The organism is Thermoproteus thermophilus (assembly GCF_055392855.1).
In genome coordinates this window covers 57672-165576 of record NZ_AP042466.1, presented here as the reverse complement: position 1 = coordinate 165576, position 107905 = coordinate 57672, and the positions used below count along the sequence as shown (strand labels likewise).

132 protein-coding genes and 1 tRNA gene (2 of these 133 only partly in view) are annotated in these 107905 nt (G+C 55.7%); 63 read left to right on the top strand and 70 right to left on the bottom strand.

Annotated features, from left to right (window positions below; all coding sequences use genetic code 11):
• Both ACZ5PA_RS01015 and ACZ5PA_RS01010 read right to left on the bottom strand, forming a co-directional pair.
• Window positions 1-51, bottom strand: partial view of a UbiD family decarboxylase gene (locus ACZ5PA_RS01015; protein ID WP_464930435.1) — the start only. The gene continues 1374 nt to the left of window position 1, outside the view; 51 of the gene's 1425 nt are visible here — the first part of the coding sequence; its start codon is at window positions 49-51; its stop codon lies off the left edge, out of view.
• Window positions 52-69: 18 nt separating this feature from the next.
• Window positions 70-945: a UbiA-like polyprenyltransferase gene (locus ACZ5PA_RS01010; RefSeq protein ID WP_464930434.1), complete on the bottom strand. Its 876-nt coding sequence runs from the start codon at window positions 943-945 to the stop codon at window positions 70-72.
• A 54-nt stretch (window positions 946-999) separates the two neighbouring features.
• Here ACZ5PA_RS01010 and ACZ5PA_RS01005 point away from each other — a divergent pair, with 54 nt between their 5' ends.
• From ACZ5PA_RS01005 to ACZ5PA_RS00995, 3 genes are all read left to right on the top strand, one after another.
• Complete coding sequence (locus ACZ5PA_RS01005; protein WP_464931256.1) at window positions 1000-1551, top strand: ASCH domain-containing protein; 552 nt, start codon at window positions 1000-1002, stop codon at window positions 1549-1551.
• Window positions 1552-1622: 71 nt separating this feature from the next.
• The gene (locus ACZ5PA_RS01000) at window positions 1623-2417 is read left to right on the top strand and encodes a CobD/CbiB family cobalamin biosynthesis protein (protein ID WP_464930433.1); all 795 of its coding nucleotides are present in this window, start codon (window positions 1623-1625) and stop codon (window positions 2415-2417) included.
• Window positions 2418-2437: 20 nt separating this feature from the next.
• On the top strand, window positions 2438-2713 hold the full coding sequence (locus ACZ5PA_RS00995) for a hypothetical protein (RefSeq protein ID WP_464930432.1): 276 nt from the start codon (window positions 2438-2440) through the stop codon (window positions 2711-2713).
• Here the strand turns inward: ACZ5PA_RS00995 and ACZ5PA_RS00990 are convergent.
• Window positions 2710-4305 (bottom strand): radical SAM protein, encoded by a 1596-nt coding sequence (locus ACZ5PA_RS00990; RefSeq protein WP_464930431.1) that lies wholly within the window; start codon window positions 4303-4305, stop codon window positions 2710-2712. The two genes, ACZ5PA_RS00995 and ACZ5PA_RS00990, sit on opposite strands and share 4 nt — an antisense overlap.
• Window positions 4306-4365: 60 nt before the next feature.
• On the opposite strand from ACZ5PA_RS00990, the gene ACZ5PA_RS00985 reads away from it, so the two are divergent.
• Window positions 4366-4776 (top strand): hypothetical protein, encoded by a 411-nt coding sequence (locus ACZ5PA_RS00985; RefSeq protein WP_464930430.1) that lies wholly within the window; start codon window positions 4366-4368, stop codon window positions 4774-4776.
• 8 nt (window positions 4777-4784) lie between these two features.
• Here ACZ5PA_RS00985 and ACZ5PA_RS00980 read toward each other — a convergent pair whose 3' ends face one another.
• A complete protein-coding gene (locus ACZ5PA_RS00980; protein ID WP_464930429.1) occupies window positions 4785-5807 on the bottom strand; it encodes a phospholipase D-like domain-containing protein in 1023 nt (340 codons plus the stop codon).
• 29 nt (window positions 5808-5836) lie between these two features.
• Here ACZ5PA_RS00980 and ACZ5PA_RS00975 point away from each other — a divergent pair, with 29 nt between their 5' ends.
• Entirely contained in the window at window positions 5837-6931 is a 1095-nt protein-coding gene (locus ACZ5PA_RS00975) for a glycosyltransferase family 2 protein (RefSeq protein WP_464930428.1), read from the top strand.
• Here the strand turns inward: ACZ5PA_RS00975 and ACZ5PA_RS00970 are convergent.
• Window positions 6906-8078 carry an ATPase domain-containing protein gene (locus tag ACZ5PA_RS00970; RefSeq protein ID WP_464930427.1) on the bottom strand — a complete coding sequence of 391 codons (1173 nt, stop codon included), beginning with the start codon at window positions 8076-8078 and terminating at the stop codon, window positions 6906-6908. The genes ACZ5PA_RS00975 and ACZ5PA_RS00970 overlap by 26 nt on opposite strands.
• A 342-nt stretch (window positions 8079-8420) precedes the next feature.
• On the opposite strand from ACZ5PA_RS00970, the gene ACZ5PA_RS00965 reads away from it, so the two are divergent.
• Entirely contained in the window at window positions 8421-9074 is a 654-nt protein-coding gene (locus ACZ5PA_RS00965) for a tRNA-wybutosine modification methyltransferase TYW3 (protein ID WP_464930426.1), read from the top strand.
• Complete coding sequence (locus tag ACZ5PA_RS00960; protein WP_464930425.1) at window positions 9071-9754, top strand: class I SAM-dependent methyltransferase; 684 nt, start codon at window positions 9071-9073, stop codon at window positions 9752-9754. The genes ACZ5PA_RS00965 and ACZ5PA_RS00960 overlap by 4 nt, the downstream gene beginning before the upstream one ends.
• On the opposite strand, the gene ACZ5PA_RS00955 is transcribed toward ACZ5PA_RS00960, so the two are convergent.
• Window positions 9720-10697, bottom strand: a complete 978-nt coding sequence (locus ACZ5PA_RS00955) for a methyltransferase domain-containing protein (RefSeq protein ID WP_464930424.1) — start codon at window positions 10695-10697, stop codon at window positions 9720-9722. The genes ACZ5PA_RS00960 and ACZ5PA_RS00955 overlap by 35 nt on opposite strands.
• A complete protein-coding gene (locus ACZ5PA_RS00950; RefSeq protein ID WP_464930423.1) occupies window positions 10694-11026 on the bottom strand; it encodes a hypothetical protein in 333 nt (110 codons plus the stop codon). Before ACZ5PA_RS00950 ends, ACZ5PA_RS00955 begins: the two co-directional genes overlap by 4 nt.
• Window positions 11027-11185: 159 nt before the next feature.
• Between ACZ5PA_RS00950 and ACZ5PA_RS00945 the strand changes: the two genes are divergently transcribed.
• On the top strand, window positions 11186-11545 hold the full coding sequence (locus ACZ5PA_RS00945) for a hypothetical protein (RefSeq protein WP_464930422.1): 360 nt from the start codon (window positions 11186-11188) through the stop codon (window positions 11543-11545).
• A complete protein-coding gene (locus ACZ5PA_RS00940) occupies window positions 11542-12225 on the top strand; it encodes a hypothetical protein (RefSeq protein ID WP_464930421.1) in 684 nt (227 codons plus the stop codon). The genes ACZ5PA_RS00945 and ACZ5PA_RS00940 overlap by 4 nt, the downstream gene beginning before the upstream one ends.
• Window positions 12226-12233: 8 nt before the next feature.
• Here ACZ5PA_RS00940 and ACZ5PA_RS00935 read toward each other — a convergent pair whose 3' ends face one another.
• From ACZ5PA_RS00935 to ACZ5PA_RS00915, 5 genes are all read right to left on the bottom strand, one after another.
• Window positions 12234-12851, bottom strand: a complete 618-nt coding sequence (locus ACZ5PA_RS00935; RefSeq protein ID WP_464930420.1) for a trimeric intracellular cation channel family protein — start codon at window positions 12849-12851, stop codon at window positions 12234-12236.
• Window positions 12841-13182, bottom strand: a complete 342-nt coding sequence (locus ACZ5PA_RS00930) for a hypothetical protein (RefSeq protein ID WP_464930419.1) — start codon at window positions 13180-13182, stop codon at window positions 12841-12843. The genes ACZ5PA_RS00935 and ACZ5PA_RS00930 overlap by 11 nt, the downstream gene beginning before the upstream one ends.
• The gene (locus tag ACZ5PA_RS00925) at window positions 13179-13643 is read right to left on the bottom strand and encodes a 2'-5' RNA ligase family protein (RefSeq protein WP_464930418.1); all 465 of its coding nucleotides are present in this window, start codon (window positions 13641-13643) and stop codon (window positions 13179-13181) included. The genes ACZ5PA_RS00930 and ACZ5PA_RS00925 overlap by 4 nt, the downstream gene beginning before the upstream one ends.
• Window positions 13644-13670: 27 nt before the next feature.
• Window positions 13671-15380, bottom strand: a complete 1710-nt coding sequence (locus ACZ5PA_RS00920; RefSeq protein WP_464931255.1) for a ribosome biogenesis/translation initiation ATPase RLI — start codon at window positions 15378-15380, stop codon at window positions 13671-13673.
• Between the two features lie 90 nt (window positions 15381-15470).
• Window positions 15471-15740 carry a DNA-directed RNA polymerase gene (locus tag ACZ5PA_RS00915; protein ID WP_464930417.1) on the bottom strand — a complete coding sequence of 90 codons (270 nt, stop codon included), beginning with the start codon at window positions 15738-15740 and terminating at the stop codon, window positions 15471-15473.
• A gap of 87 nt (window positions 15741-15827) precedes the next feature.
• Between ACZ5PA_RS00915 and ACZ5PA_RS00910 the strand changes: the two genes are divergently transcribed.
• Both ACZ5PA_RS00910 and ACZ5PA_RS00905 read left to right on the top strand, forming a co-directional pair.
• On the top strand, window positions 15828-17615 hold the full coding sequence (locus ACZ5PA_RS00910; RefSeq protein WP_464930416.1) for a thiamine pyrophosphate-dependent enzyme: 1788 nt from the start codon (window positions 15828-15830) through the stop codon (window positions 17613-17615).
• A complete protein-coding gene (locus ACZ5PA_RS00905; RefSeq protein ID WP_464930415.1) occupies window positions 17600-18133 on the top strand; it encodes an indolepyruvate oxidoreductase subunit beta in 534 nt (177 codons plus the stop codon). The genes ACZ5PA_RS00910 and ACZ5PA_RS00905 overlap by 16 nt, the downstream gene beginning before the upstream one ends.
• Here ACZ5PA_RS00905 and ACZ5PA_RS00900 read toward each other — a convergent pair.
• A complete protein-coding gene (locus ACZ5PA_RS00900; protein WP_464930414.1) occupies window positions 18126-18971 on the bottom strand; it encodes a serine protein kinase RIO in 846 nt (281 codons plus the stop codon). The two genes, ACZ5PA_RS00905 and ACZ5PA_RS00900, sit on opposite strands and share 8 nt — an antisense overlap.
• Before the next feature lie 69 nt (window positions 18972-19040).
• On the opposite strand from ACZ5PA_RS00900, the gene ACZ5PA_RS00895 reads away from it, so the two are divergent.
• Window positions 19041-19565, top strand: coding sequence for a KH domain-containing protein (locus ACZ5PA_RS00895; protein WP_464930413.1), 525 nt, complete (start codon window positions 19041-19043; stop codon window positions 19563-19565).
• On the opposite strand, the gene ACZ5PA_RS00890 is transcribed toward ACZ5PA_RS00895, so the two are convergent.
• The 4 genes from ACZ5PA_RS00890 to ACZ5PA_RS00875 all read right to left on the bottom strand — a co-directional run bounded on the left by ACZ5PA_RS00890 (window position 19557) and on the right by ACZ5PA_RS00875 (window position 21988).
• Window positions 19557-20225, bottom strand: coding sequence for a 30S ribosomal protein S3ae (locus tag ACZ5PA_RS00890; RefSeq protein ID WP_464930412.1), 669 nt, complete (start codon window positions 20223-20225; stop codon window positions 19557-19559). The two genes, ACZ5PA_RS00895 and ACZ5PA_RS00890, sit on opposite strands and share 9 nt — an antisense overlap.
• A 29-nt stretch (window positions 20226-20254) precedes the next feature.
• On the bottom strand, window positions 20255-20506 hold the full coding sequence (locus ACZ5PA_RS00885) for a KEOPS complex subunit Pcc1 (RefSeq protein WP_464930411.1): 252 nt from the start codon (window positions 20504-20506) through the stop codon (window positions 20255-20257).
• Complete coding sequence (locus tag ACZ5PA_RS00880) at window positions 20473-21117, bottom strand: hypothetical protein (protein ID WP_464930410.1); 645 nt, start codon at window positions 21115-21117, stop codon at window positions 20473-20475. Before ACZ5PA_RS00880 ends, ACZ5PA_RS00885 begins: the two co-directional genes overlap by 34 nt.
• Before the next feature lie 415 nt (window positions 21118-21532).
• Entirely contained in the window at window positions 21533-21988 is a 456-nt protein-coding gene (locus tag ACZ5PA_RS00875) for a 30S ribosomal protein S15 (protein WP_464930409.1), read from the bottom strand.
• Window positions 21989-22034: 46 nt separating this feature from the next.
• Between ACZ5PA_RS00875 and ACZ5PA_RS00870 the strand changes: the two genes are divergently transcribed.
• The 6 genes from ACZ5PA_RS00870 to ACZ5PA_RS00845 are packed head-to-tail and all read left to right on the top strand — an operon-like array spanning window position 22035 to window position 25397.
• Window positions 22035-22766 (top strand): SAM-dependent methyltransferase, encoded by a 732-nt coding sequence (locus tag ACZ5PA_RS00870; protein ID WP_464930408.1) that lies wholly within the window; start codon window positions 22035-22037, stop codon window positions 22764-22766.
• Entirely contained in the window at window positions 22763-23641 is an 879-nt protein-coding gene (locus ACZ5PA_RS00865; protein WP_464930407.1) for a deoxyhypusine synthase, read from the top strand. The genes ACZ5PA_RS00870 and ACZ5PA_RS00865 overlap by 4 nt, the downstream gene beginning before the upstream one ends.
• Before the next feature lie 20 nt (window positions 23642-23661).
• A complete protein-coding gene (locus tag ACZ5PA_RS00860; protein WP_464930406.1) occupies window positions 23662-24582 on the top strand; it encodes an MraY family glycosyltransferase in 921 nt (306 codons plus the stop codon).
• Window positions 24579-24797 carry a hypothetical protein gene (locus ACZ5PA_RS00855; RefSeq protein ID WP_464930405.1) on the top strand — a complete coding sequence of 73 codons (219 nt, stop codon included), beginning with the start codon at window positions 24579-24581 and terminating at the stop codon, window positions 24795-24797. Before ACZ5PA_RS00860 ends, ACZ5PA_RS00855 begins: the two co-directional genes overlap by 4 nt.
• Complete coding sequence (locus tag ACZ5PA_RS00850; protein ID WP_464930404.1) at window positions 24778-24915, top strand: hypothetical protein; 138 nt, start codon at window positions 24778-24780, stop codon at window positions 24913-24915. The genes ACZ5PA_RS00855 and ACZ5PA_RS00850 overlap by 20 nt, the downstream gene beginning before the upstream one ends.
• Window positions 24912-25397, top strand: a complete 486-nt coding sequence (locus tag ACZ5PA_RS00845; protein ID WP_464930403.1) for a Rab family GTPase — start codon at window positions 24912-24914, stop codon at window positions 25395-25397. The genes ACZ5PA_RS00850 and ACZ5PA_RS00845 overlap by 4 nt, the downstream gene beginning before the upstream one ends.
• Here the strand turns inward: ACZ5PA_RS00845 and ACZ5PA_RS00840 are convergent.
• The 14 genes from ACZ5PA_RS00840 to ACZ5PA_RS00775 all read right to left on the bottom strand — a co-directional run bounded on the left by ACZ5PA_RS00840 (window position 25378) and on the right by ACZ5PA_RS00775 (window position 36722).
• Entirely contained in the window at window positions 25378-26175 is a 798-nt protein-coding gene (locus ACZ5PA_RS00840; RefSeq protein ID WP_464930402.1) for a hypothetical protein, read from the bottom strand. The genes ACZ5PA_RS00845 and ACZ5PA_RS00840 overlap by 20 nt on opposite strands.
• Before the next feature lie 29 nt (window positions 26176-26204).
• Window positions 26205-26903 (bottom strand): phosphoglycolate phosphatase, encoded by a 699-nt coding sequence (locus tag ACZ5PA_RS00835; RefSeq protein WP_464930401.1) that lies wholly within the window; start codon window positions 26901-26903, stop codon window positions 26205-26207.
• Window positions 26900-28135 (bottom strand): protein-disulfide isomerase, encoded by a 1236-nt coding sequence (locus tag ACZ5PA_RS00830; RefSeq protein ID WP_464930400.1) that lies wholly within the window; start codon window positions 28133-28135, stop codon window positions 26900-26902. The genes ACZ5PA_RS00835 and ACZ5PA_RS00830 overlap by 4 nt, the downstream gene beginning before the upstream one ends.
• Window positions 28136-28157: 22 nt before the next feature.
• Window positions 28158-28580: a CBS domain-containing protein gene (locus ACZ5PA_RS00825; protein WP_464930399.1), complete on the bottom strand. Its 423-nt coding sequence runs from the start codon at window positions 28578-28580 to the stop codon at window positions 28158-28160.
• Window positions 28581-28633: 53 nt separating this feature from the next.
• Entirely contained in the window at window positions 28634-29932 is a 1299-nt protein-coding gene (locus tag ACZ5PA_RS00820) for a vWA domain-containing protein (protein WP_464930398.1), read from the bottom strand.
• A complete protein-coding gene (locus ACZ5PA_RS00815) occupies window positions 29932-31044 on the bottom strand; it encodes an AAA family ATPase (protein WP_464930397.1) in 1113 nt (370 codons plus the stop codon). The genes ACZ5PA_RS00820 and ACZ5PA_RS00815 overlap by 1 nt, the downstream gene beginning before the upstream one ends.
• Before the next feature lie 126 nt (window positions 31045-31170).
• Window positions 31171-31995, bottom strand: coding sequence for a hypothetical protein (locus tag ACZ5PA_RS00810; RefSeq protein WP_464930396.1), 825 nt, complete (start codon window positions 31993-31995; stop codon window positions 31171-31173).
• A 32-nt stretch (window positions 31996-32027) separates the two neighbouring features.
• Window positions 32028-32201 carry a CDGSH iron-sulfur domain-containing protein gene (locus tag ACZ5PA_RS00805; RefSeq protein ID WP_464930395.1) on the bottom strand — a complete coding sequence of 58 codons (174 nt, stop codon included), beginning with the start codon at window positions 32199-32201 and terminating at the stop codon, window positions 32028-32030.
• A gap of 18 nt (window positions 32202-32219) precedes the next feature.
• Window positions 32220-33224 (bottom strand): substrate-binding domain-containing protein, encoded by a 1005-nt coding sequence (locus tag ACZ5PA_RS00800; protein WP_464930394.1) that lies wholly within the window; start codon window positions 33222-33224, stop codon window positions 32220-32222.
• A gap of 21 nt (window positions 33225-33245) precedes the next feature.
• Window positions 33246-33710: a hypothetical protein gene (locus tag ACZ5PA_RS00795; protein WP_464930393.1), complete on the bottom strand. Its 465-nt coding sequence runs from the start codon at window positions 33708-33710 to the stop codon at window positions 33246-33248.
• Between the two features lie 229 nt (window positions 33711-33939).
• Window positions 33940-34039, bottom strand: a tRNA-Arg gene (locus ACZ5PA_RS00790).
• A 215-nt stretch (window positions 34040-34254) separates the two neighbouring features.
• On the bottom strand, window positions 34255-34731 hold the full coding sequence (locus ACZ5PA_RS00785) for an ArsR family transcriptional regulator (RefSeq protein ID WP_464930392.1): 477 nt from the start codon (window positions 34729-34731) through the stop codon (window positions 34255-34257).
• Window positions 34732-34899: 168 nt separating this feature from the next.
• The gene (locus ACZ5PA_RS00780; protein ID WP_464930391.1) at window positions 34900-35907 is read right to left on the bottom strand and encodes an ATP-dependent 6-phosphofructokinase; all 1008 of its coding nucleotides are present in this window, start codon (window positions 35905-35907) and stop codon (window positions 34900-34902) included.
• Entirely contained in the window at window positions 35904-36722 is an 819-nt protein-coding gene (locus tag ACZ5PA_RS00775) for a class I fructose-bisphosphate aldolase (protein WP_464930390.1), read from the bottom strand. Before ACZ5PA_RS00775 ends, ACZ5PA_RS00780 begins: the two co-directional genes overlap by 4 nt.
• A gap of 141 nt (window positions 36723-36863) precedes the next feature.
• On the opposite strand from ACZ5PA_RS00775, the gene ACZ5PA_RS00770 reads away from it, so the two are divergent.
• Entirely contained in the window at window positions 36864-37997 is a 1134-nt protein-coding gene (locus ACZ5PA_RS00770; RefSeq protein WP_464930389.1) for a sulfatase-like hydrolase/transferase, read from the top strand.
• Between the two features lie 22 nt (window positions 37998-38019).
• Window positions 38020-39900, top strand: a complete 1881-nt coding sequence (locus ACZ5PA_RS00765) for a glycoside hydrolase 5 family protein (protein ID WP_464930388.1) — start codon at window positions 38020-38022, stop codon at window positions 39898-39900.
• Here ACZ5PA_RS00765 and ACZ5PA_RS00760 read toward each other — a convergent pair.
• A complete protein-coding gene (locus ACZ5PA_RS00760) occupies window positions 39869-40552 on the bottom strand; it encodes an endonuclease III domain-containing protein (RefSeq protein ID WP_464930387.1) in 684 nt (227 codons plus the stop codon). The genes ACZ5PA_RS00765 and ACZ5PA_RS00760 overlap by 32 nt on opposite strands.
• Window positions 40553-40599: 47 nt before the next feature.
• Between ACZ5PA_RS00760 and ACZ5PA_RS00755 the strand changes: the two genes are divergently transcribed.
• From ACZ5PA_RS00755 to ACZ5PA_RS00745, 3 genes are read left to right on the top strand one after another with little or no spacing between them, the layout of a single operon-like run.
• Window positions 40600-41076, top strand: coding sequence for a hypothetical protein (locus ACZ5PA_RS00755; protein WP_464930386.1), 477 nt, complete (start codon window positions 40600-40602; stop codon window positions 41074-41076).
• 47 nt (window positions 41077-41123) lie between these two features.
• Complete coding sequence (locus ACZ5PA_RS00750; protein ID WP_464930385.1) at window positions 41124-41879, top strand: ATP-binding protein; 756 nt, start codon at window positions 41124-41126, stop codon at window positions 41877-41879.
• Window positions 41880-41907: 28 nt separating this feature from the next.
• Window positions 41908-43386 (top strand): carboxypeptidase M32, encoded by a 1479-nt coding sequence (locus ACZ5PA_RS00745; RefSeq protein WP_464930384.1) that lies wholly within the window; start codon window positions 41908-41910, stop codon window positions 43384-43386.
• Between the two features lie 53 nt (window positions 43387-43439).
• Here ACZ5PA_RS00745 and ACZ5PA_RS00740 read toward each other — a convergent pair whose 3' ends face one another.
• The 3 genes from ACZ5PA_RS00740 to hisF form a co-directional block, all read right to left on the bottom strand.
• The gene (locus tag ACZ5PA_RS00740) at window positions 43440-44072 is read right to left on the bottom strand and encodes a tRNA(His) guanylyltransferase Thg1 family protein (RefSeq protein ID WP_464930383.1); all 633 of its coding nucleotides are present in this window, start codon (window positions 44070-44072) and stop codon (window positions 43440-43442) included.
• A 2-nt stretch (window positions 44073-44074) separates the two neighbouring features.
• Window positions 44075-45262, bottom strand: coding sequence for a thiolase family protein (locus ACZ5PA_RS00735; protein ID WP_464930382.1), 1188 nt, complete (start codon window positions 45260-45262; stop codon window positions 44075-44077).
• A 152-nt stretch (window positions 45263-45414) separates the two neighbouring features.
• Window positions 45415-46179: an imidazole glycerol phosphate synthase subunit HisF gene (hisF, locus tag ACZ5PA_RS00730; RefSeq protein ID WP_464930381.1), complete on the bottom strand. Its 765-nt coding sequence runs from the start codon at window positions 46177-46179 to the stop codon at window positions 45415-45417.
• A gap of 48 nt (window positions 46180-46227) precedes the next feature.
• On the opposite strand from hisF, the gene hisB reads away from it, so the two are divergent.
• Window positions 46228-46776 (top strand): imidazoleglycerol-phosphate dehydratase, encoded by a 549-nt coding sequence (hisB, locus tag ACZ5PA_RS00725; protein ID WP_464930380.1) that lies wholly within the window; start codon window positions 46228-46230, stop codon window positions 46774-46776.
• 174 nt (window positions 46777-46950) lie between these two features.
• Entirely contained in the window at window positions 46951-47646 is a 696-nt protein-coding gene (locus ACZ5PA_RS00720) for a 1-(5-phosphoribosyl)-5-[(5-phosphoribosylamino)methylideneamino]imidazole-4-carboxamide isomerase (RefSeq protein ID WP_464930379.1), read from the top strand.
• On the opposite strand, the gene guaA is transcribed toward ACZ5PA_RS00720, so the two are convergent.
• A complete protein-coding gene (gene guaA, locus ACZ5PA_RS00715) occupies window positions 47643-49169 on the bottom strand; it encodes a glutamine-hydrolyzing GMP synthase (protein WP_464930378.1) in 1527 nt (508 codons plus the stop codon). The two genes, ACZ5PA_RS00720 and guaA, sit on opposite strands and share 4 nt — an antisense overlap.
• Window positions 49170-49305: 136 nt before the next feature.
• On the opposite strand from guaA, the gene ACZ5PA_RS00710 reads away from it, so the two are divergent.
• The gene (locus ACZ5PA_RS00710; protein ID WP_464930377.1) at window positions 49306-50589 is read left to right on the top strand and encodes an ArsB/NhaD family transporter; all 1284 of its coding nucleotides are present in this window, start codon (window positions 49306-49308) and stop codon (window positions 50587-50589) included.
• On the opposite strand, the gene ACZ5PA_RS00705 is transcribed toward ACZ5PA_RS00710, so the two are convergent.
• The 3 genes from ACZ5PA_RS00705 to ilvD are packed head-to-tail and all read right to left on the bottom strand — an operon-like array spanning window position 50575 to window position 54451.
• On the bottom strand, window positions 50575-51786 hold the full coding sequence (locus ACZ5PA_RS00705) for a glycerate kinase type-2 family protein (protein WP_464930376.1): 1212 nt from the start codon (window positions 51784-51786) through the stop codon (window positions 50575-50577). The two genes, ACZ5PA_RS00710 and ACZ5PA_RS00705, sit on opposite strands and share 15 nt — an antisense overlap.
• A complete protein-coding gene (locus ACZ5PA_RS00700) occupies window positions 51770-52708 on the bottom strand; it encodes a sodium:calcium antiporter (protein ID WP_464930375.1) in 939 nt (312 codons plus the stop codon). The genes ACZ5PA_RS00705 and ACZ5PA_RS00700 overlap by 17 nt, the downstream gene beginning before the upstream one ends.
• A gap of 36 nt (window positions 52709-52744) precedes the next feature.
• Entirely contained in the window at window positions 52745-54451 is a 1707-nt protein-coding gene (gene ilvD, locus ACZ5PA_RS00695; RefSeq protein WP_464930374.1) for a dihydroxy-acid dehydratase, read from the bottom strand.
• A 78-nt stretch (window positions 54452-54529) separates the two neighbouring features.
• Between ilvD and ACZ5PA_RS00690 the strand changes: the two genes are divergently transcribed.
• The 5 genes from ACZ5PA_RS00690 (at window position 54530) to ACZ5PA_RS00670 (ending at window position 58606) form a co-directional block, all read left to right on the top strand.
• Window positions 54530-54943, top strand: coding sequence for a CoxG family protein (locus ACZ5PA_RS00690; protein ID WP_464930373.1), 414 nt, complete (start codon window positions 54530-54532; stop codon window positions 54941-54943).
• Window positions 54943-55509 carry a nucleotidyltransferase family protein gene (locus ACZ5PA_RS00685; RefSeq protein WP_464930372.1) on the top strand — a complete coding sequence of 189 codons (567 nt, stop codon included), beginning with the start codon at window positions 54943-54945 and terminating at the stop codon, window positions 55507-55509. Before ACZ5PA_RS00690 ends, ACZ5PA_RS00685 begins: the two co-directional genes overlap by 1 nt.
• Window positions 55500-56306 (top strand): EamA family transporter, encoded by an 807-nt coding sequence (locus ACZ5PA_RS00680; RefSeq protein WP_464930371.1) that lies wholly within the window; start codon window positions 55500-55502, stop codon window positions 56304-56306. Before ACZ5PA_RS00685 ends, ACZ5PA_RS00680 begins: the two co-directional genes overlap by 10 nt.
• Window positions 56307-56384: 78 nt before the next feature.
• Window positions 56385-57155, top strand: coding sequence for an aldo/keto reductase (locus tag ACZ5PA_RS00675; RefSeq protein WP_464931254.1), 771 nt, complete (start codon window positions 56385-56387; stop codon window positions 57153-57155).
• A gap of 131 nt (window positions 57156-57286) precedes the next feature.
• Complete coding sequence (locus ACZ5PA_RS00670; protein ID WP_464930370.1) at window positions 57287-58606, top strand: M28 family peptidase; 1320 nt, start codon at window positions 57287-57289, stop codon at window positions 58604-58606.
• Here the strand turns inward: ACZ5PA_RS00670 and ACZ5PA_RS00665 are convergent.
• Window positions 58592-59044 (bottom strand): phosphopantetheine adenylyltransferase, encoded by a 453-nt coding sequence (locus ACZ5PA_RS00665; RefSeq protein WP_464930369.1) that lies wholly within the window; start codon window positions 59042-59044, stop codon window positions 58592-58594. The two genes, ACZ5PA_RS00670 and ACZ5PA_RS00665, sit on opposite strands and share 15 nt — an antisense overlap.
• A 151-nt stretch (window positions 59045-59195) precedes the next feature.
• On the opposite strand from ACZ5PA_RS00665, the gene ACZ5PA_RS00660 reads away from it, so the two are divergent.
• From ACZ5PA_RS00660 to ACZ5PA_RS00620, 9 genes are read left to right on the top strand one after another with little or no spacing between them, the layout of a single operon-like run.
• On the top strand, window positions 59196-60512 hold the full coding sequence (locus ACZ5PA_RS00660; RefSeq protein ID WP_464931253.1) for a DEAD/DEAH box helicase: 1317 nt from the start codon (window positions 59196-59198) through the stop codon (window positions 60510-60512).
• The gene (locus ACZ5PA_RS00655) at window positions 60509-61642 is read left to right on the top strand and encodes a DUF790 family protein (protein WP_464930368.1); all 1134 of its coding nucleotides are present in this window, start codon (window positions 60509-60511) and stop codon (window positions 61640-61642) included. Before ACZ5PA_RS00660 ends, ACZ5PA_RS00655 begins: the two co-directional genes overlap by 4 nt.
• A gap of 30 nt (window positions 61643-61672) precedes the next feature.
• Window positions 61673-62866, top strand: a complete 1194-nt coding sequence (locus tag ACZ5PA_RS00650) for a M20 family metallopeptidase (protein WP_464930367.1) — start codon at window positions 61673-61675, stop codon at window positions 62864-62866.
• Window positions 62863-63795, top strand: coding sequence for a DUF1152 domain-containing protein (locus ACZ5PA_RS00645; RefSeq protein WP_464930366.1), 933 nt, complete (start codon window positions 62863-62865; stop codon window positions 63793-63795). Before ACZ5PA_RS00650 ends, ACZ5PA_RS00645 begins: the two co-directional genes overlap by 4 nt.
• Window positions 63796-63820: 25 nt before the next feature.
• Window positions 63821-64792 (top strand): alcohol dehydrogenase catalytic domain-containing protein, encoded by a 972-nt coding sequence (locus ACZ5PA_RS00640; protein WP_464930365.1) that lies wholly within the window; start codon window positions 63821-63823, stop codon window positions 64790-64792.
• Complete coding sequence (locus ACZ5PA_RS00635; protein ID WP_464930364.1) at window positions 64789-65538, top strand: D-aminoacyl-tRNA deacylase; 750 nt, start codon at window positions 64789-64791, stop codon at window positions 65536-65538. The genes ACZ5PA_RS00640 and ACZ5PA_RS00635 overlap by 4 nt, the downstream gene beginning before the upstream one ends.
• A 42-nt stretch (window positions 65539-65580) precedes the next feature.
• The gene (locus tag ACZ5PA_RS00630) at window positions 65581-65883 is read left to right on the top strand and encodes a hypothetical protein (RefSeq protein WP_464930363.1); all 303 of its coding nucleotides are present in this window, start codon (window positions 65581-65583) and stop codon (window positions 65881-65883) included.
• A gap of 20 nt (window positions 65884-65903) precedes the next feature.
• Window positions 65904-67061 carry a hypothetical protein gene (locus tag ACZ5PA_RS00625; protein WP_464930362.1) on the top strand — a complete coding sequence of 386 codons (1158 nt, stop codon included), beginning with the start codon at window positions 65904-65906 and terminating at the stop codon, window positions 67059-67061.
• Entirely contained in the window at window positions 67058-67444 is a 387-nt protein-coding gene (locus ACZ5PA_RS00620) for a sterol carrier protein (protein WP_464930361.1), read from the top strand. Before ACZ5PA_RS00625 ends, ACZ5PA_RS00620 begins: the two co-directional genes overlap by 4 nt.
• Before the next feature lie 42 nt (window positions 67445-67486).
• Here the strand turns inward: ACZ5PA_RS00620 and ACZ5PA_RS00615 are convergent, their stop codons facing one another.
• Genes ACZ5PA_RS00615 through ACZ5PA_RS00600 form a run of 4 tightly spaced genes read right to left on the bottom strand, consistent with a single transcriptional unit; the run spans window position 67487 to window position 71734 of the window.
• A complete protein-coding gene (locus ACZ5PA_RS00615) occupies window positions 67487-67906 on the bottom strand; it encodes a class III signal peptide-containing protein (RefSeq protein ID WP_464930360.1) in 420 nt (139 codons plus the stop codon).
• A 20-nt stretch (window positions 67907-67926) separates the two neighbouring features.
• Complete coding sequence (locus ACZ5PA_RS00610) at window positions 67927-69081, bottom strand: LUD domain-containing protein (protein ID WP_464930359.1); 1155 nt, start codon at window positions 69079-69081, stop codon at window positions 67927-67929.
• Window positions 69078-70424 (bottom strand): FAD-binding oxidoreductase, encoded by a 1347-nt coding sequence (locus tag ACZ5PA_RS00605; protein ID WP_464930358.1) that lies wholly within the window; start codon window positions 70422-70424, stop codon window positions 69078-69080. Before ACZ5PA_RS00605 ends, ACZ5PA_RS00610 begins: the two co-directional genes overlap by 4 nt.
• Window positions 70425-70444: 20 nt before the next feature.
• Window positions 70445-71734 (bottom strand): MFS transporter, encoded by a 1290-nt coding sequence (locus tag ACZ5PA_RS00600; RefSeq protein ID WP_464930357.1) that lies wholly within the window; start codon window positions 71732-71734, stop codon window positions 70445-70447.
• Window positions 71735-71779: 45 nt separating this feature from the next.
• Between ACZ5PA_RS00600 and ACZ5PA_RS00595 the strand changes: the two genes are divergently transcribed.
• Both ACZ5PA_RS00595 and ACZ5PA_RS00590 read left to right on the top strand, forming a co-directional pair.
• Complete coding sequence (locus tag ACZ5PA_RS00595) at window positions 71780-72544, top strand: glucose 1-dehydrogenase (protein ID WP_464930356.1); 765 nt, start codon at window positions 71780-71782, stop codon at window positions 72542-72544.
• Window positions 72541-72978: a DUF192 domain-containing protein gene (locus ACZ5PA_RS00590; RefSeq protein ID WP_464930355.1), complete on the top strand. Its 438-nt coding sequence runs from the start codon at window positions 72541-72543 to the stop codon at window positions 72976-72978. Before ACZ5PA_RS00595 ends, ACZ5PA_RS00590 begins: the two co-directional genes overlap by 4 nt.
• A 127-nt stretch (window positions 72979-73105) precedes the next feature.
• Here ACZ5PA_RS00590 and pyrI read toward each other — a convergent pair whose 3' ends face one another.
• Window positions 73106-73564 carry an aspartate carbamoyltransferase regulatory subunit gene (gene pyrI / locus ACZ5PA_RS00585; protein ID WP_464930354.1) on the bottom strand — a complete coding sequence of 153 codons (459 nt, stop codon included), beginning with the start codon at window positions 73562-73564 and terminating at the stop codon, window positions 73106-73108.
• A gap of 25 nt (window positions 73565-73589) precedes the next feature.
• Complete coding sequence (locus ACZ5PA_RS00580; RefSeq protein WP_464930353.1) at window positions 73590-74189, bottom strand: orotidine 5'-phosphate decarboxylase / HUMPS family protein; 600 nt, start codon at window positions 74187-74189, stop codon at window positions 73590-73592.
• An 84-nt stretch (window positions 74190-74273) separates the two neighbouring features.
• Here ACZ5PA_RS00580 and pyrB point away from each other — a divergent pair, with 84 nt between their 5' ends.
• Complete coding sequence (gene pyrB / locus ACZ5PA_RS00575; RefSeq protein WP_464931252.1) at window positions 74274-75158, top strand: aspartate carbamoyltransferase; 885 nt, start codon at window positions 74274-74276, stop codon at window positions 75156-75158.
• A 329-nt stretch (window positions 75159-75487) separates the two neighbouring features.
• On the opposite strand, the gene ACZ5PA_RS00570 is transcribed toward pyrB, so the two are convergent.
• The gene (locus ACZ5PA_RS00570; protein ID WP_464930352.1) at window positions 75488-75916 is read right to left on the bottom strand and encodes a hypothetical protein; all 429 of its coding nucleotides are present in this window, start codon (window positions 75914-75916) and stop codon (window positions 75488-75490) included.
• Between the two features lie 47 nt (window positions 75917-75963).
• On the opposite strand from ACZ5PA_RS00570, the gene ACZ5PA_RS00565 reads away from it, so the two are divergent.
• A complete protein-coding gene (locus tag ACZ5PA_RS00565) occupies window positions 75964-76977 on the top strand; it encodes an NAD(P)/FAD-dependent oxidoreductase (protein ID WP_464930351.1) in 1014 nt (337 codons plus the stop codon).
• Here ACZ5PA_RS00565 and ACZ5PA_RS00560 read toward each other — a convergent pair.
• Window positions 76961-77233 carry a hypothetical protein gene (locus tag ACZ5PA_RS00560; RefSeq protein ID WP_464930350.1) on the bottom strand — a complete coding sequence of 91 codons (273 nt, stop codon included), beginning with the start codon at window positions 77231-77233 and terminating at the stop codon, window positions 76961-76963. The genes ACZ5PA_RS00565 and ACZ5PA_RS00560 overlap by 17 nt on opposite strands.
• A gap of 75 nt (window positions 77234-77308) precedes the next feature.
• Window positions 77309-78157 carry a hypothetical protein gene (locus ACZ5PA_RS00555; RefSeq protein WP_464930349.1) on the bottom strand — a complete coding sequence of 283 codons (849 nt, stop codon included), beginning with the start codon at window positions 78155-78157 and terminating at the stop codon, window positions 77309-77311.
• Between the two features lie 24 nt (window positions 78158-78181).
• Between ACZ5PA_RS00555 and ACZ5PA_RS00550 the strand changes: the two genes are divergently transcribed.
• Window positions 78182-78532, top strand: coding sequence for a hypothetical protein (locus ACZ5PA_RS00550; protein WP_464930348.1), 351 nt, complete (start codon window positions 78182-78184; stop codon window positions 78530-78532).
• A gap of 79 nt (window positions 78533-78611) precedes the next feature.
• The gene (locus ACZ5PA_RS00545) at window positions 78612-79514 is read left to right on the top strand and encodes a carbamate kinase (RefSeq protein WP_464930347.1); all 903 of its coding nucleotides are present in this window, start codon (window positions 78612-78614) and stop codon (window positions 79512-79514) included.
• On the opposite strand, the gene hisS is transcribed toward ACZ5PA_RS00545, so the two are convergent.
• On the bottom strand, window positions 79501-80760 hold the full coding sequence (gene hisS / locus ACZ5PA_RS00540) for a histidine--tRNA ligase (RefSeq protein ID WP_464930346.1): 1260 nt from the start codon (window positions 80758-80760) through the stop codon (window positions 79501-79503). The genes ACZ5PA_RS00545 and hisS overlap by 14 nt on opposite strands.
• Entirely contained in the window at window positions 80760-81812 is a 1053-nt protein-coding gene (locus tag ACZ5PA_RS00535) for a saccharopine dehydrogenase C-terminal domain-containing protein (protein WP_464930345.1), read from the bottom strand. The genes hisS and ACZ5PA_RS00535 overlap by 1 nt, the downstream gene beginning before the upstream one ends.
• A gap of 40 nt (window positions 81813-81852) precedes the next feature.
• Between ACZ5PA_RS00535 and ACZ5PA_RS00530 the strand changes: the two genes are divergently transcribed.
• The 4 genes from ACZ5PA_RS00530 (at window position 81853) to ACZ5PA_RS00515 (ending at window position 85129) form a co-directional block, all read left to right on the top strand.
• The gene (locus ACZ5PA_RS00530) at window positions 81853-82434 is read left to right on the top strand and encodes an endonuclease (protein ID WP_464930344.1); all 582 of its coding nucleotides are present in this window, start codon (window positions 81853-81855) and stop codon (window positions 82432-82434) included.
• Window positions 82435-82455: 21 nt separating this feature from the next.
• Window positions 82456-83574, top strand: a complete 1119-nt coding sequence (locus tag ACZ5PA_RS00525) for an S-methyl-5-thioribose-1-phosphate isomerase (RefSeq protein WP_464930343.1) — start codon at window positions 82456-82458, stop codon at window positions 83572-83574.
• A gap of 92 nt (window positions 83575-83666) precedes the next feature.
• Window positions 83667-83990, top strand: coding sequence for a hypothetical protein (locus ACZ5PA_RS00520; RefSeq protein WP_464930342.1), 324 nt, complete (start codon window positions 83667-83669; stop codon window positions 83988-83990).
• On the top strand, window positions 83990-85129 hold the full coding sequence (locus tag ACZ5PA_RS00515; RefSeq protein WP_464930341.1) for a PUA domain-containing protein: 1140 nt from the start codon (window positions 83990-83992) through the stop codon (window positions 85127-85129). Before ACZ5PA_RS00520 ends, ACZ5PA_RS00515 begins: the two co-directional genes overlap by 1 nt.
• Here the strand turns inward: ACZ5PA_RS00515 and ACZ5PA_RS00510 are convergent.
• The gene (locus ACZ5PA_RS00510) at window positions 85118-85345 is read right to left on the bottom strand and encodes a hypothetical protein (RefSeq protein ID WP_464930340.1); all 228 of its coding nucleotides are present in this window, start codon (window positions 85343-85345) and stop codon (window positions 85118-85120) included. The two genes, ACZ5PA_RS00515 and ACZ5PA_RS00510, sit on opposite strands and share 12 nt — an antisense overlap.
• Before the next feature lie 31 nt (window positions 85346-85376).
• On the opposite strand from ACZ5PA_RS00510, the gene ACZ5PA_RS00505 reads away from it, so the two are divergent.
• A complete protein-coding gene (locus ACZ5PA_RS00505) occupies window positions 85377-86030 on the top strand; it encodes a TIGR00296 family protein (protein ID WP_464930339.1) in 654 nt (217 codons plus the stop codon).
• Window positions 86031-86053: 23 nt separating this feature from the next.
• On the opposite strand, the gene ACZ5PA_RS00500 is transcribed toward ACZ5PA_RS00505, so the two are convergent.
• Together ACZ5PA_RS00500 and ACZ5PA_RS00495 are read right to left on the bottom strand one after the other, a co-directional pair.
• Window positions 86054-86842, bottom strand: coding sequence for a GTPase (locus ACZ5PA_RS00500; RefSeq protein ID WP_464930338.1), 789 nt, complete (start codon window positions 86840-86842; stop codon window positions 86054-86056).
• Complete coding sequence (locus ACZ5PA_RS00495) at window positions 86809-87144, bottom strand: hypothetical protein (protein ID WP_464930337.1); 336 nt, start codon at window positions 87142-87144, stop codon at window positions 86809-86811. The genes ACZ5PA_RS00500 and ACZ5PA_RS00495 overlap by 34 nt, the downstream gene beginning before the upstream one ends.
• 43 nt (window positions 87145-87187) lie before the next feature.
• Between ACZ5PA_RS00495 and ACZ5PA_RS00490 the strand changes: the two genes are divergently transcribed.
• The 3 genes from ACZ5PA_RS00490 to ACZ5PA_RS00480 are packed head-to-tail and all read left to right on the top strand — an operon-like array spanning window position 87188 to window position 88266.
• Complete coding sequence (locus tag ACZ5PA_RS00490; protein ID WP_464930336.1) at window positions 87188-87790, top strand: V-type ATP synthase subunit D; 603 nt, start codon at window positions 87188-87190, stop codon at window positions 87788-87790.
• Between the two features lie 36 nt (window positions 87791-87826).
• A complete protein-coding gene (locus tag ACZ5PA_RS00485; RefSeq protein WP_464930335.1) occupies window positions 87827-87979 on the top strand; it encodes a hypothetical protein in 153 nt (50 codons plus the stop codon).
• An 11-nt stretch (window positions 87980-87990) separates the two neighbouring features.
• Complete coding sequence (locus ACZ5PA_RS00480) at window positions 87991-88266, top strand: ATP synthase subunit C (protein WP_464930334.1); 276 nt, start codon at window positions 87991-87993, stop codon at window positions 88264-88266.
• Here the strand turns inward: ACZ5PA_RS00480 and ACZ5PA_RS00475 are convergent.
• Entirely contained in the window at window positions 88259-89308 is a 1050-nt protein-coding gene (locus ACZ5PA_RS00475; RefSeq protein ID WP_464930333.1) for a V-type ATPase subunit, read from the bottom strand. The two genes, ACZ5PA_RS00480 and ACZ5PA_RS00475, sit on opposite strands and share 8 nt — an antisense overlap.
• A 2-nt stretch (window positions 89309-89310) precedes the next feature.
• Window positions 89311-89628, bottom strand: coding sequence for a hypothetical protein (locus ACZ5PA_RS00470; RefSeq protein ID WP_464930332.1), 318 nt, complete (start codon window positions 89626-89628; stop codon window positions 89311-89313).
• A 177-nt stretch (window positions 89629-89805) separates the two neighbouring features.
• On the opposite strand from ACZ5PA_RS00470, the gene ACZ5PA_RS00465 reads away from it, so the two are divergent.
• The 5 genes from ACZ5PA_RS00465 (at window position 89806) to ACZ5PA_RS00445 (ending at window position 93370) form a co-directional block, all read left to right on the top strand.
• Window positions 89806-90618, top strand: a complete 813-nt coding sequence (locus ACZ5PA_RS00465; protein ID WP_464930331.1) for a slipin family protein — start codon at window positions 89806-89808, stop codon at window positions 90616-90618.
• Window positions 90619-91920 carry an NfeD family protein gene (locus tag ACZ5PA_RS00460; protein WP_464930330.1) on the top strand — a complete coding sequence of 434 codons (1302 nt, stop codon included), beginning with the start codon at window positions 90619-90621 and terminating at the stop codon, window positions 91918-91920. It begins immediately after the preceding gene.
• 40 nt (window positions 91921-91960) lie between these two features.
• Window positions 91961-92143, top strand: a complete 183-nt coding sequence (locus ACZ5PA_RS00455) for a hypothetical protein (protein ID WP_464930329.1) — start codon at window positions 91961-91963, stop codon at window positions 92141-92143.
• A 71-nt stretch (window positions 92144-92214) separates the two neighbouring features.
• A complete protein-coding gene (locus ACZ5PA_RS00450; protein ID WP_464930328.1) occupies window positions 92215-92682 on the top strand; it encodes a hypothetical protein in 468 nt (155 codons plus the stop codon).
• 400 nt (window positions 92683-93082) lie between these two features.
• Entirely contained in the window at window positions 93083-93370 is a 288-nt protein-coding gene (locus ACZ5PA_RS00445; RefSeq protein ID WP_464930327.1) for a hypothetical protein, read from the top strand.
• Window positions 93371-93471: 101 nt separating this feature from the next.
• Here ACZ5PA_RS00445 and ACZ5PA_RS00440 read toward each other — a convergent pair whose 3' ends face one another.
• Genes ACZ5PA_RS00440 through ACZ5PA_RS00425 form a run of 4 tightly spaced genes read right to left on the bottom strand, consistent with a single transcriptional unit; the run spans window position 93472 to window position 98386 of the window.
• The gene (locus tag ACZ5PA_RS00440) at window positions 93472-94047 is read right to left on the bottom strand and encodes a nuclease-related domain-containing protein (RefSeq protein ID WP_464930326.1); all 576 of its coding nucleotides are present in this window, start codon (window positions 94045-94047) and stop codon (window positions 93472-93474) included.
• Window positions 94048-94091: 44 nt separating this feature from the next.
• Window positions 94092-95510, bottom strand: coding sequence for an FAD-dependent oxidoreductase (locus tag ACZ5PA_RS00435; RefSeq protein ID WP_464930325.1), 1419 nt, complete (start codon window positions 95508-95510; stop codon window positions 94092-94094).
• Between the two features lie 22 nt (window positions 95511-95532).
• Window positions 95533-96204, bottom strand: coding sequence for an HAD family hydrolase (locus ACZ5PA_RS00430; RefSeq protein WP_464930324.1), 672 nt, complete (start codon window positions 96202-96204; stop codon window positions 95533-95535).
• Complete coding sequence (locus ACZ5PA_RS00425) at window positions 96194-98386, bottom strand: MMPL family transporter (protein ID WP_464930323.1); 2193 nt, start codon at window positions 98384-98386, stop codon at window positions 96194-96196. Before ACZ5PA_RS00425 ends, ACZ5PA_RS00430 begins: the two co-directional genes overlap by 11 nt.
• A gap of 416 nt (window positions 98387-98802) precedes the next feature.
• Here ACZ5PA_RS00425 and ACZ5PA_RS00420 point away from each other — a divergent pair, with 416 nt between their 5' ends.
• The 3 genes from ACZ5PA_RS00420 to ACZ5PA_RS00410 are packed head-to-tail and all read left to right on the top strand — an operon-like array spanning window position 98803 to window position 102532.
• A complete protein-coding gene (locus ACZ5PA_RS00420) occupies window positions 98803-99939 on the top strand; it encodes an ABC transporter permease (RefSeq protein WP_464930322.1) in 1137 nt (378 codons plus the stop codon).
• Window positions 99936-100700 carry an ABC transporter ATP-binding protein gene (locus ACZ5PA_RS00415; RefSeq protein WP_464930321.1) on the top strand — a complete coding sequence of 255 codons (765 nt, stop codon included), beginning with the start codon at window positions 99936-99938 and terminating at the stop codon, window positions 100698-100700. Before ACZ5PA_RS00420 ends, ACZ5PA_RS00415 begins: the two co-directional genes overlap by 4 nt.
• The gene (locus tag ACZ5PA_RS00410; RefSeq protein WP_464930320.1) at window positions 100691-102532 is read left to right on the top strand and encodes a hypothetical protein; all 1842 of its coding nucleotides are present in this window, start codon (window positions 100691-100693) and stop codon (window positions 102530-102532) included. Before ACZ5PA_RS00415 ends, ACZ5PA_RS00410 begins: the two co-directional genes overlap by 10 nt.
• On the opposite strand, the gene ACZ5PA_RS00405 is transcribed toward ACZ5PA_RS00410, so the two are convergent.
• On the bottom strand, window positions 102525-102689 hold the full coding sequence (locus ACZ5PA_RS00405; RefSeq protein ID WP_464930319.1) for a metal-binding protein: 165 nt from the start codon (window positions 102687-102689) through the stop codon (window positions 102525-102527). The genes ACZ5PA_RS00410 and ACZ5PA_RS00405 overlap by 8 nt on opposite strands.
• 123 nt (window positions 102690-102812) lie before the next feature.
• Here ACZ5PA_RS00405 and ACZ5PA_RS00400 point away from each other — a divergent pair, with 123 nt between their 5' ends.
• On the top strand, window positions 102813-103358 hold the full coding sequence (locus tag ACZ5PA_RS00400) for a hypothetical protein (protein WP_464930318.1): 546 nt from the start codon (window positions 102813-102815) through the stop codon (window positions 103356-103358).
• Here the strand turns inward: ACZ5PA_RS00400 and ACZ5PA_RS00395 are convergent.
• The 9 genes in view from ACZ5PA_RS00395 to rrp4 are tightly spaced (at most 34 nt apart) and all read right to left on the bottom strand, a layout consistent with a single transcriptional unit that may run on beyond the window.
• Window positions 103351-104259, bottom strand: coding sequence for a DHH family phosphoesterase (locus ACZ5PA_RS00395; protein WP_464930317.1), 909 nt, complete (start codon window positions 104257-104259; stop codon window positions 103351-103353). The genes ACZ5PA_RS00400 and ACZ5PA_RS00395 overlap by 8 nt on opposite strands.
• Complete coding sequence (locus ACZ5PA_RS00390; protein ID WP_464930316.1) at window positions 104216-104506, bottom strand: hypothetical protein; 291 nt, start codon at window positions 104504-104506, stop codon at window positions 104216-104218. Before ACZ5PA_RS00390 ends, ACZ5PA_RS00395 begins: the two co-directional genes overlap by 44 nt.
• A gap of 1 nt (window position 104507) precedes the next feature.
• A complete protein-coding gene (locus ACZ5PA_RS00385) occupies window positions 104508-104903 on the bottom strand; it encodes a prefoldin subunit beta (RefSeq protein ID WP_464930315.1) in 396 nt (131 codons plus the stop codon).
• Between the two features lie 34 nt (window positions 104904-104937).
• A complete protein-coding gene (locus ACZ5PA_RS00380) occupies window positions 104938-105159 on the bottom strand; it encodes a KEOPS complex subunit Pcc1 (RefSeq protein WP_464930314.1) in 222 nt (73 codons plus the stop codon).
• On the bottom strand, window positions 105135-105695 hold the full coding sequence (locus ACZ5PA_RS00375) for a Brix domain-containing protein (protein ID WP_464930313.1): 561 nt from the start codon (window positions 105693-105695) through the stop codon (window positions 105135-105137). Before ACZ5PA_RS00375 ends, ACZ5PA_RS00380 begins: the two co-directional genes overlap by 25 nt.
• Window positions 105692-106009, bottom strand: a complete 318-nt coding sequence (locus tag ACZ5PA_RS00370; RefSeq protein WP_464930312.1) for a 50S ribosomal protein L37ae — start codon at window positions 106007-106009, stop codon at window positions 105692-105694. The genes ACZ5PA_RS00375 and ACZ5PA_RS00370 overlap by 4 nt, the downstream gene beginning before the upstream one ends.
• Before the next feature lie 33 nt (window positions 106010-106042).
• The gene (rrp42, locus tag ACZ5PA_RS00365) at window positions 106043-106864 is read right to left on the bottom strand and encodes an exosome complex protein Rrp42 (RefSeq protein WP_464930311.1); all 822 of its coding nucleotides are present in this window, start codon (window positions 106862-106864) and stop codon (window positions 106043-106045) included.
• Entirely contained in the window at window positions 106864-107601 is a 738-nt protein-coding gene (gene rrp41, locus ACZ5PA_RS00360; protein WP_464930310.1) for an exosome complex exonuclease Rrp41, read from the bottom strand. Before rrp41 ends, rrp42 begins: the two co-directional genes overlap by 1 nt.
• On the bottom strand, window positions 107598-107905 hold the 3' portion of the coding sequence (gene rrp4, locus ACZ5PA_RS00355) for an exosome complex RNA-binding protein Rrp4 (RefSeq protein ID WP_464930309.1). 403 nt of this gene lie beyond the right edge of the window; the window shows 308 of its 711 coding nt (coding positions 404-711); its start codon lies beyond the right edge, outside the window; its stop codon occupies window positions 107598-107600. The genes rrp41 and rrp4 overlap by 4 nt, the downstream gene beginning before the upstream one ends.

Sequence of the window (107905 nt, the reverse complement as noted above, 5' to 3'; positions counted from 1 at the left end):
CAATTGTCCCCGCTCCTCGAGGGCCTCGAGGAACTCCCGAAGGTCGTCCACGACGGCGCGACCTCCCGGCTATAAGTAGCTTATGATGACGCCCGCCGCTATTAGAAGCCCTACCGATAAGTTCACATTGAACGCCTTTGGTATCCTCCTCTCGTCGAAGGCGGCCACTGCCGACCACGCCTCGACGGCCGATCCCGCCGCGGTGAGGACGAAGCCTACGACACCTCCGCCTATGAGAACATAGTTAGCCAAGAACAAAGCCGCCGAGGAGAACAAGAGGAGCGTCCAAGCAACCTTGGCGGCGCGCTCGCCGTAACATGCCGGTATGCTGCCGAGCCCTATCCTCTTGTCGAAGTCGAGATCCATCTTGGAGTAGAACACGTCAAAGCCTGCGACCCAGAGAGCCGACCCCAGCACGAGAAGCCAGGGCGTATTGGCCACGGCCGCGGCTATGTCGGAGCTATGCACGGCTATAGAGGCGCCGAGAGGTACCAGCGCATATACGGCGCCGAGGTGCAGATGCGGCAAGCAGTGGAGGCGCTTGGCGTAGGGATATGATATCACCACGGCTAAGTAGGGGAGGCTTAGGTAAAGAGGCCAAGGCCCCAACATAGCAGCGGCGAGCTCGAACAGAACTGCCCCGAACGCGAAGACTGCGTATGCGCCCCGCAACGACACGGCGCCGGTCACTAACATCCTGTTCTTAGTCCTCGGGTTCAAGGCGTCGATATCCCTATCAGCTATGTTGTTGTAGGACATGCCCGCGATCCTCAAGCCCACGAACGCCACGCCTATCCACAATGCCTCCCACCAAGTTAAAGCCCCGCGCGAGGCCTCGAGCGCCGCCGCGTAGGCCATGGGGAGCGCGAAGACCGTGTGTTCAATTCTCACGAATTTCAGATAGCGCGAGAACGCGGCGCTGGCGGCCTCGGGATCCCACCTCACGGCGTTTCAAATGCGCGACAAAAAAATTTCCTCCCAATGTTCCTCGTGCACTTGATGCTCTCGAGGCGATACGTGGCGGAGCTGTTGAGCGGCAAGAAGAGGGCCACAGTGAGGCTGGGCAGAGTCAGGAAGGATAGAGAGGCGATAATCCATAGCGGCGGGCGAATAGTCGCCGTGGCCGAGATACTGGACGTTCGCTATAAGCGCTTCGGCGAGCTGGACGATTTCGACGCCCAGCTGGACGGCTACAAAGACGCCGAGGAGCTCAAGAGGGCCTTGCGTAGGCATTACCCGTCGATAAGGGATAACGACGTGGTCTCGATAATATTGTTCGGCTCCGTGAAGCCCTTGGATCTTCCCGAAGATACGGGATATGGCGGCTTGAGGCCTCACGAATTGGCTGAGCTGGCTTTGAGGCGGCTTGAGTTGAGCGACGACGACAGGAGAATTCTAGAGGCCGTGGCTAAATACAAGAGCATAAGGAAAGCCGCCGTGAAGCTTTTCGGGTCTATAGAGCGTAGGAGAGCTATCAGAAGGCTTTTAAGGAGGATCGCCAAGAGGTTGAGTGGGGATCCCCGGACGTCCTCGCAACGGCGCTCCTTCTAGAGGCAGTTGATATCCCCAGGCGTTGGAGAGGCTACCTCGTCAGCAGACTGATCCCGCCGCAGATACACCCGGTGTCCCTCGTCTATAAAATCGCCTCGCGCTTAGTCGCGAGGGGCTCGACTACGAGAAACGCGGTCGTCGTAGCCTTCTTGGCGTCGGCGGTGCCGGCCCTCTTGTGGGCGCTCCAGGCAAACTTAGGGCATGGCGTATGGCAGATCTTACTAGAGGCCTATCTACTCAAGTTGGCATTCTCCGAGACCCACATCCTCTATCCGTGCACGTCGGCGTATAAATCCGGCGATTGCCCTCGAGAAGTCGTCGGCCAGTTCGTGCGGAGGGATTTATGGGCTGTCGGGTGTGGCCACGTGGCCTCGGCTTGTCTAGAAACAGCCGCCGAGTCCTTCGCGGACTCCTTCATCTCGCCGTTGTTCTGGTATGCACTCTTGGGCCTCCCCGGCGCCTGGGCGCAGAGGATCGTCAACACACTCGATGGACTTATAGGCTTCAAAGAGTGGGGGAAATCAGGCGCCCCCGCCGCCTATTTGGACACGGCGCTCAACTGGATACCCGCCAGAATAGCCGCCTTGTTCATACTACTGGCTGCGTATCTCCTAGGCCATAGGCCCGATCTCGGGGCGCTCGGCGATAGGTCCATCGAGAGCCCCAACGCGCGTTGGCCCATCTCAGCCATGGCAGCTTCGTTGGGAGTAAAGTTAGAGAAGCCGGGCTTTTACAGCGTGGGCTCTGGCGAACTTCCCGACCGTAGCCACGTCCTCGAGGGCTTGCGCCTTATAGCCGTTGCGTTGGTCTTGTACTCGGTTTGCCTGTTCGCGGCTTTACAGGCGCTGGCGGGGCTCAACTTTTAAAGACGCCCATCTTGAGCTCCATGCGTAAGCTGGACGAGGTTGTCCGCTATTATTACTACGCCTATATAGGGTTCGCGTTAGGCGTTGCGACGTTTTATCTGTACATGACGCTGGGAGGCTATATATCCCCCGCCATATCTCTCGGAAACTACTCGGTGAACTTGGCCGAGCTCGTTGCGGCGATCTTCAGCGCAGCTACTATCTTCGCCGTGTATTTGAAATATGTAGAGGAGGGAGGGGCCAAGGCCGCTGAAGCTCAGCGGAGAGGGCCGACTAGGGGGAGGAAAAGGCGTTAGCCGCCCAGCTTCTTTAGATATTTGGCCACGCGCTTGTTGGAAGGCTCTGGCGGATATCGGATAGCCAAAACGCTCCTGAAGCCGTGCTCCACCACGATGGCATCGAGCCTTGTGCCCGGCCGTATCACTTCGGGTATATAGACGAGTAGCGGATAGGAGCCCGGTTGTCTGGCGTAAGTGCCCTTACCGTAGTTCAACTCGGCTATGAGTCCTCTGAGAACAGTCCCCCGAGGCGTCACCCTTTCGAGCATGGGCTTGTCGAAGTTGAGCCTCACCCATCTCTTAAAGGCGTAGACGAGCCTCTTCCTCTCCTTCAGCTTGGCCTCCAACTTCTTCGCCAACGGCCATAGCCTTGTGCCTGGGAACGTCATCACTTGTCTTATATTTACACGTCTTACCAGGAGCCCTTCATCCAGTATCCTCTGGAGAAACTGCTTGTTCAGCTCGTAGGTCTCCTTAGTCTCACCGGGTAGCCCCAAGACGAAGTTTATGCCCGGTAATAACCACGGCATTCCGTTAGGGCCTCTAATCGCGCCGATAGTGCTGATGAGCTTAATAGCCTCGAAGGCCTCCTCCGGATATACCTTTAAGTTGTTGAGCTTGACCACGCGCGGATCGGCCGTCTCGATGCCCATGGCGGCCACGTTGCCCGGAGTCCCGTACTTCAACAAGAGCTTTGTTATCTCCGCAGACTCCTTGGGCCATCTCGCCACAGTCCCCGGATTGACGTTGTCTATGTGCAAGGTCTTAAGCCCCGGCGCCGCGTTTCTGACGCCTGCCAGCAACCGCTCGACGGCGGCTACGTTAGGCCTCGGCAGATCCTCCTTGCCCGTGTCCTCGGCCATATACGCGTAGAAGTCGGCTTGCCTTCCGAGCCTGAAGTGCACGACGCCGGCCTTGTGGAGCGCCTCGACCTCACGAGCTACGGCCTCGGGCGTTCTGAACTCCACAGCGCCGTAGGCCACGGTGGTGCAGAAGGAGCAACCGCCCGAGACGTAGCGGGGACATCCGCTGTACGTCTCGATCTCGGCGATCAGGTTCACGCCGAAGTTGGGATGCTGTTGGACCACGAAGGCCCCCTTGACTGCGAATAGGTCCACTAGCTCGTACCCCTCGTGCGTGGCTGATGGGCGCGCCTTCTCCGCGCCGAATTTAATCGCCTCGTAGACAACGAGGTCCACATCCCCCGTGGCCACTATGTCGTAGTATCGTCTGAAACGGCCTGGGGGAATAGCGGCGGAGCCGCCTCCGATTCCGTAGCCGTAACGCGCCACGGGCCCTCCCAGCACTTTGAGGGGCCCCTCCAGCCTGCCTATGTCCAACAACTCGTCGTATGAGATTGGCGTTGCCGCCAAGTACTTACCAGGCGTGGTTATCCCGGCCACTACCACGACCATGTCGAAACCGGCGAGTATCTTGAGCGAGGCCGGCCAATCCCTCCTCAGCTCATCTATCGTGAAGTACTTGACCTCGCTGTCAGGCGCCGCCGTCTTCGCAGCGCCGGCTATGTATCTAGGATAGACGTCCACGTACGGCGGAACGCCGAGGCCGGCCGGCTCGTCGGTGTAGCCGTCGACGATGGCGATACGCACGACCGAGTCTCGCAGAGCTAATAAAAGCTTAAGTATAAATAGACCCCTATCTACACGCTAATGGAAAGGGAAGGGCTTCAAGCGGTCAACGCTTGGATACAAGCGTTTAACAAAATAGGGAGATCCGAAAGCAATTTCCACAGCTTCGAGCTCATGAAAGGGCCTAACACAGTTGTGGCGACCCTCGTCTTACAGGGGATCGAGACCAGCGGCGTCTGTCTACAAGGACCTTACGCGTTAGCTTCTATATCGCTTGTCGGCGATAGGGTCAGCTTGAAGTTGGCCTCGGGGAACTACCAGAGGTGCGGCCAAGGGCCCAACGAGACTACCGAGAAGAGAGAGCCCGTCCAGGACAAGGTAATCGATCTAGGGAACGATCCTGAGCTGATCAACGCCGTTAGATCAGTTAAAACCGAGGGCGATTTCGTGAGCCTCCTCGAGGTCGCCCTAGAGCTCGCGGCCGGCGCCTAACCCGCTTTTTATCTCCTACGCCGCCTCTTATTGGCCAATAACGTCAAGGCTGCTAATAAAACCACGATAGCTATGTAGAATAGATCCGATTGTGGAGCCGACGACGTCAAGGCGCTGGACTGCGTCGATGTGCTCGAAACGCTCGGCGTTGTCTTCCCGGCCCATTGATAGATCAACTCAACGGCGGCTCTGGCGAAGCTCGGGCAATAGAGCAGTAATCCTATCTCCCTATTGTTGTTTATGGAGTTGCCGCTCAAGTTCACAGAGCCCACATAGACGTAATCGCCCACGACTATGACCTTCGCCGTGAGGTCGTTGACCGTGCTGACGCCCGGCACGTCGGTTACTCTGGCCAAGGCCACGACGGCCTTGCTCATGAGGGCGTCCGCTAGGCCTGAGCTGGAGTATATCTCCTCCACAGCGGCATATGCCCGCCCCGGCCTGTCGAGCAACCAGCTCAAGTACCGATATGAATTAATCGGCGATATCACAATGCCGATGTAGTTGTAGGACGGATAGACGCCGTTGTAGTCGTTGAGGATTATAGTCGCTATCTGCCGCGCTAGCGTCGAGTTCTCTACCACGACGGCTAGCCCCAAGTCGTTGGTGACGCCCGAATAAGTCGGGTTTATCGAGCCCAATATGATCGTCTTGTTGTCGACCACGAAGACCTTGCTGTGGACGTACTTGAAGTCGTAGTTATAGGCCACGTGAACTCCGTTTTCCTGGAGGTATTGGACGAGTTGTTTCTCGGTCGTGGGAACGCCGCCGTAGACGTTCCCCGATAGGACCACGTAAACTTGGACCCCCTTTTGGGCCAACGAGGCGAGGGTCTGCGCCAAGTCCCTCCACGTGAGAGCGTAAGCCTCAATGTATACCGCTTTTTGCGCCTTGGATATATACGTGACTATCGCCGTGGCGTTCTCCGGCCCCACTATAACCGCGTTGGGACATAAATTCAGCGCTTGTCCGATAGACAGCGACGCGATCAATAACAGAGCTAGAACCGCAGTTGCGGCGTTCCTCAGCATAGCTTTTAAGAACGGCCACTTTTTTATCTGTGAGGACTGACTCCAGTGCTGACCCCGTGAAGAACGCCTCTGTGCCGATATCTATCGTCGTGCCCACCTACAACGAGGCCGAAAACGTGGGGCTTCTCGTCGAGGCGTTGGACAAGGCCTTTAAGGGAATGCGTTACGAGGTGGTGATAGTAGACGACAATTCGCCAGACGGGACCGCCGGAATTGCGTCGAGCCTCTCCGAGAGGTACCCGGTCAAGGTCGTCGTGAGGGCCCGCCGCCTCGGCCTATCCAGCGCTGTCGTGGACGGCGCGAGGGCCGCCGCGGGCCACGTCATTGTCGTCATGGACGCGGACTTCCAGCATCCCCCAGAGCTAGCCCCCGTATTGGCCCGCGCCGTCCTCTCAGGCGCCGATCTCGCAGTTGGGACTAGGTATAAAAGAGGCGGCGGCGTGGAGGGGTGGTCCAAGACCAGATTGCTGATGTCCAAGACGGCGGCGCTTCTGGCGAAGATCCTCTTGCCGGAGGCCAGGCCACTCTCCGATCCTGAGTCAGGCTTCTTCGCGACTAGGAGGGACTGTTTGTCCTCTATTAGGCCCACCGGGCTGTATAAGATATTGCTCGACGTGGCGGTCCAGTGCAAGCCCTCCAAAATCATCGAGGTGCCGTATATATTCAGGCCGAGGAGGGCCGGGAGGTCGAAGCTAGGCGTCAGGCATATCGCGGACTACTTGGCGCAACTCCTGAGACTGGCCGGCTGGAGGCCGTTCAAGTTCGCCGCAGTGGGGGCGTCCGGCATAGGCGTGGCCGAGGCTATCCTATACGCCTTGAGGGAGATAGACTACCCCATAGCAGCCGCTCTGGCTATCGAGATTTCTCTGACCTCTAACTACGTCCTCAACAAGACGTGGACCTTCAAGGACAAGACGACCCCGTGGCTTAAGGGATGGCTTAAGTATCACGTGGCCAATTTCGCGGGGGCTACGGCCAACTACCTCATCTCAAACGCCTTGGTTCTCGCCGGGACCTCGCGCTATTTGGCCTACCTATTCGGCGTATTGGCCGGCTTCGCGGCGAACTACCTCCTATCGGAGTTATACGTTTTCAAGGCTACGCGCACTCGAGCCTCTCCGTGAGCTTACAGAGGGGTCTCTTCGGCTTTCTGAACGACTTGACCACCTCCACTATTATGCCCTCCTTCTCGCGACGCAAGGCGAGCACGTTGTCCACGTAGTTGGCCAAGCCGTAGCTCCTCGACATAGTTCCCACGAAAGTTACGCCGGCCTCCTTCAGCGCGGCTAACATCCTCATGTTCAGCTCGAAGGCCTTTCTGCCGTATACCCTGAACTCCACGTCGAAGCCGTCGGAGATTAACAAGTCCGGCATGACATCATTGATTAGCCGATAGAACTCGTAGATGTGGGTGCCGTAAGTGGGGGGTTTCAGCCTAATCGCGATAACCTCGAAATCGGCTCCGTACTCCTTGGCCCTTTCTTTTATCTGCCAAGGCTCCTCTGAGAAGGTCCTGTAAACTACCTTATAGCCCCTCGCGGAGGCCAAAGACGCTATCTTCACGGCCAACGTCGTCTTGCCCGAGCCGACGGGCCCTACAATCAGCGTGTTCCCCAAGAAGGCCCCTCCGACTAGCTCGTCGAGGGTGCTACTTGTCGATACCTCCACGGGCCTTCTAGGCGTTGGCTTCAATTCGTCGAAAAAAACAAGGCCCGCCGAGCTGATTATGTCGAACTGTTTGCAGCAGCCTCCAGGGAGGCCCCTCGCCTTGTCTATACACATCCTCCGTTCCGGAACGCCCCCCTCGGTGCGCTCGAGGTAGAGCCTCACCACGTTATCCGCTATGTACTCAACGAACGGAGGAGTGCCCTTTTCTAATGTCATGACCACGTCGATATGCGCCGGCCTCAACGATCGATACAAAGCGTTTAGCATAAGGGATCTGCCCTCGGGCCCCTCCACAAGCGGCGTTATGGAGTCTATGACCACGAGGTCCGGCTTGTTCTCATACACGTAGCCCAGTAGTCTATTCCAGAAGGCCTCCGGCTGGACCAGCACGGCCTCCCAGAAGTCGACCCCCTCGAGCTTGTAGCCTAGGTTTAAGGCGTTGTATAAGAACAAGTCCTTCCCCTCGTATAACGATATCCACAAGACCTTTCTGCCGGCCCGTAAAGCCTCATAGGCCATCCTCATGGCTAAGGTGGTCTTCCCCACGCCCGGCTTCCCGGCTATCGCGGTGATTCCCTTGAGCTCTAAATGCGTTGCGTTCACGGCCTAGCCCTCAGCAGCCCAAGTCCCTTAAGATCTCTAGGTTTATCTACAACGAGATCTCCCTCTTTTTCCATAAGCCGATCAGATAATATATTTATAAACATTTCGGTACTACGAACACAGCGCTTTTACCAACAAGGGATACGCTCGCTGGGCTTTCGCAAGGCGCGCTCCTCGATGGCGTGGCCGACAACTTGCCGTTGCTAGACGGCCCAACTAGGCGTTCAGCGATGCGCAGAGTTCGGCTTGGGCCTAGATGCGGCTAACTAGTCGTTCGTAGCCGCCACACGCGGTCCCGGCCGAGTGCCATAAACGCTTTAAGTATCCTCGAGGCTAATGCCCGTGATAGTCGATCCTGAGGCTTTCGCCGCTAGGAAAAAGGCGTTTCTTGATAGACTCGAGAAGGAGGCTTCCCAAGGCAGAGTGGACGGCGATATATACCAGTTCTTGAAAAGGTTGAACGAACTGCCGTGGCTCTATACGACGAGTAGCTGTTCGGGCCGCATACTCTTGGCCTCCGTGAGGACTCCCAGCTATAGCAAGGGCAAGGGCTTCACGCCAATAGCTAAGTGGCATAGAGTTGTCTCAACCGATGAGGTGCGCAGGGCCATCGAGCCTCACGACGATGTGTGGATGTTGGTGAGAGGCGGGATACTCCACATATCGGTGAGCTCTGCCAAGAGGGCGTACGAGTTGATCTCCATAGCCCATAGGACGGGCCACAAACACAGCGGTATTATAGCCATAAACAGAGCGGGAATAATAGTGGAGATACTCGGCGAGGAGAGGCTCGATATGCCGTTAAAGCTCGGCGGGAGGGAAGTCGTCGATGTGGAAAGCGCCGTGGCGGCCGCGAACAACGTGTTGTTATTAGCTAAGGCTAGGTTGGCCTTCTTCGCGGGCGTTATCGAGGCGAAATACCTAGGAGGCCCCTCAGTGGACGAGTGGGAAATCAAGAAAGCGCTTAGGGCACTATCCCGTTGTCTTTGGACGTGACGGGGCTCGGCGACAATTGGCGGAAGGTCTATCCCGTCTACGACAAATTGGCCGAGGTCTACGAGCGGATGAACATGGCCATGACTTGGGGCAACGTGGATAGGTGGAGGAGACAGCTGGCTTCTCTCGTGCCGCCCGACGCCCTCCGCGTCCTAGACGCCGGCTGTGGGCCCGGCAACATGACGAGGCATCTGCTCGACAAGTACGTGGTCGGGCTGGATTACTCGATCGATATGCTGAAGGCGAATAAGCTCGATGTGGATAAGGTACAGGGAGTCTTCGAGGCTTTGCCGTTTAGGGACGACGCGTTCGACGTAGCGGTGCTCGCATACGCCCTACATGCGGCTAGAGATCTGGGCAAAGCCCTCGACGAGTTGATAAGAGTGGCGCGCGGCATCGCGGCAGTGAGCATGGGGAAGCCGGATGGGCGACTGGCCAGGCTCTTGGTGTGGTTGTACGTATCGCGTTTTGTGCCCTTGCTCGCGCGGCTCCTCGCGCCGCGCCATGTCGACGAGTACAAGGCGCTTGGCGAGATCTTCAAGGCGGCGTTGCCCAACGGCGAGCTTAAACGCTTTCTGGAGAAACGGCTCGATCTCAAGTACTTCGGCACTAGGGGACTCGGCGCTATCTACATGTTCTACGGCACTAGGAACGCCAGACCGCAATATAGAACGGCATAGTTCTCAGATACACCTTCTCCCGCCTGTACCCGGCCGCTTCCAGCAAGTTGTCAACGTCTGAGGATCTGAAGACGTGTTTGGCGCCCATGGCGGTCACTATGGCGACCAAGCCCGGCGTGGACTCGATAACTTGTTGCCCCACGAGGAGTTTGCCCTCGGGCTTTAAAAGTCGGCGCATACACTGGAGATCCCTCATGGGGTCCAACATCCAGTACAGCGAATGGAGTATCAAAGCCGCATCTAAGCTACGCGATAATTCGGGACCCAATAGATCCGCCACTTCGCATGTGCTAGTGGCTTGGAATATACATATACCTCGGCCAGGACAAGAATCTATGTTAACGCCTTTGCCCAACACTTCTCTGGATAGCTCCACTGAATCCGGCCTATAATCGTAGCCGACGATCAGCTCGGGCGCGGCGGCGGACGCCGTTAGGAGCGACGCTATATCGTGGCCCTCTTTTATCACCGGCACGTACAACCTCTTGAAGCCGGTTGCTCCCACTAGCTTGTAAAAGGTGAGCCTCATGATATCGTACCATCCCTGGGAGAGCATAGTGGAGTAGAGAATCCCTATCGTGTTCTCGTCGACTTGATTAGACGCTATCCTAACAGCGCCTAGTCTATCGAACGACTGGTGAAGCTCCACGAACTCGGCGGCGTAGGAGTTCACCGGCGGCCTGGGCTCCTTGACCCTTTTAATTATACTGCCTTCTCTATCTATGTATCCGTTTTCGAGCAGTGATAAGTACAGAGCCCTTACAAACGTATTGTTGCTCTTGTGGAGGCCTTCTCGATATAGCTCATACCACCACTTCAAGGCGTACCATACGCTCCACCTCAACGCGTTTCTGACCTCGTCGAGCCCGCCCGCCGCCTTTATGAAATCGCCGTAGTACCTCGTCGCGTTTACGTCCTCTACGAACTTCCCGAAAAAGCTCATGTACAGACCACCACCCCGGCCTCCCTAAGCCTGCGCAACAATGCCCTCATCGATGGGCCAGCCCTGCCGCTTTGGATCGACTCGAGCACCGCTTGTTGTTGTTGTTGCGGCAAGAGCGAGAATCGATCCCAGTCCCTTATCTCGCAATCGACCAGCGCTTCCTCGACTATCGGCTTCTTCAAAACTACGGAAAAAGCGTGCCCGTTAGGGCATGTCAAGTTCAGGGAGACGACCTCGCCGGCTTCGTACGCCTTGAGCGCCTCCGAGCTCAGACGCGGCTCGACCTCCGCGCCGCAGACTGGACATTTAAACTTTTGAATTGCCGCCACATGTAAAATTCTGCCATTCCTTATAATGTTTACGTTAGTATTTCCGCCGAGATTTACGACGAGGACCAACCCGGCTCTGAAGGGCCAGCAATTCAGTTCAATTATCCTTTATATATTTTTCTAGAAAAACTCATTAAAAGAGGGCGCGAAAAGGGAGGCATGCCGCACCTCTACGTGTTTCCTGGATACGACGATATAGACGACGAGCCCGAGATCAGACAGAGGATATATAAAGCGTTGAAAGATGCCGAGGCCGCTATCAGGCGCCTCATGGTGGGCGAGGAAGCTCTAGACGCCTTAGGCAGAGCGCTCAAGGCCCTCAACATGATATCGGTCAAGGTAAAATCGCCTAAGGGGAGGCCCTACGACTTAGAGCGTTTGGAGAAAATTGATGGAGAGATCTTTGACAAGATAAATAATATTTTCTTATTAATTCAATCTAAAAATTATGATGAAATAATACAAGTAGTACTTGATTTAGAGAAATTAGTGGATAGGCGCAATAGCTTGTTTAAATGATAGCGTATGTCGACCATCCCGATGGGGGTCCCGTAGCGGACGAAAAGGCCTTGGAGGGAGTCCTCGAGAGGCCTAGTCTTTTCCTCTCCTCGCTTATATTCAAGGAGGTTCCTGGGCTACTCGAAAAGGCCGTGGCCGTCTGGGCGAGCATAGGCAACGCTAGGCTCGCCGAAGCTACATATGCTTATATACTTCAGTTCCAACGAGGCATTATAGGCGAAAGGCAACTTCTGCTACGTATAGCCGAGATGTTCGGCGAGATGGACTACGTCGACTTGCTCGCCTTACAGAGGACCTTGATGTTAGGCATAGGCCGCACTACGTGCGATCTAGGCGCTGCGGTATTCGTTGAGAATCCCCGCACGGCGCTTTACGGCGTCGTGCGCGGCATGCCGCCGAGGAGGGCTTTGGCGTCTTCCCCTAAGGCCAATGCCTATCTAGTCGTGAACTTAGGCGAGAGGAGGGTCATAGATCTAGACACTATGTGCGTGGTGCCCTACTCCCCGTCCGGCAGGCCGGAGGAGCTTCATCCGCTCCAGAGACTCCACGAGGCCGGCTTTGTCATAACCACTAAGGGAAGGCCCAAGTGCGTAGTCGAGGACTACGCGACAGAAGATGGCGCTGTGGCGCCGCGCTATTTAGCGAGGCTCTTGGGGCTTCCGCCATGCGCCGGCGTGTAGGTCGGGGACTACCCGGCGCTCTTGATCTTGGGGAGCTCCCAGCCGAAGTGTAAGGACAACAGCCTCAACGCCGCGACGGCTACGGCGGTCCCTAGTAGGGCTATTTCTCTGCCCAACGCGTGGTAGAGGGTTATATAAAGCGCTCCCCCCAGGGCCGCTGCCGATGCGTAGACCTCTCGCCGAAGCACGAGGGGGATCTCGGCGGCTAATATATCCCTCACGACGCCGCCGCCGGCCGCGGTCACGGCGGCCATGGCCATAACCGCCAACGGGTTGAGCCCGCTTCTGAGCGCTATATCGGCTCCGATGGCAGCGAACGCCCCGAGCCCCACTGCGTCTGGATACAACACCACGTCTCTGTACTTGTTCACTTTCTCATAGAAGACGAACGTGGCCACGGCGGCTGATATAGCCGTTAATTGATAGGGCATCGAGGTTATGTTGACCGGCGGTAATCTGTCCAACAACACGTCCCTGATTATGCCGCCGGCAAGGGCTGTAGAGAAGCCGAGCACCACGAAGCCGAGTAAATCCATGTCCTTTTCGCCGGCCTTAAGCGCGCCCGATACCGCAAAGGCCACGATGCCGACGTAGTTCAGCGCTTCTATTATGACATCAGCTATCATAGGCCTTGATCTTCTTGGCCAACGGTTCCACGTCCGGAATCGGCGGCTTAACGAGCTTGAGGAACAACTTGACAGAGGCCTTGTCGTAGACGACTACGTATTTAGTGGATCCGCTCTCGTCGGTGGTGTCTAGTGCATCTATTCCTAACCTCTCGAGGCAACTCGCTAGATCTCTCGGCGGGTTTTTGAATATGATCAGCAAGTTATCCTCTAGATGTGGATCTGGGTCGAAGAACTCCCCCGCGTTTTCAAAGACGTCGCGTATATACTCGGCGATGCTCATAGTATCGGAGTGAGGGCAACCCTCGCCTTTGCGCGTTTCCTCGGTCATCGGAGCTCGAGGACGTAGATCTGCTTATATTCGCCGCCCGTTGCGTCGATTAGAGCGATGTTCTTCACCTCGAACGCAGAGCCGGTCAACGTCGAGGCTTCCCTCAGCGCCGGCTCCAGATCGTCAGGCGTAGGCCTCTTGAGCCTAATGGAGTAAACCGTGAGGTGCGGCTTGAATTGCCCATGCCTTTCATCGACGTAGTCCCCCAAGAGCGCCTCGAGCGCCTTCCTTAATCTGAGGAACTCGTGGTAGGGCTCGACTTCTAATGCTATATACCTCGGCTTGCTCCTGCTCGGCAACAACACGACGTCGCCCAGCTTGGCCATAAAGGGCCTAAGATCGAGCGAGACTATTTTGGGCTTCTTTATCCTAACTATAGTTATGTGCGGCTTGATCGGCAATATGCCGTCGAAAGGCCTCAGCGACGATATCGGGGGCAGGAACCCGTATATGTAGGACACGTCCGCTAGGCCGCGTAGATATAAATTCTAGACTACGTAGTAATATTCGCCCTTCTCCTTCTGCTCCCTATCCAACACGGAGCCCGGCTTGTTGACCCTCGGCCTCCCCGTTTGGGGCTCTCTCCTGAAGGTCACGTCTATCCATTTAAGGAACGCGTTCATGCCGGTTCTCATATCTAGGGGGCCCTCGGCGAAACCCTCGACGCCGGGCTCTCCGAGGAACGGCATGACCGAGTTCGACATATAGTCCAACATGGCTATGTCGTGCTCCACCACCAATGCGGCAGACTCGCTCTCCTCTATTATCCTCCTTATGGTCCTCGCCACCGATATCCTCTGCTCGACGTCTAGATACGCCATAGGTTCGTCGAGCACGTAGAGATCGGCTCTCTTGAGCAACGCCGCAGCCACCACGACCCTCTGGAGCTCCCCGCCGGATAGCTCGCCCATCTTCTTGTCGAGCACCCCCTCTAGGCCTAGCCCTGAGGATACGTCTGGCCATATCGGCGAGTCGGCGTAGTCTTGGGCCTCCTTGGCCAGCCAAAGCCTTACGGGGACCTCGGAGTTCTTAACCGCTATGTCCCTTATGTACTGCGGTTTATAGCTCACCGATGGCGCCGTGTACACCTCGCCCTCGACGGGCTTTATCTCGCCCACGAGGGCCTTCACAAAGGTAGTCTTGCCGATGCCGTTAGGCCCCACGACGCCGACGACTTCCCCCTTGCTTATATACCCCTCCCTAACTCTTAACTTGAAGGGCCCGAGCGATATGAGTAGATCGGTCCACTGCGCCAAGGCCCTCTGGCGTGAGGCGCGCCGCTCCGGCGGCCTTAGCTCGAACTTTATAGGCTCATCCCTTATGCGCATGTTCTCGTGCGCCAAAAACCCCCTCAGATATTCGTTGACGGCCTCCCTAGCGCCCATAGGCCGCGAAACTATGCCGTACGCGCCCGGCTTGCCGTAAAGCACCACGGCTATATCGGCTAAGAAGTCCAGTACTGTTAAGTCGTGCTCGACTACAACAGCGTATTTGCCCTCGACTCTCTCCTTGATCAGCTCGGCGACTTTCAGCCTCTCCACTACGTCGAGATGAGTTGCAGGCTCGTCGAAGATGTAGATATCGGCGTCTTTGGCCAAGGCGGCAGCCACCGCAAGCCTTTGGAGCTCCCCGCCGGATAGTTGCGATATGTCCCTGTCGGCGAGTCTCGATAAGTCGAGCCTCTCCATTAAGTCTTGCGGTATTTTGGCCCTCTCGGCCACCTCCTTCACGGTGCCCTTCAGATACATAGGTATCAACTCTATGTATTGTATCTTATGGACAACCCTAGTCCTCTTCGCATAGAGATTTGCGAAATAGCCTTGGAGCTCTGTGCCTCTAAAAGCCTTTATCACGTCCGCCGGCTCCGCTCCTCCCTCCCTGCATAGATTGGGCATTAGCTCGCCGGCTAGTATTCTGGCTATGGTAGTCTTGCCCAACGCGTTCCTGCCCATCACGCCTATAATGCTTCCTTTCTTCAAGAGGGGGAGTCTATAGAGTTTGAAGCCTCCAGGGAAATAGCGATGTACGCAATCCGTCTCGAGCTCGTCGGGGAGGTTCGTTATCGTTATAGCCGAGAAAGGACATTTATGTACACATATACCGCATCCTATACATAGTTTTTCGGATATAACGGCCTTCCCCGTTTTTTCGTCTAACCAAATCACCTTTCCGTTCTTGTTAACAGGGCAGTACTTTATACACTCTTGCCCGCACTTCTTGGGGTCGCAAGAATCCCGATCCACTACGGCGATCCTCACAGCACAGGGAAAACCGTGAAGTTAAAAACGCTAGTCCTCGGCCTCCTCGCCCTCTTGGAGGTTCTCCAAGAGCTGCTTCCTTAGCTCCTCGAGCTCCTCCTTGTCTATCTCCGCGCTAGCCTCGGCCGCCGTCATGACCCCGCGCTTCTTATCCTCTGATACTATCGTCTTTACGCTGTACTCTTTCTTGTCGCGCTCGGTGAGCCTCACCTCGTGGCCGCATTTGGGACATCTGAGAACGGTGTGTCCATCCTTCTTCACGGGCACCATCAAAGTGCCGTCCTTTGGACAGAACCTCATCCTCTTCGGTTTCTTTAACCGGTATATAAGCATGGGCCTCCTCGTCCAGTGGAACAAATTTATAAACTATATATATCTATTTATTACGTGAAACACCTGCTCCTGGGCAACGAGGCCATCGCGTACGGCGCATTGTCCGCAGGCGTCGCGGTGGCCGCGGGCTATCCGGGCACGCCATCATCTGAAATCATAGAGACCTTGCGGGAGTATAGAGATCGCTTCGTGGAGTGGGCCGCCAATGAAAAGACGGCGGTCGAGATAGCGTATGGCGCTGCTCTGGCCGGCGCGAGAGCGCTGGCGGCCATGAAACACGTGGGGCTCAATGTGGCGGCCGATCCCCTGCACAGCGCCGCCTACACCGGCGTCATCGGCGGCTTGCTGATAGTCACAGCCGACGACCCTAACATGTGGTCCTCGCAGAACGAACAAGACAGCAGATGGTATGGGCTCCAGTCCTATATACCCGTGCTCGAGCCCTCCGAGCCCCAAGAGGCCTTCAAGATGGCCAAGGAAGGACTCTTGCTCAGCGAATCCTTGGAGCACCCGGTTATACTGAGAAGCGTCACGAGGCTGAGCCACGTTAGAGCCCCTGTCGAAGTGGAGCCTCCAGCTCCGCCTAAGTTCGGGAAGTTCTCCCGCAATATGGAAAGATATGTATTAGTGCCTCAGAACGCTAGGGCGAGGCGCGCGGACCTCTTGAGGAAATGGGAACATATAGCCGACGTAGCGACCCGCTTTATTTCAGTAGAGGGAGATGGGCCGATCTCCGTGATATCCTCGGGAACGGGCTATCTCTATGCAGTAGAGGCCATCGAGAGGCTTCGCGTCAAGGCGACTGTGATTAAGATAGGCATGTCAGTACCGTTGCCCAGGAAGGTGTTAGACCTGATAAGCGGCGACGTGATAGTGGTCGAGGAGGGGGATCCTGTCGTTGAGATACAACTACGCGCTCTCGGCGTAAGGACGCGCGGGAAGCTGGACGGCCTCTTCCCGAAAGCCGGCGAGCTGTCCTTGAGGTCTACAATTGAGGGCTTCTCCAAGGCCTTAAACCTCGGCGTTAAGTTGCCTGAGCCCTTGAAGCCGCCCGTTCAGCCCCCGCCGAGGCCGCCCTATTTATGCCCTGGGTGTCCCCATATGGGGACCTTCTACGCCCTTAAGCTAGCCGCCGCTGGGCACAAGGCGGTTTGGTCGGGGGATATAGGATGTTATACGCTGGGCATAAACACCGGCCAACAAGACTTGGCCACGCACATGGGTTCCAGCGTAGGTCTAGGCATGGGCATCGCGATAGCCGACAAGGAGAAGCTGGTGATCGCCACGATAGGCGATTCGACGTTCTACCACGCGGCGTTGCCTCAGCTCGTCGACCTCAAGACGAAGAGGATTCCGATAGTCGTCGTAGTCATGGATAACGGATACACCGCCATGACGGGGGGTCAGCCGAGCCCTAGCAAGTTGATACCCGCCGAGAGGCTTGCGGAGGCCGTCGGCGTGAGGCACTACGTGATGGACCCGGTCGACCTCAAGAGGAGCATCGAGATCGCGAAGAAGGCGATCGCGGACGCTAAGTCGGGGGAGCCCGTCGTGGTGGTCTCTAGAAGGCCTTGTATCTTGGAGGCTCTAAGAGTCTCCAGGAGATCTGGGGTTAAGCCTCCGAAGTATTACGTAGTCGTCGATAGATGTAAAGCGTGTGGTATATGCTATAATGTGCTCAAATGTTACGCCATAACGAGGCTGCCCGACGGCAAGGCTTGGATAGATCCCAGCCTCTGCAATGGGTGCTCCATGTGCGCCCAAGTCTGCCCCTACGATGCGATAAAGACGACTGATTCCGAGAGGGCCAACAAATGGCTCGAGCTATGGTCACGAGCATAGTGATCGTCGGAGTGGGGGGCCAGGGCGTCATGACGTTGGCGAGGTGGATTGGAAGAGCCGCCCTCGCCGCCGGTTACGACGTGAAGATAGCCGAGGTGCACGGCCTAAGTCAGAGAGGAGGATCTGTGGAGGTGCACGTGAGGTTCGGCGAAAGGGTATATGGGCCTGTCGTGCCCGAGGCAGACGCCGACTACGTGGCCGCCTTGGAGGCCCTCGAAGCGCTACGCGCTTTTAAGTACATAAAGGATAAGACCTTGCTAGTCGTTAATAAACGGATTATACAAATACCGGGGAGGTACATGGACCCCGAGCAGGTCTACGCAGCGCTCTTGTCCTATAAAGGGACAAGGCTAATCCCCGCCTTCGACATAGCCGTAAAGCTCGGCGATCCTATATACGAGAACTCCGTCTTCCTAGGCTTCTTGACTAAGATATTAGGACTCGATGGATACGTCGATTGGCTCGACGAGAGGAATTCGAGGGCTTTCGAGGAGGGGCGCAAACTCGCCGTTAGCTGAGCTCTTCTATCTCCTCGTATAACCTTTTCCCGTCCACGACCAGCCACCCCTCTTCGTCCTCCTCGTAGGGCTTAGAGGCCCTCTCGGCTATTAGCTCAGCCACGCGCGCACCGTCGAGCTCCACCTCGAAGAACTTGAATATATTGTTCAAGTCTCTGGCCAAGAATTCACGGGCCAAGGGGTGCTCCCGCTTCACGGCAGATCCCCAATCGATTATCCTGATGTCGTCGCGGTGATATAGTATATTGAATTCGCTTAAATCCGCGTGGACTAGCTTGGCCACTACGTACGACCTCTCGACGTTCTTCAAGATCTCCCAGAAGATCTCGTCAGGATCGTCGAGCCCCTCGAGACCCACCTCGCTCAAGGTAGGGGCTGGGACGGCCCCCTCGCCTATGAATTCCATGACGATTACGCTGTCCCCAAGCGCTATGGGCCTAGGCGTTTTGACCCCAGCCTTATAGGCCGCCGAGAGGTTCCCATATTCCTTTCTACACCACGCCTCGACTATATCTATTATATCTTTTTTAATTCTCTTATTTTTAAATCTAGGATCCCCTAAAATATATTTATATCTTGATTTTATAAATGTAGATGTAGTAGTGTAATATATTTTAAGTACTACATATACGCCGTTCTTGTCCCTTGCTAAGATAATACGCGCCTCTTTGCCTTGCGCAACAGGGCCGAGCAGCTCAGCGATGATCCCCTTGTTCATAAGAGACATCAAGGAGCGCCACGTGTAAGCGTTGAACACGTCGTCCATAGTCTCGTAGTATTCGTGGTCCTTCTCCGTCCTGTACCTCTTCCCCGCGTCTATGTCATCTATAGAGACCACGCTTACTACAAAACATATTAATTTAGATCCACGGCGTTCGTTTTTTAATAAACCACGATCTCATACGGCATGAGCGACTACTTGCGCGGAGTGTTGCAGATACCTGTAGAGCGGAAGTTGTTGCCCAACGCGAGGAGATGGGCCGAATTAGTTGCGGGCAAGTACAAGGCCGAGATAAGGGTCGACCCGGTGTCCTCTTACATAATCATAAAGCCCGGCGAGGGCGTCACGGTCGATGAGGTCCTCAAGCTGCGCGATATGGCTAACGCGATAGCTCTGGGTTTCCCTCCGGAAGATGCCTTAAGGCTCGAGGGCGAGGATTATAGGCTCGAGTACATAGACCTTAAAGAGTACGTGGGTAGGCAACATCTAGCCAGAGTCAAGGGGAGGATTATAGGCGAGGGCGGAAGGGCCAAGTCCACAATAGAGTCCTTAACTGGCGTCAAGATCGTGATAGGCGATAGGCATGTGGGAATCCTAGGACCTACCTACGCGGCCTCTGTGGCCAAGGAGGCTGTCCTAATGCTTATATCGGGTAAGAAACACGGGACTGTCTACAAGTATATACAAAAGGCGATGAGCAACCTACCTTAGCTCGGCCTGTTGTGCCGGGAGCTCCTTGAGCTCTGCTATCTCCTCTTGCTTGGGATATGATAGGGTCTTTATCTTAGCCACCTCGACCTTCCTCATCGGGTATATCTTCTTAGCGGCCATGAAGAGCTCGGCCGTTAACGCCCCCTCCAACACCTCCTTAAGCAGAGAGCCTATATCGAGGTTAGGCGCTTTCTGGGATATCACGTTAACGAACGTCTTTCTTATCGCGGAGTTCCGGCTCGTCGATATGCGCGAAGCCGTGATCCCCAGTATGGTGAAGCGCAATTTCCAGCCGTCGCGCGTGACGACGTCTACATAGGCTACTACCTTGCTTGTCCCCCGCCTTATAAGCGATCTCACGTAGTCGCGCGATAGCTCGAGGCCCTTGAAGCGGGTATACGCGTTCATCCCGTCGACGCGGTTTATCTGTAGCTTTATCTTGATGGGCAAATGCGATATGTCCTTGGTTATATCGAAGAACGATATCTCGAGGGTCCTCCCGAGGAGCTTCTGGGGCTCCGACGCGGGGACCTCGGCTACGACGGCTCCGCCCAGATATGGCGGAACGTAGACCGAATACCACTTCTTGGACGCCCATACGTCCCTCTTCGAGAGGGCGACCTTCTCTTGTTGCGCCACTGTTTGTTGTCTTTCCGCCACGTGCTCGCGTACCTAGGGGTATAAATACGTTAGCGATCCGCCCAGCGCCACAGAGGCGCTATCGTCTTAAGGCACCTCAGAATATCGTCGAGCGTGTTCTTGACGACAAGCGCACGTCTGCCTTTCAAGATCACCGAGTACTTGCCGTCGCGACAGAGATGTCGTATTTCGAGGTCCTGGGGCAAGTCCACGTCGTCGGGTTTGAGAACAACCGCGACTTCGCAAGGTAGATCTGTCTTGAGTTCCACTAGGATCTCGCCAACGCCTCTACCTCCGGCCATAGATCCCTCGGCACAAACGCCAAGATGCTGGATTCATAGCTCACGGTCTGGACGCCCTTAATTTGCGATGCCGCCTTCTTCAACTTATGGCTCTCCCCCAACGGCGCTATAAGCGAGGCCACAAAGCCCTTCCCAACGTCGGCTCTGAGGATTAAGATATTTTTAAGTTTCATAAAAAATGGTAAATAATTTATTAATTTATATATATAGAATACATTATTTATATTTATAATAGATTTGTTGTAATTCTTCGTTATTTCGTCGAGTACATTCGCCAACGATTTTACGTAGAGGAAGACCCCCTCTACGTCCGGAGTATAGCCCGCGAGCATCGCCTCTATCTCTATGGCCCTAGTAGCTATATCGACGCCGATAGGTGCCCTTCTAATCCCCTTATCGGCTAGGGCCGGATAGAAGCCGTAGTCGTAGACTGCGCCGAGCGCCTCGTCCAACACGTCTAGTAGCCTCTTGGCGTCTACTAGCTTGAGCGGCTTGTTCTCGTTAAGACCTCGTCCTAAAACGCCCGGCAACAACGGCAGAGTGGCCATCGATAGGGCCTCGCCCAGCGGCTTGTCGGGGAAGGGCAAGAAGAAGCCCAGCTCCGTCTCCACCTCGTTGAGTATATCGGCGGGTTCATTACATTTATAACAATTATCAACAATCCAGCTATATATACCTATATATAGTTTTAATATATCATTTTTAGATATATTTGTTATAACTTTAGTTAATTTATATATTATATAGCTTATCGGCATAGGGGGATCGAGCTTAAACGAGGACTCGCCAATGCCCACCTCGTTCTCGCTTATGTAGAGGCCGTCGCACTTAAACCCAAGGCATATGCCGGTCTCCGGCGGCCACTCAACGAGTTTGAGCTGCGCGGTATCGGCGAACTTCTCGATTAAGAAATATCCCCCTACAAATGCATCAACAGTTCTTTTTATATATAAATTTAGGATATCTTGATCTAGATATTCTAATATTTTATTTATATTATCGAGAAAGAACTGATCTATCTCCACATCACGTAGCTAAGTGCGAGAGCTTCTCCGGCGAGTACTCGAAATCGGCGGGTAGCCTCCCTACTCTCTTATAGTACTTGATCAGTCTATGTATCTTCGCCTCGACTAGCTGAAGCCCTCTACGCGAGCCCATATCCTTGGGATGTTCCTCCAAGTGGCGGCGTATCCTCAAAGCCCTTCTTATTAAGTTCAATAAATCCTCGGGGATCTCCATTTTGACGCCGTGTTCTTCGAGTATCCTCGTCACTTTCTTGCCCGTGATGACCTTTACGAGGGGGATGCCGTACTGGTCCCTCAATATCACGCCTATTTGCGACGGCGTGAACCCCCTTCTATAAAGCTCCAGCACCAGTTGCTCGACCTCTTCTGGCGTATATTGTATCCAGCTAGGCGCAGTCGGGTGCGGAGGTCTCGTCGACGATGATCGACCCCTCTTGTGTCTGCTACGATGAGGCACGGCCCCTAGATGGCCATGATATAAAAAATTTCGTCCCGAAACCCCCATGGCCAACGCGTATCCTTGGGACATCCCGTTGGTAGATTTATATGGAGATGTTGTCCTGACCTTTATGTACTACGATGTCCCGTTCGTGCCGACGCCCGAGGTCGTGGTCAGGCGTATGCTCCAGCTGGCCAGGGTAAGGCCGGGCGAGGTCCTATACGATCTGGGAAGCGGGGACGGCCGCATAGTGATCATGGCCGCGAAGGAGTTCGGCGCATACGCGTACGGTATAGAAATACGCAAGGATCTATACGAGCAGAGCATGGCCAAGATAAGGGATTTAGGCCTTGAGGGCAGAGCCCGTATAATCAACGCGAACTTCTTCGATGCCGATATATCAGATGCCGATGTGGTCACTATGTATCTCCTCACGTCGGTCAACGAGAGGCTGAGGCCTAAGCTTGAAAAAGAGCTGAGGCCCGGAACGAGAATTGTAAGTCATGATTTCGAGGTCGCGGGCTGGAGGCCTGTGGTGGTCGAGGAGGTCTACGAGGAGTGGCGTTCTCATAAAATCTACTTGTACAAAATCCCCGGCAAGGAGATACCGATACCTTCAGGCAAGAACGCCTCGTTGGAGGATCCCTTCATGAGACAAGTCTTGTCGCTCGTGGACGGCAACAACTCGATAGAGGACATATCGATGAAGTTGAACACGACTCCGAGAGAAGTGAGGAATACACTCAAGAAATTAATGGAGGCTGGTCTCGTCGATGGAATAAAAGTGATTAGATGAAAGAAATAATAGAAATATATAGAAAAATCGGCGGCTTTCAAGCACTCCACGTCGCCGAGGCTGCAGATATCTTGAAAGAGGCCATCGAGAAGGCAGATCTGCGCTTCTTCTCGTTCACGGCGAATTTGGTCGCCACGGGGCTTCGAGAGATCATCGCCGACGCGCTGCGTAGAAAACTCTTCAACGTAGTCGTGACCACGGCAGGAGCCTTAGACCACGATATAGCCAAGGCAGAGGGGGCTAGTTATTCGCCGGCCTCCTTCGACCTAGACGACGTGGATTTGGCCGAGAGGGGCTATCATAGGCTCGGCAACTTAATCTTGAGGAGGGAGGAATACGGACCCTATGTAGAGCGGTTCGTGTTCAAGGCGCTCGACTCCCTAGATAGGGATAGAGTAGCCACCTTCGAGCTCGCCGAACATTTCGGCAAACTGATGCCCGAATCATCAATACTAGGCGCTGCGGCTAGATCCGGAGTTAGGATATTTGTGCCGGGGATAGTAGATGGGGCCGTCGGCACGGCTATACTCACCTATAACGACGTGCAGAGGGTCAAGAAGGGGGGTAGACGGATAATTATCGACGTGCTTAAAGACGAGGAGGAGCTACGCGACATGGTGGGCGCGGCGCATAGCTTGGCCGCGCTCATAGTGGGCGGGGGCATCTCAAAACACCACGTGATATGGTGGGCGCAGTTCAAAGGCGGGCTGGACTATGTGGTCTACGTGACTACGGCTACCGAGTACGACGGCTCTCTCAGCGGCGCGAGGCCCCGAGAGGCTATCTCTTGGGGCAAGGTCAAACGAAGCGCTAAATCGGTACACATAATGGCAGACGCGACGTTAGTGCTCCCGGTGCTTCTGGGTTATTTATAACCCGGCCCCCTCCCTCCTCCATGCTCCAGCTGTTGGCGGCTCCAGCGGCCTTTCTCCTAGGAGTGGCGCTAGGACCTCCGTGGTTGGCGTATTTGAAGAGAAAGGGCGTGGTGTCCGTAGACGTATATAAAGGAAGGCGCGACGTGCCTCGTGCTGGGGGACTAATAGCAATGGCAGCGGGCGTCTTCGGCCTACTGCTCCTATCGCTGTCGGACAACAAGTTGTGGTACGTGGTCGCCGTGGTTCTACTCATCGGGCTAGTCGGGCTGTTAGACGACATAATCGACGTGAACGAGGCGGTGAGAGTCATAGTCCCCTTACTGGCAGCCGTGGGGCTCTACTTCGCCGTGAAATTACACATGACGTTGCCCTTAATGGGCACCTTTTATAGCCCCTCTTGGCTCGCCGTATTGGCCATACCCGTGATGACAAACGCCTATAATATGCTGGATCCGGTGAACGGGTTCTTGCCCCTCTCCAACGCCATAATAGCGGCGTCCTTGACCATAGGCGCGCTCATAAGGGGAAACGTCGAGGCGGCCTACGCCTTCTCAGTCCATATAGCGGCCTCCATGGCCCTCTTCTTGTACAATCGCTATCCGGCCAAGGCGTTTAACGGAAACGTCGGCAGCTATTTCCTAGGCGCCGAGATAGCCACTTTGGCCGCCGTATACGACATGGTAGCCCAGCTCGTCTTCGCCTCCATGCCGTATATTGTCAACGGAATACTCATAGTGTTCTCGGCAGGCGGGATAAGGGGCCGGAACAGAATAACGAGGCCCACAGTGCTCGTCAACGGTAAGGTTAGGCAGAACTGCGGCTCAAATGTGGTCAGCCTCGTACGCCTCCTCGTAGGCGATAAGCCGATGGGGGAGTACGAGATATTCAAAGCGCTCGTCTACCTCACCGCTATAACGTCTGCGCTGGCCGTGATCATATGAGGGGCGCGTTGGCGTTGGTGTTGTTCTCCTTCGGGCTCCTCTTACTTTACCTCTACCTCGGAGGGCTCTTCTTGGGGTATCTCAGGGCGAGGCCGTTACCCTACATAACTGTGGGCGATGTAGTGGCAGCAACACTAATACTTCTCTACGGCTATGTCGTATACCTCGTCGGAAAGGCGATCGCGAGGGGCCGTTGTGAGCGCGAAGGACGTTGAGATATTGGCGTCTATATTACTAGGCCGAGGGGAGCGGCTCTACGAGGAGATAAAACGCATCGAGGGCCTAGTTAAAGAGTTAGAATTATTAGTCGACAGACTGCTCGAGGATTTGTGAAGAAGGTAGTATGGGCGGTGCTCGGCGTCGGCGGCGTGGGCAAGACCACTTATATATATAGGCTTTTGGGCCTCTCCCTGAGGCCCCGCGTCACTTTAAGGCCAGGCATCTACAGGTACTACTACGGCGATTACGAAATGGACGTAATAGATGTTCCGGGACAATTAGCCCGCGAAGTGGCTCTCAACTTCAGCCGGATGTGGTCCTTTTACGTAGATTTAATGGTCTATATGTATGATGTCACCGACCCGGCCTCGTTGAGGGCCATAGCCGATATACACAGCACGCTCCTGGACACAGGCCTTAGGCCCTTTAAGAGGGTTATCTTAGTAGGCAACAAGAGGGACTTAGCTGAGGAGATAGGCACACTTATTGAGGGCGACGAGATGGCACGCGCCGTCGGGGCTAATAGAATATACTATATATCAGCTATAAAGGATCCGCCTAACGAGCTGATAAGGCCTATACTTGAGAACTTATAACGCAGAACTCGTCGTCTTTGTGAACTACCTTACCGCCCATCTCGCGCACTACGTCGTTGCAAGTCGGCGTCTTGCCGAGGCCTAACGCCTCGTTCAGGAGTGAGGCGAGTTCGCCTAGGACGCCATTTATATAAACATATATTATCTCATTAGATAATTTCTTTAAATTATTAAATATAATACTTCTATGACAAATTATTATTGTGTTAAATTTTCCATACTTGGACATAATAAAGTCGAAATCCATCGACGGCTCAAGTGCTATGAACGTAGCAGGGGCTAAGTAAAACGATGCGGGAGATGTCATCGTAGGTAATATGGAGAGCCTCTCGCCCTCTATGTCTAAGACGTCTTGAAACTCGTCGGCGATCACTAAATCTCTGCCGGCTTGGGCCGACAGCTCGGACGAAAACCCGCAAGGTAGAAAGCCGGCTATTAAAGTGAGCCCTCCCCACGGGAGGAGCTCAGCGGCAATCCTTATCCTTATTCCTTGGAAAATGTACGTGAACGAGTGAATAAGTGAAGGCATCGGGTCTATAGGCTTGCCCAGCAAGTAGGGCACTATTATGTCGTCGATAACTTTGGCGACTATCGGATCCCCCCTCTCTGGGGGCAACTTGCCGGTCCTGACGTATATATCACCCCTCTTCGTGAAATAGCCGAGCTTAGTCAAGATCGAATAAAGCCTTTCAAGCCTCTGGTCCGGCCTTATTGCTGCGTTCATTAAAGCGAGCCGGGCAAAGTTGCTGCTCAAGATGCCCGCCTCGACTAAACTCACGGACGTTCCATTTTTTAAGATTATATTACTTATGTTTCAGAGCAAGCTACTCCGCTCAAGAGCAACTCGACGGCTTCCGCAAACCCGAGCCCGCTGGGGGCTTCAACCGTGATACGCGCGGCCTTTTTGGCCTCCTCGTCGGCGTTGCCGACGGCGATGCCCCACCCAAGCCTCAACATCGGCACATCCACCTCGCTGTCGCCCACCACTGCCACCAGCTCGCAGGGTATTTCCCATTTATCGCACAGAAACCTCAAGCCTGTGCCCTTATCGACTCCCCGAGGCCTCACATGTATAGCATAACCGCTGTAAGTCACGCTGAACTCGTCGCCGAACGCTGCTCTCAACGCTCTAATGGCCGTCTCGGGATCCGCTAAGGGCTGGAAGGCCAAATCGTATTTCCTACACCTATTCTGCTCGCTCTCTCTGACCAAGCCCGTGGAGAGGGCTATCTTGACGACTTCCTCCCGCCGAACCTCTCGGCAGAGCTCATACGTGGTGCCGTCTATGTTGACCATGCACCCGTTCTCGGCGATCACGGAGCTGACCCCTATATACCTAGATATAGATAGGGCGTAGTCGAGGCCGTTAGCTGTCGCGATCGCCACCTTCACGCCCGCGTTCCTCAAGGCTCTGAGCGCTGAGAGGGCCTCGAGCGATAGCTCGTACGTGTTCCTAGAAACCGTCAATGTGCCGTCTATGTCCGTCACTAAGGCCCTGCATTTCATTTACCCAAAGCGGCCTTTAATGCAGAGGGGTTGTACCCCGTTATCGCGGTATATGTGCCGTTAGGGTATATGACTATCAATACCGGCAACGGTGCGCTCTGGAGCGATGCGCCGATGCCTTGCAACGCTAAGTTGAGCAAAGCGCTTTCCGCCGATATGGGGACTGGGCAAGTCTTATTGGGCAATAAGCCGATGTTGGGCGCGTTGCTCAGTAGACCTCTGTAGTAGTCCCTTAACACATCTACAAGAGCGCTTTTGTTTTGAAGGCTAGAGTACAAGCATCTGAGCCTCTCGGCGTATATCAAGGGCTGATTCGGCGGATCTAGGATTATTAAGCCGACGTTGTTAAACAAGGTGTAGTTTTCGACAAGCAGTCTAGCCGAGGACGTGTCGTTGAGCCCTAAGAATGCCAAGATCGTGGGCTGCCCCTTTGATACGACCATGCCGATCTTCTCGGCTACGTTGGCCAAGGAGAGGCCTCCCATGTCCTTTATGGGTAAATTGCTCGAGAGGTTCCCGATAGCCCTCAAGTATGTGGCGTTGAGAGGTTGCATCGATCTCAGTAAATAAGTTACATTATATGTATATTGAGCTATTGATATTAAGATACTATATTTATATATTACTTTATTAGTAAGTAAATATATATAATATGTAAAGTTTATAGTGTAGAAGAGATATGGCATCGTCGTGGAGTTCGTGTAGACGGCGGCTGGTCCAAAGGGCGTCGACGCGACGCCCTTAAGGGCCAGAACTTGCGGAGGAGGTACTTGCGAGAGGGCCGATGCGATCTGGGGAAAACTAGTGAGCGCGGAGAACTGCTGGGCTGAACATAGGCGGTTGGCCACAGTGACCGCCACGCCCTCAATTATCTGAGTACTCGTGAAGTTAGTACAAGAGAACCCGAGAGGATCGGGATAGTTGATCAATATAATCGTGCTGTTGTTAGTCCTATAATACTCGGCTACTCTCTCCCTCGACAATAACAGGTATGCAGTAGTTCCGTTCCGACTCGACGCCAACAACACGCTTCCATTATACTCCACATAGGTCAACGGTAGTGTCGAGTTGCCTACATATACGTCGTAGACATAGACGCCGTTGGGATAGGATATATTCGATAAGTTCAAGAACTTGGGGAACTGGGGCGTCGCGCGTTGAGTCACGAGAACCAGCGCCGCCGCGATCACGACAACAGCCGCAGCGGCCAGTAGAACCGCTTTTTTGTTCATGAACGTCGAAAAGCGGGCTTATTTATTCTTTTGTAGCAGGCCGCCTCTCTGCCGAGAGGCTTTCTATTATCCTGTCCTCGGCTATGAGGTCTCTTATCGATAATACGCCGACTAGCTCCCCATTTTGATCTAAGACTACCAAGTGCCTTATATGGTGTTTCCTCATAAGGTACGCGGCCCTATATACGGTCTCGTCCTCCTTCGCCCAGATGAAATTCCCCATAGTGCCGACCTTGTCGACTGTTATCGTCAAGGGGATCTTACGGGCTATAGCCCTTATTATATCCCTCTCGCTTATTACCCCCAGGGGCTTTTTGGGGTTGTTGGGGTCTATAATCACCAAGAGGCCTACGTTGTTGTTCGCCATGGCCTCAGCAGCTTGCTCCACAGTTGCCGTCACGGGTATAGTGATGGACGGTCTGCGCAATATCTCCTTTACCTTCATGGCTTTCGCTATACACCGAGTATTTAAAAGATTTCTCTATATAGATTTTCTTTTTATATATTTTTCAAAATATATTTAAGAGATTCCACATCTGTGGAATCCACTCTTATAGTGGGTATCTCGGACTCTATCACGGAGTTGGATCCGCCTATCAAGAGCGCCTTGACGTCCTTGAAAGCGGCCTTTGCTTGCCTTAACACCTCGGGGTTCACGAAGTCGTCCTCGCCGTCTGTGATGATCACGAGCTTATAGTTCCTCAATCCGGCGTTTTTAGAGTCCAGAACGGCCGTGTGCACAGCCGACGTTATGTCGGTCCCTCCCAACGGCAACACCCTTAATAGAGCTTTTATTACATCCTTTATATTAGTCAACGGAGGATATACCATTTGGTCGAAGAACCTCAATATCACCTTTCTACTATGCCTCATGAGGGCTACCGCCATGGCGGTAGCCCAAGTTATCTTCTGCGTCATGTCCATCGCGAAGCCGTCGTATACGGAATAGAACATAGAGCCGGACTTATCGACTAACATGTAGATCTTCTCCCTCGCATCCAACGAGACGTCTTTGACCGAAAGCGATTTGGTGGCCAACTTATACGCGAACAAGGTCGGCGATGCTGTGTATATCGCCTTGCTTAAGTTCGTCACCTTCTTGAGGTCGGAGAAACTCCTGATGCTCCTGATGCCTGAGGGCACGCCTACGCGCTCGAACACGGCGCCCTCCTCGACGTAGGGATCCACCTTGCTCAAGATCTTAACCAGCGACTCCAATATTTTAGCCAGCCTGGCCCTATAAGGGTCTATATCTACATCGAATAGGAGGTCGGCGACCTCCTTGCCAACATCGTCGCCTAGTATTTTCGATATCGACTTCTTTATCCTATCGAGGTTCCTCACGTTGCCCATGTAGAACCTCAACAAGTTCGCTATCTCTTGCCTTAGTGTTTGGTTATTCATAAGCCTCTGCACGTTCTTCTCATCGCCCTCCTTCATGCCTTGAACTGTCCCGCGCTCTATGCGCGATATAAGGCTGTTGAAGGCCCTTAGAAGCTTAACAGAGGCCGATCTCGATATCGAGTAATTGTATTTACTAAGCTTGCTGACCTCTTGGTAGAGGTCGGAGGAGAGGTAAGACTTCAAGAAGACGTACCACAAAGCGTCGTCCTCGTTGCGAGGCGCCGGCGAGAGTATGGGCACGCGGTAGTGGGCGTAAAATGAATCTGCCACGTACTCGTAGGAGATCTTGTTGAGCTTTATGGGCAATCCGAGCCTTTGGATGTAGCGTATTATCTCCTGCACTCTAAGCCTGGTCAGCTCGTCGGAGTAGTCTACGTTGAGTAGGGCGCCCATTAGAGTTGGCTCCTCAGCATATTGAGGGCGTTCCTTATCTCGGACATCTCCGTCATGAAGAACTTATACAGCGTCGGGTCGGCATATGCCTTGTCCAAGAGCTCTTCGGCCTCCCGTAGCTTTTCGCGAGCTATGGTCACCGCGTTGTTCGCTATCAACGCCTTTATTTCGTTAATCATGTCGTAAAGCGTCGACAAGTTGCCCGGCATATGCGACGCCACGAAGGCCTCGTACTCGCTGAGATCCTCCTTGTCGTGTACCAGGTATTTCAACACCTTTATAGTGGCAGCCCTCACGCTCGAGGCGTCTAGATCGCTGGGCCTTACGCCTAAGATCGTCAAGTAGGCCATCACGTATATGGGCACCTTCACCCTGGTCCTATTGGATATGACCACGTGGTCCAGATATGCCGCTATTAACGGCGAGATGTGTTTCACCAGCGCATCTCTGTTCTCGTAGACCATTTTATTGACGTACTCGTTTAAGTTCTTCACATCGTCCATGGTCATTAGATGGGCCATGTGCTCGAACTCTTGCCTCAACGCTAGGCCCGTCTTCAAGAGATCCTCGGTCTCCTCGGGGGATGCGTATTTAGTGAAAGCCCTCAGCGGGAAGCGGTCGTACAGCGCTTGTAGCTCCTCCTCGTCGGGAACTCTGTTAGAGGCGCCGAAGACAGTCCACGTCTTTACGGGCACGACGACACCCCCGTCGAAGATTGCCCTCTCGTTGAGTATGGTCAACAACGTATTGAGTATGGCGCTCGACGCGTTGAATATCTCGTCTAACAACGCGAGGTCCGCCTCGACTATCGAGTTGGCGTAGATCCTCTTCACGTTCCCCTTCAGTAACTCGACCACGTCGATAGGGCCTATGATCTCCTCCAGCTCCGTGAACTTAGTCAAGAGGCGATAGAACCAACGCGCCTTGAGTAATTTCGATATCGAGGCCACTAACATGGTCTTGGCGGTGCCGGGCGGCCCTATCATAATGTAGTTCTCCCTGCTGATTATCGCTATGAGGGCCCCCATTATCTCGTCGGAGAACTTAAAGAAGTACCTATCAAGGTACTGGCGGACCTTGGCTACATCTCTTATCAACGAATCTATCTCCACGAGATTAACCCGACATCTACTTAAATCTTTACGCAACGCGCCGTGTTGAAACGCGGATACGGCGGCCATCTCTAGCGTGGCTGGACGTCGAGGCGTTGGCCTCTAGCCGATCTAGCTACGTGCGGCCTAGAGAGTTATCACGTTTAACACCAAGGGTATACCCGACGCGATCTTCTCTACTATGAGCCTCGGGATGTCTATCACGTACGCTTGTCTCACCGCGTAGATGGCCCTAGAGCCTATGCAAGCCAAGTTTGTGGTGCCATAGGCCGGCTTGGGCAACTCGAGCGGCAAGTTGCGCCACAAGATCCCATCCGGCGAGATCCAGAGGGGCTTGGCGGATATCTCGTGGGTGGCCAAATAGCCTCCACAACGCCTTATCGCGTGCGTGTAGCCGGTGGGGCCGAGGCTCATGTTGAACTTCTCCAAGTCGTCGGTGTAATAAATTCCAGTAGACGTCGACATGTAGAGCCTCCCCCTATCGGCCAAAAGCGCGTGGAGGTCCCCCCAAAAACGCGTCGGCCTCAACGACCTCAGATCCTCGCCTACGAGGAGGCTCCCCTCCTCGACCGCGGCAACGTAAAGCCCCTTGAAGTTGGCGACGTCCACGATATGGGCGGGTCCCCCCAAGAACCTCCACCGAAGCCTCTCAGCGTACTCTGAGAAGTCGGCGATTTTGGAACCGGAAAGCGCGTCGAGAAGCGCAGGGCCCTCCACGGAGGCTAACAAAGAGGCATCGGCCACTATCAAGCGCCAACACGGGTTGGGGGCCAGCCTCTTGAGGCGACCTCCGCCGACCTCGAACAAGCCCGATTTAGGCGAACAGACGTATAGATGTCCCTCGAATAACGCGATGTCTACTACCTGGAGCTCGGGGCAACAGATCCTGTGAGCGCCGCCTGTGGGCATCAGCTCGAAGACCCCGCTCTCAGTAGCCAGAAAAATCTGCACTTAGTCTATCCGGTTACCCCTAAAAAACGTTGTTACAAGATCTCCACGTAGGCCTCGGGCGCCTTGAAGTTGATCTTCTTGTGAGTGCCGTCGCAATAGGGCTTCCTTGACGAGCCGCCACAACGACACAGGTAGGCCGCCGGCTTGCCGTCGACGAGCACTTCGTTGGGGCCGTCTTGGATTGAATGTATCACCACCTTGGCCATACCCAACTCGCCGATTTCCTATATTAAAACCCTCTCGCCGGCGCCCCTAAGCGGCGTATAGCCCTCGGGGGGCTTCTCACGTTTAAGTAACTCGAGTAGGCGGCGCACGGCTGGCTTTCTTAAGCTGTTTTTGTTGGCGGCTATGTCGAACCTCTCCAACGCGATGTGTCTATAGACGAGCCCGAAACGCTCGGCGATAGCCGCTATTGTCAGCCCCACATCGGCGTCGCCCCTCAATATCGCCGAGGCGACCTCTTGATGCGTGTTCGCCGATGTGTCGTAGCCCCTTATCTTATTCACTACAAACGCCCTCGATGCGCCGGTCTTGGCGGCTAGCCTATCGATTAAGCTCTCCAACAAGATGCGAGTTCCGGAGCCGGGATTACGCGCGATCAGCCGGTAACGTAGCAGGTCCTCTAGGCCCTTGAAATCGACGTCGTGACGAAACGCGAAGCCTATGGACCTCATATATCCTCTATAAAGAACCACCGACTGGGAGAGCCCCAGCCGTTCTAAATAGGGGGTGTTGTATTCACCCGACGATGGGTCCAAGAGGTGGATCCCTGCTATATCGGCCAGCCCCAACGACGTCATGACGAGGCCCATCATGGAGCCTACCCATTTGATCTCGACGCAGAAGCCCTCCTCCTTAAGCCTTCTCAAAAGCTCTTCGATGAATATATCAGAACTTCCGGCGTATACGAAATCGCAAAAATCGCCGGGCCCTAAGCCGCCTAGCCTTCTGTTGACGAACTCGAGATAGCGCGAGAGCAACAGCTTGCCCTCCTCAGTCAGCCTCGCGCCTCCTGCGCGGCCCCTCTTGAGCTCCACGAGCTTTACGCCGAGAGCCCTCTCGGCCTTGGCGATCTTTGTCCAAGCTTTGGAATACGAGAGGCCCAGCCTCTTGGCAGCTGCCGAGATTGAGCCCGTCTCGTCTATGTGCTCGAGCAGAAGCGCCGTCTCAGAATCGAGGATAGGAACGCCGTCCCTCAACATGACAACGTCTACTCTAAACGAGTCCACAGAGAACGCTGGTAGTTAAAATTATTTCTTCAACGCGTAGAGCACGACGCCTATTACTAGCACGATGAACCCCACGAAGCCCAACCCCAGGGATATCAGGGCGAAAAACACGGCATTCGACAACGCTGGGCTTATAGTAACTGTGGCGTATTTGACATAGATAGGCTCGCTATAGTTGTTGACTACGTAGATTGTGACGTTCGGCGATACCGCAACGGCTATGATCGGGCCTTGTTCGACGATCCTTAACTCTGGGATTATTTGGGGAGGCCTCGATGAATTTATCAAGAGTATAGTGGGTTGTGGGAACACGAAGCTTATGTTGGCCCTCGGCGCTAGGCCGAGCGACGTAGCCTCGCTTAGCTGGCTCAGGGACTCGTTAACCGCAACGTTCAGGGAGCTGGCCGGGGCGCCCAAGAAGAAGAGCACGGCTGCGATCGCCACGAGGGCTGCGCCGATTATGGTTATAATTAACGACAACCTCACAAGGCGATGGAGACGACTATAATATAAGCTTGACGCGGCCTCGTTTTGTTTTTCGGATTGACATCGGCTAAATTGTATCTTTGTCGACCCGCATACCAAATATGAAAACCGATAAGGCGTCATGAGGGTAAGAACGCTTGACTACGACCAATTCGAGTGGCTATGGCGTATTGCGCAGACCTCACATCTTTAAGGGCCTAATTGAGGCGGAAATGCCACAAGGCGAGCGTGGCGGGCCCGGCGGGATTTGAACTCGCGGGGACTTTCAACCCTCCCGCGACCTACGGCTCCGGAGGCCGCCGCTCTGGTCCATGCTGAGCTACGGGCCCTTTACATATATCTCTAGATCTATTTAAGCTTTAAACTAGAATGGAGTAAGCCGCCTAGGCGGCTCCGCCTCGCAATTGCCCTAAGCCACATAATAACCGCCACGGATATTGGAGTCTCGATAGACTTGGTAGTGAGGACGATTTTGGCTATCGCGCAAGCTTATGAAATAAAAAATGGGTACTAAAACTGGCGGAGAAATTTATATTTTTTATATTTACTCCTTTATAGCGCCTATGCTGATAAACGTCTTCGTCTCCTTAACGCCCTCTAGGTTGTTCAGGGCATCGAGGACTTTGTCCAACACGGTCTCCTGCGTTATTACGGCTAAGTCGTACTCGCCGGCTAACCTGAGAGCCTTCTCTATTGGCAACTTCTTAGAGAAGTCGTAGACCTTATCGCGATATCTAGGCTCTACTTTCACTAGCACTATGACGTCGTTGCTCTGCCCTTTGAGGAACTTAACCGCCTTCTCCGTTACGTCGACGAACTCGCGACCTGTCCTCACTAGGCCGAGCTCCTTGAGCCTCTTGAGGTGTATAGCGAGGGCTTGCCTCGTCATGCCGAGCTCCCGCGCTATCTCATCTTGATCGCCGTATACGGTATAGACTCTCATGGGCTGCGCGCGTTGTAGTAGATGTTGCAATATCTGGACTTGTCTATCCGTTAGCCTTAGTTCTTCTGCCGTCGCCATGTGCTTAGAGATAGTGTAGATATAAAAACTTAACTACAAAAAATAGGCGTTTTTCAGCGAATATCCACTTATTGATAAGCGGATGTAATCGGCAAAAAATAACAGAAAAGCGCTCCCTGATCGCTTTTTGATTTAGACCTTTAAAAACTTTACGCCGAAATAACCGCCTTATTCGGAGCCCCAATAAGTCTCGTAGAGCTTTAGCCAATCGCCGCTCACTAACTTGTTCTTGCCTACGACCTCGGTTATGGGGATATAGGTTATCCCTCCATCCCTATAGGCGACCATGACGCCGAACTTCCCCTCCTCCACGGCCTCGTATGCCGCTGTGGCGTATCTCACCGCGAGCACTCTATCGAAAGCGCTCGGCGGCGCCCCTCTTATTATGTGGCCCGGTATGACCGCACGAGTCTCGATGCCCGTTTTTTTCTCGAGGTAATGGGCGAGTTCGTTGCCGACGCCGCCTAGCCTCACGTGGCCGAACTCGTCGACAGGTCCGCCGTACGACTTAATGCCCTCCGACACGATCACTAGGGCCCACCTCTTGGCCTCATATGCCCTCTTCACGCGATCTGCGACGAAGTCCCAACCGACCTCCCTCTCGGGTATCAAGACGAAATCCGCCATTGTGGCTAGGCCTGTGAACAAGGCAATCCACCCGGCCTCCCTCCCCATGACCTCCACAACGCCTACCCTCTCGTGCGATACCAACGTCGTCTTGAAGCTCTCGGCGGCCTTGATGGCCTCGTTCACCGCAGTGTCGAAGCCTATGGTGTACTCGGTGCCCCACACGTCGTTATCTATCGTCTTGGGTATCCCCACCGCGTCGAGGACGCCGCGCCTCTGCGCCTCACCCGCGGCGCCCAACGTGTCGTCTCCGCCTATGGCCACCACGACGTCTAGGCCCAGCTCCTCGACATTCTTAGCCAGAGCCTTCGCCCTTTCCTCATCCTTGAACGGGTTAGTCCTCGAGGTCCTTATATAGGTGCCGCCGGCGAAGGCGATGTCCAACAAGTCGGCCGACGTGATCCTTTTAACCTCCCTATTGAGGAGGCCTTTCCAGCCGTGGAATATCGCATATACCTCATGTTTTTTCTCAGCTAGCTTTACAAATGTATAAACAGCTATGTTAAGCCCAGGCGCGTCGCCCCCGCCGGTTAGTACGCCGATCTTCATGGAGCAACCCTGAGGGTCTCGGTCACCTTCTTGCCCTCGTAGACTATCTGGCCCAACAATTTACCGAACTCAACGGCGTTTTTCCTCTGCCAGACGTTCCTCCCCACCGCCACGCCGAGGGCCCCTGCGCTAATGGCCTCCTCTACTTGTCTCAGAAACTCCTCATCTGTCTTGGTCTTGGGCCCTCCGGACATGAGCACGGGCACTTTGCCTGCAGCTCTGACGGCCCAAGCGAAACTCTTGGGATCCCCTGTGTATTTTATCTTCATAGCGTCGGCCCCGAGCTCTAGCGCTATCCTGGCCGCGTACGCCACGACTTCGGGATGGTGCTCATTCCCGTTGTACTTAGTATCGACTTTACCTCCTCTCGGGTAGGACCATATAACTAGCGGTATATCGAACTTCAAGGCATCTTTCTTTATCTGCGCCAGATACTCGATTTGTTTCCACTCGTAGTCGCTGCCTGCATATATCGTGAAGCCCACGGCGCTTGCGCCCAAGCTCACGGCCTCCTCAACGGTGCAGTTGGGCGCCGAGATGGGGGCGCCGTTGTATAACGACGTCTTTCCGTTGAGTTTTAATATCAACGGCACGCTGCCGTCATAGTACTTCTCGGCTATTCCCCTCTGGAAGACCACGCCGTCGAACTCCGCCTCGCGCGCTATCTTCAACACATACTCCGGGTCTATCGAGTCGGGATTCTCCAAGAAGTCAGTGGGCCCGTGCTCTATTCCGTGGTCGTATGCGAGTATTATGGAGCGACCGCGTCTGGCAAATATGGACTTAAATTTCTCCGTTAACGTGTATCCTCGCATGGTTGGCGTACTAATACGCGTATTTAACCTTTATAGTCCTATCTTACTTATCTTTATTGTGTAATAGTTTGAGTGTACTCACAACAATTCCGCTCACGAGGCGTGAGCGACCTATATAAACCGGACCGGCGCTTGCTGTGTGTGGATAACATCGCCCTTATAGTCCTCGACACATTAAGATGGGACTACTCGGGCTATTTCGACTGGCTCCTCGAGCTGGGCTTCAGGAAATACGAAGGTTGGACCACCGCTCCGTGGACGTTGCCGGCCCACGTGTCGATGTTGAGCGGTTTGTACCCATCGGAGCACGGCGTCCATGAGCCGAACAAGTGGATTGGATGGAATTGGCTCGGGCTCACGAGGGAGAAGTCCGTCGCGTTCATGAACAAGACTAGGGGCGGGCTGCTCGGTTACCTCAAGGACTTGGGATATAAGACCGTGGGCCTCTCGGCGAACCCCTACGTGAGCGGTTATTTCGGTTTCGAGTTCGACGAATTTCACGAACTAAGCGTCGGTTACCTTAACAGAGGCATAAAGCTCAACGACGAAGAGGTAATGGCGATAAGGGAAATTTTCGAGGAGGGGGCTACGATAAAAACAGTGTTGAGGACTTTTATGAGAAACGGCCCCGCGTCCTCCCTAAAGCTTCTGGCTAAATCCGTGGAGCTGTTGATCTTAGGAATCCCTAGGGAGAAGGGGGCGAGGCTCGCGTCCAAGATAATCCGAGGGCTGTCCGGCGACGGTCCTCTCTTCTTGTTCATAAACCTCATGGAGATGCATGAGCCCTACACGGCGACGGATTGGGCTCGGTCGAGTAGGGCGTACATAAAAGCGCTTATAGGTGGCGGAGCGCCTCCCGGCATAGTCAAGACGTGGAGGAAACATTACCCTAGACAAACCTTATACCTTTCAAGAATTCTGAGAAATATAATATCATATTTAAAAAATTTCTCAATAATAATTTTATCAGATCATGGACAAATGTTGGGAGAATACGGCGCGTTGGGCCACGGCTATTGGCTCTACGACGAGTTGATAAAAGTCCCCTTATGGATAAAGTCCAGGAGACGGCTGAAGCTCAAGGAGCCCGTCAGCCTAGCCACTGTCCATTCTATCGTATTAAACATAGCAGACGGCGTGGAGCTCGACCAGAAGAGGCCTATCGCCGAGGCCTTCGGGCCCCTCATAGCCCCTGCCCAGAGGCAATTCGTCGACTCGCTCGACAAGTTAGTAAGGCTTTACGGGTATCGGTCCAGAGAAAGCGAATGGAAATAATTTAAGTAGTATCGCACTTGTCATGTTCCTGCTAGGAGTGAACTACTGGCCGCGTAAGCATAACATAAAGATGTGGAAGGAGTGGAATCCAGACGATCTCGCAGAGGACCTCAACGTCGTGAAGGAATTGGGGATAAGAGCAGTTCGTTTCTTCATATTAGCCGAGGATTTCTTTGACAACTACGGAGGCGTGTCGGATTCGGCGATGGCCAAGCTGAGGCGGTTCATGGATATGCTGGGCGAGCGCGGGCTTGTGGGCTTTCCTACGCTCATCGTAGGCCATATGTCTGGCCGCAACTGGGCGATACCCTGGGCGCCCGATTGGGACGTGTACTCCCCGGGCACCGTGGAGAGGGGAGTTAAGGCCGTTTCAAGAATAGTGGAAGCGCTGAAGGACCATAAAGCGCTCGGCGGATGGATCTTGAGCAACGAGCTGAGCCTCGTGAAGAGGGCCGAGAGCAGGGAGGAGGCGCTGGGCTTGCTCAAGGCGTACTCCTCGGCCGTAAAGTCCGCGGATACAGCCCATCCCTTCTCGTCGGGCGACGTGAGCGACTCCTATCTGCAAGAAACGCCGAACGTCAAGGACTTAGTCGATTGGGTGGGACCCCACTTATACCTCTACGACACTAATTTGGTGAGACATGCCTATATGTACCCCGCGTATATAGAGCTGTTCTCAAACGACGGCGACTTGCCGGTCCTTTTGGAGGAGTTCGGCTTCAGCACATATCAATTCTCTGAGGAGCAACACGCAGGTTTCGTAAACGACGTGTTGTGGTCCTCGCTAGCTCACGGAGCCATGGGCGCCTTCATCTGGTGTTTCTCCGACTTCTCCCAAGAGGGGGATCCGCCCTATGAGTGGAGGCTGTTGGAACTCGGGTTCGGCCTAATAAAGGCCGACGGAACTCCAAAGCCAGCCGCCCACGTGGTGAGGAGGTTTTCGCAAGATCTCGCGAAGCTGGAAGAGCTGGGCCTAGGCGAGAGGTTCAGACGGCCCGAGGCGCCGGCCGCCGTCGTGGTGCCGTTTTATATATTCAAGGACTACGAGTTCGTCCCGCGCAACTGGCGCGATCGGCCGGGAGTTAAGCCGGCCTTGTTGGGATTATCGCTGGGCTTCATGGCGGGCCTCCGCGTATCGGCGGTATACGAGCTCTCCAGAGATAAGTTGAGGACAAAGAGGTTGTTGATATTCCCCTCGGTGCCCACCGCGCTGGCGACGACATGGCGCTTGGCCCACGAGGTGGCGTCGTCCGGCGGCTTGGTGTACGCGTCGGTTTTCAGGAAGTTCGGGACCGCGGTTGCCCTACACGATGCCGCCACCCATCTGTGGCGCGAGCTATTTGGCGTGGAGAACGCGTTATTGCCGGGAAGTATCGGGATCAACTACAGAGGGATTTTCAGAATCAAGTTCGTCCGAGACTTCGGGCCAATAAAGGCGGGCGAAGAGCTCGAGTTCTCCGCAGATTCCCCAGTATACACGTACTCGGTGAAGCCCGTCGATGCCGAGGTCGTGGCGGTCGACCATAGGAATAGGCCCGTCATAACCGCGACTAAAAACGCTGTGTTGTCGACGATACCTATAGAGCTGGTATTAGCTGAAGCGGAGCACGTGGATTGGTTGAGGGGCTATCACAGAATTTACGCGGCATTGGCCCAAATGGCCGGCGTCGAGATACCCTATGCCTCGTCTGACCCGAGAATCGAGATCTCCAGGTTTTCCGGGAGAGACGGCGAGCTGCTCATAGCGGTTAACCACTCCTACGAGGCCTTGTCCGCGGCGGTGGCGGCCAAGGGCGCAAGGTCCGTGGAAGCGATAGCAGGCGAGGGCGAGGTCGAAGTATTCGGCGACTCGATCGCGCTTAAGCTAGGCCCTAAGAAGTCCTTGGCCTTCTTGGTCCGCTGAGCTTGCCCGGCCATGGACAGAGGTCCTTGACTGGACATTCGGCGCAACGAGGCGATCTAGCCCTACAATAGTCTCGGCCGAACTGGATCAACTTCAGATGAACTTCGAGGTACCTCTCTTGGGGGACGTGTTCCATGAACCACTTGCTTATTTCGCCGTACTTGTTGCCGATGCCCCAACGCTTTGCGATCCTGGTTATGTGCGTATCAACGGGGAACGCGGGCTTGCCCATATTGACGAGCAGTACATCAGCCGTCTTCTCGCCGACGCCCGGCAACGACGTGAGGAAACGTTTAGCCTCGCCTATGTCCATGTCAGCTATTTTCGACAAGTCCGCCTCTAAGAGCGTTTTGGAGAGCTCTAGGAGCTTCTTGGCTCTTATCCTATACATGCCGGCAGGCCTTATAAGCTCGGCCAGCTTCTCCTCGCCCAACGAGAGCATTGCTTGCGGCGTTATGCGCCCTACCGCGCGCTTGAGGTTATAATAAGCGCGGAACGCGTTCTTGTCCGACGTGTTCTGGGTCAATACAATGGCGACGAGTAGCTCGAAGAGGCCAACGCCGGCGCGCCGCAAAACAGGCGCTACGAACTCCTCCTCCCTAAGCTGGATGAGGGAGGAGATCCTCTCGATCATCCGCTCGGCTACGTCCATAACGGATTTTGACCTATGCCGTTTTTAACCGGTTAACGGCCAGTGTCGTGGACGCGGCGGCTGGGCTCGGCGATTACAAGGCATATGTCAGGAGGAGCGACTTGGAGCGCGTGGCGCGTAAACTGGGCCTCACAGTCGACGAGCTGGCCACGAGGCTCGGGGCAAGGCCCGAGCGAGTGGGCCGAGGCGTTAGATACGTCGTAGAGTGGGGGTCCGTTTTGGGGAAGCTCGTAGAGCTCGAGGAGAGGGTGTCCAGGCTCGAGGGCAGGCGGGCGGAGGCGAATTTCGGCGATGTGCTCGACCAAGCCATAAAGCATTCGGCGGGCCCCACCGGCTACGCCCCTCTGAGGGCCGTCAAGGATTTCGTTGTGAGCAAACTCGGCATCTCAGATGCAGAGTTCGTGGAAAGGCTCGCGAAGCTCTTGTCGGAGAGGCGCGGTAGATATATACTGCTAGAGGGGGGAGACGAGAAGATATATATAAACGGCAAGGGATACGGCTACATAAAGAATACAGGGGTATAGAAAGGGTATCACGAGGCGGTTTAATATTAGGGCCTACTTGTTTGTAAGTGTCGTGCGCCATACCGACTTGGCCGGTGGCGAGGCGCGGGTTTAAGCTAGTGGGGAGGAGGTGGGCCGAGGCGCTCGAGGAGCTGGCTGCTCTTGCGTCTAAGTATCCCTTATCGGCGCTGATAGGCAGATCGGGCATGGGCAAGACCCAAGTGTTGTACGCCCTCTGCGAAAGGGTAAACTGTATCTATGTAGACGCAACGGAGCTACCCCAGAGGGATATGGCGCACGTCGTCGCCGTAGTTGCGTGGAGGTTAGCCGCGGAGTCCAAGACCCGGTCGAAGATAACTGACGTCTATAGGCGTTATGGCTTCCAGGGCATCCTCTCGTTGGCTCAAGGAGATCCGTCCTGGACGCTCTCCTCGGCGTTGGACCTAGCACAAGACAGGGTCGTCGTAGCCCTCGACGAGTGGATACCGAGCCCTGAGGATCCCCAGTTCTTCCAAGCCGCATCTGCACTGCACAGAATCAGGAACATGGGCCTCGATAAAGCGGGCTTCGTCGTCTCCTTTCTCCCTGAGGTGTACGAGAAGCTGGCCTCCAAGGTGCCGCCGCTCGGCAATATACTCTCTGCGGTGTCCGTCCAACTGCCGGACGTGTTGACGGAGGAGGAGGCTTGGGAGGTCGCGAGCGCATATTGTCCCGAGCGCGCCAAGCTCGCAGTATCTCTGCTCAGAGCGAGGCCCGAGGCCACGATCAGAGAACTCCTCATGGCTATGTCGGCGGTCAAGGAGGTCGAGGTCCCGATAGAGTAGTTCTATAAATACAACATAACGAGCGCCTATGGAAGTCAGATCCAACACCATTAGGGAAATCCTCGAGCGCTACAAGACTATCTGGGCCTTAAATCACGCTAACGCCGTCCTGGGCTGGGATAGAGAGGTCAACATGCCCGAGGAGGGCATAGGCGGGAGGTCGCTGGCTAGCGCAGAGATAGCCAAGCTTATACAAAAACTTATGCTAGATGAGTCGTTTATCAAGTTAATAGATAAAGCCGAAGAGGAAAAGGATTTAACAGATATCGAAAGAGGTATTATACGCATGCTCAAGAGGGATTTGAAATTCTATAGGAGAGTGCCGCCCGAGGTCGTGGCCGAGTTCGCCAAGGTGACGAGCGAGGCGTTCGTCGCTTGGCGGAACGCTAAGGAGAAGGCAGACTTCAAGGTGTTCGCTCCCTATTTAGAGCGGATAATAGAGCTCGCCCGCGTGATAGCAGACAAATTGGGCTACGACGAACATCCCTACGACGCGTTGCTCGATCTACACGAGGAGGGGCTGACGTCCCGCGACGTGGATTCCATATTCTCGACGCTGGAGCCCGGCATAAGGCGCCTCCTCGAGAAGCTAGAGGCCAGGGGCTGGCCTAAGTCGCATCGGTTAGAGGAGGAGCCCTACGATAGGCGCGACATGGAGGCGGCCATAAGGGAGGTCTTGGCCCTAATAGGCTATCCGGAGAGGAGGTTCAGAATCGACGTATCGCCTCACCCGTTCACCACGGGCTTGGCCTCGCCGTTTGACGTCAGGATAACCGTGCGCTACCCGCCTAAGGACTTCAGAGAGCCGCTCTTCTCCGCTGTGCACGAGTTCGGCCACGCCCTCTACGAGCTGCAGATAGACGAGGCCTTGGCCTTCACGCCCGTGGGCACCGGCGTCTCGCTGGGGGTACACGAGTCCCAGTCGAGGTTCTGGGAGAACATGGTCGGGAGGTCCAGAGGATTCTTGTCGCATATAGCGCCTATATTAAGAAAACATCTGCCGTTTCTCGCTAAATATACCGACGAGGATCTCTACTATTACTTCAACGTAGTTAGGCCCAGCCTCATAAGGACTGAGGCCGACGAGGTGACGTACAACTTGCATATATTACTCCGTTATAGGCTCGAGAAGCTCATGATAACGGGCGAGGTCAAGGTCTCGGACATCCCGGCGTTATGGAACGAGGAGATGGAGAGGTTGTTGGGCGTTAGGCCTAAAAACGATGCCGAGGGCGTCTTGCAAGACATACACTGGTCCCACGGAAGCATAGGCTACTTCCCCACGTATACGCTCGGGAACGTGATAGCGGCTCAAATACGCCACGCGATGGGCAAGCTAGACGAGATGATCGCCGAGGGCAAATTCGGCGAAATTAAGGAGTGGTTGCGCGAAAGGATACATAAGTGGGGCGCCGTGTATCCGCCTAAGGAGGTCGTGAGGAGGGCGACGGGCGAGGTCTACAACCCAGCGTACTTGTTGAACTACCTAGAGAGTAAGTACAGGTAGTTTTCAATTCGCGGACGGACTGGTCGCTAAGACGATGAACATAGGGGAGTAGTTCAACACATCCCGTATCTGGCCAGGAATTTACATAGGTCTACTTCTTTCCATCCGTCTTCCTCCGCGGCCAATGCACCCCATCCCAGAGATAGATCCACCGCGCCTAGGCCCCTCAGAATATGATCTATACTCGGCGTGGTGCTCCCCACGAGCCCCCTCGATTTGGCCAAGGATATGGCGTAGTTGTTTAAGCCGATCCTCGCCCTATAAGCCACGTAACGAGCCGCGTCGTGCTCGTCGTATAACTTCACGATCCTCGCGTCGAAATATAACGGCCTTCCCAACAACGCCGTGACCTTTGCGGAAAGCGCTGACGGCAATACGCTGATGAGCTTCAGGAGTCTGCCCCTATATGGCAGAAGGGATTTGTATATCAAGTTCACCTCGTCGCTGACGACGTAGACCCAGCTCGCCCCGCTGGATCTGGCCAGCTCGACTGCAGATGCGAATAGCGCGCGATGAACACCTGCGTTTCGGGGACCCGGGAGATCCGCTAAGGCTTTGCCGAAGTTCACCCCGTCTAGCCTCACCGCTAAAGGAGGCTCTACGTAGTCCCTCGGCAGTTCTCGCGATCGGTAATCGGACTCCAGCTTCCGGGGACTCAGAGCTAGGAGGGCTTCGATAAGCCTCACGCCTAGATGAGCTCTACGGCCACGGCTGTCCCGCCGCCAGTGCCGTGGCACAGAGCCGCTATGCCGCGCCTCCCTCCTTTGACCTTGAGGACGGAGATTAGAGTAGTTATCACGCGTGCGCCCGAGGCGCCTAAGGGGTGCCCCAGCGCGATGGCGCCTCCGAACACGTTGAGCTTGTCGTAGGGCACTTGTAGGACTCTGTGGAACAACACGTTATTGACCGCGAAGGCCTCGTTGTTCTCGAAGTAATCGAACTGGTCCACGCCCATCCCCAACTTCTTAAGCAGCTTCTGGACCGCGTATATGGGAGCCTCTACAAAACGCCAGGGCTCTACCATGTGCCACGAATAGCCTAGCACTTTGGCCACCGGCTTAAGGCCCAGCTCTTTGGCCTTCTCGGCCGATGCTAGGACCAAGACGGCGGCGCCGTCTGAAAGCTGGCTAGAGTTACCGGCAGTTAACACTCCATCTGGCTTGAAGGCGGGCTTCAACTTAGCCAACTTCTCGAGGCTAGTGTCGGTCCTTATCCCCTCATCTCTGTCTAACTTCACGTGCACTCCGCCTAGATTATCGTCTATGGGCTCGAGGTCCAAGAACCATTTGTTCTCGGTAGCCCTCCACGCTCTCATGTGGCTCTCGTAGGCCACTTGGTCGAGCTCTTGCCTAGTCAAGCCCCACTCCTTGGCCACCATCTCGGCCTCTTCGCCCATCAATAAGCCGTTGGTAGGGTCGGTGAGCCCGTCGTACACCATGAGGTCCAGGACTTGTTGGCCTCTGCCTATCAAGTGCTTAACCCCCCAACGCGTCTCGGAGGCGAGGGCGAGGGGCGCAGTCGACATGGACTCCGCGCCGCCGGCCACCACTATATCGGCGTCGCCTAACGCTATCTCCCTATAGGCCTCTATGACCGCCTGCATTCCCGACGAACAGACCCTGTTCACGGTATACGCGCTTGTGGTCGCGGGCAGTCCGGCGTAGAGCGCGGCTTGTCTGGCTAAGCTCTGGCCTTGCCCTCCTTGCAACGTCGAGCCTATGACGACCTCCTCGACGAGTTTGCCCTCTAGGCCGATCCTTTGGAGGGCCTTGCGTATGGCGAACGCCGCCAAATACGCCGTCTTGACGTCCTTGAGGGCCCCGCCGAATTTACCTATAGGCGTCCTGGCATAGCCGACTATCCAAACCTCGCGCATGATGTTCTTTTCTCGAGCACTTAAAACCTTGACCTTGTATCCATGACCAAGGTATTGATAGCTCTTCAGTAAAATAGATAAATATACTCTATTAATATCTTGTAGCAAGAAGATGATTACTTTTGTAAAATATACATTAAATAAAAGAAGATTCAGTAATCCAAGCGAACCTCTAAACCTCGCGACGCCAGATATTCTTTCAATTCCCTTATCTTTACAACGCCGAAGTGGAACAAGCTAGCGGCGAGCAAGCCGTCCGCTCCCGCTACGGCGGCCTCGTAGAAGTGGGAGAACTCGCCGGCGCCTCCAGACGCTATAATGGGCACCTCGACCGCCGAGCGGATCGCCCTTATCAAATCCACGTCGTATCCCATCTTGGTCCCGTCCCTATCTATCGAAGTGACCAGGAGTTCCCCCGCCCCCAACCCCGCCGCCTCTTCGGCCCACTTAACGGCGTCCAGCTCAGTCGCCGTGTTGCCGCCCCGTATGTACACCCTATAGCCCCTGTCGACTCTCTTGGCGTCTATCGCAACCACCGTGGACTGGGAGCCGTACTGCTCGGCGAGTTCCAACACGAGCCGAGGCCTCCTCACGGCCGCCGTGTTGACGGAGACCTTGTCCGCCCCCGCCTTGAACAACTTATCGGCATCTTCCACAGACCTGACGCCGCCTCCCACTGTGACCGGGATCGTCACCGACGTGGCGACCTCCTTCACTACTTTCAGGAAAGTGGGGCGCTCGTCCACGCTGGCCGTTATGTCCAATACCACGAGCTCGTCGGCGCCCTCCTCGTCGTAGCGCATGGCTAACTCGACGGGGTCGCCCACCTCCTTTAGGCCTTGGAAATTAACGCCTTTTACTACGACCCCCTTCTTGCCGTCTACGTCGAGGCAAGGAATTATCCTGACCGCGACCACGGAGCCTCGGCCTCGGGTAAATATATTTTATATAGAGGCCGTTGTTTCGTGGTGATTAGGGAGACCAAGGAGACCAGGGTTGTTGTGGAGCTCCAGAGAGGGGGCTTCCCGTCCGTGAGCACCCCCATACCTTTCCTCACGCACATGGTGGAGACCTTGTTGTACTACGCGGATTTGGGAGGACGCGTCGAGGCGGTCGTTTTAAGGGAGCTAGACGAGGGACACCACGTTATAGAGGACGTGGGGCTGGCTCTAGGCATGGCTTTGGCAGAGCTAGCCGGCGATAGGCGTTCTATCGCGAGATATGGCTGGGCCATCGTGCCCATGGACGAGGCCGAAGCCGTGGTGGCGCTCGACATGGGGGGTAGGCCTTTCTGGGTCGTCGAGGCCCGCATTCCTTCAGTCGTGCTGGGCGGATATCCGGCGTATATGTTCCCGCATTTCGTCAGATCGTTAGCATCCGAATCTAAGTCCACTATACACGTCAGAGCGTCCGGCGAGGATCCCCACCACGTGATAGAGGCGGCCCACAAGGCGCTAGGGCTCGCGTTGCGGCAAGCGCTCGCGCCCTCGAATAAGCCCGTCACGACCAAATAATGTTCCAACCCCTCATCCGCTCGGCGTCGAGATCGCCTGACACGAGCCCTCGACGAGTACCGGCGCCTATATGCCTCGGCCAGAGTAGAGAGATCAGCTGGATAACCGCGGGCTTCACAAATCCGACTCCCCGAGACTTCATCACGGCCCTTAACGCGCCCGTGTCTTAAACCTATGCTCGTCATACCCTCGATAGATCTAGAGGGGGGTAGAGCGGTTAAGAGGATCAGAGGGCGCCGAGGGGAATACGTCTTCGTGGGCGATCCGGTGGAGCTCGCGCGTAAGTTCTCCCGGGCCCCCCTAGTGCACATAGTCGACTTGGACGGGGCGGAGCGCGGGGTTCCCGTCAATTTAAGCCTCGCCGCGGCGGTCGCGGACGTGTTAGAGGGCGCTTGTCAACTAGGCGGAGGGCTGAGGAGCGAAGAGCATGTAAAGAGGACGTTGGACATCTGCGAGTACGCAGTCGTGGGCACTCTGCCTTTTAACGACCCGGGCTTGTTCAAGGACTTGGCCAAGTCGTTCCCGGGGAGGCTAGTGGCATCCCTCGACGTCTCCGAGGGATGGGTGATGGGGCACGGCTGGAGGACCAAGCTCTTGAGGTTGGAGGACGCGTTGGAGCTGTTGACGGCGGCGGGCCGCCTAGCGGCTGTAGTGTATACGTCGGTTGACGTAGAGGGCACAGGCGCCGGACCGCTAATGGCCGACGTAAGGGCTCTGAGACGCGTGGCCGAGAGGGTGTACTACGCCGGAGGGGTGTCGAGTTGCGACCACCTAGAGCTGTTAAAAAGGGCCGGATTCGACGGCGTTATAGTGGGCTACGCCCTATATAAGGGCGATCTCTCCTGCGTCGGCGAGGATTTCGCCTATTAGCAGGGCTCTATAGTTGCGGGGGGCTTCTGGGTGACGGCGTAGGCCACCATCACGACTTCGGGCACCTCGGAGGTGATCCTCGACGATATTCTAGAGAGTATCTCCTTATCGAGCAGGGGCCAGTCGGCCGTCATCGCGTCCTCGCTCTGCACTACCCTTACGATAACTACGTGGCCCACGGCTCTGGCGTCCCCCTTCACGCCGACCCATTTGTCGTCCCCCACGGCCGCGAAGGCTTGCCATACGTCGTCGTATAAACCGGCTTTTCTCAACTCCTCCTCGACTATGCGCGAGGCCTTTCTGGCTATCTCCAACTTGGCCCTCGTTAAACGGCCCATGATCCTCACGGCCAGCCCCGGCCCTGGGAACGGATGCCTCATCGCGATCTCCTGGGGCAAGCCTAGGGCCTTGGCGATGGCCCTGACCTCGTCCTTGTAGAAATCCCGGAGAGGCTCGAGGACCTTTAGCCCTAGCCACTGCGGCAACGCGGCGACGTTGTGATGGCTTTTTATCCTATCGGCGCCCTTCACCGCGCCGCTCTCGACGACGTCCGGGTACAAAGTCCCTTGGGCCAGCCACCTAGCGCCGTCTATCTTGGCCGCAATCTCGGCGAACACCTCCGCGAAGGTCTCCCCGACTATTTTACGCCTCTCCTCGCAGTCTTCGACCCCTTCTAGCCTCGAGAGGAACCTCTCAGATGCGTCCACATACACTACGTTTAAGCCGAGCCTCCTAAGCGCCGATAGCACCTCCTCGGGTTCGCCCTCTCTGAACAGCCCATGGTTCACGAAGATGGGGACGGCGCGCTCGCCGATAGCCCTAGCCACTAGGACGGCGGTCACCGTGCTGTCGACGCCGCCGCTGACAGCTATGAGGACCTTCTCGTCGGGGCCTACCGAGGCGCGTATCTGCTCGATTATTCTAGGTATTTGCGAGACGGGGTCCCAGCGCTGGGAGGGCTCAAGTCCGACTATCTTCTCGACGAAGTTCCTGAATATAACCTTGCCCTTAGCGGTATGGGAGACCTCCGGGTGGAACTGCACTCCATATATAGGCCTATCCGACGACCTCATAGCAGCTATATATCCCCTCTCCGATATGGCCAACACCTTGAAGCCAGGGGGCGGGGCGGCCACGTAATCGCCATGAGACATCCACGCCACTTCCTCAGGGCCCAGGCCCTCGAATAAGGGGTCCTCCTCGAGTATCCTCACCCTCGTGTTGCCGTACTCGCCCGGCCCTCTTTCCACTCTGCCGCCCAGAATCTTCGCGAGCAGCTGGTGCCCGTAGCATATGCCCAAGACTGGGACTCGCGCCTCCGTCACAGCCGGCGTTATCTCGACCTCCTCGTCGAGGACGCTTTTAGGACCTCCAGAGAGGACCACGGCGGCCACGTCGCCGTTGCGCAGAGCCTCCTCCAGCTCCTCCGGCTGGATCAAAGTAGCGAAGAGGCCGACCTCTCTGAGCCGTCTCGCTATGAGGTGGGCGTATTGTCCTCCAAAGTTAACCACGACGGCCCTCATGTCCGTGCGTTCGAAGCCCATTATAAATTTACTTTAAGATCAACGTGGGATGGATTCGCTGTCGCCGTTTTATTTTAATCTTATACTTAAACTTCTACGGCATTAGCTTAAATAGGCCGCATCCCTCCGCGCAGCCATGGGCTTAATTCAACAAGCCATAGCGGCTACAGACCTGGCCGTATTGGTCGGAGGGCTAATATTGAAGTCGAGGTTCCCGCACATCCCCGCTTGGGCCATAATGGCGTTCGCTTCATTTATAGCGGTAATCGGCGGCTTGTCGCCGATCGGCGAGCTAGGCTCCTTCGTGGACCTCGACGTTATACTCTTCTTAATAGGCATGTTCTCGATAGTGTCCATGGCCGAGTCGTCGGGCCTTCTAGACGCTGCGGCGTATTGGTTTCTCGCCAAGGCGGGCTCTACGAGGAAATTACTCTTGCTCTTGTCGTTGCTCTTCGGCTTATTGGCAGCCTTCACGGTCAACGACTCGGTAGCGCTCATGGGGCCCGCAATCGCGGCGACCGCCGCACGGATAGCCGGCACCGGGCTACAGCCCTTCGCGTTGCTCCTCGCCTTCTCGGTCACAATAGGCTCCGTTGCGACGCCCATAGGTAATCCTCAAAACGTGTTGATAGCGGTGCAGTCCGGCATGATGGCGCCTCTTCTTACTTTCTTAAAATACCTCCTAGCGCCGACCTTGATAAACTTATTGATATTGCCTTTTCTCGTTTCAAGGTGGTATCGCATAGGTGATAGGAGAATAGAGACCTTCTTCGTGCCCGCGGAATTCATAAAGAACAAACGCGATGCCTATTTAGCCGGCGGCGCGCTCATCGCAGTCGTCATAGCGCTTTTGGTCAACGACGTTCTGGCACTCGCTGGGCTCCCCCACGTCGAGAGCATAGGTTTTATACCCTTCGTCGCGGCCGCCGCTACGTACGTATTCTCCTCGAGGCCTAGGGAGATATTAGAGGGCGTCAACTGGGGCACTATCGTGTTCTTCATAGCCATGTTCATAACCATGAGGGGGATATGGAACAGCGGGCTCCTCGAGACTGCCGTGGGCGCGCTGATGCCGAGAAGAGAAGGGCCTTTGACGGGTATTCCCGCAATAGCGGTGGAGTCGCTCCTCTTCAGCCAAGCGTTATCGAACGTGCCTTTCACCGAGCTCTTTATCCAATACATGAAGTCGATCGGATACGGGCCTCACGACGTCTGGGCTTGGCTCACTCTAGCGTCGGCGGCTACGATAGCCGGCAATTTGACCCTACTCGGGGCCGCGTCTAATATAATAATACTCGAGGTCGTGGAGAGCAAGTACGGCGAGACTATCAAATTCGGCGAGTTCGCCAAGAGAGGGCTCGTGCTCACTGCGATTAACATGGCCGTGTATTCGCCCTTCTTATACTTAGCCGCCCTCTAAGAGGCCCCTTAGGCGCTCCCATTTGTCCACATAGAAGACTAGGTTAAGATTGGAGCCGGTCGGGCCCGTGTAGATGGCGCGGCCGGTCGCCTCGAAGGGCTTAAAGGTGTCGTTCTCCTCGAAGAGCCTCCCGACGTCCATGCCGGCGTTCACGACGTCTTTAAGCAGGCCGGGATCTGCCCATACGCCTGCGGCGCCGGTATTGCCGTCTAGGCCGTCAGTAGCGAGGGCCAAGACCGCTAGATCACCCGACGATGAGAGGGCGAAGCTCAAGGCGAACTCGCTCGTCCTTCCGCCTTTGCCCTTACCCCTCACCGTCACGGAGGGCTCGCCGCCTAGGATCAAAGGAACGCCTACCTCCTTGGCCATATAGGCAACTAGCCTGCCCGCGTCTCTCGCCTCGCCGACTAGGCAAGACGTGACGACGACGCCGCCTGTTAGGCGCTGTAAGGCCTCCAACACGTCGCGGTTCCTCGCCACGATCGCCGCCCTATGCGGGAAGTCCGATGGCGTATCCCTGGACCCTCTCTTGGACTCGATCGCTTGGCGAACGCTGTCCGGCAACTTTTCCCAAAGCCCCCTCGCCTTTAGATATAAATAGGCCTCATCAGGCGTCGTGTCGTCGGGGACTCCGGGGCCGGAGCCCACGTCTGACGGATTGTCGCAAGGGACGTCGCTCGCTATTAAGTTGACCACCTCGACGCCCTTAGTAGCGGCCATATAGCCCAGCCTCCCTCCTTTCACTCTAGATAACCTCTTCCTCACGGCGTTCATCTCGTGTATGCTCATGCCGCTCTTTAACAAGAGGCCCCAAACCTCGAGGAGGTCCTCCTCGGGGACTATAGGCGCCTCCACCAAGCTCGACGCGCCCCCGGATATCAACAAGACCAAGGTCTCGCCGCGTCCTAACGACTCCACGTAGTCGAGCACGGCCTGGCCGGCTTCAAAACTTCTGCGAGTGGGAATCGGGTGGTCGGATATGTACAATTTCACCGAACGCGGGACAGGGCCTGCTTGAGGCGCTACGGCTATTCCGTCCACGATATCGGCGACGGCCTCTAGGCCTCTCAGCATGGCCAAGGCGCCTTTGCCGACCGCCACTGCTCTGACGCGGCCGAATTCCCCCGCCCTAGAGACGGCCTCGCCCAGATCGGCGGCTGAGAGTATCGTCCTTACTATCTTAGATGTGTAGGGCATACCAGACATAACCGGCCAGCCCCAACGGCGCAGTTAGGCCGAAATAGCCTCGCCATATGGCCAAGGCCTCCAAGAGCGATACCACTATGGCTATTATCAACGCGATAGCGGCCGACTGCTCCAGCGTGTAGATGCCTAGGGCCATAGCCAAGCCGGGATAGAACGTGCCGTAAAGCGCCTTCTCGCCGACTATAACGCCGATGCCTTCGTCGTCTTTCCCCTTGGCAATGAACACGAGCCCGGCTATCGACTCGGGCAACACGGTAGCCACGGGCACCAACAACACCGCCAAGGCCGTCTCGTCCAGCCCCAGTGCGGAGCCTATGTCGACTATGCCGTGGACGAGCAGCTCGCCGCCGAAATACATAGCCGCTATAGTCGCTATTGTCTGCAAGGCGGGGTTCCCCAAATATAGGCGCGGGCGCTCGCGGATCTCGGCTTCTTTGCCCAAGGTATATTTGGCGTAGGCGAAGTAAGCTAGGAGTATAAACAAGCCATAGAGTCTGCCGTAGAGCCCGTACTTCTCGGGGTGTAGGAGCAACACAGGCATTAAGGGGAGCGTGAAGAGCAAGAGAGGCGCCGCCACGCGTCGATGTACGTGGGGCAGACGCGTCGCCCTTCGCCCCAAGGCCCAAGAGAATAACGCCGTGAGGACGACGACCGGGTATATCACGGTCGAGGCCATGAAGGGCTGGGCGACTATGGAGCCCCACGCCACATCTGCCTTTCCCTGGAACAAAGCGATTAGGAAGACAGCCAGCTCCGGACTGGATGTTATTATCGGCGCTATTATCATGGCCACGCTCGTCGTGGAGCGGCCTAGCCGTGCGCCGAAGTAGTAGACTAGCTGTTCCACCATTATGCCCGCCGTTATAGTCAAGAGGATGCCGGAGACCAGCCCGACGATGGGCGTCACAGCCATGGCGTCGAGTTCGTTAATAATAATTATTTTGGGCGGTCAGTAGTCCACGTATAAAGGCGATGGCGTGGTCACCGCGCCTACGTCGGCTTGTTGAACCAACGCAGCGTATTTAGCCAAGAGGCCGCCCGAGTAGTTGGGCTTGGGCGGGCTCCAAGACTTCTTGCGGCGCTCGAGCTCCTCATCCGACACCTCCAGCTTCAAGAGGCCCGCCTCCCCGTCGATTACTATCTTATCGCCATCTTGTACCAACGCAATCGGCCCTCCCACGGCTGCCTCCGGCGCTACGTGGCCTACCATTATGCCCCTGGTAGCTCCCGAGAAGCGGCCGTCCGTCACTAACGCCACGGACTCGCCGAGACCTGCGCCCACTATGGCGGCAGTTACCTTCAACATCTCGGGCATGCCCGGGGCGCCCTTGGGGCCCTCGTAGCGTATCACAACTACGTGGCCGGGCTTCACCTCGCCCTTGGCAACCGCCTTGAACGCGTCGGCCTCGTTGTCGAAGACTAGGGCCTTTCCCTCAAATCTAAGCGCTCCCGCGGCGCCTATCTTCATGACGGCCCCGCTCGGCGCCAAGTTGCCCCATAATATGCGTATCCCGCTGTACGGCTTATAGGGCTTCTCAACTTCGTAGATAATTCCCGTGTCTGGCACGGCTGGGGGTTGCCACTTTTCTAATAGCTTACCAATGGGCTCCCCCTCTACGGTGAGGGCCTCTGGCCTCAACAGCCCCGCCTTGTACAACTTTTTCAATACGCGGGGGACGCCTCCCACCCGGTCTAGGTCCTGCATGGCGTAGGGTCCAGCCGGCCTTAAGGCGGCTATTACGGGGACCTTTCTGCTGATCTCGTCGAAGTCCTTGAGCGTGAACTTCACCCCGGCCTCGTGCGCGATGGCCAATAGGTGTAAAATGGCGTTAGTAGAGCCGGCAGTGGCGAAGAGAGCCACGGCAGCGTTGTAAAGCGCGTCGTATGTGACTACGTCGCGCGGCTTTATTCCGAGCTCCGCGGCTTTAATAACGGCGCGACCCGCCTCAGCGGCGAATTTCCGCCTACGGGCAGAGGTGGCCGGCGGCGAGGCCGAGCCCAGTAGGGAAATTCCCAGGGCTTCTCCTATTAGCGCCATGGTGTTCGCCGTGAAGAGCCCTTGACAAGTGCCGTAGGTGGGGAAGGAGAGCTCCTCAATTCTTTTCAACTCTTCCAGCGTGATCTTGCCGGCGTGATAGGCGCCCACCGCCTCGAATACGTCCTCGATCGTCAACTCCCTCTCGCCGAGCCATCCCGCCTCGGCGGAGCCGCCGTAGAGGTAGACGGCTGGTAAGTTCAGCCTGACCATGGCCATCATTATGCCTGGCTGGGTCTTGTCGCAACCTCCTATCCCTACCCAGGCGTCTACTCCGTGCGAGTTTATCTGGGCCTCTATTGTGTCCGCGATGAGGTCTCTGCTAATGAGAGAGTACCTCATCCCAGGCGTGCCCATGTTTATGCCGTCGTTTACTACAATAGTAGGCGCGGCCAACGCCACGCCTCCGGCCTCCTTGACCCCCTCCTTTACGTAGCGGATTAGCTCGAGGTTATGGATGTTACAAGGCCCCAGCTCTGACCAAGAGGCGATTACGCCTACGAGAGACTTTCCGAAGTCCTCCTCTGTAAACCCCACGGCTCGTAAATAGGGCCTGTGAGGCGCGTTGTCGATGCCGTCGTACCACTGAGAGGACCTAACTTTTATTCTTGACGTCCCCATGCTAATTATAGACTCTATATATTTGTTTACGCACGATAAGTATCGCGATATTAATATAACCGGAATGGCCTACGCCTCATGGAGCTGAGGTACGAGGGGAGGATCAGGATGAGCGATCCGGCCAGCTTCAAGAAGCTCCTCGACCCTGAAGTCGTCGGAAGGGCGTTTCCGGGAGTTACCTCCATAACGAAAGAGGGGGAGTGGTATAGGGCAAAGATGTCCGTAGGCGTGGGTAGCTTGAGGGGCGTTGTGGACGTGAGGTTCAAGTACTCAGAAGTACAAGAGGACAAGGCCACTGTGGTCGGTTCCGCCAACGGCCTCCAGAGCGTCGTGGACTTCACGATAAGCTTCTTCAGAGAGGGCTCTGAGGCGCGCTGGATTTTCCAAGGCAACGCCCGCGGCCTCATATCGGCGCTCGGCAAGCCTATAGTCGACGCAACGGCTAGATCCATCGTGGAGAAGGTCACGGCCAACTTACAACAGATGCTTTGATGGACGCTGCGGTGATAGTGCTCGCGGCCGGCGAGTCCAAAAGGTTCGGCGGCTTTAAGCTACTGGCCGATTACTGCGGCGAGCCCTTAGTTGTGCGGGCCATCAGGTCGGCCGTGGCCGCGGACGTGGGCCCTGTATATGTCGTGGTGGGCCATAGGGCCGAGGAGCTCCGCGCCGCTGTGAAGAGCGCCGGCCTTGACGTGTATTTCGTCCACAACCCTTGGTATCGGCTGGGCTTGAGCGCTAGCCTCAAGGCGGCCTTGATCGCAGCGCCGTTTTTCAAAAGCTACGTGATAGCGTTAGGCGATATGCCCCTTGTGAGGCCCGAGACCTATAAGGAGCTACTTGCCCATATCGATAAGGCCGATGTGGTGTACCCGACCTTCAGAGGCGCCAGAGGTAACCCTGTCGCGATCAGCCGCAGAGTCCTCCCCTATGCGCTCTGGATAGAAGGTGATGTGGGGATAAGGGCCGTGCTCGATCGGGTCAAGGCGCTAGGGGTGGAGGTCGAAGACCCAGGCGTGTTGATAGACGTTGACCGCGAAGAGGACGTCGCATGTGGATAGGCGTAGCGCTCGCCATAGCGGCCTCCGTGTTGTGGGGAATAGCGCCCCTCCTCTACAAGACTGGGGCCACAGAGAGCGCGCTAGACGATTTGTTCTCCATAGCCGTAGCCGCTATGTTATCGGCGATCCCCTTAGCGGCGTTCGGCCTCCACTTGTCGCCACAAGCTTGGCTCTACGGCGCTATGTTTTCCATATTCGGCCCGGTGTTGGGCACTTACGCCTATCTCCTATCCTTGAGATACGCCGAGGTGGGGCTGGCGAATCTGGTCTCCTATGCCTATATAGTCATAGTGCCGTTGTTGGACGCGTTCTTTGAGGGGATATCTATAAGGCATATAATCGCCGGCTACGCCGCTATGGCGGGCCTCTCGATATTAATAAGGGCTAGGCGCGGATCTATCAAGGGGCTTGCGTTGGCCTTCTTATCGGCGATTTTCTACTCCATATCTTTTTTGGCGCTAGGCCTCGCTTCGTCCGTCGTCGATCCTTGGAGTTTTACCTTCACAAGAGCCGTCGTGTTGTTGACGACCGTCGGCGCGTTGGAGATCGCGAGGCGCCGAGCCCCTAGGATTAGCCCGCGGATATTCGTAGCGGGCATCTTGAGCTACGGCGTAGGGGGTCCCCTATTCATCCTCTCCACCTACTATGCGGGAATTAACGTGCCCACTATACTGACGGCTATATCCCCGGCCATAACGCAAGTCGCTGCCTATTACAAGTTGGGCGAGGGGCTCGACTCGCTCTCGGGCGTTGGATTCGCCTTGACTCTGGCGGGCGTCATATTGGCGGCCGTATAGCTTATATTGAAACACAACGAACGTGTTGTGAAGGACGTGAAGTGCGTGAAATCGGTTGGATGCGTCTCGGCGATAGGCATGGGCACGTGGGGTATCGGCGGAGGGTTCTGGACGCCCGACTACAGCAACGACGAGGGCTGGGTCGATGCTTTGAGGACCGGGATCGAGTTGGGCATGACCTTGATCGATACGGCGGAGATGTACGGAGGAGGGCACAGCGAGGAGCTGGTGGGCAGGGCCATCAAGCAGTTCAAGAGGGATGATCTGTTCGTCGTTACTAAAGTCTGGCCGAACCACGCCAGATACGACGACGCTCTGAGGTCCATAGAGGCCAGCGTGAGGAGGCTGGGCACATACGCCGATTTAGTGTTGCTACATTGGCCCAGCGATTCGGTCCCCATATGTGAGACTGTTAAGGCCTTCGAGGAGGCCATAAACAGAGGCTTGGCGAGGTTCTGGGGCCTCAGCAACTTCGACGTGAGGGGCATAGAGGAGGCTAGAGGATGTGCCAAGAAATACGATGTGGCCGCCGTCGAGAATAGATACAGCCTAAAACACAGAGGCGACGAGGCGTCGGTCATACCGTACGCGAGCAGAGAGGGCTTGCTCTACCTCGCCTATACGCCCTTAGAAAAAGGCGTCCTTGCTGGCGATCCCCTATTGAACGAGATCGGGAAGAAGTACGGCAAGACGGCTATACAAGTCGCCCTCAATTGGTATATAGGCCTTGGGACCGTCGTGCCCATCCCAAAGGCCGGTAACAAGGAGCACGTTAAGGAGAACGCGGGCGCCATGGGGTGGCGCTTGAGCAAGGAGGATTGGGAGCTGATAGACAAACGCTTCAGATAGGCGATGCGCGTCACCGATCATGCCGGGTTCATGTCGTCAACTATCAGCCCTCTCGCCTAGATAAAAACTAAATTAAGTTGTTTTAAACATTCCTCTGCTGTGTTGATTTTAAAACTCGGCCTATCAGATGCGTGGGAGATCTGGCTAGGAAGTGCGCGGAGTACAAGGACCTAGTGGCGGGCTCGCTTGAGGAGAGGGATTTCGTGAACTTCATAGTCTCGATGCTCGACATACCCAACGTGTGGCTCCACCTCTCGCCCGTCGAGGTGTTCTACTGGAAGGATAAGGGCTCTCGGCTCGAGGTGGATGGAGTCGTCTACGACGTGTTGGCCATGCCGTATTCGAGAGGCGGCGCCTACGAGGGCAGGCTAGTCGGCATGGGCGACGACGTCGAGGGCAACATGGTCCTCGCGCCGTTCCCCTCCAGGGATCTAAACGACGCTAAGTACGTGGTCATCGAGGCGGCCAAGCGCGGCGCATCGGCCGTGGTGTTCTATGGACAAACGCCGAGGAGGATCGTGGTCACGGACGAGCTCGGCTTCAAGTACGACGCAGCGCCGCCGCCTATACCGGCCGTTAGCGCTCCGCCAGACGTCGAGAAGGCCTTGGGCAAAAGAGCGCGCCTCGAGCTGGTAGTCGACGCGAAGGTGACGTACTCCTACAACATAGTAGCTATGAACACTTTCGAGGACAGCCCCATGATATCAGCCCATTACGACCACTGGCTTTACGGAGGCTCGGACAACTGCGGCGGGCTCGAGGCGGCCGTCATGGCCTTCTTGGACTTAGTCGCCGAGGATTACCCGATCGCCTTGGGGCTGTTCACGGCAGAGGAGGGCACGGGGCCGCACGTCCCGTCGTTGTACTGGGCTTGGGGCTCTCTAGCGTACTTCAAGAAATGGCGGCCTACTCTTCTCGTGAACCTAGACGTGATCGGGGTCGGCTCGCCTAAGGCCTACGCCATGCCTTACCTCGCAGATGCTGTGAAGGGCTTGTTGCCCGTGGAGCGCCCCCGCGCCGATTTCGACTCGCTGAACTACGAGGTGAGGGGCCTTCCCGCCGTGACGATATCGTCTCTCGAAGACATTTGGCACATATATCATAGCCCCCTCGATAGGGATGTAGACGACGAAGCGGTGGGCTTCGCCGCCGAGATCGCGAAGAGGCTAGTCAAAATAAGGCCGGAGGCGCCTAAAGTGGACTTGTTACAATACGGGATCAGAGCGAGGCCGGACCCCTACACGGCATGGTCTATGGCGTACAACTACTTAGTCCTCTTCAGGGACTTCGGGCACAGCGATATAGTCTATACAAACGTATTGGAGTTCCTAAAACGCGAGGCCTCCAACTACGTCAGGATAGATCTACTGGGAGGGCCTACGCTTTGCGTAGGCAATTGCGAAAACGCGCTGGAAACGTATAGAGAAATCGTGACGTTACTTGATTCCTAACAGCCTCCTTATAAACGTGGACGATAACACGTTGCCGTAGCCGTCCTTTACAGTCGTTATCACGACCACGTCCATCGGCGGGAGGCCGCGCTCGATCCTCTTGTCGTTTATCTCGAGCCCGCGCCGAAGCGTCTCCCTGCTCACGACTATGGCCTCCAGCTCAGGCCTCGCTATCGCTGGCCCATAGGGGTCGTTTATAGCGGCGTACTCGACCCTTCTCTCGGGCGCTATCAAGCTCATAAGCGATTTGAGGTTGGCGAGCCTGACCGCGAAGGGCCTCACATTGTACTGTTTATAGGACGACGCGAAGGAGTCGCTGGTCAGCCCTATCAGGATCTCCTCGCCTATGAGCGAGGCGGTGGCCAACAGCTTTACGTGCCCCGAGTGTAGCGTGTCGAAAGTCCCGCCCAGAACTACGTTCTTAAACGCGAGCCGCATGCATCGCCCGCGGCGCGAAGAATAAACTTTACTGTCGAGGGCCCAGCCGCCGGCTGAGCTCGCCGGGGCTTGTCGAGATCGATGCGGTTAAGCAATATAATAATAGCCCTATCATGATGTGTTGCTCACTTGGGATAGAGGCACTATAGTGATGTCGGGGGATGTGCCTGATCAGATCAAGGGACTCTCGTTCGTCAAGTTCGATCGAAGAATCGGCAAGTACAGAGCCCTAGCTATGTATTACTACAAGATAAAGGCGGTGCTCGACTCGTTGGGCGTAGCCTACGAGGACCGCGTGCTCGAGCCGGCGTGTAAGTCCTTGGAGGCCGCCAAGAGGCCCTCCCTTAGGCCCTACCAAGAAGAGGCGTTGAGGAGCTGGTTGAGGGGGAAAAGAGGCGTCGTGGTAATGCCCACGGGGGCCGGCAAGACTTACGTGGCCATTGAGGCCATCGCCGCTCTAGGGGAGGCCGCGTTGGTGGTAGTGCCCACGGTCGAGCTAGTGAAGCAATGGGAGCGGAAACTCGTTGAGTACTTCCCGGGGAGAGTGGGCGTCTGGTACGGGGACGAGAAGAGGGAGATGTGCATAACCGTGATAACCTACGACTCGGCGTATTTATCCATAGAACATCTGGGCAATAAGTACCCGTTCTTGGTCCTCGACGAGGTCCACCACTTGCCCTCCGAGTCCTATAGGCAAATAGCCGAGCTATCGCCGGCCCCTCATAGGCTGGGGCTTACCGCGACGCCTGAGAGGGCTGACGACCTTCACACGTTATTGCCCGAGTTGGTCGGACCTATCGTATACCGCATGAGGGTCTCAGAGGCCGCCGGCAAGTACTTGGCGGAGTTCGACGTAGAGGTTGTGAGGGTGAGCCTTTCGGAGGAGGAGGCTAGGCGGTATAAGGAGCTCGAGGCAGTATATAAAGAATATATCAGAGCCAAGGGCTTGAAGTTCAGATCCCCCTCGGATTTCGCCAAGCTCGTGAAGTTGGCGGGTAAAAGCCGCGAGGCCAGGAGAGCTCTGGAGGCTTGGCACGAAATGAGGCGTATTCTGTTCGAGAGCAAGAGCAAAGTGGAGGCGGTGGCCGATATACTGAGGAGACATCCGGACGGGAAGGTCTTGATCTTCACCGAATACACTGCGTTGGCCAGGGAGGTATCTAGGCGCTACCTCATACCCGAGGTGACCTACGACGTGCCGGACCAAGAAAGAGAGCTCGTGATGGACATGTTCAGGAGGGGCGAGGTGAGGGCCGTCGTCACCGGCAAGGTCCTCGACGAGGGAGTGGACGTGCCGGACGTAGACGTCGTTGTGATACTCGGCGGGACTTCCTCGAGCAGACAATACATACAAAGGATAGGGAGGGCCCTTAGGCTTAAGCCCCATAAGGCTAAGATCTACGAGGTGATAACCGCGAGGACTAGGGAGGTCGATATGTCCAAGAGGAGGCGCAAGGGCGTGTCGTGATACCGCTGGACCTCTTAAGGGCTAAGAGGCGAGGGCTTAACATAACGCCCAAGTACCTATACGACGTATGGCCGGCGGAATACGTCATAGGCGTCTATAAGCCCGGCATAAAGCTCGGCGAGGCGAGGGCGGCCGTAGAGGAGGCGCCCTTTGAGCCGAAGCTGGCTAGAGGTCTCGCCCACTTAGTCGAGAGGACTATAGAGCTTGAGGCTGTAGACAAGAGGCTTTTGACCAAGATAAGGCTCGAGGTCTTCCGCGAGGCTGCTAAGGCCTATCCGATCGTGGACGAGGCGGCGAGGGCGAGGGTCATCGCTACGGTCGCCTCGCGCTTGAAGGTGCCTCCGGAGAGGGTCGAGGAGGCGTTGGCCAAAATACACGAGGACGAGCTCGTGATAGTTAAAGGGCCCGGCATAACCGCCGAGGAGCTACTGGCCTTGTACAACACTTCCCTCATCCAGACGCTTTTGTTCAGGTCGAGGCGCATGACCGCATACGTGGTAGCCGAGGGGGGCCGCGTCAAGGAGATCATCAGAGCGCTTAAGGGGTTGGGCTTGATGTACTCAGCCGAGCGGGCCGGCCCAGGCTTGAAGTTAGACATAGACGGGCCCGTCTCTGCCGTGAAACAGACCGAGCGCTACGGGACTCGGCTGGCCAAGCTGGTGCCGTATATAATCGCGGCCGACGAGTGGCGGATCGAGGCCGACGTGAGCCTCCACGACGAGGTCTATAAATTCGTCGAGGCCAAATTGAGTGCTCCGAAGCTGGCTCGTAGAGATCTAGAGCCGCCTCAGTTCGACAGCACTGCCGAGGAGGAGTTCTACAAGAACGTCTCGAGGATATGCGTCGTCGAGAGGGAGCCAGAGGCGTTGGTGGTGGGCAACAAGGTCTTGATACCCGACTTCAAGATAGGCGATCTATACGTGGAGATAGTAGGCTTCTGGACGCCCGAGTACATCGCCAGGAAGTACGAAAAACTGGCGGCGGCTAAGGTGCCCTTGCTCGTGTTGGTCGACGAGAGGTTGGCCTTGGCCACGTGGAAGTCCTTGCCGCACTACGTGGTCGTGTACAAGGAAAGGCCGAGGCTGAGCGACGTTTTTAAGTACATCAAGCCCTACTGCTCAAAGCGCTAATTTATTATATAGCACATCTTGGAGCAGATCATGGAGAACAAGGCGGTGGAGTTGCTCTCACAGATGATCAAGATCCCCACGGTGAACCCGCCCGGCGAGAAGTACAAGGAGTTCGTGGACTTCGCCGAGAAGTACTTCAAAGGGCTGGGGATGGACGTCGAGGTGATCGAGGTGCCGAGGCCCGTTGTCGTGAAGGCCTGTCCCGACTGCGCCGATCACCCCAGATATATCCTCTTGGCTAGAGCGGGCGAGCCGAGAGTCCACTTCAACGGCCACTACGACGTGGTCCCCCCGGGGCCGGAGTCGGCATGGAGCGTGACGAGGCCGTTCGAGCCGCGGTACGTGAACGGGCGACTTTACGGCAGAGGCGCCGTGGACATGAAGGGCGGCCTGACGGCGATAGCTCTGGCCGCCGAGATGGCGATAAGGGAGGGCTTGAGGAACTTCGAGATCTCCTTCGTGCCCGACGAGGAGATAGGAGGCGAGTCGGGGGCCGGCTACTTGGCGGAATCGGGCAAGGTCAAGGCGCCTTGGGTCGTCATCGCCGAAGGGTCGGGGGTCGACAACATCTGGATAGGCCATAGGGGCTTGGTCTGGTTCCTAGTCGAGGTCTACGGCAAGCAAGTCCACGGCTCGACGCCGTGGCTTGGCCTAAACGCCTTCGAGGGGGCCGTTAAGATAGCCAACAAGATCATCGAGGAGTATATCCCCTCGTTGTCGTCTAGGCGTAGCAAATACGAGTTCGAGGACCCGAGAGGGGCCGTCCCCACCTTGACTATGGGCGGAGAGGTCAAAGGGTCCGTCAAGGCCAACGTGGTGCCTGGCTATTTCGCATTTACTCTCGATAGGCGTCTGATACCGGAGGAGAGCGTAGAGGAGGTCAAGAGGGAGGTCGAGGAGTTCATAAGAAGGGCTGCTGCTGGGCTCGACCACAGAGTAGAGGTGAAAGTCATAAACGAATCGGAGGCGGCGGTGGTGCCGCCGGATCACCCCTTAGTGAAGGCGCTTGAAAGCGCCGTGGCCAAGACGCGCGGAAGGCCTCCGAGGAAAACTATCTGCATAGGCGGGCTCGATGCTAGGTTCTTCGTGAGGCGGGGGATCCCCACAGTGACCTATGGCCCCGGCCCCGAATTCACGGCGCATGCGCCGGACGAATACGTCGAGATCTCCCAAGTCGTCGACGTGGCCAAGTCCTACGTGGAGCTCTTGAAGAGCCTCCGATGAGGCTCGTCTTCGCCATAGGCGGCGGAGGCGACGTAGTCAGCGCAGGCGCGCTGGCGGTTAAGCTAGGCGCCGAGGTGGGCCTTTTGCCGTGGGAGCGCTACGTGGTCGACCCAGAGCCCGGCCCTCTCACCTATAAGGACTTCGTCGGCGTCGAGGGGGATGGGGTCCTACTGGTATTGGGCCCGCACACGAGGGCCGTGAGGCGCGGGAGGGCCATAAGGCCTCAAGGCGCTTGTGTCGCGTCCGTGTTGGGGAGAGGGGTCTACGCGATATCGCCGGACAAGCCGCCCAGCGCAGTGGCTAAGGCGCTTGTTTCCCGGTTCGACGAGATAACCGGAGTCGACGTAGGGGGCGATGTACTGGCTTGCGGATGCGAGCAAGATCTCCACTCCCCTCTAGCCGACTCCTATTCGTTGGCGGTTTTGAAGATCGCTGAGGAGCTGGGGGCTAAGGTCGAGGTGGCCGTAGTGGGCCTCGGCGCCGACGGCGAGTTGAGCAGGGAGTACTTGGTCAGGAGGGCCGCTCTGCTCGCGTCCAACGGGGGCTTCCTGGGCTATTACTCCTTCGAGCCCCAAGACTCTGCGTTGCTCGAAAAGCTCACGTCAAGCTGCGTCACCGAGGCCTCCATGAACGTGCTCAGAGCCTTGAGGGGGGAAGTCGGCGAGGTCCCAATAAGGGGCTCGAGGCGGGCGTATCTCGACTTGTTCACCCCGGTCTTCTTGCGTTTTAGGCCCAAGCCTATAATGGAGCTCAACAAAATAGCGAGGCTTATCTACGAACACGACTGGGACGTGTTTAAGGCGGCTGAGGAGCTCAGGAAGATGGGATACACCACCGAGTACGACTTCGAGATGTACGTGGCGAGCGGGCTGCCGCCCTCCGAGGCCCTCGCAAGGGCTAAGGCAGAGAGGCGTTGTACTTGTAACTGATTTAAGCCCAGCGCGTATTCGCTATATGAGAGCTGTGAAGCTCGCCAAGTTCGGCGAACCGCGCGATGCGCTGAGGCTCGAGGACGTGGAAGACCCAAGGCCCGGGAAGGGGGAGGTCCTCGTCAAGATCGAGGCGGCCGGCGTCTGCGGGAGGGATCTCGTGGTGAGGAAGGGGGCCTTTCCACACGTCAAGCTCCCCGTCGTTCCGGGACACGAGGGCGTGGGGAGGGTCGCGGACGTCGGGCCCGGCGTCGATAGGGATTTAGTTGGTCAGAGGGTCTTCCTCGCGCCTGCCCTCTACGACGGCACGTGCGATTATTGCCGAAGAGGCCTCGAGAACCTCTGTAGAAACGCCCAGTATTTAGGCGAGCACAGAAACGGCACGTACTCCGAGTACGTGGTCGTGCCCTCCAATTTCGTGTTTCCATTCCATGGGGTGGATCCGCGGGAGGCAGTCCTGGCGACGGACGTAATACCCACGGCCGTAGCAGCCGTGAGGAGGGTTGACGTCGAGGGCAAGAAGGTGTTAGTAGTCGGCGGGGGCGGGACAGGGCTTTATCTAGCACAAGTAGCGATGCTCAGAGGGGGCGACGTGTACATATCCACGAGATCCGCCGAGAAGGCCAAGGCGTATAGCTCCTTGGGCATCGGCATATATCAAGACGGCATGAGGGACTTCGACGTGGTGTTCGACACGGTCGGATCCCCCACCTTGGAGAACTCCATAAGGCTCGCTAAAAGAAACGGCGTGGTCGTCCTGATTGGGAACGTCACTGGCGAGCGGGCAGTTCTGAGCCCCGCGTTGATAATTCTTAGACAAATAGCGGTGATGGGCCATATGGCCTACAAGCCGTGGGATATATACGAGGGGCTCGACTTGTTGAGGAGGGGCCTCATCAAGCCCGTGTATACAGAGTATAAATTACAAGAGGCTATCAAGGCCCACGAAGATATGGAGGCCGGGAGGGTCCTCGGCAGGGCTATCTTGACGCCGTGATAGCCATCCTAATCTCGAGGGATCCCGTAGCTAAGGGCGTCGCGAGGATTCTCGGGTTGGAGGCCTCGACAGGCGCAGTTGCCTTCGCCTTGTCTAGGCGCGGCGATTTGTTGGCCGTTGTGCATAACGGCGATTCCACGGACATGCCGCCCGAGGGCGATCTCGAGAAACTAGGAGTGGAGCATCTCGTAGTGCCATCCCGGCACGAGATGGCTAAGCCGAGGCCTATGTTCACGGCGCATACCCCCGGCACATCCCCGTCGCTCTCCGTGGCCCACGCGAGCCTTAAATCTTGGCTATTTAGGCGGATATGCGAGGAGAGGCCCGAGGGCTACGATTGCGAGCTCGAGGCGACGCACCACGGGCCCAACACCGAGCGGATCAGCGTCACTTTCGTCGAGGTCGGGAGCACGGAGAGGGAGTGGGGTGACGAGAAGGCGTTGAGGGCACTTGCCTCGGCCCTCGAGGGGTTGGCAGAGTTCAAGACATCGGGAGGACCCGTGGCGATGTCCGTGGGCGATTTGCACTACTCCCTCTTGAAACGAGAAGTCCTAGGCGGAATCGACGTCGGCCATATAATACACAAAGACGTCGTCACCGCCGATCTGGTGTTGACGGCTCTGGCGAAACACGTCGAGCCGCCGAGGATCGTGGTGGTCTACAAGAAGAGCTTGAAGGGCGATGTGAGGCGAGCCGTCATCGAGGCCTTGAAAGAGCGAGGAGTGGAGCTCGACCTGAGAGGCTAAGTTGAACAGTATGTTTAATAACTATTTCGGCATATACTTTTTATGGGTGAGGAGGTGAGAGCCAGGCTCGACTCGTTGGTCAAAAGCGCGGCCACCCCCGTTCTGGAGAAACTGGCTAAGGGGAAGAAGCTAAGCACTGATGAGTTCTTAATAGCCTCCCTTTACTTGATATCAGTTAAGCTCGACGATATAAGGATGTCATTGGACGAAATAACCAGAGGCGTCCAGAGGCTGAACGAGCTACCGCCCGTAATTAAGCAGAACAACCTCGATGTTATGGCCAAATTAAGCGAGGTGTTGAACGAGTTGAAGAAGATGCAGACCTTCGGCGTGGAGGAGGCTTAAATAGAGGGCTTATAGCGCGCGTGGACATAATAACGAGATATAAGGAGGAGGTCGAGGCCGCGAGGAGGATAATCGCCGGCGGTCGTTTCGTAGTAGTGGTCCACAACGGCACGGCGCATGCCGACGACACTATAGCCGCCGCGTTGTTGTACAAGGCAGGGGCCGAGGCCGTATACAGACTGGGACAGCCGGAGGAGCTGCTCGAAATAGCCAAGGGCGGCCGCCCCGTGATATATGCAGATATAGGCTACAAGAATTACGATGCGCTGAAGCGGCACGACGTCGCGGTTCTAGACCACCACGCGCCCAACGGCGAGCCTGAGTACGTCGAGCTACCCTCGTCTCTGATGCAGACAGTCGAGGCGTTGAGGCTGACGCCGAGGCCCAGGGTCTCCGTCTTGTTCATGGCCGCCGACTTAGTCGATAGGTACGGCGCCATCGCGGCCAAGAAATGGTTGGGGCTCTACGGCGCTTCGTTGAACCAAGGCCTCGCGGCGTATTTCGGCATGACCGCCAAGGGCAAATTCGAGGACTACGAATTCCTCGAGCTAGTGGCCGGCGCAGCAACCGCCGACTTCGACGTGGCTGACTTCAACGAATACTCCAAGGCCTACGCGATATCGTTCTCACTAGACGTCAACCCAGAGCGCTATCCCCGCACGTTGGCCCAGCTAATGCTGATGAGGCGCGCCGCGGGAGGCGACGTTGTCTCCGTCGCCTTGAGCCAAGACGCCTACAAGACGGGCTTCGGGATAGACTTCGCCGCGCATGCCGTCTTGGCCGTGCCGCGATTGGCCCAATATGTAGAGAGAGGCCTCTCGAAATACTTCGAGGAGAGTATGAAGGCTATCAAGATAGTGGAGGGGAGGCGCTACGCCCTAATAGAGGGCGCGATAAAGGGCGTCGCCGTTGATGACAACGCGCCGCCGACCGCTATATGGAACGCTTTGTTGGACCTCTCCGTCGTGCGGGAGGACGAGCCCGTCATAATAGCAGTAAAGGATCTCAGGAACCCGGGCGCCTATTCCTTGTGGCGGCCCGATAGGCATAAGGACAGAATAGACTTCAGAAAATTGACGGGGGACCGAGTGGTGTTTAAACATCAATCCGGCTTCATGGCGGTCGTCAAGGCCGAAAACGCCGAGGATGCAACTAAATATGCCCTGGAAATGCTATGAGCTTTCTGCCGACCCAAGAGTGGGTTGCCGACATCTGCAAAAGCTTGTCCGGCCTCGCCAAGGCGCCGCCTGAGCTCTCCATCACGGCGACAGAGGCGCCGCGAGAGCTAGGCGGCGAGATAACTCTTCTCTTTAAGTTCGACGCTGGTAAATGCGTCGAGGCGAAGCTACTGCGCGGCAGGTTCTACGCGACGTACGCCTTGTCCGCTCGGTACGAGGACCTATTGAAAATATTAGAGGGGCGACTATCGCCGTTCGCCGCAGTGCCTCTGGGCAAATTGAAAATAGAAAGGGGTAACTTAAGCGAGCTGGCCGAATACATGCCCTTGGCGCTGGAGGTCATCGAGGCCGCCCGCAACGCCGCTAGGCGGTCCGCGCGATAGCGCTGTGTTGGCGCATAGGGCTGAAGGCCGTCGCGTGCGCCGCTACGTCACAGAGGCCGTGAACGAGAAAGAGGCGCCGTTGGCCAAGATCAAGTAGCCTTGGACTGTAGTGCCGGGAGCGCCGGCGAAGCCCTTACAGTTATATAACAACAAGGCAGGGCCCCCCATGCCGAGGTAGACCCTATTGCCGTTTATCGAGGCCGGGCCTTGTGCTGACGCGGGCTGACACAACTTATCGGCTATGTACACTCCGATGATGGTGGCGTTGCCGACGGGTCCTTGGTTCATCACGTACAGTTGCAGATAGCCGCTCCTGTTGATAGTCGCTTGGAATATCGATATCCTGGCGCCCGACTGTATGTAGGCCAGGAACGTCGTGTACATGTACCAGCCGACCGCCACCGCTATGGTCAACACCACGCCTAACAATATGGCTTGCTCGACGGAGATCTGTCCTCTCACGCATCTCTATAGGCTTGTATTTAAACCTTCAATTGTCTGAGGTATTGCGTCTTCACGTAATGGATGACCTTGGGTATGTCTATCCGCATAGGGCATACCTCCTTGCAATTTCCAGCGTGTGCGCACTTCATGGCCGCCGGCCCAGCGACGTTTACGCCTTTAGTGATAGCGAGCCACATAACGCCGACCGGCCCCACGTAGGGGGATTCGCCGAAATCCCTCCCTATTGCCCTATAGACGGGGCATACGAAACCGCATCTAACGCATCTAACGCACAGGAGGGCTTCCCTCAAAACAGGATCCTCGGCCGCCTTCCTCCGCCCGTTGTCTACTAGCACTAGGTGGAACTCTTTCGGGCCTTGGGCCGGCCTCACTCGCGTGAGCTCTATGTCCCCCGTGGAGGAGGGGCCGGCCGATACCTCGAGATACGTCGGAGGGAAAAGGCCGTGGTAAGCCGCTTGTACGATCGCTTGGTTTATCGCGTCCACAAGAGTGGGCGTTATCTTCTCGACGCCGGCCACGACGATATGGACTTGGGGCAAGACCGTGGCTTTTCTGATGTTGCCCTCGTTCTCGACGTTGACAACAGCCCCTGTATCGGCCGCCACGGCGTTGGCTCCCGTTATCCCCACGTCGGCTTTTATGAACTTAGATCGGAGGAAGTCGCCGGCAGCGGCGGCGAGCCTCGAGGGGTCATCGCCGACGTCTATGCCTAGTTTCTCCTTGAATATCCGCGCGACGTCCGCCCTGCTTAAATGCAACGCAGGAACTATCATATTGGACGGCTTATCGTCGCCCATCTGCACTATGAATTCGCCGAGATCGGTCTCCCATACCTCGTTGCCGGCCCTCTCGAGGTGTTCCCTCAGCCCTATTTCCAGCGCTGTGTTGGATTTGCCGAACACTACGACCTTCCCCTTGCCGACTATCTTGCCGACTATCTCCTTGGCGTCTTCCGCGGTTTCGGCCAAGTACGCTCTGCCGCCCAAGCTCTCCACGGACTTCTTGGTCTGCTCTATGTAGTGGTCCAAATTCTTGATGACCTCGAGCTTGACCTCCCTAACTCTTCTCGCCAGCTCTTGCACGTAGCCGTAATCCCTCAATATGCCGTCGATGCGGACGAGCGCGCCCTCGGCCGCTCGTTGGAACAGCTCTTGCCATTTATCTAGGCTCATAGGATCTTTCCGGGGTTGAGTATGCCCTTGGGGTCAAAGACGGACTTGAGCGCGCGCATGTACTCTAACACGCGGGGGTCCAGCTCTATCTTCAACAACTCGCGCTTCAGCGTGCCTATGCCGTGCTCGGCCGAGACGCTGCCGCCCAACTCCACGGCGATTTTGCCGAGCCCCTCTATAAACGCCAAGGCTCTCTTGGCGCCTTCTTGATCGCCGCGTTTAAACCACGTCGTGGGATGTAAATTCCCGTCTCCCACGTGGCCTCCTAAAGATAGGGGTACCTCGAGCCTCTCGGCTAGGTCGACAACCCTTCTGGCGGCCTCGGGGAGCTTTGACACGGGCACTATTATGTCCTCTATTATCAAGACGCCCTCGCTCCCGAGCTGTCTTTGCATCAACGCCACTTGGGCGCTGAAGAGCTTCCTGCGGGGCTCCAGCAGCTCCATAGAGGGGCCGAGGCCTACGGCCTCCTTCGCCACGAGGCCTCGCACGAGGCCCTTGAGCTTGCCCAACATGTTATCCTCGGCTCCCTTATTGACGTCGACGCCGAGGAACAACGTGTACCTCTCCTCGAGCCCAACCTCTTTCGATTCGGCGGGGCCTAAGAACTCGGCAAATAGGGGCCATATTCCGGCCGACCTGATGCGCACTACGTCCTCTACAAGCGCGTCGAGCGAGTCGTAGTAGACGAGCACTGCGACGGCCGACTCGGGCAACGGAGCTATCCTCAACACGGCTTCCGTAACTAAGCCCAACGTCCCCTCGCTGCCGACTATCAACCTCACTAGGTCGTAGCCGTTTCTGCACTTGAGCGTTTTACATCCTATCCTCAAGAGGTCGCCGCGGCCTGTGACTAGGTTTAGGCCCAAGACCCAATCCCTCATAGTGCCGTACTTAGCGCCCCTCATGCCGCCGGCCCCGTTCGCTATGGCGCCGCCCACCGTCGCCGATTTGACCGAGCCGGGATCCACTGGGAAGAACGCGCCGTAGCTCGACAACTCTATATTTAACTCCTCTAGTCTGATGCCCGGCTGCACCACCGCGTAGGAATCGGTGGGGTTGACCTCGAGGATTTTGTTCATCCTCTCGAAGGACACTATGAGGCCTGGCCTCGTCAAGATAGTGTTTCCAGAGAGGCTCGTGGCCGATCCTTGGGAGAAAAGAGGCGTCTCTGTCTCGTAAGCCCACTGGACCAGCCAGAGGACCTCCTCCTCCGTCACGGGGTAGACCAGCCCAAGGGGGCTTGCGGCAGGCCTCTCGAAAGAGGCCTCGAGGGAGTACAGCGAAAGAACGGCGGGGTCGTCGATGAACCTATCGCCGAACTTTCTCTTGAGCTCCTTCACGGAAAAGGCCGAAGTCCCGGTTAAAAGCTTCTCGGCCTAATGAGGGACCCTATGGCGGTCAACAACGCGCTGGCCGACGCTATTAAGGAGCCGTAGAGGGCCAACGCCGCGGCGTCGTTTGGAGCGGCGGCGACTGCCAGCAGAGCGGCCAGAGAGCCCAACGGTCCTATGAGCGCGTTGATGTTCCACCCCAAGGACACGGCGGTCCATCTGACCTCCGGCGGGAACAACTCGACGAAGTACAAAGTCTGAGGGGCGGCCGCCAGCCCGAACAACAAGCCCATTACGAACGACGCGTATAGGGCCGCTCCGTTTAGGGTAAACGCCAAGTAAGTCGTCGTAGGCGCCGCGACGAGGAGGCCGATAGAGGGCGGCAAGAACGCCCGCCTGACGCCGAGGACAGATACTAGGAATCCGCTCAGAATTTCGCCGGCCACGGCGCCGAGGCCTCCGTACTCGCCTAGCTGTAACGCGAAGGCGTACGCGGTTTTTGAGTCCAAGCCCAGCTTAGGGGCGACCACGTTAGGCATAATATATGACCAATAGCCCGAGCCGCTGTAGTAGTATAGAGTAAGCCCTAAATTTATCAGTATTAGTATCAAGAAGTTCGCCCAGTAGCGCCACACCTCGGCGATAGGCGCCTTGAGCGTCCTCCCCCTACGCGCCGCCTCTAGCCACTCGCGAGACTCGGCGCCAAAGAGCCTAATGGCGAGCGCTACAAACGCAGGGATAACGCCTATCAAGTAGAGGACCCTCCAGCCAATTGTATTGAAGGCTTCTCCGAAATAGCCCGCCGCCCATAGGGTCAAGGCCGAGGTGAGGAAGACGGCCCACGAAAGGCCGGAGTACATCACGCCGTTTACATAGGGCCTCACGCGCTTAGGGGCTTGCTCGAGAGCCCACGTGGCGCCTCCTCCTGCCTCTCCGCCTATGCCGAGCCCTTGGACGAACCTTAGCGCATAGAGCGCTATGGGGGCCGCTATCCCTGCCGAGTTGTACGTCGGCAGAAGGCCTATGGCCAACCCCGCCACCCCGACCGCCGACGCGTCTAGTATCGTGGAGATCCTCCTGCCGTACTTATCGCCGATATGGCCGAAGACCACAGCGCCTAGGGGGCGCGCCAGATACGTTATCGCGAACGCGCCCCAAGTAGCCACCGCCGCGACTAATTGCGATTTCTCGGGGAAGAAGAGCTCTTGGAACACTCTCGACAGAGAAGCGAAGAGAATTATATCGTAATATTCAAGCCCCCATATTAGCATGGTCGACACCGCGGCCGACCAATACTGGCGAGGTGTAGCCTCGGCCATTACTTGGTTGTTTTCAAATATATAAAAAACATGTATGAGGGGGACATGTTGTCGGGGAAGGTCGCGTTGGTGACCGGCGCCTCCAGAGGCATAGGAGCCGCCATAGCTAGGGAGCTACACGCCAGAGGGGCCTACGTCGCTATTAATTACAACTCGTCTAAGGAGGCTGCTGAGGCCTTAAAGAGGGAACTCGGCGACAGGGCCGAGATCTTCAAGGCCGACGTATCCAAACGCCATGAGGTGAAGCGGATGGTGGAGGAGGTGGCGAGGGCCTTTGGAGGAATTGACGTGGTGGTCAACAACGCGGGCGTTATGGAGCTGATGCCGTTTGATCAATTCGACGAAGAGCGCTTCGATAGGATGTGGGCTATAAACGTCAAGGGTCCTATATACGTCACGTTAGAGGCCTTACCATATCTCAAAAAATCGCGCGGCGCGGTCGTGAACGTGGCCTCCATAGCGGGTATCGGGACCGCTTTGGCCAACACCACGTATTACGCCGTCACTAAGGCCGCCCTAATAGCCTTGACTAGAAGACTCGCTTTCGATTTAGCCCAATACGGAATAAGAGTCAACGCGGTCGCGCCCAGCTGGATTGAGACGGACCTCACAACCAGGGGCAGAACGCGCGAGGAGGTGGAAAGAGCTAAGGCCGATATAATCAACAGGACCGCCCTACGCGCTTTAGCCGCTCCCGAGGACATAGCCAAGGCCGTTGCCTTCCTGGCGTCCGAGGAAGCCCGCTTCATAACGGGCCAAGTCCTCGTCGTCGACGGCGGCAGAATAGACTACTTGACTCATAGTTTATGAAACGTTGGGCGGCATTAGCGCTGGCGGCGGCCCTCTTGGCGCTCGTCTACTTGATCGCGCGCGGCCGCGCGCCTCTTGCCTCCGGAGACCCGTTCGCGGAGACGACTATGGTAACGCTAGACGGATCGCCCTACGTTGTATACGTCGCCGATACGCCAACGAGGCAGACGAGGGGCTACATGAACGCGACGTCTTACGACCCCAGAGGCGTGGGCGCCGTCGGCATGTTGTTCCTCTTCGATAAGAACTCCACTTGGTGTTTCTGGATGCACGACACTTACCTCCCGTTGAGGATAGTGTGGGTCTCTGGGACGAGAGTCGTTCAAGAGGTCTTGGCGCAACCCCTCAACGACACGCCCATCTGTGGGTACGGCGATAAGGTCCTCGAGCTCGAGCCGACTATCCCTCCGCCTACTATCGTGGTGGTCAAGTAACGGCCTCGCGTCTATGTGGATATATGCAACGCAGAGACTTAAACACGTAAACGCTCTTTGCCCTAATTCTTGTGGATTTGCGCCAAGATAACCGCGTTAAGAGGTCGCTTGCACCCATGAGATTCCCCTAGACCAACTCGTCGAGTGTGTGGTAACGGCCGCAGTACTCGCACGCAAAAGTAGGCGGATCGCTCTTCACCAAGATGAAAGAAGTAGTCACGTTTTCCCTATGTTGGTTAGTTATACAGTTAGGGTTCCTGCACTTGAACTTACCCTTTATGGCTCGCGGAGGCCTCACCTTGTACTTCTTCACCACTTCGTAGTCCTTCACTATGTTTATAGTCGCCGTTGGCGCCACGGCGGATATCACGTCGACCTCGTCCGGCGTGAGCTCCCGGCCCTCGATCTTCACTATGTCCTTACGGCCTAGCTTCTCGGACTCCACGTTCATCACGAGCGCAACTCTGAGCCCCTCCTTGCCCGTTATCCCCAATATCCTCAACACCGCTAGGGCTCTGCCCGCCGGAATGTGGTCGATCACGGTGCCGTCTTTGATCTTGCTCACAATCAACTCCTTGGAGGCCATGTGATCTACTGGATATTAAATTAATTTAGATCGAGCTGTTACAAGAGGGCTTGAGCCCATCCCACTCGGAGATCCTTGACAGGTCTTCTATAATGTATCTGCCCACTATCTCGAAATCGGCCCCGGCCCTTATGGCGTCGCCGGGTCTCCCGCCCTGCGCTCCGATGCCCGGCGAGATAATCCTGGCAGAGCAGCCCAAGGCGCGCCTCACTGCGGAGACTACGGTGGGGTCGTTCCCGGGCGCCACGGCTCCTCTAAAGCCCTGCAAGTAGGGAAGGAGCTCCTGCCAGACTGAGTCATAACGCGTCTCCACCGTCATTTTGACCAAGACGTATAGCCTGGGATCTCTCCTCAAGCTAGGCAATAGAAAGCCATGGGCTATGGCGCAACAAGCCCCCGCAGAGGCCAACTTCTCGAGCACCCTCTCCACTATATACGGTATATCGGCTAGCTTGATGTCCACCACGACGGGGCCCAGCGCCGAAATTTCCCTCACCGCGTTTAGGCCAGCCTCCAAGAGGAGGTCCCAGCCGACTTTGAATCCCGCCACCTCGCCTTTAAGGGCCTTCGCGATCTCGAGGGCTTTATTGGGCGCTACGTCGAGCGCCACCACGAGGGGGCGCATGAGGGCTTTATCCCGCGTTTTAATAATACTTTTATCCTCAAGCTAATCGTCAGCGTGTCCTGGAGGGGCAGAGACGTGATATCGATGCGGGATTTCCGCAGGAGCGATCTGGAGGTCCTTTTCGAGAAGGCCAAGGAGATGGAGCCCTATGTAAAATCTGGGCTGGACATATTGAAAGGGCGAGTCATGGCCGTCGCCTTCTTCGAGCCCTCGACGCGCACTAGGTTGAGCTTCGAGACGGCCATGAAGAGGCTCGGAGGCGAGGTGATCGGCTTCTCGAGCGCCGAGGGGACCAGCGTCGAGAAGGGCGAGACGTTTTCGGACACGATAAGAATGCTGGACGCCTACGCCGACGTTATCGTGGTCAGACATAGGCTCGAGGGGGCGGCTAAGTTGGCCGCCGAGATAGCGCAAGCGCCTGTCATTAATGCAGGAGACGGCTCCTTCAACCACCCGACGCAAGCCATGCTGGATCTTTACACTATCTGGAGAGAGAGGGGCAGAATAGACGGCCTTAAGATCGGTATAATGGGCGATCTGAAATACGCAAGGACCGTGAACTCACTGCTAGAGGGCTTGGCGCTGTACGACGTGGAGGTCGCTTTGATATCGCCCGAGTTCTTGAGGCCCCGGCGGGAGACCCTCGACTATATAGAGGCCAGGGGCCTTCGCTGGAAGGCCTACTCCAAACTCGACGAGGTGCTCGGGGATCTAGACGTGCTCTATATAGTCAGGATCCAGAAAGAGCGTTTCCCCGATCCTCTCGAATACGAGCGAGTCAAGGGCAGTTACAGGCTAACCGCCGAGTCGCTCAGAGGAGCTAAGGAGGATTTGATCGTGCTCCACCCCTTGCCCAGGGTAGACGAGCTGGACCCCTCCGTCGATAGGACTAAGCATGCCGCATATTTTAGACAAGCGGCCTACGGCGTTCCGCTCCGCATGGCGCTCCTCAGTTTAGTGTTAGCTTGAGACCTCATAGCCACGGGCGTGAGCGAGCTCGGCGAAGTCCACGACGGCGCGTTGAAGGCCGAGAAGCCAGATCGGGAATAGACAAGGCGAGATAATTATTTAAATCTCCACTATCTAAAAAATTATATAGTGTGAAAGGCGCCCGCTAGCCAGGCAGGGCTAGGCAACGCCTCCCGCCCGGCAAGCCGTGAATGCCCCGAGGATGAGGCCAGTGGCCGACTAAGATGAAGGGCAAGAGGGCAATGGGGGCACATGCCTCCCAGGAGGGTCCCTCCCCCCTCTATCGTGGCCGTCAAGTAGTCGATGTCTCACGGCGTCGTCTACATCGGTTACCTAAAGCTGGCCTCTACGACGCGATAGACCCTTCCGCCCTTCGCTATCAGGATGGGGACCTCGCAACGAAGCTCCGAGGCCCTCCTCACGGCATCGTAATCTCTGGTCAATACGGCGCACTTTTCCTCGCACGCCAGCTCGACCGCCTTCTCCTCGGCCGGCCTTATCTCGGACAAGACGCAGTCGAGGCCGTAGCGTCGGCACAGCTCCAGGTATCTGCGCGCCTTGGCGAGCTGCGTCTCGCTCCATGCGTCTAACACCAACTTAGCCCTTATGCCGGCCTCGGCGAGGGCCTCGAAGAGCTCCTCGGGCCGCGACAAGGCTGCGATTACCGAGAACGCGTCTACGACCACGCAAGCGTATCTCTCGACTAAATCGGGCTCGAGCCTAACTGAGAAGGCGCCCCACCTCTTCCTGACCTTCATGTCCAAGCCTCTCTAAAAATATTTATAAGCCACTATTGGTGAGCGGCGTGAGGGCTGTCGTGATAGGCGGAGGGATAGCGGGCGTGTTCACGGCGTATTTCCTCAAAAAAGCAGGCGTGGACGTGATGGGCTTCGGGGGGCCCATCGAATACCCCTTGACCTCCTTGGTTCTGACGCTCTCCATGCCAAATCCCAACGACGTGGAGATGGCCAAGGAGAGCCTTGAACTATACAAATCGCTGGGCGCCGTTAAGCCGATCCCCTCTGTGGATATACTGCCCGCAACCGCCGACCTCTCCAGCTTGAGGAAAGCCGGCGTGAGGTACGAGGTGGCGCATAGCTTCAAGGGCTTGAGGCTAGAGCGAGGGGAAATAGCCGTGATAACCACCGATTACCTGATACCGGTGCGAAGGATAGTGAGGAGGCTCAGAAAAGAGCTGGGCTTTTCCGATGAGAAGGCCCAGCTGGCCGTCGACGGCAGAATCGCCTACGCCGTAGTGGGCGGGCGCAAGATCAAGGCCGACGTAGTGGTACTGGCCGCCGGCGCCGAGAATTCGGCTCTTGCGTCGAGGGCCGGGATCAAACTGCCCCTCAAGCCGTATTCGTGTTACGCCGTTTTACTCCTCGCGCCGGCGCGCCTCAGGGGGCTCAGCGTGGGGGATTACGTGTTGTCTTGGTATGGGAGGCCGGGGCCGTGGCCATTCTACATAGCAGGCGATGGCTGCGGCGAGGCCTACAGCAACCCGCCGCCCGGCTATGCGCGGAAGATAGCCGAGCTCGTCTCGCGCAGATGGGGTTGGGCGATCCCGCTCTACGCGACTGCCGGAGTCTGCGAGGGCTCGCCGACAGGAGGGCCTCTGTTCGGCAAAGTGGAGCGCCTCGACAACCTTTACGTCATAGGAGGCCTTAACGGCTACGGCAGCATGGTGGGCCCGGCAGCGGCGAGGAGGCTGGCCGATGCCATAATAAGGGGGAGGTCCGACGTCTGGATCCCCGAGTCAGACGGGGCGTTTAATCCTTGTCTCGAGCGTCACGACTGGGGCCTTATCCTATCACGATAGTGTAGTTCCCCAACGTGCCGTTCAAGCGTTTTACTAGACCAGTACAGCTGTTGTAGACTCCTGTGGAATTAATTATGAGCTGGCAGGGCGGGGATATCGTGATGGTCACCGGATTATCTCCTCCGTACACCACGGCCTTTGTGCCGGACTGGGGAGCTGCCGACTTCCCCGCCAAGAACACCGCGGTCAGCCCTATTATTACGCCTAGCAGGAACATAGCGGCGGCCAACAACACGGTCGAGAGAGGCTCCTCCATGGGGCCGAAACTTCTGTATTTAAATAAAGGTTTCATGGAGATCGATGAGGAGAAACCGGACGCGCGATCGATGAGCTACAAACGACGGGCCGAATCCAACGACAATAAGTACAGGAGCTTAACTCCGACGCGGAAACCGCCCGCCACGGGCTCCAGAAGGCCCCATTTGGCCAAGTAGCCGAGTTGTCTCGGCTTTATTCCTAAGTCCAACACGGTCCTGTACGCCAAATAGCCAAGCTCCGCGACCTCCTCGAGGCCCTCGCGCCTTATGCCCAACACCTCCGCGACTCTGTCGAGCGCCCTCCCGTAATCCACTTCCTCCCACGGCGTACCCGACGGCTGGCGCTCCACCGGGACGAACTCCTCGCCGCGTTGGTCCACGTTGCCTCTCAACGCTCCGGCTATGCGGCGCCTCACATAGCCAGGGACGGAGTCGGTCACATAGACGAGCCCTGGAACGTTCACGAGCTCTGATGTCAAGATCTGTAAATTCACGCCGGCGCGGATCGCCGCATCCGCAGTCTCCGCCAATCCCCTGGAGTCCCAGCGGAAGTCCACTGCTATTGACTTGGGCGCCGCGCTCATAGCCGCTATCGCAGCAAGCGATGGCGTTGGATATGCCGATATGCAACTGGAGGGCGATCCCCTGTACGGCAACAGGTAGGCCAAGTGGGCGTCCTCTAGCGGCAGCTGCGCTAATAGAAGCACTGGGTCCATCTCGGATAGGCCGAGGGCTCTCTGGTCTATTAAATACGGCGTTATGTCGATTCCGTAAACAGAGCGCGCCGCCTTGCCGAAGAGCTCAGCGAAGGGGCGCTCCAGCCTTAAGGCAGGCGGTTGCCCGCCGCAGAGCGGCGAGACCACCACGTCGGCGTCTTTGGCCAACACCAAGCGCGAGCTCCTGTCTAGTATCAGCAAGGCCATGTTTAAAACAGCTCATTATAACAAGTGAGCCTCGCCGGAGTGCGCTTCGATTACATACACGCCGAGAGGGTGGCCGTCCCTCCCCCAAACACGCCATTGCAGATAAACGTAAGCTATCAAGTGGAGGGCGATAGGGCCATAAAGAGGGGCAACGTGGTGGAGTTGCCGTTCGCGTTGGCGTTAACGACATCTCCGAGCTCGGTCACTTTGACCATACGCGGCGTCGCCCTAATACAAGGGGACGTCGACGTGAGGAACTTGCCGCCACATATAGCGACTCCCTTAATGCAGATGGTCATGTTCGAGGCGTCCTTAATTCTGAGGGAGCTGGGAATGCCCCCCTTAGTGCACCTGCAACAGGGCCAGCGGACTTGAGCCTCTTTACGCTAACTATATAATTCTAAATATGCTCTATATATAGTAAACCTTATTTCTCAGACACGCTACATGGCGGGTGTTAGTAGTGGTGGCTCTGGGGGGTAACGCCTTCACGAGACCTGGCAAGCCCATAGACCAAGAGGAGCATCTCAGAAACATAGAGATAGCCGCCGACGTTATCGCCGAAATAGCTCGGGAGGGACACAGCGTCGTAGTGACCCACGGGAATGGGCCTCAAGTGGGGCTACTCGACGAGTTACAACTAGCGGCCGGACGTAGATACTTCAAGCTAGACGCCTTGGTGGCGGCGTCTCAGGGACTCTTGGGCTATTTACTTGTCGCCTCGATAGATAAGAGATTGGGGCGAGGAAGGGCGGTGTCTGTGGTCACCAGAGTCCTCGTCGACGAGGACGATCCTGCATTTAAGAGGCCCACTAAGTTCGTGGGTCCTGCTTATCCCAAGGAAGTGGCCGAGGAGCTGGCGCGGAGGTACGGATGGACTATCGGACAAGACTCGGCGAGGGGCTGGCGAAGGGTCGTGCCGTCGCCCGATCCCATAGCGGTGGTCGAGGCTGAGGCTATAAGGGCCCTCTTGGAGAGGGGCTACGTGGTGGTAGCGTCCGGCGGAGGGGGAGTCCCCGTCTCGGAACGAGGCGGCGTCGAGGCCGTCGTCGACAAGGACTTGGCGAGCCAAGTGCTGGCGAACGCCTTGGGCGCAGATGCGCTAGTGATACTCACCGACGTCGACGGAGTGTACGTGGACTTCAATACGCCAAGGCGAAGGAGGCTCGGGGTCGTAACGGTGAAGGAGCTGGAAAGGCTATACGACGAGGGCCAGTTCCCCGCGGGCTCCATGGGCCCTAAAGTAATCGCCGCCATTAGGTTCATCAAGGGAGGCGGCAAATGGGCCGCAATAGGCGCTCTCGAGGAGGGCTACCGGGTGTTCAAGAGGCAGAGCGGCACTATCATAGTCGGCTGATCTTGTCCAGCTCGATTTCTTGCTCTACGCGTTTGTACATATCCCTTATCCTCACGACTCCCTTTTCGAGCTCCTTTTTGCCTATTATGACGAAGTATTTAACCCCGGTTTTCGCCGCATGCTCCAAGGCCTCCCTCAACGTCATCTCGCCCAAATCGACGGCCGCGGAGGCGCCTTTCTCCCTCAAGGCTTCCGCAACCCTCACGGCGAGCTTGTAGGCGTCTTCTGTCAGAGGGTATATGTAGTACTCGAGCGGCATCTCGACGCGCGAGATCCCTGCGGCTTCCATCAGCCTCTCGACGCCTATAGCGAAGCCGAGCGCAGGCGTCTTCACGCCGCTGTATAGCTCGATCAAGTCGTCATAGCGGCCGCCGCCCCCCACGGCTAGCTTGTACTCGCCCGCGAACGCCTCGAAGACCATGCCGGTGTAGTAGTCGAGGCCTCTAACTATTGAGAGGTCCAGCGCTATCTTCGAGACCCCATACGCGTCGAGAGCCCTCAGCACCGCGCCGTATCTCTCGCCGAGGCTTTTATCGTATTTGGAGAAGAAATCGGGAGCTTCCTCTATCGGGCGAGGCTCGGCTATGAGAGAAATCAACGACTCTGCAGAGCTCTTGTCCACGCCGACTGCGACGAGCATCTTGAGCAGCTCCTCCTCGGGCACCTTGCCTCTTTTATCCAAGACGCGCAGGACCTCCTCGCGCGCCCCTATCCCCAACGAGGCTAGTATTTTATCCATCGCCGCGCGGTCGTTGAGCTTTATGACGTAGTCGTGCACCCCCACGGCCTCCACGGAGCGGGCCATCAAGGCGAGGACCTCGGCGTCTGCCCTAGGGCTTTTAGAGCCCACTAGCTCGACGCCGAATTGGTAGAACTCCCGATAGCGGCCGTGTTGCGGCTCGTCGTAGCGCCAGACCTTGGTGAAGTAGTACCACCTAACAGGTTTGGGCTCATCCAAGCGGTAGGACAACACGCGGGCTATGGGCACTGTCATGTCGAAACGTAGGCCCAGCTCTCTGCCCGCCTTATCTCTAAAGTAGTAAATCTCGTTGACGATCTCGCGGCCGGCCTTCCTGGCGAGCACCTCGAAGTGTTCGATCGCGGGCGTCTCCACTCGGCGATAGCCGAAGGCCTCGGCCACTCTCGTCAAAGCCTCCTCTACGTGCCTCAGAGCGTAATAGAGATCCGGCGTTAGATCCCGCATCCCGCGAACAGGCCTCCTTAGCTGATCCTCTAAGCCCGGCATCACAAAACCGATCTGGTCACCCTCTCCACGCTTATCGAGATCCCGTTTTGTTTGATGTAGGCGAGCACTCTCGGCATCAGCTTATTGCTCATGCCTATCGCTTCCGGAGGAGTGACGCCTGGATCGAGGTCCTTGACCACTGATATCAACGCCGTCGCTGTGAGCCCGGTGGCTCTCTGCATGGCCGACCAGCCGCCCGACGGCTCCACCAAGACCTCGTAGGCTATGCGCTCGTCGGAGCGCCCGCCGACAACCCTCATGTACACCACGTCGGGCACGTCGAATTTGAGACGCATTAATAATGCGGCAAGCACTTGTCTGGGCCTCACCCCCTCTATCTGCTCGTCCGACGTGAGGCCCAAGTCCCTCAAGAGCCTTATCCGCTCCACATGCCCCGGCCAACGAAGGGTTTTCTCGAACATGTTGGGGACTCTTAAAGTCTTGAGCAGAGTCCTCAAGCCGTCCGTGTAGAAGGCCTCCATTTTGCCGAGCGGCGTATCGACGATCTCGATATCGGATAACGGGTCGACGAGCTCCAGCCTCCCGTCGCGTACTATTCTGGCAGGCCTCGTGTACTCCTCTATGAGGTCGTGAGGAGACCAAGTTATAGAATAGCCGAGAGGCCCCACGGGCGTTCTGGGCACTCCTCCTACGTATATCTTCACGTACTCGAGGCGGCCCATCTCGGACACGAGGCGGCCGACTAGCATATTGGACAGCCCCGGGGCAATGCCGGCGTCAGGTATATAGCGGGCGCCCGCGGCCTTGGCGACGTCGTGTAGGGAGAGGGCGTCCTCCGGCATGTAAGATATGTCTATCAAGTCTATGCCGCGCTCGAGGAGGCGGTGCGCGGCCTTGTAGGCGACGGGGCCCGGCAACGCGCTTATAGCCAAATCGACGGCTCCCAGATCGATCGACTCGACGTCGCCTTTGACCATGCCGGGGCAATCGCCGCCCTTGACGTCCACGGAGACCACTTCGTGTCCTTTCTCGGCTAGATGTTGCGATATGAAACGGCCCACGTTTCCGCAACCTAATACCGCTATCCTCATCGAGTTGGAGTGCTAGAATTATTAAAAAATATTGAACTACATGGGAGTCAAGTTCGAGACCTTTATATTAGACCTCTTGCCGGCGTTGGGGCTCACCCCCCTCGCCCATCGCTATAAGATAATGCGGGAGGGCGTCGAGGTCGGGGAGGTCGACGTCTTGGCAGAGGATTCCTCCAAGAGGCTCTACGCTGTCGAGATAAAGGCCGGTAAGATCGACGTTTCGGGAATAAGGCAAGCCTACATCAACGCCAAACTCCTCGGCGCAACGCCGATGGTCGTCTGCAGGGGCTACGCCGACGAGTCGGCCAAGAAGCTCGCCGAGGAGCTCGGAGTAGAGGTCGTGACGTTGCCGGACTACGTCTTCTTGTCCGTGGACGAACTAGTGGGGGCCCTCACAGCCGCTTTTATTAGAGCAATTGCGCACGTCCTCACCGCCTTGGCCGAGATGGATCCGGCCGTGGCAGAGGCCTTGGCGCAGTGCCCCGACTATTCGTGCTTCTGCTCCAAGGTGGAGCGTTGCGACGAAGTGTTGCGGGAGCTCGGCAAGAAGCTGCCAGTTTCCTACGACGCGTTGCGTAACTTGGCGTTGGTCAAATTAGCTTTAAGGGGCATGCATAAATAAACTCCTTCAGATCGATCTTCCATGAACGTAGAGGAGCTAGTCAAGGAGATAAAGGCCAATTATAGGCCTAAGCTCAAGGTGGTAGAGTGGAGGGGGGATAGGCTCGTCCTCCTAGACCAGAGGCTTTTGCCTTTTGAGACCAAGTACCTGGAGCTCAAGACGGTGGACTCCGTCGCCGATGCGATAAAGCAGATGGCCGTGCGCGGCGCTCCGGCCATAGGGATTACAGCGGCCTACGGGATGGCCTTATCTCTCTTCGAGAGGGAGGCGAAGAGCCTAGACGAGGCCCTCAAGTTGCTGGAGGCGGCCAAGGAGAAGCTCTCCAAGACGAGGCCCACGGCCCAGAACCTCTTCTGGGCTTTGAACAGGATGTACGCGAGGGCCAAGGCGTTGGTCGAAGCCGTCAAGACGGTCAAGGAGCTGAGGGAGGGCCTAGTCGAGGAGGCCAACAAGATATTCGATGAGGAACTAGACGCAGAGGTGAGAATGGGCATATACGGCGTGCAGCTAGTGCAACCGGGCGACTGGATCCTCACCCAGTGCAACGCGGGCTCGTTGGCCACTGGCGCTTTGGGCACGGCGACGGCTCCTATATATGTAGCTAAATATCTGAACATCGACGTCTCCGTCGTAGTGCCCGAGACGCGCCCGTGGCAACAAGGAGCTAGGCTAACCGCTTACGAGCTGAGGGAGAACGGAGTTAGGGTAAAGCTAATAGCCGACACGGCGGTCGGGCTCGTCCTAAAGAGGAGAATGGTCAACTCGGTCATAGTCGGCGCTGATAGGATTCTAGCAGACGGCACCGTTTATAACAAGATAGGCACTTTGAACGAGGCGGTGTTGGCCCACGAGTTCGGCGTGCCTTTCTACGTGGCCGCCCCTGTCAGCACCTTCGACTTCGAGCACAAGCCGGAGGAGGTGAGGATCGAGGAGCGGGATCCCGACGAGGTGAGGACTGTGAGGACGAGTAAAGGAAATGTATACGTGACGATGCCCGACGTAGAGGTTTACAATCCGGTTTTCGACGAAACGCCGCCGAAGTACATAACGGCTATAATAACCGAGCTGGGCCTATTGACGCAACCCCTCGACAGGAACATAAAGAGGCTTCTGATGCCTAAGATGGCTAAATCGTCTTAGCCCATTGACCAGATAATTTTTTAAGACAGACCCTTTAATGGATTTAGATGTATATAAAAGAAAAGCTTAAAAATGAGCTTGAGGCAGTGCATATGGACTTGGATCGTCTAGAGCGTAAACTTATTGATGCTCTAGTATCATTGATAAAAAATTCGAGAGGAAGAGTTGTAAGCATAAGGGCGTCCTCGTTGGCCAAGATGGCGGGTCATCCGGACCATAGAGTTATACTCAGAGCGGCGAGGCTTCTCAAGGACCTCTCCGAGAAGAACTTAGTAAGAGCGAGCGTCGAGGGGCTGGGCAAGAACCGCAGTTATAGGTACGTCTTGGACGAAAGCTCGGAGCTCTGGCGTTTGGTCAGGTCGAATCCCACTGCTAAGGCCAAGGAGGTCCTCTTCCAGTTGGTCAAAAAATCTTAATGTGGATTGATTTTGACGGGATCAGAATAGACCGAGAGCTATACGACGAGCTTTCGCAATACCTAAGCGATGAGGAGATAGAGGAGATAATGGCCTCAATAAAGAGGCCACCGCGCCGTTATTATATAAGGGTAAATACTGCTAAAATAAGCGCCGATGAGCTGGCCAGGAGGTTGTCGAAAAAGCTCCCTGTCCATCGCGACGAGTACTTAGAGGAGGCCTTATGGGTGCCCGTCGAGGGCCCCTTCGAGGTGCCCTCGGCTAAGAAGATCGTAATAGCCGAGAAGCGGGCTGCCGAGAGCGTGTACATGGGCGCTGATCTCTTCGCGCCGGGCGTTCTCAAGGCCTCGGGAGTCAAGAGGGGCGATGAGGTCAACGTGGTGAGCCCCGATGGGCAAGTCGTGGCGTACGGCATCGCCGAAATGGACGAGTCGGACATGGTCAAGCTCAGAAGGGGGCTCGCAGTGAGGGTCCTCAAGAGCGTGTACGTCGCGCCTAAGCTGAGAGAACTCGAGGAATACGCCAACGGCTACTTCTACGATCAGAGCATGCCGGCCATGTGGGTCGGCAGATTGGCCGCAACGCTCGGCGCCAAGAGGGCGGTCGACTTATGCGCCTCGCCGGGCGGCAAGACGACTCATGTAGCCCAGCTGGGCATTCACGTAATAGCCTTCGACAGATCTAGGCCGAAGACCGAGAGGATAATTGAAAACGCCAAGAGGCTCGGCCTCGAGGGCTTAATAGACGTCTTGGCGCACGACAGCAGATACGTCGACAGAGACTATCCGCGCTTGAGGGCCGACGTGGCTCTGGTCGATCCGCCTTGTAGCGATCTAGGAGTTAGGCCGAAGCTGAGCCACGTGGTGACTAAAAGAGATGTGGAGGTCTTGGCCCGTTACCAGCGGCAGTTCATAGCCGTGGCCGCCAAGATCGCTAAGTATGTGATATACTCCACTTGTACTTTGACATATGCAGAGAACGAGGGCAACGTGCTTTGGGCCGTCAAGGAGCTCGGGCTGAGGCTAGTCCAGATAGACGTGCCGAGGGCCGTCGAGGGGTGGGGGTGCGGCGAATGTCGGCGTTTTATGCCTAACGTCTTCGACTCGCCCGGCTTCTTCCTCGCGGTGTTAGGCAAGTGATTTCAGAGTCTTGGAGATGTACTCATCGCAGAGCTTCTTGTACTTACAATATATACACGCCAACGGGCTCTCGCCTTTCAGCCTCCGTTGGGTCAACCTACATATCTCCTTGACGTAGTATTGAGGAAAACAGCTGTCGCACACGAAGACCTCGCCGCGTATATAGGCCACGTTGGCCATGTTGACCTCGCGGCCGCATACCGAACACCGAGGCATAGCTCTTTATTACCCTAAGTATTTATAGCACATGTTCCGCCCCTATTCCCTCGAGGAGGGCGCATTCCTGGTGAGGTTGGCCAGGAGAGCCGTCGAGGAGTACTTGACGAGGGGCACCATAATAGAGCCGCCCCCGGACACGCCGGCTAAATTAACTAAGGATAACTACGGCGTCTTCACCACCATCGAGAAGCTGTCGGGAGGTAGGCTAGAGCTTCGAGGTTGTATAGGCTATCCCGAGGGCTACAGAAATGTCGCCTACGCGACTATATACAGCGCTATAGCTGCTTGTTGTCAAGATCCCCGTTTCCCCGCCATGACCGCGGACGAGCTCGGCGAAGCGGTGTTCGAGATATCCGTCCTGAGCCCCTTGACGTTGTTGCCTCAGAACCCCAAGGAATACCTCAAGTCCGTCGAGGTGGGGAGGCACGGCATAGTGATCAAGAGGGGGTTCTACTCCGGGCTTCTGCTCCCGCAAGTACCCGTCGAGGAGTGTTGGTCCGCGGAGGAGTTCCTATCACACGGCTGCATGAAGGCGTGGCTCCACGCCGACTGTTGGCTCGACGAGAGGACCAAGGTCTACGTATTCGAGGCGCAGTTGTTCAAAGAGAGGGCGCCGGGTGGCGAGGTATACGAGCGCGATTTGAGGGAGGAGCTGGCGCGTTGCCGCGGTCGTCCGAGCTGACGCCTTTCGCGGGCGAGCGATTTTCAGCCGCGGCGTGCTGCGTCGTCAGGCTCGTACCAATAGGTGAGCTTGCCCTCGATCCAATCCACGAGGACTCTTCGAGCTGCCTCGTCTATGTTCACCCTCCCGCCCTTCGTCAACCTCCCATAACGCCTTCCCACATACTCAAGCGCCTCCTCGGCCGAAGTCCCCTCGTAACCGTATATGGACAAGGCCTTGGGGTTGAACCTCATCACTCGTTCTATTAAGGCCACGGCGTATGGCACTGCGTCGTCCACCCTGCCGGGATCGACTGCGCCTCTTATAACAGCCAAGGCGCGGTCCTCGGTCTTCTCAGCTTGTAGAACGCCGGGCGTGTCGATGACCAACAGCCAGCTCTTGGCCCTCACGAGTTGCTCGCCTCTGGTCCAACCCGGCTTAGGGCTCGTGGAGGCCACATGTCTGCCCTTGAGGTAGTTTATCACAGTGGACTTGCCGACGTTGGGGTAGCCGACAACGGCGACTTTGACCGGCAAGGCCGGCGCGAGCCTCTTAATATACGCCATCAACTTCCTAGTCCCCAGCCTCTCCTTGGCGCTGAAGAACACCGAGGGAGTCCCCTGCGCTTCAAACCACCTCTTCCACTTCAAGCCGACCTCGAGCGGGATCAAATCTGCCTTATTTATCGCGGCTATGATCCTCTTGCCTAACGAGCGCGCGAGCTCCTCGACGTCGGAGTTGCGGGTGGCCAAGGGATCCCTAGCGTCGAGGACCTCCAACACTATATCGCTGTCCTCTACTACTCTCCTGACCCTTCTCCAGGCCTCTGCCACGCCACGATGATTCCAACGTGGTTTAAATGCCCTTTGTCGCACTCGCCGTAGATGTCTTTATATATATAGAACTTAGTTAAAGGACCACCGCATTTTATACATGTTATTTTAGTTTCTCCTAGAATTTTATATTCTATTAAATCGTAAGATACTAAATATATGTATAAAGGCTTGTCGCCGGATAGGGCCAAGAGGTAGTGCTTGCCGTCGTCGCCAGCGACGATATACCTCTCGGCGTTGACTACATCGTCGGATTTAACGCCGACGGTCTTCTTGGCCTTGACGCTCGCCTTGACGTCCACACTAGGTCTAGTGCAACATTTAAAGAGGTTTCCTACTGCATACGTGTCGTCGCGCGTCAGCCCCTCTAGGCTGGAGTTGATAAACCAGCGGAGGAGGCTACAGCTGTTTCTGCGCGTGAAGAAGACTCTCGAGGACGCCCGGAACAGCACGATACAGAGGATAAGAGCCTTGATCGCGGAGCTAGAGAGGGATCGAGCCGAGATAGCTACGTCGTTTTCCGAGATCGCGGATCTCTTCAAGGCCGCGGTGGCCAAGGAGGGGCCGGATAGGCTGGACATGCTCGCCGAAATAACCCCGAAGGTCGCCAATGTAGTCCTAGTGAACAAGGGCCTCTATATGGGGCTCGAGGTGGAGAGCTACGGCAAATACCCCGCCTATAGCCTCCTAGCCGAGGCGCCAGAGCTCGACTTGGCCCTAGTCAAAATGCGCGAGCTCTTGCCTAAATTGCTCGCGTTCGCCGAGAAGGAGAGCTTGTTCTACGCGCTCCTCAACCGGGTGAGGGAGTACCAACGCATGATAAACGCCATAGATTACGTTATAGTCCCCAGGATCCAGGAGAGCATACAATACATAAAACTAGCGCTCGAGGAACAAGAAAGGGAGGATTTCATAAGGCGGAGGATAATAACCGCGGCGGCTCGGTGATGAAAAGTTAAAAAAGCGGCCGTGTATTGTGATCAAATGTCGACCAAAGGCCTTGAGTTACAGATAAAAGAACTCATAGATAAAGAGCTCGAAAAGATCTTGGATGAAGCCAACAAAGATCTCGAAGAGTCTATAAGGGAAATAGATTACCAGATCGAGAAGTTGAGACAATATTTAAAAGTGGCTTGAATAGGGGAGCCATGGCGGGCAAGTACCTACTCCCCCTCTTATTGCTAAGCGCTATGGCGTTCGCGCAAGCCACCACGTCGTCAGGTAGCCAATATATTGGCGCAGGTCTAGCGGTGGGTCTCGCAGGCCTTGGCGCCGGAATAGGCGTAGGCATAGCGGGGGCTGCCGCCATGTCGGCCCTCGTGGAGAGGCCGCAAGAGCGCGTCTGGTACCTCATCTTCTTGGCGTTGGCAGAGGCGATAGCTATATACGGGCTTCTGGTGAGCTTTATACTAGCCTCTAAATAAGAGTGAGCGGGGCGAAGTAGCTACGCCTTTTTTCGATCGAAACGCCCTCGACCAACATAGCCGCGGCCTTGATTATCAACATAGCCTCAGATCTCATGTACTCCAACGAGGCCAGTAAAGAGCCCAGCGAGAACTCGGAGCACTCGACTATACAAACATCCGCTAATCTCCTCATGATTGCCGGATAGGCGTTGTCGAGCACCACCGACAAGTTCTCGAACGTGGGCTCCTCCGAGGCCAACGACGCAACGACTTGTCCCCAAGGCTTTATGCTAGACACGAGCTCGAGGACCTTCGCTATTTCGCCACGGGCCGTCGCGTCGAAGATCTCCCTCACTACGCCCGACGGCATGCCGGTGGTCAACGCGGATATCTCGTCTTGTGAAAGCCCCCATATCTTGGCCCTCACGGCGAGCACTATATCGAAATATGTAGTAAGTGTATCTATTAATCTACTGACAGACTTATCGTTTATCTCTTTCAGAGATCTTGTGTAGTCCAAAATCCATTGTCTATCGATGAATATAGTGAATTTATCGTAACCGAACTTCTGCAAGAAGTCGAAGGCCTCGGCCGCCGGATGCCCCAATGTTCTGAGCCTCTCCCCCACCTCCTCGACGCTCCTCGCGCTGAGCAGCGACGTCACTACGTAGCGTCTGCCTGTGAAGTCCAAGGGCTCCGTCACCACGAACTCCTCCGGGTTCTTGCCGGACCTAATCGCGGTGATTATGTACTCTATATTCTCGTACTCGAAGCGTTTTAGATGCAACTTTATGATCTCCCTCCCGTCTTGCGGCGAGCCGAGGTACAACTCCCTCACGTTGTTCATGTACGTCTTAATCACGTGTTCCCTCAAGTCCTTCATGGTCTCCGGGGCTAGTTTATCTATAGGGACTTGATACTGCGTAGTTCTGAGCACGTTGAGGTACTCGTCCGGCGTACTCGCATAGGCCAGCGCAATGGCCTTGTCCTTGGGCAAGGCCCTCGTCCTGAGGCCTCTGACCCTTGGGCCTAGGCTCGGCCTCTTGAGGATCGCGCTCATGATTATAGGCCGAGTTGTCTCAAAACGGCCTCGAGCACCTCTTGCTTCTTCTTCTCAAACGACGAGAGTATAAAGCTTTTCCGTCGTTGAGCTTCCTCCAATATGCGCGACGCCTCCTCTCTGGCCTCGCCGAGTGCCTTCGCCTTATACTCCTCTACGGCCTTCCTCACGATGTTCTCGACGACCTCGTTGAGCCTCGCCGAATATTTATCGACAATGGCGTCGACGTTGCTCAAAGCCCTTTGTTTAACCGCTTCGGCCTCCTTGATGGCCTTGTCTATCTCCTCAAGGCTCTTTAAGATCTCGTCTAGCTTAAGCATAAATCGTTGTTCTCCTCGTTTTTAATTTGTTCGCGTCGAGGGCCGTGTGATGAGCCCAGGACTGGGCGATAGATGAAGCCAATTTCTCGTCGCTGATCGGCCGCGCGGGTTTCTCATCAGATCTCAGACCGTCCCCACATATTCCTCACAATTTATTTAGGGGAGTTCGTCTTATACATGTTCTTGCAAGTGGGACTAATCTTGGCAGCTGTGTTGGCCTTCATAGTCCTTATAATAATCATCTCGTTGTTGGCCTCATCGATAAAGGTCATACCTGAATACCAGAGGGCTGTCAGATTCCGGCTGGGCCGCATCACGGGCTTAGTGGGGCCGGGCCTCGTGTTTATAATCCCTATCATAGATACAATTGTACGATACGACCTCCGCATCGAAGTCGTCGACGTGCCCCAACAGAAGGCCCTCACTAAGGACAACGTGGAGGTCACTATAGATGCCGCCGTGTATCAACGCGTGGTAGATCCGCTGAAGGTGGCCGTGACAGTGAAGAACCACGTGCCGGCCGTGGCGACCTTCGCCGCCGCCACGTTGAGGGACGTGGTGGGCATGGTCGATCTCGACACGTTGTTGTCGCATAGAGAGGAAATCGCTAAGAAGATAGCCGAGATAGTGGACGAACACGTCACGCCTTGGGGCGTCAAGGTCACCGGAGTCGCCATACGCGACATAAGATTACCCGAGGCATTAGTGAGGGCCATGGCGTCTCAAGCAGAGGCCGAGCGGCTAAGGCGCGCTAAGATAACCATAGCGTCCGCCGAGTACGAGGCCAGCAAGATATACCTAGAGGCGGCTGAGACCTACGCGAAGAACCCCGTCGCGGTCCAGCTGAGGCAGATAGACGCGTTGCTCGAGATGGCGAGGGAGCACAACTTGATAATCATAACGCCCTCGTCGCTTGAGTTCGTCTCGTTGCCCTTAGCCTTATCCAAAGCGCTTCAACAAAAACAAGAGGGAGGGGGCCAAGAGAAATAAATGAACAAGTGGGCCCTAGTAGTCCTTTTGATCTCGATCCAGTTCGTATACGCCCAACAAGCTTATTACGTAAAGGAAGTATACGTAGTCAACGTAGACGGCACGATAGGGCCCTACACGGTCTCCCAGATATCGAGGGCCATAAGCGCGGCCGAGCAGAGCTCAGGGGCTGTGTTGATCTTATTAAACACGCCGGGGGGTCTCGCCGACTCGACGCTCCAAGCCATGCAGATCATAGGGGCTTCCCCGGTCCCGGTGATAGGCTTTGTGTACCCCGACTACGGCTACGCGTGGTCGGGCGGCACTTACATACTCTTGTCCGCCCACATAGCGGCCATGGCGCCCCATACTGTGATCGGCTCTTGTCAGCCCGTGGAGGGCTCCACGCCTGTGAACTACTCCAAGGTCCTAAACGCTTTCGCTAGTTATTTAGCCGCCGTCATGGCCTCCTACGGGAGGAACTCCAGCTACGCGTATCTCTGCGTCCAGCTGAACTTGAACCTAAACGCCGAGGAGGCCTTGAGATATCACGTGATAAACTTCATGGCAAGCGATATAGGACAACTCCTAGACGAAGTCAACGGATCAGCGATAACCCTCGGCGGGAGAGGGGTCGTGGTCTACGTAGAGAGCCCCCGCATCGTCTACATCGAGGCCACTTTGGGCGAGATGCTACAAGCGTGGCTCATGGACCCAGTAGTCGAGAGCGTGTTGTCGCTCGTGGCGTTGTTGGTGATAATAGTGGCCTTGGCGTCGGGGCACCCGTTGGCCGCCGCGTTGGGCGTTGTGTTGTTCCTACTCTCTGTCTTGCCGTACATATCGACGAGCTGGGTCTGGGCCGTCTTGTTCGTGATGGGCGTTGTGCTCTTATTCGCCGGCATGTTTTCGGGCGGCTACACCCACGGTCTGCTCGAGGGCTCTGGGGCAGTCCTAATAATCTTGGGCTTCCTGAGCCTCTTTCCTCCGTTTCAGCTACGGGGACAGCCCGTAGTTTTAGCCGACTATTGGCCCCTCGTCGGCACCGCGGCGGCTCTTGTCGCGGTCCTCATAGGCGTTGTGGCGTTCATAGCGTGGAAGGCTGTTGTTGTCCACTTAAAGAGGCCCGTGTCCGAGGCCTTCTTGACGTTGCAGGGGGCGGAGGGAGTCGCCGTGGACGACATAGGCCCCAACGCCCCGGGCTACGTCGTCGTGATGGGCGAATATTGGAGGGCCGTATCGGAGGTCCCCATCAAGAGGGGGTGTAGGGTGAGGGTTGTGAAGACTGGAACGCCGCTCCTCGTGGAGCCCGTCGGGACTTGCTAAAGTAATCGTGGCGGATAAAAACGCCGGCTCTCGATGTCGCGTGTTCGTGTACATAATAATGGGCTATGGGGCTATTTTAGTAATACTGGGAGTCGTGAGCAACGAGGAATCGCTAGTACTCTTCGGGCTGGCCCTATTGGCTTTTTCGAACCTCCACAACCTCGCCGAGTTGTTAAGGAGGAGGCGGGAAAACGGCGTAGAGGGCGGGCTTAGATCGACTTAGCGGCTGGATTTTTACAAGAGCATACCGTGTTCTTGATCGAATAATTTATATCATGCGAGTGAATCTGCTTCATGCTTTTACAACTGGGCCTATTGACAGCTGTAGCCGCAGGCGCTATCGCCGTGTTGGCACTAATTATATTTTTGTTGGCCAGAAGGGGTTCGCCTCCTCCGGCCCAACAGCCGAGGGTCTACACGCCGGGCGAGCAAGAGATACTAAACCAGTTGGCTCTGTTGAGGGAGAGGATAGAGAAGTTCATCCCGCCTTATGGCAGAGTCGGCTACGTCCCATCGAGCATCTCCGAGCTGGCGGAGCTCTTGGGCTTTCACTACGTGAGAGTAGAACGAGAGGAATACGGCGTTCTACCCGAAGATTTTAGACAATTCGTAGATCTAGACTTAGATATGGCCCAGATTAAGGTTAACGATAAATACTTATATATTTTAAAGAAAAATAATAAAAAGCTCATAGCTGTTGGCGATATGTATCTTGACTATCTAACTATAAGGTTTCTAGAGGATTTTTTAAGTTATATTTGAGATAGAACTAGGCCGGTAGCCGTTCTTTAGGCTCGTGCAACTCAACGACCTCTCCTGGTCCGACGCGTCAGCCTAATCCAGGCACGACGTCAGTTTTTAAGATGTCTTGTGGAGTACAAGCGATGATGAACTAAGGGTCTGGCGATAGGTGAGTGGGCTCAAATCGCTGAGCTGGTGTCAGACTTAAAAAGGCATTAGGTAGCGACATGTAATGAGGCTTCTCTGGCTCGGCTTAGTTGCGCTTGCCTTATCGGCGTTACCTGGGATAAATTACTTAATCTACGCCGTGGGGCCTAATCTTATATTTCAAGTAAATCCAATGTATATAGAAGTTGGATCTAATAGATATTATATATTTACATTACCTAGTTTTACTAAATATATAATATTTATTATTATAATGATTATTATAGGATATTACGAGTTGCGGAAGAGCGTTAGGCCCAGGCACGGATCCCTATTTGTGGGCGTGTTAGCCGTCGTGATCTCTGCGCCTCTTCCGCTCATATTCGCGGAGAGGGACGGCTTAATCCTCGTCGTTTTGTCGAACGCCTTCTCTTCGGCCGGCCCCCTCTTGTTGCTGATCGCGGGCATCCTCGAGCTGGCCGAGCACTATATATTGCCGGGCCGCACAACCGAGATAATCGCCACGCCGGAGTCAGCTATGGAGAAGACCGAGAAGGCGTGACCCGCTGTTTCTTCTGCTTGAAAGAACAAAACACGCTCTACATAGTTAAGCTTAAGGCGGAGTTGAGGATGGACCTCTACGTGTACGCTTGCGAGGATTGTCTACGTCAACACAAGAATTTGATCGCCCAAATTATCGATGTTCCTCAAGAAGTCGACAAGAAAAGATATGGACAACACAGGAACGCCCTTCACCACGGCGTTAAAGGAGGTAAGAGTTACCACTAGAGGGATTACCTTAGGCGCTAAGAGCCTCAGCCTCGGGAGGCATCTTTCTACCTTCTCTAGGTGTTCTTGTACCACCTCGCCCCATTTCCCCCCTCCGTATTTCCAGCGCTTGGCCTCTATCACTATTAAGTACTTATCGGATCTGGCCATCACGTCGAATTCGGCCCAGCGGCCTCCGCACTCGAGCCTCACGTTCCTCAAGGTCGAGAATCCCCAGCCTTCGAGCAAGTAGAGTATTATTTCCTCGAACTCCCTCCAGCTGAGTCGTCGAGAAATTCTCGACAAGTCCAAAGAGGCGCCCGCCTCGAGCGCTTTGAATACGATATAGGGCCGAGGGGCCAGGAGGCCGTCTCTGTAGAGACCTAGCTCCTCGAGGCAACGCTTCTCCTCCTCGTCCAGAGGGGCCCCCTCTAGCGCGTCCTCGACGGCTCTTTTTATACAGCCGATCATTTTTCGACCATGATGATAGGCCGCTGCCGATCGATGAAGAGGGTTTAAAGCGCTGACTCGTAGAGCTGTTTCGGCTTCCCGTATAACAGATAAGACGGCTTCGCCGCATATATAGCGCCGGCCACTATTGCTATATTCGGTATGCAGAGGGCCTCGAAACAAGGGCTGGGGCCTCGCATCTGATCTATTGTGGGCAACTTGACGTGCCTCAGCTTGTTCACGTCGTCGCTGGTTACTTTTATCTCGACTCTGTTCTTGTTAAGCCTATTTACCATCTTCATGAGGTCCGACAGCTTTAGCCCAGTGCAAGGACATAGCACCTGGTCGCCGTCTATCTCGTCCAGCGCATTGGGCCAGAAATAGGGCCATCCGGGCGCGTCTATCACGTTCGGCTCCACGTATAGATCGCTGTAATCGGTGCCTCTGCTGAGCCTTAAGTCGAGGTTGTAAAGCCAGTTGACTTCCAGAGCCAGTTTAGCTCTGAAGTCGTCGAGCTCCTTTGATACCTTGTCCTTGTCCTCGACGCCTTCCTTGGAGGCTATATAGGCCGCCAGCAACTTGGCGTGGGCCTCTTCAAGGTGTGCATATATAGCGCCATAGATCTCGCCGACTAGGTAGATATTAGTGCCGCCTACGGATTTGCCCCGCTCGTCCAACCTCAAAACTTCGCCGAAGCTGTTACGCCGAGGCACTAACGAGTTTAGCTCAAAGGAGTAGAACACCTTGAGGCCGAGCCTTAACGGCGCATACAAGTTTACCGTCCTCACAGCCGACACGACGGCGTCGGCCTTCACGAGCCTTCTCTCTACGCCCTTCTTGCCGAGATAGATGCGTAGTCTAGCCTCGCCGTCCTTGTACCTCTCCACCGTCGCTGAATATATCACGTCCACGCCGAGTTTTTGAAGCTTATCCTCGACGCTCTGGTAGTACTTGACGTCTCGGAGATATGCCGAGTTGTCCGCGACGACGACGTCGTTGCCGGCCTCTGCGAGGGCCATGGCAACTCTAAGCCCCCATTCGCTCGTCCCCCACACCAACAGCCTTTTACCGCTCGGCTTCGCCTCGAGGGCTTCCGAGGCTTGGATTATCTGAGGCGTGCCCGGGATCGGCAGATACATCTCAAGCCCGCCTGTGTTCAACACTAGGTGTTTATACACAGGCTTGATGCACCGATCGCCCGAGATGAGCACCTCGCCGTCGAAGACGGCCCTCTGAGGCTCCACGGAGTATTTATCGATGTACTCTCGGGCGGGGACCCCCGATGCGGTCGGCTCCCCGTCGAGCGAGTTGTGGCCGCCCTTGGGGCCTTCGCTGAACAGCCCGACCTTGAACCCGTATTTTGCAAGCTCTTGCGTCACTGCTAGTCCGCCTATGCCCGCGCCCACTACCAACACGTCGTATTTCTCCTCGACGCAACGATCGGGCCTCTTGATCTCGCGGCAGATCCAGGAGTTGCAGATCATGCTGGGAGCTGATCTCGCGTTATTATTTATTCCTCCAAGCGCCTGCCTCCTCGAGCCACTGCCTTAGCTCGGCCAAGCTCTTGAAGTTCAGATCGCCTTGCGTCTTATCCCCGACTATTACGGTAAGTATCCCGAGGGCCCTGGCGCCGAGGTCTACGTCGTCGTCGCCCACCATCACGGCCTCCTCAGGCCCCACGCCGAGGCGCTTGAGGGCTATCTTGAACATGAGCTTGTGAGGCTTCCTATAGCGCACCACGTCCGATGTTATCACGGCGTTGACCGATGCGCCGATCCTCCTCAAGAACTCCTCCACGTAGCACTTGCACGTTACGTTGGAGATTATGGCAGTCTTGAAGTTGGCGGATGCCCACTTTAGGAAACTCGGCGAGTCGTCCACGGGCACTAAATGCCTCAACATAGCGTTGACCAACGCGCCGCGGACGGCTTGCGCGTCTCCCCCTCCCGACAACGCCACGATAAGCGCCGCTTGGCCCTCCACCGGTATCTCAACCCCGGAGGCCTCCCTCACCGCATTAGCCAACCTCCTCGCTTGGAGGAACAACTCGAGCGATCTCCCCTCGTCGAGCCCCAACGCAGAGGAGAGTCCGTCCGCTACGTCGCTTAGGTAGGCCTCCTCGTCGTCTATCTTTGCGAGAGTCCCGAAGAAATCCAGGAGCAGGGCCTTAACGCGCATGTATCCTAGAGGGCCACCAATTATATTTAGACAACAAGTTCATCACCGCTGGCACCAACAACGGCCTGACGACGTACGCGTCGAATATGGCCGAGAAGGCCACCGTAGCGCCGATTTGTTCCAAGACGGTGAGCTGCGACTGGACTATGGAGAGGAAGGCCAACGCGAGTATAAGGGCGGCGCCCGTCACCACGGGGCCGGTCGTGACTATCGCGGTCCTTATGGCAGTCTTGTCGTCCAAGCCTTTCTCCACCTCTTCTCTTATCCTCGAGACTATGAAGACGTCGTAGTCGGTGCCCACCGCTATGAGCAAGCTCATTAGCACCACCGGCTGTAGCCAATACGTCTGCTGGCCAGCCGCCATCTGGAACAACGCTATGTTCATCGCGATGCCCCAAACCGCCGACATCAGCACCGTTGCCACGAGCCTCAGAGGCGTCAAGACGCTCCTCAACGCGGCCATCAACGCTATTATCACTGTGGCGAGTATTATATATATTTGAAAATGCCAAAAATATAAATAAATATATGTAAAATATATATGTTTCCATCCAGCATCACCTCCTATATATAATAATCCATAACTCCTTAATCTTGAGAGGTTGTCGTAAACCGCCAGCAATTCGTCCGAGGTACTCGTCACCGAGAGTTTAAGTTCAATTATATAGTAATTATTCTTTTTAAATATAGTATAATTTGTAAAATATTCAAGATTTTTTATATAATTAATTATAGTTGAATTTGGCTCTCTATTGAATACTAAATATGTCGTGGAGAGGGCCGTCACATTCCTGAAATACATCTCCGCTATAGCTAACGCCTTTTTGCCGGCCGTCTCGGGCATGGCTGATATGGGGTTGGTCGTTATCTTTAAATTATTTATAATAAAAATAGCTAAAATAATTGATATTATTGTAAATATAATTATTATTAATTTTGATTTTTCTAGTGATATATCCACAGTTTTTGCTAAAAACTTAGATCTACCCTCGTGTAGTCTTATATCCTCTATCCTCCTCGGCCAAAACAGCCCATCCCCCAACACTGTCAACAACGCCGGCGTGGCCGTAAACGACGTTGTGAGCACGAACAAGACGGATAGGCCCAGCGCTAGGCCTATAGTCTGCATAAAGGGAAGCGGCGAGAGGCCGAAACTCCCCAACGCGAGTCCTGCCACTGTGGCGCTCGTCAACACAGCGCGTTTCCCGTACTCAAGCGATCTATTCGTCGCCTCGTGAACGTCGGCTCCTTTGTTCCGCTCCTCCGCGTATCTCCCCAACATGAGCAAGTTGTAGTCCACTCCTAAGGCGAAGATCACAGGCGCGGCCATGTACACCGATAGGTAATACGGCGGCATATAGGGCGATATTAAGTATATGGCGCCCAGGACGGCTAAATACGAGAGGCCCACCTCGGCGAGGACCACGAGAGGAGCTATTAACGTCCCGAACACGAACAACAACACGGCCAACATGACGATGGAAGTGGTCTTGTCTATGTCGGGCACCTCTGAAGTGACTATCTCGGTGAACTGCGACATCAACACGTCGGTCGATACGGGCACGGCCCAGCTGTAGTTCAACTTAGGCGTCCCCGTGCCGTTAGCTATCACCAACGCGTACATGTCGCCGTGGAGGAGCTCCTCGGCTTGGGGTATTGTGTACATCGTGGGGGGCGGATACATAGACGTCAAGTTGTTTAGCAACGAGCGCTTGAAGATCTCAGTAGCCTCCTCGGTTCTATTGACGCAAAGCACGTAGGGGATATAGGGCTGGAGATACGAGGGGAGGCTCGACGCGAGTTTCAGATATAGGTATTTCTCGACCCCCAACTCGGTCACATTTTCGGCGAGCTTTACGAGAGAGGAGTTGAGCTTCGTGGAGAGCAAGCGCTCGGCCACGAGCTCCGCGGAGCTCTCGGAGGCCCAGTTCCTCCAAGTCACGCCCTGGAGGAGCCAACTCACGTTGCCGTAGGCCTTATCCGCGGCCAACTTAACGGCCGTATCGATGTCGTAGTGGGCTGAGTAGTTCCTGTAATACTCTAGGAACGCTTGGGTGCGGGGATTGCTTATGTTCAGAGCCACGGCGCCATAGGTGGCGTAGAGCAACATTGTCGCGTTGTCCAGCGCGTCATGGTACGCGCTCCTCAACGCGCGGAGCAGATCGCAATTGCGTGATGTCATATTGTATATATTATTTAAAATTTTTGAAAATGAGTCAGTATAATTATTTATTATATTATTTATTGTATTCCAATATATTTTTTGTGAATAATATTGTATAGTTAATGGCGAGATCGCGCTATATCCCTCTTGTGATAAGGTTTTATTCAATTCATTTAATTTATATGAAAGATTCGGTCCATATACAATTATAAATGTTAATTTATAATTAGAATTATTAGTATTATTTAATATATTATTAACTATAGCAGGCTCTACGTCCTTAGGCATGAGCTTAGATTCTGAGTATACCAAGACGTCGAAGACCCTCCACGAATAAAACGCCATGTAGGCGTAGGCCGCAAGCCATAACGCCAACAACGCGTACGCAACTACTCGCCTCACGGCGGTAAATAATAATACGCTAAATAACTACGATGGCCTATCGCCACGTCGTGATGTTGGCACTTAGCGATTTGAAAGCCAGGAGGACGCGGTACGTGCTCTTGGCTATTGTAATAGCGGTAGGGGCCGCCTTGATGGTCGCATTGAGCACGATAAGTATAGGAGCTAAAATTTATATTCAAAATCAATTATATCAAATATTTCCAGCTGATATACTTATTTATTCAAATTCTATAGATATACCTTATGCTTTCGTCTCAGCCTTGAGGTCTTTGCCGTATGTCCAAAGCGCTGAGCCCGTGGTCATGTTGACAGGCACGTTGGGAAACAAGACGGTCACTATCTTGGGAGTTCCTCTCAGCGATATGGGCTACTTCGACATAGAGCTAGAGCGTGGGAGGTTGCCGCACGGCGGAGGCGAGGCCGTGGTAGAATCCACGTTAGGGGTTCGGCTGAACGATGTAGCGACCTTGTACGTATACCAGAGCAGCGTGGCGCCGCCGATCAGGCTTCAAGTGACCGTGGTGGGAGTGATGAGCAATTTGTTGAAGGGGTTCATCGGGCCGATGAGCCTCAACTTAGTGGTTGTCCCGCTGGATTGGCTACAACAACAGTTGGGGCTCGGCGATTTCTACAACATGGTCTTCATCACCTTGAAGGACAAATCCCTCGTACAGCCGTTGGCCCAGGCCTTGAAGCAGAAATACCCCCAAGCTGAGGTGTACACCCAGCAGAGCGCCCTCTCCACCGTGGATAGGGTCTTCAACATGTTGAACTTGTTCTTCTTAGTGATAGAAACCATAGCGTTCTTGGCAGGAGCTCTGACGACCTTCACGGTGATGTCCATCACGGTAAGGGAGCGGATCGGCGAGGTTGCTCTCCTCAAGGCCACAGGCATTTCCGGGCGCGACGTGGCATTGACGTTCTTCGTGGAAATAGTCGTGGTCGGGCTACTGGGCGGAGTCGCCGGCAGCGCGGCGGGCTATTTCGGGGCCATTGGCGTCAAGAAGATGCTTATAGATATGGGGTACCTCTTCGACGTGCCAATCCCGTTCATCCCCTCGCTCTTCGCCTTAAGCGTGGCGATCTCGTTGGCGGTGGCGCTGGCTGGAGCCCTCCTCCCCGTGTACAAGGCCGTGACCTTGAGGCCGCTGGAGGTACTGAGATGAACGAGGCCGTTTATCTCGAGGGGGTCCACAAGGTGTACAAGACGGCGGCCGGCGAGGTGCACGCCTTGCGGGGGGTCACCTTGAGGATCCCGAGGGCGGCCATCGTCGCTTTCATGGGGCCTTCCGGGTCCGGCAAGACCACTTTGTTGAACATAATATCCTCTCTGGATAGGCCGACCAGCGGCAGAGTCGTCGTCTTGGACACCGATATAACCCACCTCGACGAGAAGAGCCTCGAGCGCTTTAGGCTGATGAAGATAGGCTATCTGTTCCAGTCCTACAACTTAATCCCCTACCTCACAGCGCTCCAGAACGTGGAGTTGCCAATGCTAGCCGCCGGAATGCCCAGGGATCTGGCCAAGACAAAGGCCAAACTGTTGTTGAGGCTAGTAGGTCTGGAGGACTCGGCGAATAGGCTGCCGGCCCAGCTCTCGGGCGGCATGCAACAACGGGTGGCGTTGGCCAGAGCTTTGGCCAATAGCCCCGAGCTCTTGATCCTAGACGAACCCACCTCAAACATAGACCTAGATAACGCCTCGGCGATTCTCAGCTTAATACTTGCACTGAACAAGGTCTGGGGAGTCACCGTGTTGATCGCCACACACGATCCCGACGTCGCCGCCATCGCCGATAAGGTATACTCGGTGAGGGGCGGCTACGTCACAGATGGCGAGATCCCCAAGGGCGAGATCAAGATAGACCTAGAGAGGGCGAAAGAGATATATGAGAGGATCAAAGCTCTCGATTCGGCATGGCGTTGACCAAGCCCGTGTTTCTGTTGATCGTGATAGCCGCCGCGGCTCTTGCGATCCAGCCTACGTTGATTATCTCAACCAGCGCCAGCTACAACGGCGTTGTGTCGTCCGCGTATCAGTACATGTACTTCGTAGTCAACAACTCGTCCGAGCCCATGGAGTTCTTGGGACAGACTATACCCCCCTTCAGCGCCAGTGTTATCTATGTCGAGGCCAACGCGTCTTATCCTCCTCCTGTAGTTGTTTTTTATAATATTACTTATATTAATGCGTCATTAATAAATAATATTTTATATTGTTCTAATAATTCAATTATTAAAATTAATATTATGATAAAAAATTATATGCCGTTCAACGTGCCTATCACAATCCTCGTCCAGAAGCCGTCCGGCGTCGAGGTGATCAGCAACATGACGCCCTCAGGCGTCGAGAACATCGGCGGCTCGACCGTCTATGAGTGGGCCTTCTTCATAAGCGATAGGGCGGGCTTCTCGTTATCCTATAGGGTGAGGGATTTCGGCAGCTTCGGCGCGGTGAACTTGCCGACCGTGTCGGTGATAGCGGCGGTCGACTTATCGGGCTATATAGAACAAGCCAACTCCACGATTTCGCTCTTAAACAGTACTTATAATTATCTTAATAATTTAACGTATGCTGTAGATATTCTTAATAATTTAATATATAATACTACTAATAATTTAGATAGATTAATTCAGTTATTAAATTTAAGCTCGACGGCTTTCAGAGAGGGCGCCAAGGGGCTCAACGCGTCGAGATACGCTATATATGCATTGAACTCTCAATTGTCCGCACTATCCTCGTCCCTGGCGGGCGTCGCGTCCACTCTGAATAGATCTCTCTTGTTAGTCCAATACGAATACGCCTACTTAATCACTCTCTCCAGCGCGTTGGAGAGCCAAGCCATAGCCATAAGGGCGTATGAGCGCTCGCTCTCGACGTCGGTGCAGACTCTCGACTCAATAAGGGGCGATCTCCTTACGATATATTCCTCGCTTCAAAATACTGAAAATTCATTAAATAATATATATAATAATTTAATATCTATTAAAAATCAAATAAATAATATTAAGACTAATAATACATTAATTAAAAATATAACTAAGGAGTTAGATCAAGAGCTCGACTATGCCATATCCACAATACAGAGTCTCCAATCCGTCGTCAATTCCGCCGCGGACTCCGTAGCTGCTTTGATAAACATAGTATCGAACACTAGGAACGCGTTGGTAGATATCGGCAACCAGCTGGGGCAAGTGGGAGATGTGTTGAACCAGACGGCCATAGCGACGAGGGAGAACGCCACGGCGTTATTGGAGGGGCTACCGCCGATTATAATCAATGCGTCTAAGTCTCTGAGCGGTATAGCGAACAACCTATCAGCGGCGGCCCAACAAGTAAGCCAGCTGGCAACTCCTCTAAACAGCGGCGTGGCGTATTTGCTCTCGGCGTCTAACGCCTTGAACTACACGGCCGAGGAGCTCAGAGCCGTGTTGATAGCACTTAGGGGCGAGTTGCCCTACGCCGGTTTAGCGAGCTCGATTATTTCTAATTATAGATATAATATAACTAAATCCATACAAAAATATCAATATTTTAGCTCCATAGCGAGGACCTACGAGGAGATCTACGGCACCGGTAAAGTGAGGTACCAGTTTACTCTGTCCTTACCGACTGCAGTTAACCCATCAGAGTTCGCGTTGGAGATAACCGCCTATAGAGCCCAAAACGGAGGAGGGCGCGCCGCGTTCCCCTTAGTCTTGATAATAGCAGTAGGCGCCTTGGCCGCCGTATCTGCCGTTCTCTTGAGGATCAGGTAGAGCCTTTTACTGAGATGTATTTTGCGTAAATAGGACATCCGGAGCCCCCGTTGTTGCAGTAGCCCTCCAGACGCGACTTGCTGATGCGCCACTCCTCGGGAGGTATCAAGATACAACGGAGGCCCTCCGAGGTGGACCTATACATGGGACAACGCATGGGCCGGCGTTAAATCTCGCATTTAACAGTATCGCCTCGGCCGAGCCGGCAACTAAGGCCTAGCTAGGCCCGCTCTAAGTGTCTAGGATGTATGTAGTCTTATTAATTGGTTAAAACCTCCCCGTGGACGAGTGCAGTAAAGTGGACGAGTACATCGCCCAGAGAGGATTCAAGGTAGTTGAAAGGAGAGGGCGCCTCTTGTACGCGGCCTTGGGCGGCTTATATATCTCATTCTGGTGTCCCGAGAGGAGCAATATATTCGACGTAGATCCTCTGGAACTCGCCGACGAGCTGAGGCTCTTCAAGAGCGATGTACTAATAGTGGTCGCGTATAGGCCGTTCTTGATAATCGATGAACTACAGAGCATCTTGGATCGAATAAATAGATGGTATGGGAGGGGGCTCAACGTGAAGCTTATGGGCGTCAACGCGTACGACATAGAGGAGGGCCTAGAGGAGGCTGTGGGCCACGCGATGGTCTATAAGCCCTTCAAGATAGGCCAAAGCCTCGGCGACGACGACGTGTGTCCGAACTGCCTCGGCTCGCGGCTCAAGGTGTTCGTGTCCGAGAAGCTCTTCTCGGCCAAATACAGATCCCTAGTGAGGCACATAGTGCTCGGATGCCCTTCCTGCGGCCTTAGGATCAGACGCGTTGAGCTGATCAGCTAAGAGGCCTCGCATCGGGGTCTAACAAGCCCACGACGGTCCTCAACAGCTCGGGGAGCTCGGCTTTGTTGATCCTCCTCCTCAACAAGGTGACCGAGGCGCCTCTGTGGCCCCCGCCGCTCCCTCCCAAAATTTCGCCTATTTTCGCCGCTATTTCGCCCACGTCGACTGATTGGGATCTATATATTATCCTAACCTCGTCCCCGTGGCGCGAGGCGACTATAGATACGTCGCAACCAGCTGATATGAGTAAGTTGGCCACATCCGACTCGTATGCGTCGACGTGCGTGGCGCAGACCGCGCCTATCTTGGTTTTGAATATCTTCAAACGGGCCAACGCCTTCAATTTAGCTACTCTGGCCGATGGATCTTCTTGGCGCTTAACGTATCTCTCCAGGGGTCCCACCTCCTCTACTGCATATGCCAACGCCCTTAAGGTCCTCGAGTCGGCCCTCAGCAACTTGACCGAGTCGGCGTATATGCCTAATGCCGCGGCCACCAGGGAGTCTCTCCTAGGCCTCACGCCGACTTCTAGCGCTAATTCCAACGCCATTTCGCTACAGCTGGGCCTCTCGTCCCTTACCCCGGGTAGTTCGTCCCCAACCGCGTGGTGGTCAAAGACTACTAACGGCACGTCGAGCTTGGGGACTTGCGAAAGCGACGCCACGTCGACTAGTACAGCAGCCTCCACGTCGGACGGAGGCGCTTCGGCGCATTCGGCGTACGGCTTAGCGTCTTTGGAGGCTCCTTCGGGGCATACGACTAAGGCCTCGTAGCCCAAATAGTAGAGGACGTCCCTTAAGATCAAGGCGCATCCCAAGGCGTCCACGTCGGCATGTCTATGCGTGATTATCGCAACCCTATGCTTCCCTTTCAATACGCTTAAGAGCTTCTCTAAGTACACGACGTCTATCCTCCCCCGGGTATATTACCCCTTCCTTAATCATATCGGCGACCGCGACGCCTATCTCGGCCGCCCTTTCGACGACCTCCCTCAACCTCTCGTCGTCGACAAGCAAGCCGGCTCCCGCGTCCACGGAGACCTCAACGGAATCCCCCCTGAAGGCCACCTCGATCTCCGCCTCTATTATGTCGTCGCCTAATTCCTTGACTATATAATCATATACCACTTGCGATATGTACTCTGCCACCTCAACCTCCTCCCTTTGCCGCCGCGCCTGTCTGCTGGGCTCCTCCACCGCCCCTTAACCTGGCCAGCTCCTTATTTATATCGTCCCTAAGCTTATCGAGCTGCTCTCTGAGCATCGACTCTTGTCTGGAGAGCGTCTTTATGTGCAACTCGAGGAGCTCCTTCCTCTCCCTCAACTCTTGCAACGCGGCGTCTTTGTTGATCTGCAACAAGAAGTTGCCGACTGATTTGTATATCTTCGCCTCTTGCGAGAGCTTCTCTATCTCGCCGAGGGCCTTCTCGACGTCGCGCAACTCCGCCTCATATTGTTGTTTTCTGAGCAACACGCTCTGTAGTTGGTTCTGCGCTTGTTGGAATCTGTTAACCAAGTCTTGGAGCGATGGCGGGAGTTGTGCCATGAGGGGGTCGGACAGCTCATTAATATTTTTTATTCTAGAGCTCGGCGATTTCCTCTATTACGTGTAAGGCTCTGAAGATCGTGTTGGCCAAGCTCCTGGCGCTCGCTATGTCGGCCGCGTATCCTACTATCCTAAGCCTACCGCCTTCCTCGAACACCCTTATTCTGCCTCTGCGAAATACCACCTCCTTCTCCAACGCCTTGAATACCCTCTCGGCTATATCGTTTTTATCTACCTCGACAGATATTTCGTACATATTCTAATGCCCTTGACTTTGAACGAAAGTCCTCGTGGACCTAGGTCCCGCCCGTCGACGAGCTCTACTAGATACTCGCCGGGAGTTCCCCTGATCACGAGCAAGGTATCATAACGTCCCTTGAGCTTCTCTAAATCTACGGAGTAGTAAGGAGTGTACGCGAAGACCTCCAAGAACAAGTCCACTAGCTCGCTGGCCGTGTAGTCGACTATCGCGGCCGTGTTGGCCTTGGGCTTTCTCGTTATGTAGACGTCGAGGTCCTCCCTCATCTTAACGCCCGATATGGTGATGGAATAAGGGAGCCAACTTCGCTTGTTGACGTTAAGGAATTCCATAGATGCCGGGTTGCCGCGTCTCGAGTTGACCAAGAGCACGTAGCTCGCGCCCCTCGCCACGGCCTCCTCCAGCAACGCCTTGTAGGACCTCTTGCCGCGCGTTATCTTCTCGACCCCTGGCAAAGACGTCGCGAGCTCGTTCAAGAACTCGTTGACCTTTTTGGAATAATAACGGGAGGAGGTCGCAAGTACTCTCGTCACGAGGCGGCCTCTTGCGAAGACCCCCTCCACTTAGCCTTCTGTATCTCCACCTGCTTTAGCTCCTCGGGCGTTAAGGTCCTGCCGAGTATCGTCTGAGGTATCCAAGCGCCTCCGGCGAAGGTGAAGCCGCACTTAGGACATTGCCATATGCCGAACGCCAGCCTCTTCAGCCTCACAAGAGATCTACAGTTGGGACAACGGTGAAGGCCTTTTTGTTTGACCTCTATGGCGGTTATCTTCCTCCTGAGGCCCATGCCGTACCGTGCGCCGTACCTTCCGGCAGGGCCCACTACTCGGGTATGGCTGAAGGGCATGCCCGACACTGTGCGGGGTCTATTTAAATTTAGTTAGACGAGGCTCTTGAGCAAGACTTCCCTTATTTTGTCCCTCACAGCATAGGCTAGATCTAAGGCTTGGCTTAACTCGGGCGTGGTGAAATAGCCGAGCGTCTTCTGCACCGAGACTATGCGGTCCTGGGATAACGTGATGGTGATGCGGCCGTCGAGCGAGAGCTCCTCCTCGAGGCTCGGGTCCACTAGAAGGCGGTTTTCTATTTTGCCTATCGAGACGGCGATAGGGGCTTTGGAGAGGTCTGAGGGCAAGGCTGATCTATTATTCCTATCAAGCTTAATGCCAGTCTCGTCCTTAACGGCTACGGGTAACATGGTCGATCTCAAGGCCGCTAGCGCCGCTAGGTTGGAGGCGTCGACGAGGTTGCCGTCGTCGTTGAGGACGTAGAGGTCCACCCAGAGGACGTAGACCTTTGTCTGGTCTATTGCCAGCTTCTTGAAGTCTACGAAACCGCTGTGACGGATGCCGCGATCGACGACGCGGGCCAGCTCTATGGCCGTCTCGTCGGGCGGCCCTATTTCGCTATAGGGCGATGCGTGGGGCAATATCTCGGCGTTGACTATCAGTACTCCTTCATCCGGCGCGTCTTGAAAAGGTTGGCCTAGGCCCACCTTAACCCCCGCAACTACTCTGGTCTTGCCCAAGAGGACCTCGGCGCTGCCATCAGCCGTGTTGACGACGTTTGTCCTAATGCTGATCTCTCTCAGCTGGTCCAACGATCTGCCATCTATCCTCGTCCCGGCGGCGGCCAACCTCCTTATCTGGTTACGCCGTAAGTACGATATAAAGCGCTTGCCGTACGGGGATATGGAAGCCATCACTTAGCGACTTCCTCCGCTATTTCGAAATACTTAGCCTTCAACGCCTCGCGGGCTTTGCCGTAGACGTACTCGGCGCCTTTTATAGCGAGCTTCACGGCCTCGGCGAATTTCTCCTTGGTCCAAGCTCCGTCTAGCTGCAATAGGGTTATCCTGCCCAAATTGGGCATGTAGCCAACAGGCATATCGCCCTCTCCGTAGTTGTCCTCGAGCCCGTTGAGGTCGAGGACGACCGTGTCGTTGACTAGGCCGACGGATACGCCTATGACGAGGTCCCTCATGGGGATTCCCGCGTCCGCCAACGCCAACGACGCCGCGGTTAACGACGCTACTCGAGTCGAGCCGTCGGCTTGTACTATCTCCACGAACACGTCTATGCGCGAGCGGGGGAACTGCTCGAGGAATATCGCCGGCTCTAACGCCTCCCTCAACACCTTCGATATCTCTATCTCGCGCCTGCTAGGCGCTGGGTTCTTGCGCTCGTCCTTAGTGCTGAAGGGGGCCATATGGTAGCGGACGCGCATGACCGCGCGATCGGGTAGCGATAAATGTCTAGGATGCATTTCCCTAGGCCCATATACGGCGGCTATCGCAGTGGTGTTGCCGTACGATACCATGGCCGATCCGTCGGCGTTTGAAACCACGCCTATAGCTATTTTTACCTCGCGCATTTGATCCGGCGCCCTTCCGTCGGATCTTCTGCCCTCGACGAGCAGAGGCACAGGCGGTTGTTTCATGCGCTATTCGGCCCAGCACTGCTTTTATATCTTTCAATCAACGCCTTCACCCTATCGGTCAGCCCCGCCACATGGCTTTCTCTGTCGATCTTGGCTAATATCTGCAACAAAGCCAACTCGGCTCCGTGGCTGGGGCATTTGGCCCATATCCTTCCGTTCTGGCCCACTATAATATCGCAACCCAGCTCAGATATCGTCGATATCATGGAGCCCTTCTTCCCTATAACGCGGGGCACCTTGACCGGCGATATCTCGACGACGAAGCCGTTCTCGATCTTGCCGAGCCTTTCGCCCTCCCTCAGCG

What these genes read in the sequence shown, in the direction of transcription:
- ACZ5PA_RS01005 (WP_464931256.1), top strand. Translation starts at nt 1,000, where the DNA reads ATGCTCTCGAGGCGATACGTGGCGGAGCTGTTGAGCGGCAAGAAGAGG.
- ACZ5PA_RS00995 (WP_464930432.1), top strand. Translation starts at nt 2,438, where the DNA reads ATGCGTAAGCTGGACGAGGTTGTCCGCTATTATTACTACGCCTATATA.
- ACZ5PA_RS00985 (WP_464930430.1), top strand. Translation starts at nt 4,366, where the DNA reads ATGGAAAGGGAAGGGCTTCAAGCGGTCAACGCTTGGATACAAGCGTTT.
- ACZ5PA_RS00980 (WP_464930429.1), bottom strand. Translation starts at nt 5,807, where the DNA reads ATGCTGAGGAACGCCGCAACTGCGGTTCTAGCTCTGTTATTGATCGCG.
- ACZ5PA_RS00955 (WP_464930424.1), bottom strand. Translation starts at nt 10,697, where the DNA reads ATGAGCTTTTTCGGGAAGTTCGTAGAGGACGTAAACGCGACGAGGTAC.
- ACZ5PA_RS00945 (WP_464930422.1), top strand. Translation starts at nt 11,186, where the DNA reads ATGCCGCACCTCTACGTGTTTCCTGGATACGACGATATAGACGACGAG.
- ACZ5PA_RS00940 (WP_464930421.1), top strand. Translation starts at nt 11,542, where the DNA reads ATGATAGCGTATGTCGACCATCCCGATGGGGGTCCCGTAGCGGACGAA.
- ACZ5PA_RS00935 (WP_464930420.1), bottom strand. Translation starts at nt 12,851, where the DNA reads ATGATAGCTGATGTCATAATAGAAGCGCTGAACTACGTCGGCATCGTG.
- ACZ5PA_RS00930 (WP_464930419.1), bottom strand. Translation starts at nt 13,182, where the DNA reads ATGACCGAGGAAACGCGCAAAGGCGAGGGTTGCCCTCACTCCGATACT.
- ACZ5PA_RS00915 (WP_464930417.1), bottom strand. Translation starts at nt 15,740, where the DNA reads ATGAGGTTCTGTCCAAAGGACGGCACTTTGATGGTGCCCGTGAAGAAG.
- ACZ5PA_RS00905 (WP_464930415.1), top strand. Translation starts at nt 17,600, where the DNA reads ATGGTCACGAGCATAGTGATCGTCGGAGTGGGGGGCCAGGGCGTCATG.
- ACZ5PA_RS00895 (WP_464930413.1), top strand. Translation starts at nt 19,041, where the DNA reads ATGAGCGACTACTTGCGCGGAGTGTTGCAGATACCTGTAGAGCGGAAG.
- ACZ5PA_RS00885 (WP_464930411.1), bottom strand. Translation starts at nt 20,506, where the DNA reads ATGGCCGGAGGTAGAGGCGTTGGCGAGATCCTAGTGGAACTCAAGACA.
- ACZ5PA_RS00870 (WP_464930408.1), top strand. Translation starts at nt 22,035, where the DNA reads ATGGCCAACGCGTATCCTTGGGACATCCCGTTGGTAGATTTATATGGA.
- ACZ5PA_RS00865 (WP_464930407.1), top strand. Translation starts at nt 22,763, where the DNA reads ATGAAAGAAATAATAGAAATATATAGAAAAATCGGCGGCTTTCAAGCA.
- ACZ5PA_RS00860 (WP_464930406.1), top strand. Translation starts at nt 23,662, where the DNA reads ATGCTCCAGCTGTTGGCGGCTCCAGCGGCCTTTCTCCTAGGAGTGGCG.
- ACZ5PA_RS00855 (WP_464930405.1), top strand. Translation starts at nt 24,579, where the DNA reads ATGAGGGGCGCGTTGGCGTTGGTGTTGTTCTCCTTCGGGCTCCTCTTA.
- ACZ5PA_RS00835 (WP_464930401.1), bottom strand. Translation starts at nt 26,903, where the DNA reads ATGAAATGCAGGGCCTTAGTGACGGACATAGACGGCACATTGACGGTT.
- ACZ5PA_RS00830 (WP_464930400.1), bottom strand. Translation starts at nt 28,135, where the DNA reads ATGAACAAAAAAGCGGTTCTACTGGCCGCTGCGGCTGTTGTCGTGATC.
- ACZ5PA_RS00825 (WP_464930399.1), bottom strand. Translation starts at nt 28,580, where the DNA reads ATGAAGGTAAAGGAGATATTGCGCAGACCGTCCATCACTATACCCGTG.
- ACZ5PA_RS00820 (WP_464930398.1), bottom strand. Translation starts at nt 29,932, where the DNA reads ATGGGCGCCCTACTCAACGTAGACTACTCCGACGAGCTGACCAGGCTT.
- ACZ5PA_RS00805 (WP_464930395.1), bottom strand. Translation starts at nt 32,201, where the DNA reads ATGGCCAAGGTGGTGATACATTCAATCCAAGACGGCCCCAACGAAGTG.
- ACZ5PA_RS00785 (WP_464930392.1), bottom strand. Translation starts at nt 34,731, where the DNA reads ATGGCGACGGCAGAAGAACTAAGGCTAACGGATAGACAAGTCCAGATA.
- ACZ5PA_RS00780 (WP_464930391.1), bottom strand. Translation starts at nt 35,907, where the DNA reads ATGAAGATCGGCGTACTAACCGGCGGGGGCGACGCGCCTGGGCTTAAC.
- ACZ5PA_RS00775 (WP_464930390.1), bottom strand. Translation starts at nt 36,722, where the DNA reads ATGCGAGGATACACGTTAACGGAGAAATTTAAGTCCATATTTGCCAGA.
- ACZ5PA_RS00765 (WP_464930388.1), top strand. Translation starts at nt 38,020, where the DNA reads ATGTTCCTGCTAGGAGTGAACTACTGGCCGCGTAAGCATAACATAAAG.
- ACZ5PA_RS00760 (WP_464930387.1), bottom strand. Translation starts at nt 40,552, where the DNA reads ATGGACGTAGCCGAGCGGATGATCGAGAGGATCTCCTCCCTCATCCAG.
- ACZ5PA_RS00745 (WP_464930384.1), top strand. Translation starts at nt 41,908, where the DNA reads ATGGAAGTCAGATCCAACACCATTAGGGAAATCCTCGAGCGCTACAAG.
- ACZ5PA_RS00735 (WP_464930382.1), bottom strand. Translation starts at nt 45,262, where the DNA reads ATGCGCGAGGTTTGGATAGTCGGCTATGCCAGGACGCCTATAGGTAAA.
- ACZ5PA_RS00720 (WP_464930379.1), top strand. Translation starts at nt 46,951, where the DNA reads ATGCTCGTCATACCCTCGATAGATCTAGAGGGGGGTAGAGCGGTTAAG.
- guaA (WP_464930378.1), bottom strand. Translation starts at nt 49,169, where the DNA reads ATGAGGGCCGTCGTGGTTAACTTTGGAGGACAATACGCCCACCTCATA.
- ACZ5PA_RS00710 (WP_464930377.1), top strand. Translation starts at nt 49,306, where the DNA reads ATGGGCTTAATTCAACAAGCCATAGCGGCTACAGACCTGGCCGTATTG.
- ACZ5PA_RS00705 (WP_464930376.1), bottom strand. Translation starts at nt 51,786, where the DNA reads ATGCCCTACACATCTAAGATAGTAAGGACGATACTCTCAGCCGCCGAT.
- ACZ5PA_RS00700 (WP_464930375.1), bottom strand. Translation starts at nt 52,708, where the DNA reads ATGGCTGTGACGCCCATCGTCGGGCTGGTCTCCGGCATCCTCTTGACT.
- ilvD (WP_464930374.1), bottom strand. Translation starts at nt 54,451, where the DNA reads ATGGGGACGTCAAGAATAAAAGTTAGGTCCTCTCAGTGGTACGACGGC.
- ACZ5PA_RS00690 (WP_464930373.1), top strand. Translation starts at nt 54,530, where the DNA reads ATGGAGCTGAGGTACGAGGGGAGGATCAGGATGAGCGATCCGGCCAGC.
- ACZ5PA_RS00685 (WP_464930372.1), top strand. Translation starts at nt 54,943, where the DNA reads ATGGACGCTGCGGTGATAGTGCTCGCGGCCGGCGAGTCCAAAAGGTTC.
- ACZ5PA_RS00680 (WP_464930371.1), top strand. Translation starts at nt 55,500, where the DNA reads ATGTGGATAGGCGTAGCGCTCGCCATAGCGGCCTCCGTGTTGTGGGGA.
- ACZ5PA_RS00675 (WP_464931254.1), top strand. Translation starts at nt 56,385, where the DNA reads ATGGGCACGTGGGGTATCGGCGGAGGGTTCTGGACGCCCGACTACAGC.
- ACZ5PA_RS00665 (WP_464930369.1), bottom strand. Translation starts at nt 59,044, where the DNA reads ATGCGGCTCGCGTTTAAGAACGTAGTTCTGGGCGGGACTTTCGACACG.
- ACZ5PA_RS00660 (WP_464931253.1), top strand. Translation starts at nt 59,196, where the DNA reads ATGTCGGGGGATGTGCCTGATCAGATCAAGGGACTCTCGTTCGTCAAG.
- ACZ5PA_RS00650 (WP_464930367.1), top strand. Translation starts at nt 61,673, where the DNA reads ATGGAGAACAAGGCGGTGGAGTTGCTCTCACAGATGATCAAGATCCCC.
- ACZ5PA_RS00645 (WP_464930366.1), top strand. Translation starts at nt 62,863, where the DNA reads ATGAGGCTCGTCTTCGCCATAGGCGGCGGAGGCGACGTAGTCAGCGCA.
- ACZ5PA_RS00640 (WP_464930365.1), top strand. Translation starts at nt 63,821, where the DNA reads ATGAGAGCTGTGAAGCTCGCCAAGTTCGGCGAACCGCGCGATGCGCTG.
- ACZ5PA_RS00630 (WP_464930363.1), top strand. Translation starts at nt 65,581, where the DNA reads ATGGGTGAGGAGGTGAGAGCCAGGCTCGACTCGTTGGTCAAAAGCGCG.
- ACZ5PA_RS00620 (WP_464930361.1), top strand. Translation starts at nt 67,058, where the DNA reads ATGAGCTTTCTGCCGACCCAAGAGTGGGTTGCCGACATCTGCAAAAGC.
- ACZ5PA_RS00610 (WP_464930359.1), bottom strand. Translation starts at nt 69,081, where the DNA reads ATGAGCCTAGATAAATGGCAAGAGCTGTTCCAACGAGCGGCCGAGGGC.
- ACZ5PA_RS00600 (WP_464930357.1), bottom strand. Translation starts at nt 71,734, where the DNA reads ATGGCCGAGGCTACACCTCGCCAGTATTGGTCGGCCGCGGTGTCGACC.
- ACZ5PA_RS00595 (WP_464930356.1), top strand. Translation starts at nt 71,780, where the DNA reads ATGTTGTCGGGGAAGGTCGCGTTGGTGACCGGCGCCTCCAGAGGCATA.
- ACZ5PA_RS00590 (WP_464930355.1), top strand. Translation starts at nt 72,541, where the DNA reads ATGAAACGTTGGGCGGCATTAGCGCTGGCGGCGGCCCTCTTGGCGCTC.
- pyrI (WP_464930354.1), bottom strand. Translation starts at nt 73,564, where the DNA reads ATGGCCTCCAAGGAGTTGATTGTGAGCAAGATCAAAGACGGCACCGTG.
- ACZ5PA_RS00580 (WP_464930353.1), bottom strand. Translation starts at nt 74,189, where the DNA reads ATGCGCCCCCTCGTGGTGGCGCTCGACGTAGCGCCCAATAAAGCCCTC.
- pyrB (WP_464931252.1), top strand. Translation starts at nt 74,274, where the DNA reads ATGCGGGATTTCCGCAGGAGCGATCTGGAGGTCCTTTTCGAGAAGGCC.
- ACZ5PA_RS00570 (WP_464930352.1), bottom strand. Translation starts at nt 75,916, where the DNA reads ATGAAGGTCAGGAAGAGGTGGGGCGCCTTCTCAGTTAGGCTCGAGCCC.
- ACZ5PA_RS00560 (WP_464930350.1), bottom strand. Translation starts at nt 77,233, where the DNA reads ATGGAGGAGCCTCTCTCGACCGTGTTGTTGGCCGCCGCTATGTTCCTG.
- ACZ5PA_RS00555 (WP_464930349.1), bottom strand. Translation starts at nt 78,157, where the DNA reads ATGGCCTTGCTGATACTAGACAGGAGCTCGCGCTTGGTGTTGGCCAAA.
- hisS (WP_464930346.1), bottom strand. Translation starts at nt 80,760, where the DNA reads ATGCCGGGCTTAGAGGATCAGCTAAGGAGGCCTGTTCGCGGGATGCGG.
- ACZ5PA_RS00535 (WP_464930345.1), bottom strand. Translation starts at nt 81,812, where the DNA reads ATGAGGATAGCGGTATTAGGTTGCGGAAACGTGGGCCGTTTCATATCG.
- ACZ5PA_RS00530 (WP_464930344.1), top strand. Translation starts at nt 81,853, where the DNA reads ATGGGAGTCAAGTTCGAGACCTTTATATTAGACCTCTTGCCGGCGTTG.
- ACZ5PA_RS00525 (WP_464930343.1), top strand. Translation starts at nt 82,456, where the DNA reads ATGAACGTAGAGGAGCTAGTCAAGGAGATAAAGGCCAATTATAGGCCT.
- ACZ5PA_RS00520 (WP_464930342.1), top strand. Translation starts at nt 83,667, where the DNA reads ATGGACTTGGATCGTCTAGAGCGTAAACTTATTGATGCTCTAGTATCA.
- ACZ5PA_RS00515 (WP_464930341.1), top strand. Translation starts at nt 83,990, where the DNA reads ATGTGGATTGATTTTGACGGGATCAGAATAGACCGAGAGCTATACGAC.
- ACZ5PA_RS00510 (WP_464930340.1), bottom strand. Translation starts at nt 85,345, where the DNA reads ATGCCTCGGTGTTCGGTATGCGGCCGCGAGGTCAACATGGCCAACGTG.
- ACZ5PA_RS00505 (WP_464930339.1), top strand. Translation starts at nt 85,377, where the DNA reads ATGTTCCGCCCCTATTCCCTCGAGGAGGGCGCATTCCTGGTGAGGTTG.
- ACZ5PA_RS00485 (WP_464930335.1), top strand. Translation starts at nt 87,827, where the DNA reads ATGTCGACCAAAGGCCTTGAGTTACAGATAAAAGAACTCATAGATAAA.
- ACZ5PA_RS00480 (WP_464930334.1), top strand. Translation starts at nt 87,991, where the DNA reads ATGGCGGGCAAGTACCTACTCCCCCTCTTATTGCTAAGCGCTATGGCG.
- ACZ5PA_RS00475 (WP_464930333.1), bottom strand. Translation starts at nt 89,308, where the DNA reads ATGAGCGCGATCCTCAAGAGGCCGAGCCTAGGCCCAAGGGTCAGAGGC.
- ACZ5PA_RS00470 (WP_464930332.1), bottom strand. Translation starts at nt 89,628, where the DNA reads ATGCTTAAGCTAGACGAGATCTTAAAGAGCCTTGAGGAGATAGACAAG.
- ACZ5PA_RS00465 (WP_464930331.1), top strand. Translation starts at nt 89,806, where the DNA reads ATGTTCTTGCAAGTGGGACTAATCTTGGCAGCTGTGTTGGCCTTCATA.
- ACZ5PA_RS00460 (WP_464930330.1), top strand. Translation starts at nt 90,619, where the DNA reads ATGAACAAGTGGGCCCTAGTAGTCCTTTTGATCTCGATCCAGTTCGTA.
- ACZ5PA_RS00450 (WP_464930328.1), top strand. Translation starts at nt 92,215, where the DNA reads ATGCTTTTACAACTGGGCCTATTGACAGCTGTAGCCGCAGGCGCTATC.
- ACZ5PA_RS00445 (WP_464930327.1), top strand. Translation starts at nt 93,083, where the DNA reads ATGATTATTATAGGATATTACGAGTTGCGGAAGAGCGTTAGGCCCAGG.
- ACZ5PA_RS00440 (WP_464930326.1), bottom strand. Translation starts at nt 94,047, where the DNA reads ATGATCGGCTGTATAAAAAGAGCCGTCGAGGACGCGCTAGAGGGGGCC.
- ACZ5PA_RS00435 (WP_464930325.1), bottom strand. Translation starts at nt 95,510, where the DNA reads ATGATCTGCAACTCCTGGATCTGCCGCGAGATCAAGAGGCCCGATCGT.
- ACZ5PA_RS00430 (WP_464930324.1), bottom strand. Translation starts at nt 96,204, where the DNA reads ATGCGCGTTAAGGCCCTGCTCCTGGATTTCTTCGGGACTCTCGCAAAG.
- ACZ5PA_RS00425 (WP_464930323.1), bottom strand. Translation starts at nt 98,386, where the DNA reads ATGACATCACGCAATTGCGATCTGCTCCGCGCGTTGAGGAGCGCGTAC.
- ACZ5PA_RS00420 (WP_464930322.1), top strand. Translation starts at nt 98,803, where the DNA reads ATGGCCTATCGCCACGTCGTGATGTTGGCACTTAGCGATTTGAAAGCC.
- ACZ5PA_RS00415 (WP_464930321.1), top strand. Translation starts at nt 99,936, where the DNA reads ATGAACGAGGCCGTTTATCTCGAGGGGGTCCACAAGGTGTACAAGACG.
- ACZ5PA_RS00410 (WP_464930320.1), top strand. Translation starts at nt 100,691, where the DNA reads ATGGCGTTGACCAAGCCCGTGTTTCTGTTGATCGTGATAGCCGCCGCG.
- ACZ5PA_RS00405 (WP_464930319.1), bottom strand. Translation starts at nt 102,689, where the DNA reads ATGCGTTGTCCCATGTATAGGTCCACCTCGGAGGGCCTCCGTTGTATC.
- ACZ5PA_RS00385 (WP_464930315.1), bottom strand. Translation starts at nt 104,903, where the DNA reads ATGGCACAACTCCCGCCATCGCTCCAAGACTTGGTTAACAGATTCCAA.
- ACZ5PA_RS00380 (WP_464930314.1), bottom strand. Translation starts at nt 105,159, where the DNA reads ATGTACGAAATATCTGTCGAGGTAGATAAAAACGATATAGCCGAGAGG.
- ACZ5PA_RS00370 (WP_464930312.1), bottom strand. Translation starts at nt 106,009, where the DNA reads ATGCCCTTCAGCCATACCCGAGTAGTGGGCCCTGCCGGAAGGTACGGC.
- rrp42 (WP_464930311.1), bottom strand. Translation starts at nt 106,864, where the DNA reads ATGGCTTCCATATCCCCGTACGGCAAGCGCTTTATATCGTACTTACGG.
- rrp41 (WP_464930310.1), bottom strand. Translation starts at nt 107,601, where the DNA reads ATGAAACAACCGCCTGTGCCTCTGCTCGTCGAGGGCAGAAGATCCGAC.